The sequence below is a fragment of the Lysobacter sp. Root667 genome (assembly GCF_001427715.1).
In the GTDB taxonomy this organism is placed as follows: Bacteria; Pseudomonadota; Gammaproteobacteria; order Xanthomonadales; family Xanthomonadaceae; genus Lysobacter.
This window is the reverse complement of the sequence record NZ_LMHF01000009.1, coordinates 623,429-738,771: the sequence shown is the minus strand read 5'-3', so window position 1 is coordinate 738,771 and position 115,343 is coordinate 623,429. Positions and strand designations below refer to the sequence as shown.

At 67.2% G+C, this 115,343-nt stretch carries 99 protein-coding genes, 1 pseudogene and 1 riboswitch (2 of these 101 running past the window's edge); of the genes and pseudogenes, 56 read left to right on the top strand and 44 right to left on the bottom strand.

Annotated elements, in window-relative coordinates; all coding sequences use genetic code 11:
- The 4 genes from ASD78_RS06925 to ASD78_RS06910 form a co-directional block, all read right to left on the bottom strand.
- Positions 1 to 142, bottom strand: the start of a protein-coding gene (locus tag ASD78_RS06925; protein ID WP_082575471.1) for a serine hydrolase. 1,418 nt of this gene lie to the left of the window's left edge; 142 of the gene's 1,560 nt are visible here — the first part of the coding sequence; its start codon is at positions 140 to 142; its stop codon lies beyond the left edge, outside the window.
- Positions 139 to 1,392, bottom strand: coding sequence for a diaminopimelate decarboxylase (gene lysA / locus ASD78_RS06920; protein WP_056099486.1), 1,254 nt, complete (start codon positions 1,390 to 1,392; stop codon positions 139 to 141). Before lysA ends, ASD78_RS06925 begins: the two co-directional genes overlap by 4 nt.
- A gap of 94 nt (positions 1,393 to 1,486) precedes the next feature.
- On the bottom strand, positions 1,487 to 4,468 hold the full coding sequence (locus ASD78_RS06915) for a TonB-dependent receptor (protein WP_056099482.1): 2,982 nt from the start codon (positions 4,466 to 4,468) through the stop codon (positions 1,487 to 1,489).
- A 39-nt stretch (positions 4,469 to 4,507) separates the two neighbouring features.
- Positions 4,508 to 5,926 (bottom strand): transglutaminase-like domain-containing protein, encoded by a 1,419-nt coding sequence (locus ASD78_RS06910; protein WP_235566466.1) that lies wholly within the window; start codon positions 5,924 to 5,926, stop codon positions 4,508 to 4,510.
- A 234-nt stretch (positions 5,927 to 6,160) separates the two neighbouring features.
- Between ASD78_RS06910 and ASD78_RS06905 the strand changes: the two genes are divergently transcribed.
- Genes ASD78_RS06905 through ASD78_RS06880 form a run of 6 tightly spaced genes read left to right on the top strand, consistent with a single transcriptional unit; the run spans position 6,161 to position 12,791 of the window.
- A complete protein-coding gene (locus ASD78_RS06905) occupies positions 6,161 to 7,318 on the top strand; it encodes a DUF819 family protein (protein WP_055902944.1) in 1,158 nt (385 codons plus the stop codon).
- A gap of 4 nt (positions 7,319 to 7,322) precedes the next feature.
- Entirely contained in the window at positions 7,323 to 8,726 is a 1,404-nt protein-coding gene (locus tag ASD78_RS06900; RefSeq protein WP_056099479.1) for an SH3 domain-containing protein, read from the top strand.
- 33 nt (positions 8,727 to 8,759) lie between these two features.
- The gene (locus tag ASD78_RS06895; RefSeq protein WP_055902952.1) at positions 8,760 to 9,857 is read left to right on the top strand and encodes a dipeptide epimerase; all 1,098 of its coding nucleotides are present in this window, start codon (positions 8,760 to 8,762) and stop codon (positions 9,855 to 9,857) included.
- Positions 9,858 to 9,875: 18 nt separating this feature from the next.
- Positions 9,876 to 10,727, top strand: coding sequence for a MurR/RpiR family transcriptional regulator (locus ASD78_RS06890; RefSeq protein WP_055902955.1), 852 nt, complete (start codon positions 9,876 to 9,878; stop codon positions 10,725 to 10,727).
- A gap of 18 nt (positions 10,728 to 10,745) precedes the next feature.
- Positions 10,746 to 11,507: a L,D-transpeptidase family protein gene (locus ASD78_RS06885; protein WP_055902957.1), complete on the top strand. Its 762-nt coding sequence runs from the start codon at positions 10,746 to 10,748 to the stop codon at positions 11,505 to 11,507.
- Positions 11,508 to 11,546: 39 nt separating this feature from the next.
- Entirely contained in the window at positions 11,547 to 12,791 is a 1,245-nt protein-coding gene (locus ASD78_RS06880) for a cation:dicarboxylase symporter family transporter (RefSeq protein WP_056099475.1), read from the top strand.
- 128 nt (positions 12,792 to 12,919) lie between these two features.
- Here the strand turns inward: ASD78_RS06880 and ASD78_RS06875 are convergent, their stop codons facing one another.
- The 4 genes from ASD78_RS06875 to ASD78_RS06860 form a co-directional block, all read right to left on the bottom strand.
- Complete coding sequence (locus ASD78_RS06875) at positions 12,920 to 13,918, bottom strand: OmpA family protein (RefSeq protein WP_156087614.1); 999 nt, start codon at positions 13,916 to 13,918, stop codon at positions 12,920 to 12,922.
- Between the two features lie 12 nt (positions 13,919 to 13,930).
- Positions 13,931 to 17,311 carry a hypothetical protein gene (locus ASD78_RS06870; RefSeq protein ID WP_056099471.1) on the bottom strand — a complete coding sequence of 1,127 codons (3,381 nt, stop codon included), beginning with the start codon at positions 17,309 to 17,311 and terminating at the stop codon, positions 13,931 to 13,933.
- A complete protein-coding gene (locus ASD78_RS06865; protein WP_056099468.1) occupies positions 17,308 to 25,734 on the bottom strand; it encodes an SdrD B-like domain-containing protein in 8,427 nt (2,808 codons plus the stop codon). The genes ASD78_RS06870 and ASD78_RS06865 overlap by 4 nt, the downstream gene beginning before the upstream one ends.
- 362 nt (positions 25,735 to 26,096) lie before the next feature.
- On the bottom strand, positions 26,097 to 26,774 hold the full coding sequence (locus tag ASD78_RS06860; protein ID WP_055902972.1) for a response regulator transcription factor: 678 nt from the start codon (positions 26,772 to 26,774) through the stop codon (positions 26,097 to 26,099).
- A 197-nt stretch (positions 26,775 to 26,971) separates the two neighbouring features.
- Between ASD78_RS06860 and ASD78_RS06855 the strand changes: the two genes are divergently transcribed.
- From ASD78_RS06855 to ASD78_RS21100, 3 genes are read left to right on the top strand one after another with little or no spacing between them, the layout of a single operon-like run.
- Entirely contained in the window at positions 26,972 to 29,014 is a 2,043-nt protein-coding gene (locus tag ASD78_RS06855) for a sensor histidine kinase (RefSeq protein WP_162250137.1), read from the top strand.
- Positions 29,015 to 29,052: 38 nt separating this feature from the next.
- Positions 29,053 to 30,645 carry a FecR domain-containing protein gene (locus tag ASD78_RS06850; protein ID WP_162250136.1) on the top strand — a complete coding sequence of 531 codons (1,593 nt, stop codon included), beginning with the start codon at positions 29,053 to 29,055 and terminating at the stop codon, positions 30,643 to 30,645.
- A gap of 38 nt (positions 30,646 to 30,683) precedes the next feature.
- Entirely contained in the window at positions 30,684 to 32,225 is a 1,542-nt protein-coding gene (locus ASD78_RS21100) for a CHASE2 domain-containing protein (protein ID WP_056099461.1), read from the top strand.
- Between the two features lie 549 nt (positions 32,226 to 32,774).
- Here ASD78_RS21100 and ASD78_RS06840 read toward each other — a convergent pair.
- On the bottom strand, positions 32,775 to 33,548 hold the full coding sequence (locus tag ASD78_RS06840; protein ID WP_055902979.1) for a sulfite exporter TauE/SafE family protein: 774 nt from the start codon (positions 33,546 to 33,548) through the stop codon (positions 32,775 to 32,777).
- Positions 33,549 to 33,870: 322 nt separating this feature from the next.
- A riboswitch (Fluoride riboswitch) is annotated at positions 33,871 to 33,946 on the top strand.
- A 73-nt stretch (positions 33,947 to 34,019) separates the two neighbouring features.
- On the opposite strand from ASD78_RS06840, the gene crcB reads away from it, so the two are divergent.
- Both crcB and ASD78_RS06830 read left to right on the top strand, forming a co-directional pair.
- Positions 34,020 to 34,421 (top strand): fluoride efflux transporter CrcB, encoded by a 402-nt coding sequence (crcB, locus tag ASD78_RS06835; RefSeq protein ID WP_056099458.1) that lies wholly within the window; start codon positions 34,020 to 34,022, stop codon positions 34,419 to 34,421.
- Positions 34,418 to 34,744, top strand: coding sequence for a DUF190 domain-containing protein (locus ASD78_RS06830; RefSeq protein ID WP_055902983.1), 327 nt, complete (start codon positions 34,418 to 34,420; stop codon positions 34,742 to 34,744). The genes crcB and ASD78_RS06830 overlap by 4 nt, the downstream gene beginning before the upstream one ends.
- 363 nt (positions 34,745 to 35,107) lie before the next feature.
- Here the strand turns inward: ASD78_RS06830 and ASD78_RS06825 are convergent, their stop codons facing one another.
- Both ASD78_RS06825 and ASD78_RS06820 read right to left on the bottom strand, forming a co-directional pair.
- Positions 35,108 to 36,811 (bottom strand): SulP family inorganic anion transporter, encoded by a 1,704-nt coding sequence (locus ASD78_RS06825; RefSeq protein ID WP_055902985.1) that lies wholly within the window; start codon positions 36,809 to 36,811, stop codon positions 35,108 to 35,110.
- Positions 36,812 to 36,841: 30 nt separating this feature from the next.
- The gene (locus ASD78_RS06820; RefSeq protein ID WP_056099452.1) at positions 36,842 to 37,336 is read right to left on the bottom strand and encodes a hypothetical protein; all 495 of its coding nucleotides are present in this window, start codon (positions 37,334 to 37,336) and stop codon (positions 36,842 to 36,844) included.
- Positions 37,337 to 37,865: 529 nt separating this feature from the next.
- On the opposite strand from ASD78_RS06820, the gene ASD78_RS06815 reads away from it, so the two are divergent.
- The 3 genes from ASD78_RS06815 to ASD78_RS06805 all read left to right on the top strand — a co-directional run bounded on the left by ASD78_RS06815 (position 37,866) and on the right by ASD78_RS06805 (position 38,816).
- On the top strand, positions 37,866 to 38,123 hold the full coding sequence (locus ASD78_RS06815) for a helix-turn-helix domain-containing protein (protein ID WP_055902989.1): 258 nt from the start codon (positions 37,866 to 37,868) through the stop codon (positions 38,121 to 38,123).
- A 52-nt stretch (positions 38,124 to 38,175) separates the two neighbouring features.
- A complete protein-coding gene (locus ASD78_RS06810) occupies positions 38,176 to 38,379 on the top strand; it encodes a hypothetical protein (protein WP_156087612.1) in 204 nt (67 codons plus the stop codon).
- 83 nt (positions 38,380 to 38,462) lie between these two features.
- Positions 38,463 to 38,816: a YkgJ family cysteine cluster protein gene (locus tag ASD78_RS06805; protein WP_056099933.1), complete on the top strand. Its 354-nt coding sequence runs from the start codon at positions 38,463 to 38,465 to the stop codon at positions 38,814 to 38,816.
- Positions 38,817 to 39,482: 666 nt separating this feature from the next.
- On the opposite strand, the gene ASD78_RS06800 is transcribed toward ASD78_RS06805, so the two are convergent.
- Both ASD78_RS06800 and ASD78_RS06795 read right to left on the bottom strand, forming a co-directional pair.
- A complete protein-coding gene (locus ASD78_RS06800; protein ID WP_082575468.1) occupies positions 39,483 to 40,937 on the bottom strand; it encodes an MBL fold metallo-hydrolase in 1,455 nt (484 codons plus the stop codon).
- Positions 40,938 to 40,983: 46 nt separating this feature from the next.
- Positions 40,984 to 41,817 (bottom strand): universal stress protein, encoded by an 834-nt coding sequence (locus ASD78_RS06795; protein WP_162250135.1) that lies wholly within the window; start codon positions 41,815 to 41,817, stop codon positions 40,984 to 40,986.
- Between the two features lie 144 nt (positions 41,818 to 41,961).
- Between ASD78_RS06795 and ASD78_RS06790 the strand changes: the two genes are divergently transcribed.
- The 3 genes from ASD78_RS06790 (at position 41,962) to ASD78_RS06780 (ending at position 45,481) form a co-directional block, all read left to right on the top strand.
- Positions 41,962 to 42,513: a GNAT family N-acetyltransferase gene (locus ASD78_RS06790; protein WP_056099441.1), complete on the top strand. Its 552-nt coding sequence runs from the start codon at positions 41,962 to 41,964 to the stop codon at positions 42,511 to 42,513.
- A 9-nt stretch (positions 42,514 to 42,522) separates the two neighbouring features.
- On the top strand, positions 42,523 to 42,780 hold the full coding sequence (locus tag ASD78_RS06785) for a DUF6868 family protein (protein WP_056099438.1): 258 nt from the start codon (positions 42,523 to 42,525) through the stop codon (positions 42,778 to 42,780).
- Between the two features lie 169 nt (positions 42,781 to 42,949).
- Entirely contained in the window at positions 42,950 to 45,481 is a 2,532-nt protein-coding gene (locus ASD78_RS06780; RefSeq protein WP_056099435.1) for a cation-translocating P-type ATPase, read from the top strand.
- A 5-nt stretch (positions 45,482 to 45,486) separates the two neighbouring features.
- On the opposite strand, the gene ASD78_RS06775 is transcribed toward ASD78_RS06780, so the two are convergent.
- The 13 genes from ASD78_RS06775 to ASD78_RS06720 form a co-directional block, all read right to left on the bottom strand.
- Entirely contained in the window at positions 45,487 to 46,611 is a 1,125-nt protein-coding gene (locus ASD78_RS06775) for an acetate/propionate family kinase (protein WP_056099432.1), read from the bottom strand.
- Entirely contained in the window at positions 46,604 to 49,096 is a 2,493-nt protein-coding gene (locus ASD78_RS06770; RefSeq protein WP_082575467.1) for a xylulose 5-phosphate 3-epimerase, read from the bottom strand. Before ASD78_RS06770 ends, ASD78_RS06775 begins: the two co-directional genes overlap by 8 nt.
- Complete coding sequence (locus tag ASD78_RS06765; RefSeq protein WP_056099428.1) at positions 49,093 to 50,004, bottom strand: ribose-phosphate diphosphokinase; 912 nt, start codon at positions 50,002 to 50,004, stop codon at positions 49,093 to 49,095. Before ASD78_RS06765 ends, ASD78_RS06770 begins: the two co-directional genes overlap by 4 nt.
- Entirely contained in the window at positions 50,001 to 51,548 is a 1,548-nt protein-coding gene (locus ASD78_RS06760; protein WP_056099424.1) for a thymidine phosphorylase family protein, read from the bottom strand. The genes ASD78_RS06765 and ASD78_RS06760 overlap by 4 nt, the downstream gene beginning before the upstream one ends.
- A 133-nt stretch (positions 51,549 to 51,681) precedes the next feature.
- Positions 51,682 to 52,038, bottom strand: a complete 357-nt coding sequence (locus ASD78_RS06755; RefSeq protein WP_055903002.1) for a hypothetical protein — start codon at positions 52,036 to 52,038, stop codon at positions 51,682 to 51,684.
- A gap of 242 nt (positions 52,039 to 52,280) precedes the next feature.
- Complete coding sequence (locus ASD78_RS06750; RefSeq protein WP_056099421.1) at positions 52,281 to 53,960, bottom strand: AarF/UbiB family protein; 1,680 nt, start codon at positions 53,958 to 53,960, stop codon at positions 52,281 to 52,283.
- A gap of 52 nt (positions 53,961 to 54,012) precedes the next feature.
- On the bottom strand, positions 54,013 to 54,435 hold the full coding sequence (locus tag ASD78_RS21095) for a universal stress protein (protein WP_055903007.1): 423 nt from the start codon (positions 54,433 to 54,435) through the stop codon (positions 54,013 to 54,015).
- Positions 54,436 to 54,590: 155 nt separating this feature from the next.
- Complete coding sequence (locus tag ASD78_RS06740) at positions 54,591 to 54,845, bottom strand: cyd operon YbgE family protein (protein WP_055903009.1); 255 nt, start codon at positions 54,843 to 54,845, stop codon at positions 54,591 to 54,593.
- Positions 54,845 to 54,970 (bottom strand): cytochrome bd-I oxidase subunit CydX, encoded by a 126-nt coding sequence (gene cydX, locus ASD78_RS19950; protein WP_082559664.1) that lies wholly within the window; start codon positions 54,968 to 54,970, stop codon positions 54,845 to 54,847. Before cydX ends, ASD78_RS06740 begins: the two co-directional genes overlap by 1 nt.
- Positions 54,970 to 56,109 carry a cytochrome d ubiquinol oxidase subunit II gene (gene cydB / locus ASD78_RS06735; RefSeq protein WP_055903985.1) on the bottom strand — a complete coding sequence of 380 codons (1,140 nt, stop codon included), beginning with the start codon at positions 56,107 to 56,109 and terminating at the stop codon, positions 54,970 to 54,972. The genes cydX and cydB overlap by 1 nt, the downstream gene beginning before the upstream one ends.
- Positions 56,109 to 57,686 carry a cytochrome ubiquinol oxidase subunit I gene (locus ASD78_RS06730; protein WP_056099416.1) on the bottom strand — a complete coding sequence of 526 codons (1,578 nt, stop codon included), beginning with the start codon at positions 57,684 to 57,686 and terminating at the stop codon, positions 56,109 to 56,111. Before ASD78_RS06730 ends, cydB begins: the two co-directional genes overlap by 1 nt.
- Positions 57,687 to 57,692: 6 nt before the next feature.
- Positions 57,693 to 57,899: a cytochrome oxidase putative small subunit CydP gene (cydP, locus tag ASD78_RS06725; protein WP_056099411.1), complete on the bottom strand. Its 207-nt coding sequence runs from the start codon at positions 57,897 to 57,899 to the stop codon at positions 57,693 to 57,695.
- Positions 57,896 to 58,543: a BON domain-containing protein gene (locus ASD78_RS06720; RefSeq protein ID WP_056099408.1), complete on the bottom strand. Its 648-nt coding sequence runs from the start codon at positions 58,541 to 58,543 to the stop codon at positions 57,896 to 57,898. The genes cydP and ASD78_RS06720 overlap by 4 nt, the downstream gene beginning before the upstream one ends.
- 220 nt (positions 58,544 to 58,763) lie before the next feature.
- On the opposite strand from ASD78_RS06720, the gene ASD78_RS06715 reads away from it, so the two are divergent.
- The 3 genes from ASD78_RS06715 to ASD78_RS20600 are packed head-to-tail and all read left to right on the top strand — an operon-like array spanning position 58,764 to position 60,242.
- Positions 58,764 to 59,600: a universal stress protein gene (locus tag ASD78_RS06715; RefSeq protein WP_056099404.1), complete on the top strand. Its 837-nt coding sequence runs from the start codon at positions 58,764 to 58,766 to the stop codon at positions 59,598 to 59,600.
- 1 nt (position 59,601) lies between these two features.
- Positions 59,602 to 59,970, top strand: a complete 369-nt coding sequence (locus ASD78_RS20605; protein ID WP_235566454.1) for a hypothetical protein — start codon at positions 59,602 to 59,604, stop codon at positions 59,968 to 59,970.
- 35 nt (positions 59,971 to 60,005) lie between these two features.
- Positions 60,006 to 60,242 (top strand): hypothetical protein, encoded by a 237-nt coding sequence (locus tag ASD78_RS20600; RefSeq protein ID WP_156087608.1) that lies wholly within the window; start codon positions 60,006 to 60,008, stop codon positions 60,240 to 60,242.
- Between the two features lie 44 nt (positions 60,243 to 60,286).
- Here ASD78_RS20600 and ASD78_RS06710 read toward each other — a convergent pair whose 3' ends face one another.
- On the bottom strand, positions 60,287 to 61,183 hold the full coding sequence (locus ASD78_RS06710) for a hypothetical protein (RefSeq protein WP_056099399.1): 897 nt from the start codon (positions 61,181 to 61,183) through the stop codon (positions 60,287 to 60,289).
- A gap of 68 nt (positions 61,184 to 61,251) precedes the next feature.
- Between ASD78_RS06710 and ASD78_RS06705 the strand changes: the two genes are divergently transcribed.
- Positions 61,252 to 62,124: a helix-turn-helix domain-containing protein gene (locus ASD78_RS06705; RefSeq protein WP_156087607.1), complete on the top strand. Its 873-nt coding sequence runs from the start codon at positions 61,252 to 61,254 to the stop codon at positions 62,122 to 62,124.
- On the opposite strand, the gene ASD78_RS06700 is transcribed toward ASD78_RS06705, so the two are convergent.
- On the bottom strand, positions 62,118 to 64,151 hold the full coding sequence (locus ASD78_RS06700; protein ID WP_056099395.1) for a PAS domain S-box protein: 2,034 nt from the start codon (positions 64,149 to 64,151) through the stop codon (positions 62,118 to 62,120). The two genes, ASD78_RS06705 and ASD78_RS06700, sit on opposite strands and share 7 nt — an antisense overlap.
- Positions 64,148 to 64,903 (bottom strand): response regulator, encoded by a 756-nt coding sequence (locus tag ASD78_RS06695; protein WP_235566453.1) that lies wholly within the window; start codon positions 64,901 to 64,903, stop codon positions 64,148 to 64,150. Before ASD78_RS06695 ends, ASD78_RS06700 begins: the two co-directional genes overlap by 4 nt.
- 138 nt (positions 64,904 to 65,041) lie before the next feature.
- Here ASD78_RS06695 and ASD78_RS06690 point away from each other — a divergent pair, with 138 nt between their 5' ends.
- The 3 genes from ASD78_RS06690 (at position 65,042) to ASD78_RS21480 (ending at position 67,330) form a co-directional block, all read left to right on the top strand.
- Entirely contained in the window at positions 65,042 to 66,079 is a 1,038-nt protein-coding gene (locus ASD78_RS06690; protein WP_056099391.1) for a zinc-dependent alcohol dehydrogenase, read from the top strand.
- Between the two features lie 457 nt (positions 66,080 to 66,536).
- A complete protein-coding gene (locus ASD78_RS21665; RefSeq protein ID WP_255355377.1) occupies positions 66,537 to 66,902 on the top strand; it encodes a DUF4010 domain-containing protein in 366 nt (121 codons plus the stop codon).
- A 266-nt stretch (positions 66,903 to 67,168) separates the two neighbouring features.
- The gene (locus ASD78_RS21480) at positions 67,169 to 67,330 is read left to right on the top strand and encodes a hypothetical protein (protein WP_235566467.1); all 162 of its coding nucleotides are present in this window, start codon (positions 67,169 to 67,171) and stop codon (positions 67,328 to 67,330) included.
- Between the two features lie 25 nt (positions 67,331 to 67,355).
- On the opposite strand, the gene ASD78_RS06685 is transcribed toward ASD78_RS21480, so the two are convergent.
- Together ASD78_RS06685 and ASD78_RS06680 are read right to left on the bottom strand one after the other, a co-directional pair.
- The gene (locus tag ASD78_RS06685; RefSeq protein WP_056099388.1) at positions 67,356 to 67,727 is read right to left on the bottom strand and encodes a low affinity iron permease family protein; all 372 of its coding nucleotides are present in this window, start codon (positions 67,725 to 67,727) and stop codon (positions 67,356 to 67,358) included.
- A 56-nt stretch (positions 67,728 to 67,783) separates the two neighbouring features.
- Positions 67,784 to 68,338 carry a GNAT family N-acetyltransferase gene (locus ASD78_RS06680; RefSeq protein WP_235566452.1) on the bottom strand — a complete coding sequence of 185 codons (555 nt, stop codon included), beginning with the start codon at positions 68,336 to 68,338 and terminating at the stop codon, positions 67,784 to 67,786.
- Positions 68,339 to 68,434: 96 nt separating this feature from the next.
- On the opposite strand from ASD78_RS06680, the gene ASD78_RS06675 reads away from it, so the two are divergent.
- Complete coding sequence (locus ASD78_RS06675) at positions 68,435 to 69,343, top strand: universal stress protein (protein ID WP_056099384.1); 909 nt, start codon at positions 68,435 to 68,437, stop codon at positions 69,341 to 69,343.
- Positions 69,344 to 69,566: 223 nt separating this feature from the next.
- Here the strand turns inward: ASD78_RS06675 and ssb are convergent, their stop codons facing one another.
- On the bottom strand, positions 69,567 to 70,112 hold the full coding sequence (gene ssb, locus ASD78_RS06670) for a single-stranded DNA-binding protein (RefSeq protein ID WP_055903032.1): 546 nt from the start codon (positions 70,110 to 70,112) through the stop codon (positions 69,567 to 69,569).
- 379 nt (positions 70,113 to 70,491) lie between these two features.
- Between ssb and ASD78_RS06665 the strand changes: the two genes are divergently transcribed.
- The 23 genes from ASD78_RS06665 (at position 70,492) to ASD78_RS06555 (ending at position 98,526) form a co-directional block, all read left to right on the top strand.
- Positions 70,492 to 71,217: a nuclear transport factor 2 family protein gene (locus ASD78_RS06665; protein ID WP_056099381.1), complete on the top strand. Its 726-nt coding sequence runs from the start codon at positions 70,492 to 70,494 to the stop codon at positions 71,215 to 71,217.
- 491 nt (positions 71,218 to 71,708) lie between these two features.
- On the top strand, positions 71,709 to 72,737 hold the full coding sequence (locus ASD78_RS06660; protein WP_056099377.1) for a sigma-54 dependent transcriptional regulator: 1,029 nt from the start codon (positions 71,709 to 71,711) through the stop codon (positions 72,735 to 72,737).
- Positions 72,737 to 73,342, top strand: a complete 606-nt coding sequence (locus tag ASD78_RS20595) for a hypothetical protein (protein WP_156087605.1) — start codon at positions 72,737 to 72,739, stop codon at positions 73,340 to 73,342. Before ASD78_RS06660 ends, ASD78_RS20595 begins: the two co-directional genes overlap by 1 nt.
- Before the next feature lie 34 nt (positions 73,343 to 73,376).
- Positions 73,377 to 74,408 (top strand): hypothetical protein, encoded by a 1,032-nt coding sequence (locus ASD78_RS06650; RefSeq protein ID WP_056099371.1) that lies wholly within the window; start codon positions 73,377 to 73,379, stop codon positions 74,406 to 74,408.
- Positions 74,401 to 74,709 (top strand): hypothetical protein, encoded by a 309-nt coding sequence (locus ASD78_RS06645; protein WP_055903044.1) that lies wholly within the window; start codon positions 74,401 to 74,403, stop codon positions 74,707 to 74,709. The genes ASD78_RS06650 and ASD78_RS06645 overlap by 8 nt, the downstream gene beginning before the upstream one ends.
- On the top strand, positions 74,706 to 76,814 hold the full coding sequence (locus ASD78_RS06640; protein WP_056099366.1) for a phage tail sheath subtilisin-like domain-containing protein: 2,109 nt from the start codon (positions 74,706 to 74,708) through the stop codon (positions 76,812 to 76,814). The genes ASD78_RS06645 and ASD78_RS06640 overlap by 4 nt, the downstream gene beginning before the upstream one ends.
- 30 nt (positions 76,815 to 76,844) lie before the next feature.
- Positions 76,845 to 77,315 (top strand): phage tail protein, encoded by a 471-nt coding sequence (locus tag ASD78_RS06635; RefSeq protein ID WP_055903048.1) that lies wholly within the window; start codon positions 76,845 to 76,847, stop codon positions 77,313 to 77,315.
- A complete protein-coding gene (locus ASD78_RS06630; protein ID WP_056099361.1) occupies positions 77,312 to 78,133 on the top strand; it encodes a hypothetical protein in 822 nt (273 codons plus the stop codon). Before ASD78_RS06635 ends, ASD78_RS06630 begins: the two co-directional genes overlap by 4 nt.
- A gap of 167 nt (positions 78,134 to 78,300) precedes the next feature.
- Positions 78,301 to 80,088 (top strand): hypothetical protein, encoded by a 1,788-nt coding sequence (locus tag ASD78_RS06625; RefSeq protein ID WP_056099359.1) that lies wholly within the window; start codon positions 78,301 to 78,303, stop codon positions 80,086 to 80,088.
- Between the two features lie 5 nt (positions 80,089 to 80,093).
- Entirely contained in the window at positions 80,094 to 82,097 is a 2,004-nt protein-coding gene (locus tag ASD78_RS06620; protein WP_056099356.1) for a hypothetical protein, read from the top strand.
- Positions 82,098 to 82,100: 3 nt separating this feature from the next.
- Positions 82,101 to 84,023 (top strand): hypothetical protein, encoded by a 1,923-nt coding sequence (locus ASD78_RS06615; RefSeq protein ID WP_056099353.1) that lies wholly within the window; start codon positions 82,101 to 82,103, stop codon positions 84,021 to 84,023.
- 13 nt (positions 84,024 to 84,036) lie between these two features.
- Positions 84,037 to 84,783 (top strand): hypothetical protein, encoded by a 747-nt coding sequence (locus ASD78_RS06610; protein WP_056099350.1) that lies wholly within the window; start codon positions 84,037 to 84,039, stop codon positions 84,781 to 84,783.
- Positions 84,784 to 84,796: 13 nt separating this feature from the next.
- Positions 84,797 to 85,117 (top strand): hypothetical protein, encoded by a 321-nt coding sequence (locus ASD78_RS06605; RefSeq protein ID WP_156087603.1) that lies wholly within the window; start codon positions 84,797 to 84,799, stop codon positions 85,115 to 85,117.
- Between the two features lie 9 nt (positions 85,118 to 85,126).
- Positions 85,127 to 86,248, top strand: a complete 1,122-nt coding sequence (locus tag ASD78_RS06600) for a hypothetical protein (RefSeq protein WP_056099349.1) — start codon at positions 85,127 to 85,129, stop codon at positions 86,246 to 86,248.
- A 6-nt stretch (positions 86,249 to 86,254) separates the two neighbouring features.
- A complete protein-coding gene (locus ASD78_RS06595) occupies positions 86,255 to 87,052 on the top strand; it encodes a phage baseplate assembly protein V (RefSeq protein WP_056099345.1) in 798 nt (265 codons plus the stop codon).
- 13 nt (positions 87,053 to 87,065) lie between these two features.
- A complete protein-coding gene (locus ASD78_RS20585; protein WP_056099342.1) occupies positions 87,066 to 87,308 on the top strand; it encodes a hypothetical protein in 243 nt (80 codons plus the stop codon).
- Positions 87,309 to 87,312: 4 nt separating this feature from the next.
- Positions 87,313 to 87,558, top strand: coding sequence for a hypothetical protein (locus ASD78_RS06585; protein WP_055903068.1), 246 nt, complete (start codon positions 87,313 to 87,315; stop codon positions 87,556 to 87,558).
- Between the two features lie 14 nt (positions 87,559 to 87,572).
- Positions 87,573 to 87,932 (top strand): GPW/gp25 family protein, encoded by a 360-nt coding sequence (locus tag ASD78_RS06580; protein WP_056099340.1) that lies wholly within the window; start codon positions 87,573 to 87,575, stop codon positions 87,930 to 87,932.
- 15 nt (positions 87,933 to 87,947) lie between these two features.
- The gene (locus tag ASD78_RS06575; RefSeq protein WP_055903072.1) at positions 87,948 to 89,552 is read left to right on the top strand and encodes a baseplate J/gp47 family protein; all 1,605 of its coding nucleotides are present in this window, start codon (positions 87,948 to 87,950) and stop codon (positions 89,550 to 89,552) included.
- A 10-nt stretch (positions 89,553 to 89,562) separates the two neighbouring features.
- Complete coding sequence (locus ASD78_RS06570; protein ID WP_056099337.1) at positions 89,563 to 93,648, top strand: hypothetical protein; 4,086 nt, start codon at positions 89,563 to 89,565, stop codon at positions 93,646 to 93,648.
- Between the two features lie 55 nt (positions 93,649 to 93,703).
- A complete protein-coding gene (locus ASD78_RS06565; protein WP_056099335.1) occupies positions 93,704 to 94,243 on the top strand; it encodes a hypothetical protein in 540 nt (179 codons plus the stop codon).
- Positions 94,244 to 94,268: 25 nt separating this feature from the next.
- On the top strand, positions 94,269 to 95,996 hold the full coding sequence (locus ASD78_RS06560) for a DUF6519 domain-containing protein (RefSeq protein ID WP_055903079.1): 1,728 nt from the start codon (positions 94,269 to 94,271) through the stop codon (positions 95,994 to 95,996).
- Between the two features lie 16 nt (positions 95,997 to 96,012).
- Positions 96,013 to 98,526 (top strand): vWA domain-containing protein, encoded by a 2,514-nt coding sequence (locus tag ASD78_RS06555; RefSeq protein WP_082575461.1) that lies wholly within the window; start codon positions 96,013 to 96,015, stop codon positions 98,524 to 98,526.
- A 207-nt stretch (positions 98,527 to 98,733) separates the two neighbouring features.
- Here the strand turns inward: ASD78_RS06555 and ASD78_RS06550 are convergent, their stop codons facing one another.
- From ASD78_RS06550 to ASD78_RS06535, 4 genes are all read right to left on the bottom strand, one after another.
- Positions 98,734 to 99,186, bottom strand: coding sequence for a hypothetical protein (locus tag ASD78_RS06550; RefSeq protein WP_056099329.1), 453 nt, complete (start codon positions 99,184 to 99,186; stop codon positions 98,734 to 98,736).
- Positions 99,187 to 99,384: 198 nt separating this feature from the next.
- A complete protein-coding gene (locus ASD78_RS06545; RefSeq protein WP_056099326.1) occupies positions 99,385 to 99,717 on the bottom strand; it encodes a hypothetical protein in 333 nt (110 codons plus the stop codon).
- Between the two features lie 330 nt (positions 99,718 to 100,047).
- Positions 100,048 to 100,431 (bottom strand): DUF1801 domain-containing protein, encoded by a 384-nt coding sequence (locus ASD78_RS06540; RefSeq protein WP_056099322.1) that lies wholly within the window; start codon positions 100,429 to 100,431, stop codon positions 100,048 to 100,050.
- 78 nt (positions 100,432 to 100,509) lie between these two features.
- Positions 100,510 to 100,980, bottom strand: a complete 471-nt coding sequence (locus ASD78_RS06535) for a group II truncated hemoglobin (RefSeq protein ID WP_056099318.1) — start codon at positions 100,978 to 100,980, stop codon at positions 100,510 to 100,512.
- A gap of 416 nt (positions 100,981 to 101,396) precedes the next feature.
- Here ASD78_RS06535 and ASD78_RS06530 point away from each other — a divergent pair, with 416 nt between their 5' ends.
- Positions 101,397 to 102,482: a PQQ-dependent sugar dehydrogenase gene (locus ASD78_RS06530; RefSeq protein ID WP_056099921.1), complete on the top strand. Its 1,086-nt coding sequence runs from the start codon at positions 101,397 to 101,399 to the stop codon at positions 102,480 to 102,482.
- A gap of 101 nt (positions 102,483 to 102,583) precedes the next feature.
- Here ASD78_RS06530 and ASD78_RS06525 read toward each other — a convergent pair whose 3' ends face one another.
- Positions 102,584 to 103,090, bottom strand: a complete 507-nt coding sequence (locus ASD78_RS06525; RefSeq protein WP_082575460.1) for a nuclear transport factor 2 family protein — start codon at positions 103,088 to 103,090, stop codon at positions 102,584 to 102,586.
- 160 nt (positions 103,091 to 103,250) lie between these two features.
- On the bottom strand, positions 103,251 to 104,453 hold the full coding sequence (locus tag ASD78_RS06520; protein ID WP_082575459.1) for a serine hydrolase domain-containing protein: 1,203 nt from the start codon (positions 104,451 to 104,453) through the stop codon (positions 103,251 to 103,253).
- 387 nt (positions 104,454 to 104,840) lie between these two features.
- On the opposite strand from ASD78_RS06520, the gene ASD78_RS06515 reads away from it, so the two are divergent.
- The 6 genes and pseudogenes from ASD78_RS06515 to ASD78_RS06495 all read left to right on the top strand — a co-directional run bounded on the left by ASD78_RS06515 (position 104,841) and on the right by ASD78_RS06495 (position 107,679).
- Entirely contained in the window at positions 104,841 to 105,182 is a 342-nt protein-coding gene (locus ASD78_RS06515) for a metalloregulator ArsR/SmtB family transcription factor (RefSeq protein WP_055903091.1), read from the top strand.
- Positions 105,179 to 105,667, top strand: a complete 489-nt coding sequence (locus ASD78_RS06510) for an ArsI/CadI family heavy metal resistance metalloenzyme (protein ID WP_056099315.1) — start codon at positions 105,179 to 105,181, stop codon at positions 105,665 to 105,667. The genes ASD78_RS06515 and ASD78_RS06510 overlap by 4 nt, the downstream gene beginning before the upstream one ends.
- Positions 105,668 to 105,677: 10 nt before the next feature.
- A pseudogene (arsN2, locus tag ASD78_RS21475) lies at positions 105,678 to 106,085 on the top strand (arsenic resistance N-acetyltransferase ArsN2); the annotation flags it as partial.
- Between the two features lie 27 nt (positions 106,086 to 106,112).
- Positions 106,113 to 106,598 (top strand): arsenate reductase ArsC, encoded by a 486-nt coding sequence (locus ASD78_RS21470; RefSeq protein ID WP_056099910.1) that lies wholly within the window; start codon positions 106,113 to 106,115, stop codon positions 106,596 to 106,598.
- Positions 106,595 to 106,999 (top strand): arsenate reductase ArsC, encoded by a 405-nt coding sequence (locus ASD78_RS06500; RefSeq protein WP_056099313.1) that lies wholly within the window; start codon positions 106,595 to 106,597, stop codon positions 106,997 to 106,999. The genes ASD78_RS21470 and ASD78_RS06500 overlap by 4 nt, the downstream gene beginning before the upstream one ends.
- Positions 106,996 to 107,679: an MIP/aquaporin family protein gene (locus ASD78_RS06495; RefSeq protein WP_056099310.1), complete on the top strand. Its 684-nt coding sequence runs from the start codon at positions 106,996 to 106,998 to the stop codon at positions 107,677 to 107,679. Before ASD78_RS06500 ends, ASD78_RS06495 begins: the two co-directional genes overlap by 4 nt.
- Before the next feature lie 337 nt (positions 107,680 to 108,016).
- Here the strand turns inward: ASD78_RS06495 and ASD78_RS06490 are convergent, their stop codons facing one another.
- From ASD78_RS06490 to ASD78_RS06475, 4 genes are all read right to left on the bottom strand, one after another.
- A complete protein-coding gene (locus ASD78_RS06490) occupies positions 108,017 to 108,373 on the bottom strand; it encodes a DUF2185 domain-containing protein (protein ID WP_056099307.1) in 357 nt (118 codons plus the stop codon).
- A gap of 117 nt (positions 108,374 to 108,490) precedes the next feature.
- Positions 108,491 to 108,949, bottom strand: coding sequence for a hypothetical protein (locus tag ASD78_RS06485; protein ID WP_056099303.1), 459 nt, complete (start codon positions 108,947 to 108,949; stop codon positions 108,491 to 108,493).
- A 2-nt stretch (positions 108,950 to 108,951) separates the two neighbouring features.
- Positions 108,952 to 109,350, bottom strand: a complete 399-nt coding sequence (locus ASD78_RS06480) for a hypothetical protein (protein WP_056099300.1) — start codon at positions 109,348 to 109,350, stop codon at positions 108,952 to 108,954.
- A gap of 12 nt (positions 109,351 to 109,362) precedes the next feature.
- Positions 109,363 to 109,683 carry a DUF2277 domain-containing protein gene (locus ASD78_RS06475; protein WP_055903104.1) on the bottom strand — a complete coding sequence of 107 codons (321 nt, stop codon included), beginning with the start codon at positions 109,681 to 109,683 and terminating at the stop codon, positions 109,363 to 109,365.
- Positions 109,684 to 110,080: 397 nt separating this feature from the next.
- On the opposite strand from ASD78_RS06475, the gene ASD78_RS19925 reads away from it, so the two are divergent.
- Entirely contained in the window at positions 110,081 to 110,251 is a 171-nt protein-coding gene (locus ASD78_RS19925; RefSeq protein WP_082559673.1) for a DUF1508 domain-containing protein, read from the top strand.
- A gap of 151 nt (positions 110,252 to 110,402) precedes the next feature.
- Here the strand turns inward: ASD78_RS19925 and ASD78_RS20580 are convergent, their stop codons facing one another.
- Both ASD78_RS20580 and ASD78_RS06465 read right to left on the bottom strand, forming a co-directional pair.
- A complete protein-coding gene (locus ASD78_RS20580; RefSeq protein ID WP_156087601.1) occupies positions 110,403 to 112,469 on the bottom strand; it encodes a hypothetical protein in 2,067 nt (688 codons plus the stop codon).
- Between the two features lie 134 nt (positions 112,470 to 112,603).
- Positions 112,604 to 115,343, bottom strand: partial view of a hypothetical protein gene (locus tag ASD78_RS06465; protein WP_200944129.1) — the 3' portion only. Its footprint extends 944 nt past the window's final position; only the last 2,740 of its 3,684 coding nucleotides appear in the window; its start codon lies off the right edge, out of view — the gene reads right to left on this strand; its stop codon occupies positions 112,604 to 112,606.

The following is a 115,343-nucleotide window of genomic DNA, read 5'->3' as shown; positions in this document are numbered from 1 at the left end:
TCGCGAGCCCGGGCAATCGGTAACGCGCGACCACCTCGTCGACGATGGCATCGAGCTCGGGCCGCGACGCCGTCGCCGTCTGCGCGAACGCGGGGGTCGCGAAGCCGATCGCCGCGACCAGGAGCCACCCGATACATTTCATGCAGTCACCCACTCCTCCGCCGGGCGCTCGTCGGCGATCATGGCATCGAAATCCTGGCGTTGCCGCACCACCGCATAGCGGCCGCGGTCGAGCATGACCTCGGCGGCCAGCGGCCGCGAGTTGTAAGTCGAAGCCATGGCCGCGCCGTAAGCACCGGCGCCCGCGATCGCGATCAGGTCGCCGGCCCGGCAGGCCGGCATTCGCCGCTGCACCGCGAAGGTATCCCCGGTTTCGCAGACCGGTCCGACCACGTCGTAGGCGACCCGTTCGGAACCGCGTCCATGCAAAGGCAGGATGTCGTGCCAGGCGTCGTAAAGTACGGGCCGCTGCAAATCGTTCATCGCCGCGTCGACGATAAGGAAATCGCGCTGCCGACCGGGCTTGACCCGGATCACCCGCGTCAGCAGCAGCCCAGCCTCGGCGACCAGGTAACGACCGGGCTCCAGGATCAAGGTGCCAGCGTATCCCGAGAAGGTCTCGCGCAGCATGGCTGCGTACTCGCCGGCGGTCAGCGGCGGATCCTGGTCTTGCCGGTAACGCACTCCGAGACCGCCGCCGACGTCGATACAGGCCAGGGCGCGGCCGTGCCCGGCCAGCTCCTGAGCGAACGCCGCCACGCGCTGCAGGGCCAGCCGGAACGGCTCCAGGCTCAGGATCTGCGAACCGATATGCGCGTGCAGGCCGTCGAGGCTGACGTTCGCGTACTTCGCGGAGTCGGCGAACCAGCATCGGGCCTCTTCGATGGACACTCCGAATTTGTTCTCCGACTTTCCGGTGGAGATCTTGGCGTGGGTGCCCGCATCCACGTCCGGATTGATACGGACCGAGGCGCGGGCGATCACGCCCCGGCCGGCCGCGACGCGCTGCATGGTTTGCAGTTCGTCGTGGGATTCGATATTGAAGCGCCAAACGCCGGCGTCCAAGGCCTCGGCGATCTCGTCGGCGGTCTTGCCCACACCCGAGAACACGATGCGCTCGGCCGGAATGCCGGCCCGCAATGCTCGCCTGAGCTCGCCGGCCGACACGATATCCGCGCCGACGCCTTGCTCGGCCATCAGCTGCAGGATGGCTAGATTGGAATTGGCTTTGACTGCGTAGCAGATGCGGGTGTCCAGCCCCTGTAGTGCCGTTTGCAGGCCCTGAACGCGCTCGCGGATCGCAGTGGCGGAATAGACGTAACAGGGCGTTCCAACCTGCTCGGCGAGGGCATCCAGATCGACGCCATCGAGGCGATGGTCAACTTCAGTCATCACACACCCGGGCAATTGGCGCGACGCGCGTTCGCCGCCCCGCAGGCCTGAAAAAGCCGGCGATCTGCCATCGCAGGTCGCCGGCAAGGGGGTTTTAGAAATTCACCGAGACAGTCAGCTGGGCGTGACGCGGCTCCTGGAAACTACTGCCCAAACCGAAGCGTTCGTTCAGAGTGCCGATGCTGTCCTGCGGCTCCAAGTCCTGGTCGACCGCCAACTCGCGCTGCTGGTTGAACAGGTTATAGACCGCAAATTTCACCTTCAGGTCCGCGCGCCCCAACTTGGCCTGGTACGTCACGCTGGCGCCGAAGTCATAGGTCCAATCGGTGCGTCCATAGCCGCCGCGCGGCGACAGAACGTAAACGCGTTGCGACGGAACCGACGAGGTGCAGTTCTGCACGCAGATGTAATAGCTGTGGAAGTCGGTCGCGTCGAAGGGATTACCGGCACCGAAACCGGTGATCGGCGAGCCCGATTTCACGTCCAGCGTGGCGCCGAACAGCCAGTGATCGCCGACCGCGTAAGCGCCGCGCAACTTCAACTGATGGCGACGATCGTTCGCGAGATAACCATAGCCGTTGTAGTTCACCCACGGATTATCGAAGTTTTCGGTGCGACCGCTGTCTGCGAAATCGGTATCCGAGTTCACCGGGCCTTCGGCGTTTCCTTCGTTCTTCGAATAGGTGTACGACGCGTTGAACGCCCACTTTCCATCCCAGGCTCGGTCCAACTGCAACTCTATCGCCTTGTAGGTGCGACGCGGCTTCACCCAGCCGGTCTGGCCGACATAGTTGCCTGCGTCGTCGTACAGGGCCCAGCCCTCGCGGGAGGTATCGATATCGATCCAGCCGTCGTTACTTCCGTCGCAGTCGGTGTCGCCCCAGACCGTATTGACCCGACCCGGATTGCCCATGATCCAGACCCCGTCGATCTCGCCGCAGCGCCCTGTGGCCGTGATGTTCATGTCGTCGATGGCGTCGTGCAGTTTGCGGTAGGTTCCGGTGATGCCCCACGACCAGTGGTCGCCGAACATCTGCTGGAAGCCGAGGATGGCCTCGTCCTGATAGACCGGCTCCATATCGCGGTTCACTTCGGCCCGCAGGTCCGGCACGGTGCCGTCGCCCTGCGAGTTGTCCACCGGCCCGATCTGACCGCCGAGGATGGGCGTGTTCTGCGGCCCGGCGCCATAGCCCAGGAATTCGTACCAGGTGCGTTCGTCGAGGAAGCCGCCGGCCTGCTTGATGTTGATCACATTGGCTACCGGCAAGAAGTAACGACCGATGTTTCCGAACAGCTTGGTGGTTCCGTCGCCCTTCATGTCCCAGGAAAAACCAAAGCGCGGCGCGAGCATATCGTCGATCTTGATATAGCTCTTACCGTCGCCGCCCTTGTTGTCGAAGGCCTCCAGACGCACGCCCAGATTTAGCAACAGATTCGGCGTGGCAGACCAGTTGTCTTCCAGGTAGTAGGCCGAATTGATGGTTTCGAAGCTACCGTCGACCTCCAGTCGACGCGCACGAACGACTAGACCGCTGGCGGGAACCGCGCCACCGTTGAGCGGCGCACCGGCGGTACGGCGATAGACGTCATATCGGTAACCGCCCGGTCCGGGGTAGTACCGCTGGTAGTCGGATGTGTTTTCCTCGTGATCCAAGCCGAAGCGCAGCAGGTGGTCGCCCAGTTGCCACTCAAAGTCCGCGCGCATGGCCTTACGATTGTCGATCGCGTTCTCGATCAACGAACTGGACGTGCAACCACGGTCTCCCTGCAGGTTGACCGGCACCCCTTGGCTCAGCGTACGGTTCTCGAACACCCGGTTACAGGCGATGTCGTTGAGACTGCTCTGTGCCCGCTCGCGCTCGTTCTCGCCGTATAGAAGCTTCATCGAGAAACTGTCCGACAGATAGCCCGAGTACGACAGGGCCCAATTGGTTCCGCCCGTGTCGTTATAGATCTGATTGGTACGCTGCTCTCGAGTCTTCGTATCGAAGTCGTATCCGAAGACATCGGTGGTCGTACGATTCTTGTCCGAGAATCCGAACAGCGACAATAGATGGTTGTCGCTGATCTGCCAGTCCAACTTACCGCCCCAGAACGGGTCGCTGGCCTTACCCATGTTGTAAACGCTGCCGGCATCGTTGGTGTTTCGAGGCGTGTATTCGCGCGCTTCGTACATGCCGAAGAAGAACAAGCGGTCCTTGATGAGCGCACCGGAGGCGAATGCGTTGAGCGTGGTACGGGCGTAGTCGTCCTGACTCGCGGTCAGATAGCGCTCGCCGTCGCGGGCGATACGATCCTTGGCTGCCGACTGCCAAGCACGGGGCTCGAAGTTCAGCTCCGCGCCGGCATGAAACTCGTTACTGCCCGAGCGGGTAACGGCATTGATCACGCCGCCGGTGCTGCGGCCGAACTCGACCGAGTAGCCGCCGGTCTTGACCTGGAACTCCCTGTAGAAATTGAAGGGCACCGAGGAGAAGCCGACCCGATTGTAGAAGTCGGTGACGTTGAGGCCGTTGATGTAGACGGTGTTCTCAGCGACCGACGAACCGCCGAAAGACAGGCCCTGTCCGCCCAGCGAGCCCTTGCCCTTGACCACGCCCGGCGCCAGCAACGCCACCGAGACCACGTCGCGCTGCACCGGCAGCACGTCGATCTGTTCGCGGGTGATATTGGTCGCGATTTCGGTCGAGCTGACATCCACCGGACTGATCCCACGCGTTCCCACCACCTGCACCGCCGCCAGATCGGTCGCCGCCTGCGAGCCGACATTGACGTTGGTCGTGGTGCCCAGCGACACGGTCACCGGCGTAGGCTCGCTCGCCGCGCCGCCGACGCTGGTCTGCAAGGTGTACTGCCCCACCGGCAGGAACGGGAAGCGGTAGTTGCCCTGTTCGTCGGCCTTGACCGTGCGGGTGAAGCCGGTGTCCGGGCTGCGGATCGTGACTTCGGCGCCGGGCGTGGTACGGCCGGCCAGCGAGCCGTCGTTGTTGGCCGCCAGCGCGCTCATGGACATCGAACCGAAGCAGAGCCCCATCGCGATGCAGAGCGCGGTCTTCCTCATCGTTGTTGCGCGCATGTTTCCATTTCCCCTAGAGCATGGCCGTGTGAGCTGCCGCTACGGCGCGTGGCCGGGCAGCGGCAGTACTTGTGCTTTGAAGCGGTAATCCCACCGGTCGAAGTAGAGGTTGCCCCCCGCCCACTCCACTTCGCCGCGCTGCGAATCCACGGTTTCCGATCGGAAGTGCCGTTTCGCCGGGACCAGGTCGGTCCCGTAGTCGTCGTTGAACGCGATGCGGTAGGCATCGAGTCCGCCGAGATAGAACCACTCGACGCCGGGATCCTTGGCGTCTTGGAACCGTCCCGTGGTGACGTCCATCGGGACCCAGCCGTAGGGCGCCAGGTACAGCCAGCCCCAGTCGTGCAGGTTGTCGTAGTCGCCGTCGGAATAGACCATGCCCGACTGCCAGCGCGCGGGAATACCGTTCAAACGCAGCAGGGCCATCAGCAGCAAGGTCTGCTGGCCGCAATCGGCGTGGCCGGCGTGCAGGGCGTAGTCGCTGATGTTGGACAGCGTCGAGTACTCGCGCGCGCCGGCCCAGGGAATGCGGTCGACGGCGGCGTACAGCTTCTGCGCGATGCGCGCCGGATTGGTCTCGTCGCCGACGACTTCGCGCGAATAGCGGCGCAGCGCGTCGGTGTAGACGATGTGCGGCGCGCGCTCGCCCAGGTAGGGCGCGAGGTCGGGACGGTCGCCCAGCGCCTGGACCCGGTCCGGGTCGATGCGGTGGACCTGGCCGTAGACGGTGAGTTCGTAGCTGATCGAGAACGTGGTCGGCTGCCCGGCTTTCGCGGCCTGCTCCAGGTAGACCGTGCGCTGCTGGGTGGATTCGGGCGCGATCCGGTGCGTAGCGGGCGTGCTGGCCAGAAAGACGAGGTCCTCCTGCTGGCCCGGCCGCAGGCGCGGGTATGGGATCCACGCGCGCAGGGTTTCGCCGGCGGGCACCGCATCGGCATCGACGACGATGGACTGGGTCACGCGCACCCGGCGCGGGGCGACGATGGTCTTGCCGCTCGCGCGCGCCTCGCTCAGCGCTTCGTCGTGATAGGCGTTGGCGCTTTCCATCGGCCCGCTGCTGGGCTTGCGCGGCGGACGCCGGCGCGCATCGGCGACGGGATCGAGCAGGAACAGGTTGGAGACGGCGCGGCTGAAGTAATACGGCTGGCCGTCGATGACCAGGTGTTCGAGCAGGTTCGCGCGCTTCCAGGCCACGAACTCGTCGTCGCGCAGATCGGGCACCAGTTCGCCGAGCTTGCGCCGGGCGTCGGCTTCGGTCAGCGGGAAGTCGAGACGGATGCGGCGCATGCGCTCGCGCTGGAATTCCAGGGCCGCGCGCTGGTCCGCGCTCAAGCCCGGCTGCGCAAGCGCGGCGTCGATCGCCAGGCCGGCGTCGCGGAAATGACCGGCGTCGATCATGGCGACGATGTCGCTGGGACCGCGGTCGTAGCCGGCCCAGACCGCGGGCAGCGCGAGCATCAGCCCGGCCAGGCACAGGCTGCGCGCAGCCCGGCGCCAAGCGCGGGGCATCGCCGAATCGAGCGGAAGCACGGAACGTTCCACGTCGCAGCCGACCATCTGAGGACCGAGTCACGGCTGTGTAACATGGCCGGACGGGCTGGTCAATAATTTATTCTTGACAAATTCTCGTTGTGAAGTATGTATTCCCACTGAGCCGGTCGCGATGATCGCCGGCGCGAACGAGGGGACGCGATGATCGAAACGGTCTGGCCTTATCTGGCGGTGGTGCTGCTGGCGGCCGGGCTGTTTCCGTCGCTGGAGCGGCGCTACGGCTGGCGGCTGTTCTCGGTGCTGCCGCCGATCGTGCTGACCTATCTGCTGGTGACCGCGCTGGCGGTGGCGGGCCTGTGGCAGAGCACGACGGAGATCGCCGCCGCCCAGCGCCACCTGACCTCGCAGCTGCTGCCGGCGCTGCTGTTCCTGTTGATGGTCGGCTGCGACCTGCGCGCGATCCTGGCGCTGGGGCCGCGCATGCTGGCGGTATTCGTCTGTGCGATGGCCAGCATCCTGGCCGCGATCGTGCTGGCCTACCTGATCTACCGGAACGCCCTGCCCGCCGACGGCTGGAAGATGCTGGCCGCGCTCAGCGCGACCTGGACCGGCGGTTCGGCCAACCTGGTCGCGGTCAAGCAATCGATCGGCCTGCCCGACAACCTGCTGCCGCCGGTGCTGCTGGCCGACGCGCTGTGCTATTCGGTGTGGGTGGTGCTGCTGTTCTCGGCGGTGCGCTTCGCGCCCGCGTTCAATCGCTGGACCCGCGCCAACGAGCGCGCGCTGCCGGTCGCGGCCGCTCCGCGCGCGAACAGCGAAGCCGGCGCTGGCGGCGTGCTGCTGTGGCTGGGCATCGCCCTGCTGGTCGGCAATGGCGCCATGGCGCTGGCCGCTTTGCTACCGACGCAAGGTTTCTTGACCGTCACCGCGTGGACCGTGCTGATCGCGACCGTCGCCGGGCTGGCACTCGCGCGCACGCCGCTGGCGGCATCGCCGGTGCCGGCGCCGCTGGCCGGCGCGCTGTTGGCTTGCCTGGTCGCAGTGCTGGCCTCGCAGAGCAACTTCGCCGGAATGTCGGCCGCACCGCTGTTCGTGCTGGTCGGCTTCACCGTGCTGGTGCTGCACGTCGGCCTGTTCGCGCTGGCGGCGCGGGCGTTCCGTTTCGACCTGTACCTGTGCGGGATCTCCTCGCTGGCCCAGATCGGCGGCATGGCCACCGCACCGGTGCTGGCGGCGACCTACTCGCGCGCGCTGGTGCCGGCGGCGGTGTTGTTGGCGATGCTGGGCCTGGTGCTGGGCACCGGCATCGGTTTGTTCATGGCCGGCGTGCTGTCCGGCCTTTCGCCCACGGGAGGCTGATCCGATGCGTCCGCTCCTCGTCCTGCTCGCCGCCGCCGGCCTGTTCGGCGCCGCGCTGCAGCCGCTCGCGGCGGCTCCGCCCGCTGCGCTCCCCATCCCCGCCCACGGCGTAATCGGCGTGGAGGAACGCCAATTGAATGCGGAATTCTGGATCCAGCGCCAGGCGCGCGCGGATCGCGTGATATTGAACACAGCCGCGATCGCGGCGCAGAACGCCAAGCTGCGCGAACTGGACGCGTCGGTGCACGATCTGCAGGCCCTGCCGGAAACGGTGACCCGCGAGCAGATCCGAAGCTGGATAGCGTCGGTGTCGGAGCGCCCGACCCAGGCGCTGTACGACGAGCGCGGCCGGCCCATCGCCAGCGGCGTGCTCGACGATCTTCAGGACGCGCTCGACCTGGGCGCGATCCCGGAGCGGCAGCCGCTGCGCTACGGCCTGATCGTGCACCGCGCCGATCTGCGCGCGTTTCCGACGCCGCTGCGCGTGTTCAATTCGCCCGACGATCACGACATCGACCGTTTCCAGGAGAGCGGCCTGTTCCCCGGCGATCCGGTCGCGATCGCCCACGAGAGCCGCGACCGCCAGTGGTGGTTCGTGGTCAGCCCGCTGTATACGGCCTGGGTCGAGAAGCGCTACGTCGCCCAGGGCGATGCGGCGGCGGTGTTCGGTTACGGGCAGCGCACGCCGCAACTGATCGTCACCGGGGCGACCGCGCGCACCGTGTACACGCCGGAGCAGCCGAAGCTGTCGCAGTTGCAGCTCGACATGGGCGTACGCGCGCCCCTGCTGGCCGACTGGCCGGCCGACCGTCCGGTCAACGGCCAGCATCCCTACACCGCGCACGTGATCGAACTGCCGGTGCGCGGCGACGACGGCCGCCTGAGCTTCGCGCCGGCGCTGCTGCCCAAGAACCAGGACACCACCGAGCGCTACCTGCCGCTGACCAAGGCCAACCTGCTGCGCCAGGGTTTCAAGTTCCTCGGCGAGCGCTACGGCTGGGGCCATTCCTACAACGCGCGCGACTGCAGCGGCTTCGTGTCCGACGTCTACCGCAGCTTCGGAGTGACGCTGCCGCGCAATACCCGCGACCAGGCGGTGAGCCCGGCGCTGAACCGTATCGCCTTCGGCGATCGGGACGACCGCGCGGCGCGCATGAAAGCGGTGCGCGAACTGCAAGTCGGCGACCTGATCTATATCCCCGGCCACGTGATGATGGTGATCGGCGATCAGCACGGCGAGCCCTACGTGATCCACGACACCACCGGCATCAGCTATCGCGACGCCGAGGGCCGCATGGCCCGCGCCCATCTCAACGGGGTATCGGTGTCGCCGCTGACTCCGCTGCTGTTCGACGAGGCGCATAGCTACGTCGACCGCATTACCAGCATCCAGCGCATCCGCCCCTGAGCGCCCCACTACTTACGAAGCGATCGGAGCTCCATGAAAATTACCGATATCCGGTTCGGCATGCTGCGCGTCCCGCTGAAGACGCCGTTCAAGACCGCGCTGCGCACCGTCGACACGGTCGAGGACATCGTCGTGTCGGTGCACACCGATAGCGGCCAGGTCGGCTACGGCGAGGCCGCGGCGACCGCGGTGATCACCGGCGACACCCACGGCTCCATCGTCGAGGCGATCCGCAAGTTCATCGCGCCGCGCCTGATCGGCGAGGACATCGCCGACCTCAACCGCTTGACCCAGCTGATCCAAAGCGCGCTGGAGAAGAACACCAGCGCCAAGGCCGCGGTCGAGATCGCGATCTACGACCTGTGGGGCCAGCTGTACGGGGCGCCGCTGTACAAGATGCTCGGCGGCGGCGACCCGGTCATCGCCACCGACATCACCATCAGCGTCGACTACATCGACAAGATGGTGGCCGACTCGATGAGCGCGGTCGAACGCGGCTTCGAATCGCTGAAGATCAAGGTCGGCAAGGACATCGGCGTCGACATCGAGCGGGTCAAGGCGATCTACGCCGCGGTCGAGGGCCGTGCCCTGCTGCGCCTGGACGCCAATCAGGGCTGGACCGCCAAGCAGGCGGTGTACGCGATCCAGCAACTGGAGGACGCCGGGGTGCGCCTGGAGCTGGTCGAGCAACCGGTCAAGGCGCAGGACCTGGACGGCATGAAGTACGTGACCGAGCGCGTGCATACTCCGATCATGGCCGACGAGAGCGTGTTCGGCCCCACCGAGGTCATCGATCTGATCCGCATGCGCGCCGCCGACATCATCAACATAAAGCTGATGAAGACCGGCGGGATCTCCAATGCCATCCGCATCGCCGACATCGCCGCGCTGTACGGGGTGGAATGCATGATCGGCTGCATGATCGAGACCAGCATCAGTGTGGCCGCGGCCGTGCACGTGGCGGTGGCCAAGTCCAACGTCATTACCAAGGTCGATCTGGACGGGCCGTCGCTGTGCGCGTTCAACCCGGTCGACGGCGGGGTGAATTTCAACGAGTCGGAGATCTCGGTCGCCGATGCGCCCGGCCTGGGCATCCGCGAGATCCGCGGCCTCGAAGCCCTGCCCGGCTGAGCCCAGGACCGTCAGGACATGTCGCCGCTACTCAAAATCCGCGCCGAGCGCGATCGCATGTCGGCGATCGAGCGCCGCATCGCCGATTTCCTGCTCGACAACGCCCATCTGCTGCGCGACTACTCCTCGCAGCAGCTGGCCAACGCGCTGGGGATCAGCCAGTCCAGCGTGGTCAAGTTCAGCCAGAAGCTGGGCTTCAAGGGCTACCCGGACCTCAAGTATTCGATCGGCGAAGCGGTCGCGCGCGGCAACGGCAACGGCGAGGACCACCTGCCGACCGCCGCGGCCGCGGACGATCCGCACACCGCGCTGGCCGAGGACTTGTGGCACCTCAAGGCCCTGGCCGAGGCCGAGACCCGGCTGATCAATCCGGCCGACCGCATCGACGCGATCGCCGCGGCGATCGAGCAGGCCGGCAAGGTCTACATCATCGGCCTCGGCGAGGACGGCATCCCGGCGCGCGCGTTCGCGACCCGGCTGTCGATGCTGGGCATCGTCACCGTGCACTACGTCGATGCGATGCTGATGCAGGCCGGCATCTCCAGCGCCGCGGCCGGCGATGTGCTGCTGGTGTTCTCCGAGCACGGCCGCCAGCCGGCGCTGTGCCAGATCGGCCGGCGCTTCCGCGAGCGCGTGGGCAAGGTCATCACCGTGACCCGTCACACTCCCAACCCGCTGCGCGCGCATGCCGACGCGGCCCTGGTGGTGTCGGCGCACGACGAGCGCCGGCATATCGAGCCGCTGCTGTACCAATCGGCGCTGCAGCACCTGCTCGACCTGATCTTCGTGCTGCTGTGCGACGCCAGCGAAGCCCGGCGCCGCCAGCTCGACCTCAACCTCGAGCGCATGCAGGATCTGCTCGACAGCTGACCGCCGGGACGAGACCGCATGCGCACCCTGCTCCGCACCGCCCTGCTGATGCCTGCCCTCGCTCTGGCCGCCTGTGCCGGCATGTCCGCGCCGAGCGCATCGACGCCCTGGGGCAACGCGCGCCAGCTCGTGCTGGTGACCACCGACGGCTGGGACGCGAGCGAGGGCCGCCTGCGCCGCTACCAACGCGACGGCGGCGGCTGGCGCGAGGTCGGCTCGGCGAGCTCGGTCACGGTCGGGCGTAACGGCAGTGCCTGGGGCCTGGGCCTGCATCCCAGCCAGACCGACGGGCCGCAGAAGCGCGAAGGCGACGGCCGCGCGCCGGCCGGCGTGTTCGCGCTCGGCACCGCGTTCGGCTACGGCGCCAGCGCGGCGACGCCGATGCCCTACCAGGCCATGGGCGCCGACGACTACTGCATCGACGTCAACGCCTCGCCGCTGTACAACCGCATCGTCGATGCCGGCGAGGTCGGCCAGGCCGCCGTCGCCGAATCCACCGAACCCATGCGCCGGGACCTGCACGCCGGCGGCGACCAGCGCTACCGGCTGGGCTTGGTGATCGATCACAACCCGCAGCGCGTTCCCGGCGCCGGCAGCTGCATCTTCGCCCACCTGTGGAAGGCACCCGGCGAGCCCACCGCAGGCTGCACCGCGATGGCCGATCCGGCGATGGAAGCCCTGCTGGCCTGGCTGCGCCCGCAGCAGCATCCGGTATTCGTGCTGCTGCCGCAGGCGGAACTGCGCCGTCTGCGGCAGGATTGGCATCTGCCGGCGCCCTGAGCCGCCCTCCGTCCACCACCACACAGAGCCCCGCCCCGCATGTCGATGACCACCCGCGTCCTGCTCGCGCTGATCGCCGGCGCCGCCGCCGGCCTGATCCTGGTCGCGCTAGCGCCCGAGGTCGCGCAAAGTACCGCGGCGGTGATGCAGCCGATCGGCAAGCTCTGGCTCAATGCCCTGCAGATGACGGTAGTGCCGCTGGTGGTGTCGCTGGTGGTGATCGGGGTGACCTCGGCCAGCGATGCGGCGGCCTCCGGACGCACGGCGCGGCGCGCGATCGTGGTCTTCATCGTGCTGCTGAGCCTGGGCGCCGCCTTCGCCGCGATCGCCGCGCCGGCCCTGCTGTCGCTGCTGCCGCGCGACGAGGCGCTGGTGCAGTCGTTCCGCACTGCCACGTCGGTACCGACGGCCGCGCCGCCGGCGCTGGGCGACTGGTTGTCGGCGGTGATTCCCAGCAACGTGATCGCGGCCGCCGCGGCCAGCGCGATGCTGCCGCTGGTGGTGTTCGCGCTGTTCTTCGGTTTCGCCCTGACCCGCATCGATCCGGCCCGGCGCGCGCGCCTGGTCGAACTGTTCCAGGCCATCGCCGACACCATGATCGTGATCGTGCGCTGGCTGCTGTGGATCGCGCCGCTGGGCGTGTTCGCGCTGATGTTCGCGGTCTGCGCCCACGTCGGCGTGGGCATGCTGGGCGCGGTCGGCTACTACATCGCGCTGCAGTGCACGCTGTATATCTCGGTCACGCTGATGCTGTACCTGGTCGCCGCGGCCTCGGGCACGCCGTTGCGGCGCTTCGCCGCCGGCGTGCTGCCGGCGCAGACCATCGCCGCCAGCACCCAATCTTCGCTGGCCTCGTTGCCGGCGATGGTGGACAGCGCGCGGGTGCGGCTCGGCTATCCGCTGGAGATCGCTTCACTGGTGCTGCCGATGGCGGTATCGCTGTTCCGCATCACCAGCCCGATCCAGTACATCGGCGTGACCGCGTTCGTGGCCTGGATCTACGGCATCGACCTGGGCGCGGCGCAACTGGCCGGCTGCGCCGCGCTGGCGGTGGTGATCAGTCTGGGGTCGGTGGGCCTGCCCGGCCAGGTCAGCTTTATGGCGACCAACATGCCGGTGGTGCAGGCCGCGGGCCTGCCGGTGGAGCCGCTGGGCTTGCTGCTCGCGGTCGACACCCTGCCCGACGTGTTCGCGACCCTCGGCAACGTCACCGGCGACATCGCCGCGACCGGCGTGGTGGCCGGACGCGAGCGCGCCGCGACGACGGGCGACGGCACGGGCTGAGTGCGTCGGCGTGGGCGTCGCTGCTCGTCATTGCGAATCGGCGTCACAAAAACCGACGCCCCGTGGCTCGCGCTCCGGGGCGTCGTTCGTGTCGCCGCAGCGGCCTGAACCCCTTGCCGCCGCACCGTTCAAGGGGCCGGCGACACCTGGAAGACCACCGCGACGCGGCGATTCGGCAGCAGGCATTCGCGCAGCGCCTCCGGCTGCCTCACGCCGGAGCAGTCCTGCACCTGCTCGGTGTCGCCCTTGTACTGGTAGCGAATCGAGTCGGCAGGCACACCCCGTTCGATCAGCAGCGCGCGCACCGTCTCGGCGCGACGCTTGGACAGGTCGACGTTGTACTGCGCGCCGCGGCCCTGCAATCGGTCGGCATGGCCTTCCAGTGCCACCGAATCGATGCGCAGGCCCTCTTCGCGGATGCGCGCGAACGCACGGTCGAGACTCTGCAGCGCGTAGCCGCGGATATCGCCGCGGCCGTCGCGGTCGAACTCGAACAGAATATTGGCGGTCAGGTCCATGTTCTGCGCATTCGGGACGGCCTGCGCGGGCATGCCGCAGGTCCGCGCCAACGCCTCGGCATCCCCGACGAGATCCTCCGCGATCTGGATGTAGGGCTTGGCGTGGCGCCATTGCTGCTGGTTCAGTTCGTTGCCGGCGTGCACCAGTTCGACCTCGCCGCAGGCCACCGCCTGCTGCGCGCAGGCGAAGCCGGGCGTGCCGTGGATCGCGCCCAGGCGCTTCCACAGGTCCTCGCGGACGCGCGCGGCGTCGTTCACCAGCGGCGTGTCGGTCGGCAGCGGCGATGCGCCCTGCTCCATCAGCCCGATGAGCCGCGCGGATTGTTCGAGCGCGGCCTGCGGGAAGGCGCTACGGTCGTTGCGCGAGTATTCGTGGAACGACACGTCGAGCCAGCACTGCGCCTTGGCGAGGTGATAGTCGCGAACGGGACGGCCCGTGTCGTTGAGCGCACGGATGCGGTCCTGCGTGCCCTCGTAGACCGAATGATCGCGATAGATCGCTTCGTCGCTGATGCGCTCGGCCGGTGGCGCCAGGACGGGCGTCTGCGCCTGGGCCGCCGGCAGCAGAGCCGCGAGAAGAGGAAGAGTGTAGGTAAGAATGGGTTTCATCGTCATGCTCCGTCAGCGCACCGGATCGCGGTAGCGCACGTCATCCCGCCGGAAAAGATCTTCGTCGAATTTGAACCGCAGACGCAGATAGACGCCGTCGCGGGTGTATTCGTAGCCATTGAGGTCCGGGTCGCCTGCGAAGCCGGCCCAGTTGTAGCCGGCCGACAGCCAGAGGTTCTGCCGCAGCAGGCGGCCGACCTCGATGCCGTAGGCGTACTGATTCGCGCCGAAATCGCCGCGGAAGGTCGCGCCCATCACCCCGACGTCCCAGTTTTCGGTCACGTCGTACACGACGCGCCCGGACAACAGCACGCCGCGGAATCGGCTTTCGACCGTGCCGCCGTCGGCATAGGCGAAGCGATCTTCCTGCCACTTGCCCGCCACCCGGCCGGTGAGCCACCAGGGACGGCTCGGATGCCAGTCGGCATGGGCGGACACGATGTGCGCGCGCATTTCCAGGTCGTCGCCGGCCTGCACCAGGCCCGTGCCGCTCTCGTCGCGCTCGAGCTTGTATTCGTAGCGTGCGAGGGCGTTGACGCGGTTGCGGTCGGTGTCGCGATAAGCGACGCCGATCTGGAACCGATCCTGCAGCACGTCGCCGCGCGCGGCGTAGTCGGTGCGCAGCAGGTAATTCCGCAACAGCAGGGTCCAGTCGCGGCTCATCTTGCGCGCCGCCATGAACTGCAGCAGCGTCGTGTCGAAGGCCTCGTCGCCGGCGGTGCGCTCGACATCGCCGGATATCCGGTGCTCCAGGCGGATCGCCCCGCGCCACAGCGGGCTGGCGCTATAGTCCAGGCCGAAGGCGAGCCCCGTGGCATCGCCCGTGGCACCGTCGATCACGTTCACGTGCTCGACCGAACTGGTGAGGCGGACACCTTCGGCGACATCCCAGGTGTTGCGAATGCCGGAAGCGGCCTGCAGGTCGCGACCGGCGATGGCATCGCGCATGCGGTACTCGGTGAACGCTTGCGTGTCCTTGAGGAAGGTCGTATCCACGCCCAGCACGAGCGCGTCGGCCTCGCGGTCGCGGGTGGTCACTCCGAACGCGCTGGTCAGGCCGGTCTGGCGCTCGTAACGGCCATACAGCCGGCTGCGCTCGCGCCATTGGTAGTCCGCGCCGAGTGCGATCCGGTTGCGGTCTTCGCCGCTCACGTCCTGCTCGATCTCGCCGCCTACCACCAGGCGCTCGCCGGCCTTGTAGCCCGCGCCGATGCGCACCGTGTCGCTGGACAGTTCGGTTCCCACCGGCAGATCGCTGGTGGGAACGGTGCCGCCGCTGCGGATGATCGGCAGACCGGTCAGGGGATCGAGCGGCTGCTGTCCGTAACCGAGCGCCCCGCCGCCCGCCCCGCTGCCGAGGGAGCCGCCGAGGCCGAGCGTGTCGCCGAACGGGGACCCGCTCGACCATGGCGAATACGCTCCGACCGTCTCGCGGATGGCGCGGTAACCGAAGTCCAGGCTCAGACGCGGCGTGGCCTGCAGCTTGACGCCCGCGGAGGCCGCGTCGCGTTCGCCGCCGTTGGGATTCCGGTCCTCGCTGCGGATCGCCTCGGCGTACAGTTCGACGCGTTCTCCAGCGCGCCAGCCGAGTTCGACGTTGTACTCGCCGCGCCCGCCGTACAGCGGCGAGGCGGCGTTGTTGAACGCGGGATCCGTGCGCGCTGCGAAGATGCTGGCATCGAACCGCTCACCGTCGTGGCCGAACTCGACGCGCCAGGCGTCGCCTTCGGCTTCGCCACTGAATCCCTGCAGCGCCGGAGTGGCGTACTGGTTGACCGGGTTGGTGTTGACCTCGCTGCGCGTGCGCGCGAACTCGGCGACCAGGTAGGTGTTCGGGCCGAAGCGCAGGCCCGCGTTCACGCTGCCCATCTCGAAGCCGGCGAACGGATTGCGGTCGTCGACATAGGCACCGCCGATCTCGAAGCGCTCGCCCACCTTCATCTGCGCATCGGCGCCCAGCACCAGGAACTTCTCGGTGCCCTGGTCCACCTCGTAGGTGATGCGCAGTGACACCGGGTTGAGGTCGCTGTCGAATCCCGGCAGGAAGGTGTTGAGCAGGATCCGGCCGGAGAACGGCTCGAAACTGTAGTCGACGAGGCGGCCGAGCGGCCGCACCGAGACGATGCGGGACGGCTGGTTGCGATCGCGCACGACGACTTCCACCCGCTCGCTGCCTTCCAGGACCGCGTTGTTGCGCAGGCCGTACGGGCCGCTGCCCTGGGAGGGGAACTCTTCCACTACCTGGCGCAGCGAGTCCTCAACGGCGAACACGTTGCCGCGCACACCTGCGTTCTCGAAATGCCAGCCCAGGCCGGTTGCGGTACGGTTGTAGACACCTAGGCTGCGCTGCTGCACGGGCCCGCGGGCGCCGACGCCCGTCGACGTCGCCAGCGTGTCGCCGGTCTGGAAATCGCCGTAGAGGACATAGCTGCGGCCCTTGTCCACGCGCACGTACAGGCGCTCGGCCGAACGCGCGTCGAAGCCGGTGAGCGAACTGTCTCCGTAGACCGGATAGAACTCGTCCGGGCGGATGTCGCGCAGCAGGCGCTCGCGGGTGTCCTTGTCGGAGTCGTAGGCGGCGGTGAGCAGGTATTCGCCCTTGATCCGGCCCTTGACGAAGAACGCCGTGCGCGCGGCCGCATTGGCCTTGCCGTTGTTGAACTGGCGCTCCCAGCGGCGCAGATCGCGCTCGAAGCCGTCGTCGCGGCGCGCGGGATCGATCACGCCGGCGCCGCTGCCGCTGCGGAAGTTGACGATGCCTTCGATCAGGCCGGTGGCGATCAGTTCGCGCATTTCCGGCACGAAGCTCACCACGCCCTCCACCGTCTCGGCCCCGGCGGTGATGCGCAGGGTGACGTCCTGCGCGTCGTTGGGCGCCAGCAGGTCGAACGCAGCCACGCCGTCGCGCAGCGGAAGCTGCACGCCGGGGGTGGCGCGATCGGCGTCCAGGCGCGCGGGGCCGAACTCGTCGGTGCCCGCGCTCTCGAGACGGACGCGCCCGCCGCTGTGTTCGATGGTGGCGTAAGCCTCGCCCGCTATCGGCCGGCCGGCTGCGTCGAGCAGCCGGACACGGACGTGCACAGGCGTCTGGCCATCGGCCGGTGCCGCAGCGCGGTCGAGTTCGACCTCGATGCGATCGACGACGCCGTTGGCGGCGTAGTCCACGGCGCCCGAACGCACCGGCGTGACTTGCGGCGGCAGGTTCCGGCTGGATTCCGTGGCGGGGTGCAGGGAATCGGCCGCGCCCAGCACCGGAGTGAAGCGGCGACCGTCCGCCACGTCCTGGGCGAACGCCGGCAGGGCCAGCGTCAGGGCGAGCGCGAGCGCGGTGGCGCGCGGCAGCGGAAGGGCGTGTGTGCGCGCGGCGGCGCGGCCCGGGTTCATGCGGCTCATGGGCGGCCCTCCTCGTGCGTCGCATCCCGCGGCGGCGTCGGCCTCGGGTCGACGATGGGGTGCTGGTTGGCGGAATCGGTGCCCTGCTGCGGACTGCGCGCGGGCTTGCTTTCCAGGCGCAGCGGACGCGTTCCGGTTTCGGTTTCCGGTGCGCTCACTTCGCCCTGCGTGCGCCGGGCCTTGACCTGCTCGAGCACCGGGTTCGAACAGCTGCCTTCGACGAAGTCGGCGCGATGCAGCTCGCCGTTCTTCAGGTCGAGGAACAGGCTGTCCGCATCGCCCAGGTTGCGGTTGCTGCTGGTGGTCAGGCGCGCGCCGACCGGCAGCGTGGCCGCGTCGACCTTCAGCGTGTGGCTCATCGGCGGCAGGCCCGCGTAGCTGTACTTGCCTTCCGAGTCGCTGATCATCCAGGTGCCGTCGCTGAAGTAGAGGCGCACACCGGGGATGCCCAGTTCCTCGCGGTCCTGCACGTGGTTGGCGTTGCAGTCGACGAAGATCTTGCCGAGCACGAGCGTCTCATCGGAGAACACGCCGCCGGCGACGCGCACGCGGTACTCCGCGCGGTTGGATGGGATCACCGACGGCCTGGGCTGCAGCGTCGCCGGGTCCACGCAGCCGCCGGCGATCGAACAGCCGAAGGCCTGCGCGCGGTTGATGCCGTCGCCCTGCTGACTGCCCACGCCGACGCGGACGCGGTAGGTCAGCACGGTCTGGCCGCCGACGGCCAGCGGACCGGTGTCGAACGACAAGGTCGGGCCCGGACGGCCGAGCGGTTCGGCGATCGCCGCGCCGTTGGCCCGCGCAGTGCCGGCGATGTAGGTGAAGCCCGGCGGCAGGCGGTCGAGGACGTTGACGGTCTGCACGGCGGCGCCCGCGGTCTGGCGGATGGTGATCGTGTAGAGCACGGTGTCGCCCACTTCCGCGATGCGGCGGTCGCCGGTCTTGACGATCACCAGGCCCGGTGCGATCGCCGGGTCCAGCGGAATGTGGTTGTGGACCACGCCCGCGGTGCCCGACCCGGTGCTCAGGGTGAGGTAGTAGGTCGTGCCCGTGCCCACCGGAGCGGTCGGCGCGGTCGGGTTCGGCTGCACCTGGTAGGTCGTGCCGGGCGCACCTGGCGGCGACAGTGTTGTGGTCTCGACCGGGATCAGCGTCGAGCGGAACGTGTAGCCCGCCGGTGGCGTCACCGCGAGCAGGAACTCGCAGCGGCTCGGCGCGCCGGGCGCGAACAGGAACTGGTAGAAGCCCTGGCTGCCGACGGTCATCGAGATCGACGCGCCGTTGAGCGTGTAGCCGCCGCCGGCCGCATTGAGGATGCTCGTGGCCGGGTCGTAGCCGGCACAGGTGCCGACCGGCGTCAGCGTCACGATCGAACCCGGAACCGGGTCGCGCGTGACCGCATCGTAGACCACGCCGTTCGGATCCACCGGCAGACTCTGCTGCGGCAGTTCCTGGCCGGGCGCGAGCACGACCTCGAGCTGGGTCAGGTTGCCATCGGTGATGCGGCAGCTGCTCTGGGTGCCGCCGGCGATCGCCGCGGCCGCATCGCAAGGCGCGGCCGGGCCCGCGGCGGTCTCGCCGCTGACGGGCAGGCCCCAGACCGCGCGCGTGTCGGGATCGCGGAAGCGGATGGTCCAGCGCACGCCGGGCACGACGTCGGCGAAGCGGTAGCGGCCGCCGGCGCCGGTGGTCGTGGTTTTCGCCACGATGCCGGTTGCCAGGTCGACCAGTTCCACGGTCCACCCGTCGAGACGGCGGTCGCCGCCGTCCAGCAGCGTGTCGTCGCCGCCGATGTCGTACCACACGGTACCCGACACCGCAGCGGCGACCTGCACCTGCGTCGGCAGGCGGCAGGCGTTCTGCGTGATCGCGGGGTCGCAAACGGGCAGCGTGGCGACATCGCCCTCGAAGCCGCCGCGTTCCACGGCGGTCGGACGGTGCGCAGCGTCTTCTCCGCCGCCTTCGACCAGCACGGCGTTGTGAATCGTCCCATTCGCGCCGGCGTTCGCGCCGACCAGCACCGGAACATCGATGCGATCGGCGCGGGTGGCGCCGCTGGCGATCACGACCGCGCTGGTGCAGGCGAAGCGGTCCGCGCCGGCGGCGCCGGTGCAGATCCAGCCGCTGCCGACCGGCGTCGCGGTCAAGGTGACGCCCGGCGGCAGACGGTCCTCGACGGTGTAGTCGCCCGAGCTGGCCTTCGGACCGACGTTGCGCACCGTGATGGTGTAACGCGCCGCGTTGTTGGCGGTGAAGCGCGCCGGGTCGGCGGTCTTGCCGACCACCAGGTCCGGCGAATCGGCGACCTCGCCGAAGTTGTTGTCGATCGAATGCGCGCCCGGCGCCAGCACGATGCCGCTGATGGCCGAGGGCGTGGTGCTTTGCGGGGTCGAGGTGCCGGTGGAGGCGCCGCCGATCGTGCCCGGCGTGGTGATGCCGTTGGTGCTGCCCGGCGGCTGCGTCGGTTCGGTGACGACATACGTGCCCGGACGCAGGGTCGGGAATGCGTAGCGGCCGTCGGCATCGGTAGTCGCGGTCAGATTGACCGCGGCGCCCAGGTCGTCCGTGCCGGTCAACACCACGGTCACGTTCGGGATGCCGGTCTCGTCGGTGTCGATCACGCCGTCGTTGTCGTTGTCGAAGTACACGCGGCCGCTGATGGCGCCGGACGCCTGCACCGGGGTCTCGATGCGGCAGGCGTTCTGGGTGATCGCCGGATCGCACACGGGCAGGCCGCCGACGTTGCCGTCGAAATCGGTCTGTTCCGTCGGCGTGGGCAGGCGCGCCGGCGATTCGCCGCCGCCGCGCACGATCACCGCATTGATGAGCGGCGAAGCGGCGGCCGCAGCGGCGGTGACGTCCACGCGCACGTCGATGTCGCCCGGGTGCGTGTCGCCTGCGGCGAGCGCCTGGGTGCTGGCGCACTGGAAGCTCACCGCACCGGCGGCGCCGGTGCAGGTCCAGCCCGTGCCGTTGGGCGTGGCGGCGAGCACGACGCCCGCAGGCAGGCGATCGTCGACGGTATACGAGCCGACGGTCGCCGCGTTGCCGGCGTTGCGCACGCGCACCGTGTAGTGGCTCTCGGTACCGACGGTGAAGGTCCCCGGGGTGGCGGCCTTGGTCACGCGCAGGTCGGGAGAATCGGCGATCTCGCCGAAATTGTTGTCGATGGACGACTGCCCCGCAGGCAGCACGATCGCGCTGATCGCGGACGGCAGGGTGCCGCGCGGCGTCGCAGTGCCGCTGGTGGCGCCGCCTACCGTGCCCGCCGTGGTGAGGCCGTTGGAGGTCGCCGGCGGTTGGGTCGGCTCGGTCACCGTGTAGGTGCCGGGGCGCAGGCCTGAGAAGACGTAGGCGCCGTCGGCGTCGGTGGTGGTGGTGAGGCTGACCGCGGCGCCATCGGCATCGGTGCCGGTCAGCGTGACGGTGACGCCCGCGATACCGGTTTCGCCGCTGTCGATCGTGCCGTCGTCGTCGTGGTCGAAGTACACGCGGCCACTGAGGCTCGCGGGCATGATCTCGCCGAAGTTGTAGTCCACCGCGGCCTGGTTGACGCCGAGCGCGATCGCGGTGATCGCCGACGGAGTCACCGACGGCACGGTCGCGGTGCCGCCGACGCTGCCCGCCACGGTGCGGCCATTGAGCGTGCCGGTCGGCTGGCTCGGCTCGGTCACCACGTAGCTGCCCGGCAGCAAGCCGGTGAAGCTGTAGGAACCGTCCGGCGCCGTCGTCGTGGTGCGGTTGACCGGGTTGCCGTCCTGGTCGGTGCCGCTGAGGACGATCGTCACCCCGGCGATGCCCGCCTCGCTGGCGTCGATGACGCCGTCGTTGTCGGGATCCAGCCATACGCGGCCGGCCAGCGACGAGCCGCTCGGCGTCTCGCCGAAGTTGAATTCGGTGGCGCTGGCGCCGGTGCTCAGGTCGATCTGCGAAATGCGGTCGGTGGTGGCCGCGTCCGGCGACACGCCGGTGCCGGGCGCGCAGCCTGTGGCGCAGGCGACGCCGTCGATCAGGCCCGGATTCACCGCGGTCGGACGATTGATGTAATTCCCGGCCGGCAGCGTTTCCCGCAGCGTGTAGACGATCGTCGGATCGAGATCGCTGAACTGGTAGAAGCCGTTCGCATCGGTGACGGCGGTGGTGATCACCGCACCGGTGGCGGCGTTGAGCAGCTCGACGGGGGTGCTGGCGATCGGGCTGTCGGTGCCGGCGTTGCGCACGTTGTTGAAGTCGTTGTCGACATAGACGAAGCCCGACAGGCTCGCGCGCCGCAACTCGGGGAAGTTGTAGCGCACGCCGTCGACGTCGGCGCCGACCACGATGCCGGTGTAGGCCGAATTCGGCGTGCCGGCGGCGTAGCTGCCGCCGAGCGACGGCGCATCCGGGCCCGCGCTAGGGGGATCGACCGGGCCGTTGTTATAGCCGGTCGGCTGCGACTGGGTGATCGTGTAGCCGGCGCCGCCAGACGGCGCCAGATTGTCGAAGCGATAGTTGCCGTCCGCATCGGTGGTGGCGGTCAGGTTGACCGGGTTTCCGTAGGCGTCGACGCCGGTCAGTGCGATGGCCACACCGGCCAGGCGCGGCTCGCCCGCAGCGGCCTGCGGCGTGCCGCCGTTGCTGCCGGCGCGGTCGCGGTCGTTGAACACGGTGCCGGCGAGCGAAGAGCCCGTGACCGCGAGCGGCACGGTGGTCGTGTTGTTGCTCGGATCTTCTTCGACCTGCTCGGTCGTGACCGTGGCCGTGTTGTTCGCCGTTCCACCGGCCGGGACCACGTCCCAACGCGACGGCACCAGGACGCGCACGCGGCCGAGGTCGCCCGGGGTGAAGGTGAGATCGCCCAGGTTGCAGGTGACGGTGCTGCCCGCCAGCACGCAGGTGCCGGTGCCGTTGGGCACCTCGTCGCCGCCCAGGCTCGGACCGACCTTCTGCCAGGTAATCGGGCCGGTCACCACCAGACCCGCCGGCAGCGTATCGGCGATCACCGTGCCGGTGCCGTTGAGCGGGCTCGAACCGGAGCGGTCGAGCGAAAGGCTCGAGCCCGGCCCGGCGTTGGCGCCTTCCACCACATAGACGAAGGGCTGGCGCACGGTGACCGTGGCGACCTGAGCCGGCAATGCGACGGTGGGGTCGTTGCTCGGCGCAGGCGCCGCCAGCACGATGCGCTTGGCGATACGCAGGTCCGAACGCGAGCGGATCGTGGTCGACTCGCCCTCTTCGTTGTTGGCCGGGTTGGTGTCCGATTCGACGGAAGACGCGACCGCGATGTTCTGCAGCGTGTCGCCCGCCGCGCCCGGCGGCGTTTCGTACTGGTAGCGCAGGTACAGTGCGCCGGTCGCGCCCGCGGCGACCACGCCTTCCACGTTGCTGGCGAAACCCGCGCCCGGCACGGGACACACCACGGTCAGCGGCGCGCCGACCATGGGGTTGGTGCCGGCGGTGATGGTGCAAGCGGCCACGGAGAACGGGCCGCCCGGGGTGGCGGAGGCGCCGATGAAGCGCACCGTGCGACCGACCGGCGGGGTCATCGTGTCGGTGATGGCCACGCCGTTGGCGACTGAGGGGCCGTTGTTGGTGACGCGCACCCGGTACGTGAGGGCGTTGCGGCTCAGGTCGTTCGGATCGAAACCGAGCGGATCGAGACCGCCGGCGAAACCGGTGTCGACCTTGTTGGTCAACAGGTCGACCGCATTGCCCGAGAAGGTCAGCGTGGCCGACTTCTGGTCGTCGGCCGCGGTCGCGACCGCGTTGTATTCGAAGTCGCCCGAGGCGTCGGTGCCGCTGCTCGGGCCCGAGAACGCGAAATCGCCGACGTTGGTGAACTGCCGGCCCGCGCTGCCGCCGGGGTTGTTGTTCGGCCGGATGACCAGGTTGAGGCTCTGGGTGTTGCCGCTGGCCATGTTCAGCGCCGGGCACGTCACGGTCACGGTGCCGCTGGCGCCGGCGGTGAAATACGAGGTGCCGCCGGCGGCCGGCGCGGTGCTCACGCCCGCACCGGCAGCGACCGTGCACGCGGTGGTACCGGGCGTGCGCGTCGCGGAAATCAGCACGAAGCCCGCATCGGTCGCTGGCAGGGTGATGATGTCGCGATAGACGACGCCGTTGGCCGCGGACGGACCGGCGTTGCGGTAGTCGATGCGATAGGTCGAGTTCACGCCTTCCTGGCCGACCGCGCCGGAGGTGATGACCTTGGCCGTCGTCTGCACGTTGGCTACGCGCGGAATCCGCACGAAGTCCTGCGCGCTGTTGTTGCTGGCGTCGATTTCGCCGACCGAGCCGGCCACCGCAGCGTCCACACCCACGCCCGCCGTGTTGCAGCGCGCGCCGGTGCGGATCGCGCCATTGCAGTTCGGATTCTGGCCGACGCTGTCGGTCAGCGGCCCGGTAACGTCGACCGTGATGGTCGCGCTCGCGCCCGCGGCAAGCGCGTTGGCGCCCGAGCGGCAGGTCACGCTGCCGCCGGCGGTGACGCCGCAGGTCCAACCCGCCGGCCCGCTCACCGTGGCGCTGGAGCGCCCGTTGATCCAGCCCGGAATGGCCGGATCGTTGACGACCACACCGGCCGTCGCATCGGGGCCGGCGTTCGAGACGACGAGCGTGTAGCTCATCGTCGTGTACGTCGTCGGCAAGGTGTTGTCGGCGTCGCCCGGGCCGTTGGTCTGCTTCGTGATCGAGAGATCGGCGCGCGCATCGGTGGTGCGGACGCCGGCGCCGGCGCAGTCGTTCGAGGTGTTCGGATCGATATCCAGACCGCCGCCGGTCAACGGTTCGCGCGAGCCGCCGGAGCCGCCCGTGCAGGCATTGTTGGTGAGCGTGCCGGGCGCGCGGGCGCGGGTCACCAGGGTAAGTGCCGGCGCATTGGCTCCGGCCGCCAGCGGCAACGCGGACGCATTGAGCGAACAGGTCACGATCTGCTGCGCGGGCGGGCCGACATAGGCGTTCGCCGAACAGGTCCAAGGGCCGGAGGCGCTGACGAATTCCTCGCCGGGCGCCAGCGTGTCGACGATGTCCACCTGCCCGGTGCTGGGACGCGGGCCGATATTGCGCAGGTTGATCGTCGAAGTCATGCGGCTGTCGGCGTCGGAACCGATGCCGTTCCACACCGCGACCACGCCTGGCGCCTTCGTCTTGCCGCTGAGCTGCAGATCGGCACCGTCGGTAAGCACGGTGAACGTCGCGCTGCCGGTGTTGTTCGCGGGGTTCGGATCGGCGGTCGTGGCGGTGATGGTCGCGGTATTGGTCTGATTGCCGCTGCTGCCGGGGCCGCTGGCCGGCACCAAGGCCTGCACGGTGAAGGTATCGGTGGCGCCGCTGGCGTAGTTGCTCGCACGGCTGCAGGTGATGACGGTGTCGCCCGACGAGACCGCGCAGGTCCAGCCCGCCGGTGCGACATGACCGGTGATCAGGAAGCCCGCCGGCATCGTGTCCGAGAAGCTGACGTTCGCCGCCGCGTTCGGGCCGCTGTTGTGCGTAGTCAGGGTGAAGGTGATCGCCTGACCGGAAATCGCCGGGGCCGGCGCCGCCGTCTTGGCGATGTCCAGGTCCGCGCCCGGGACGACGGCTGTGCCGACGTCGTCGGTGTTGTCGCCCGGAATCGGATCGGGGGTGCCGCTGGCGTTGACGGTCGCGCTGTTGACGATCGTGCCGCCGCTGGCCGTCACCCGTGCGCGGAACGTGTAGCTGGCCGTGGCGTTGACCGCCAGCGTGCCCGCGAACGTGCCGTTGGCGCCCGAGAACGTCCAGCCGGCGCCCGTCGCGCTACCCGCCACGAACGTCGTGCCCGAGGGCAGCGTGTCGACGACGTTGAAATTGGTCGAGGCGGACGGCCCGTTGTTGCGGACCTGAATCGTGTAGGTGATCTCGGCGCCGGCGACTACGGGATCGGGGTTGGCGGTCTTGGCGATCGAAAGATTGCCCGCGTTGGTCAGGGTCGTGACCTGTACCGCGCTGTTGTTCGCGGCGTTGGTGTCGCCGGCGAAAAACGGATCGGCCGGGCTCAGGCCTGCGAGCGGCGTGGACGCCGGCGGCACCGGCGCGCGGCCGATGGCGCTGCGCACCGTAATGACCCCGGGACTCAGGCCGACCGTCGAGACCTGCAATTGGAAGCTCATCGGCGCGCCGCCGCCGAGCGTTCCGACGAGCGTGCCGACGTTGCAGCGGATGCGCGTCGGCGTGCCGACGTCCGCGGCGCAGAACGCAGGCAGGTTCACCGCCGTCGTGCCCGCGGGGATGTCGAACAGCGCGACGACGTTCGCCGCGGTATCGGCCGCGCCGTTCTGAATCGTGTAGTCGTAGGTGACGATGCCGCCGGCGGGCGTCGGGTCGGATGCGCCGTCGGAGAGATCGGTGATCTGCAGATCGACGGCGAGCGCAGCGGGCGCCCAGCCGACGAGCATCAATACCAGCACCGCGCCGGCGGCGCGCATGGCATGACCGCGGCGGCGTGCGCAGCGAGGCGAGGATCCGCCTTCCAGGCCGCTATCGGCGTCATTGCAAGCCGCAGCTTTCGCGCCGGCACGGCGCGACCACATCGTCCATTTCATGTTTCGAATCCCCAATCCGCCCGGTAACCGCAGGTCGTCGATATGCACAGCTTTGGCGCGAACGCAGGCATGGCCGCATCGCGTCAGCGAGTGCGGCGCCCTGCCCTTATCTGATTCACCGGTAACCGGTGAAATCCCCTTCGCGATGTACGGCGCGCGATGCGATCAGCGACGCCCAGTGGCGGCACCGTAGAGGCCGATCGGGTTCAACTCAATGACCGATCTTCAAGAAAACTTTCAAATCTTCACGCCGGGGTCGGCGCGGTTTCTTCTTCGGTGGAAAACACGAAGCCCCCGCGGTAGATTGCGCGCACGGGGAGGCGCAGCTGCCTGTTCGACAGTTTTTTCCGCAAACGGTGTACGAGAACGTCCAGACGATGGGGATCGAAATCCGACGTGCCATCCGACAGGCGTTCGATCAGCGCATCGCGCGCGATCGCCTCGCCGGGCCGTTCCATGAGACTTTCCAGCAAGATCTTCTCGCTGCCCGAAAGTTCGAACGCTTGGCCATCGGGCGCCCGCAGCGACCAACCGCCGTCGGCGAGCCGCCATGTCTGCGCCTGCGTCGGCGCTGCGTTTCGCATGCGACGCGCCACGCTGCGCAGGGTGGCAGCAAGTACGATCAGATCCGTGGGCTTGGGCAGATACGCATCGGCGCCGCTGCTCAGACCGAGCGCCTGCTCGGCCGGCAGCGCACGCGCGGTCAGCATGACCTTTCCGATGTCCATGCGATCGCTCAGGCGCCGCAGGACGGAATAGCCGTCTTCGCCGGGCAGCCCGACATCGAGCACCACGAGGTCGAATTCCATTTGTGCGCTGGCGCGCCAGAACGCTTCGGCGCTGGGGCAGGCGATGACGCGAAACCCATGTTCTTCCAGTCCGGCTGCGAGTTCTTCGAGAAGATCCGGATCGTCTTCGATCACAGCCACCCGCTCTCGAGGCCCGCGCCCCTGCATCCCTTGCTCCATCGTCGCTCCCCCTGCGCGTACGCGCCCCCTGCGCGCACACCGCGGGGAGTATACGGCTCCGGGGGACGGCGTAACCTCGCCGCAAGCGCGCGCCCCCGTTCAGCATCCTGTCCCAGATGAGGCGGCTCGTGCTTTTGTTGTGGGCGCTGTCCATGTCCGTCGCTCTGGCGGGCCCGGTCCCAGCGCACTCCTCCGATGACGCGACGGACGCGCCCGTCGATCTGTCGGCGGGTGCCGTCTACCTCTACGACCCCGAAGGCGATTTCGATATCGCCACCGTGCGCCGGCTCGCGCGCGCGGATTTCGGCGCGGCGCGCGGGTTCGGTGCCTCGCTCGGATTGAGCGCGCGCGACGGTGCGGCCTGGATCCGCCTGGATGTCCCGCGCCAGGTCGCCGGCGGCGAGTGGTGGCTTTCGGTGGGCCCGGCGACGGTCACCTCCGTCACCTTGTACGCACCGGATGCATCGGGTCGCCTGACCATGCGCGAACTCGGCGCGTCGACACCGTTCGCGGATCGCCCGGTACGTTTCCGGCTACCGGTGTTTCCGTTGCGGCTCGCGGCAACGCCGGACGCGCGCACGCTTTATCTACGTGTTTCCGGGCGAAGCACGACGCACGAGGTCGAACCGGTGATGTGGCGGCCGGCGGCCTTCGTGGCCATGGCCGAGCGCGATTACGCGCTATGGGGCGCATATTTCGGCATCCTCATGCTGTTGATCACGTTCACCTTGTTCTTCTGGCTGGAATTCCGCTCTGCCGCCTACCTGCGCTACTCGCTCTACCTCGGCGCGTTCTTCGCGGTGCTCTGGCTGCTGGAAGGTTTCGGTGCGCAATGGCTGTTGCCCGATTCCCCGGAGACCGCGATCTACCTGACCAGGGCCATCGCCCTGGTCGCGATGGGCTACACCCTGTGGTTCAGCCTGAAGTTGCTGGAACTGGAGCGCAGATTCCCGCTGCTCCACCACATCGCGGCCGCGCTGTCGCTGGCGCAGGCCGGCGGTGCGCTCGCCATCCTGTTCGTGAACGACGGCATGGTGCTGCGAACAGCGCTGGTCGCGGCGCTCGCATGGCAGCCCATCTTCTTCGTGTTGCTTCGCTATCAATGGCATCGCCGGCCGGACCTGCGACCGGTGATCGTCGCGTTCGCGCCGCAAATGGTGGGCCTGGCGATCGCGGTGCTGCGGCATGTCGGCGCGGTGCCCGCCGGTTTCTGGTCGTCGCATGCGCTGGAAGCGACGGGCATCGTGCACATGGTGGTGCTGAGCCTGGCGCTCATGCGCCGGGTGCGCGACTCGGAGCGGCGTGCGCTGCTGCTCGCCAGGGAATCGGAGGAGCGCCTGGACCGCAAGGTCGGCGAACGCACCTCCGAACTGGCCGACGCCAACCGTCGCCTGATGTCGGAGATCGCCGAGCGCCGGGCCGCCCAGACGGAACTGGCCAGCTCGCTGAAGTCCGAGCGCAAGATGCTGGACGCACAGCGCGATTTCGTCGCGATGGTGTCGCACGAGTTCCGCACGCCGCTGGCGGTGATCAAGGCGGTGGCGCAGCGCCTGCGGTCGCATTCGGCGCTGCAGGACGACGATCTCCAGAACCGCCTGGGCCGGGTGGATCGCGCGACCACGCGGATGACGGCGATGATGGAGACGTATCTGGCGGACGACCGGATGCGCGCGCCCGAGCGCGAGCGCCGGACCAGCCGATTCCCCGCGGCCGCGCTCGTGTCGGCCGCCGTCGAACACCACGGCGGAAACGCCGATTCGCGTATCAGGCTCGCCACGGCCGAAGACGCGCCCGACATCGATGGCGACCTGGGCCTGCTCACGGTGGCGCTTGCCAATCTGATCGACAACGCCCTCAAGTACTCCGTCGCCCCCGCCCCAGTGCGGGTCACGACGACTTGGGAAACGGGCATGCTGTACTTCCGCGTGGCCGATGAGGGCACGGGCGTGACCGAGTCCGAACGGGAGCGCATCTTTCAGCGTTACGTGCGCGGGTCGGCGAGCAGCGGTCGGGGCGGCGCCGGACTGGGCCTGCATCTGGCCCAGGAGATCGCCAGGCTCCACGGTGGCGACATCACGATCGAACAGACGGACCTGGCGGGATCGACGTTCGTCTTGACGGTGCCCGCAGCGCCCGTCGAGCACGTCGAGCCGACGCGCAACGTCGCGACGATGGATCAACTAGGGGTGCAGTAATGGGTGTGAGGAACATCGGAGCCGCCTGGCGGCGCGCCTTGCTGATCGCGGCTATTGCGTGCGCTGGATTCGGCAACGCGTCGGCCGCGGACTGGGTCTATCGGGTGCGGCCCGGCGACAATCTGTGGGATCTGGCCTCGGCTCACCTGAAGGCCGACATACCCTGGTCGCGCCTGCAGGCTTACAACCGCGTGCCGCATCCGAAACATCTTCCCCCCGGGCAGCGGTTGCGGTTTCCGGTCGAATGGCTGCGCGTGCAGCCCGAGCGCGTGCGCGTCGTCGCCGTGCGCGGTGCGGTCCAGATCGCAATGGACGGTCGCGCGCCGGCGCGCGCGGCAACGGTGGACATGCGGATCGCTACGGATGGCTGGGTCGAAACCGGCGAGAACGCCAGTGCGACGGTGGAGTTCGCCGACGGTTCGCGCTTACTGCTCGCCAGCCGCAGCCGCGTCGTGTTCGACCGGCTCAGCAGCTTCGGGCGGACGGGCATGGTCGACAGCGAGGTCCGGCTCCAGCGCGGACGGGCGACGCACCGGGTCGCGCCGCAGAACGGCCCGGCGGCGCGCTACGAGGTCTCGACGCCGTCGGCGACATCGAGCGTGCGCGGCACCCGGTTCCGCGTTGCGTACGAGGACGGGCGGGAAACCACCGAAGTCGTCGAAGGCCACGTCGGTGTCGGCGGTGGATCGGGCTCCGCGGAGCTCCGGGCCGGCTACGGCAGCCGCAACGACGGCAGCGTGCGCGCACGCGCCCTGCTGCCCGCGCCCGCGCTGCCCGCCAGGGCCTTCGACAGCCTGCCCATCGTGCTCGAATGGCCGTCGGTGCCGGGCGCGAGCGGCTATCAGATCGACGTGGTCCGCGCCGATGCGCCCGAAGTACAGCTGTTCGAAGCGGCGGCGGCGGCGCCGAAAGCCGGCATCGGCACACTCCCGCCGGGCCATCATCTGATCCGCGTGCGCGCCGTCGATGCCGAGGGCGTCGCGGGCCTGGACGCGAACCTGCCGATCGAGGTCCCCGAGGGACCGGCGCCGCCGCTGACGATCCGTCCGGCCAATGCCGAGGTGTCCTACCTGCCCAAGCCGCGATTCGAATGGTCTCGCAGCGAAGGGGCCGAAGGCGCGCACATCCAGATCGCGCGCGATGCGTCGATGGGCGACCTCGTGCAGGAGATCGATTCCGCCTCGACCCGCGCTCGTCCGACCGTGTCGCTGCCTCCCGGCACGTACTGGTGGCGCGTCGCCTCACGCGATGCACGCGGGCGCCTCGGGCTCTTCGGCGGCGCGCTTCCGTTCGACGTGCGCGCGATGCCGTCCGATGCGCAGATCGCGGGGCCCTCGGTGAAGGAAGGCGAACTGGTGCTGCGCTGGCGCAGCGTGCCGGAGATCACGCGCTACCGCGTCGAGGTGTCGCGCCATGCCGATCTGCGCGACCCGCTGATCGATACGACCGTCGAAACGCCGGAACTGCACATGAAGAAGCCGCGCGGCGGCCGCTGGTACGTGCGCGTCCACGCGCTGGACGAGGACGGTGCGGCCATGGAACTAGGGAGCATCCAGGAGATACGTCTGCCCTGCATGCTTTGCTACGCGGGCGGCGCCGCGTCGGTCGCGCTGCTGTTGCTGGTGCTATGAGGCGCCTCGGCCCGGGGTGGTATCGATGGGCGGCCGCCTTGGTCGCCGGCCTGTGCGCGATGATGCTGAGCGCATCCGGCGCGATGGCGCCGGTCGACGACGCCCTGTACGCAGCGTACGTCCGCAACGCACCTTTGGCGCGCGACGGCGAAACCGTCCTGATCGCCATCGACGATCGCAGCCTGCAGGCGCTGGGGCAATGGCCGTGGCCGCGGCGCACTCACGCTCGCCTGGTGAATCTGCTCGATGCGGCCGGTGCGCGCAGCGTCGCGCTCGACCTGTTGATGCCCGAACGCGACCGGGATCCCGGCAGCGACGACGCCCTCGCCCAGGCGATGCGGACGAGCGGGCGCGTGGTGCTGCCGGTCAACGCCGGCACCGCTGCGGCCGGCGCTCCGGCGGAGGAACTGGTGCCGGTCGCGCCGCTGGGCGACGCGGCCCGGGCCTTGGGCCACACCGATCTGGAATCGGGGCGGGATTCGGCGTCGGCGCTGTACCTCAAGGCCGGCATAGGGGCGCCCCGATGGCCTGCCCTGCCGCTCGCGCTGCTGGGCGTCGAGCGCAACGACCTCGCCGCGCCTCCCAAGCCCGGGCGAAATGCATCGCGGGCCTGGGAGCGGACGGATCGCGTGCTGTTGCGCTTCTCGGGCCCGGCCGGCACGTATCCGCAGTATTCGTACGCCGACGTGCTCGACGGCCGGGTTCCGGACGATGCATTCCGTGGCCGTCGCATCATCGTCGGCGCAACGGCGGCGGGACTGGGTCACGTGATCGCCACGCCGATGCCCGGCGGTCGGATGTCGACGCTCGAGTACCTGGCGAATGCGACCGAAACGCTCGCGCAACGCGCCCAGGTTCATGCGCTGGACCCGGCGACGTGCGCGCTGCTCGCCTTCCTCGCCACGACGCTGGCGGCGGGCCTGGCGCTACAACCTGCGCTTCGTGCGCGCCTGCTGGTCAATGCGGTCGTCGTCATGGGCCTGGTCGCCGTGAGCCTGCTGGCCGTATCCGCGGCCCAGACGTGGTGGGGGCCGTCGGCCGCGGTCGTAGCGGTCGTCGTACTGGGCGCCGTTTCCCTCGTCGTCGATCTGCGCCGGAGCACCGACCGCGCGCACCTCGACGGCGTCACCGGCCTGTTGTCGCGGAGACGCTTCCTGCATCGCCTCCGCGGCGCCATCGCGCATGCGGCCGACACCAGCGAGCCGCTGGCCGTGATCAGCCTGGAGTTCTCCGGCTTCGAGCGATACCGCGCGCGCGCAGGAGAACTCGAAGCCGCCGTGCTGCTGGCGCGCCTCGCGAAACTCATGCACGCCGAGCTGGACGGCGCTGGCGATTTCGCCGGCCGAACCTCCGATGCCGGCCTGGCTAGCGTCGTGCTCCACCGATCGGACGCAGCCGTGGACGCGATGGTCGACCGCCTTCGAACCCAGGCCGCAGCTGTCGTGCGCAATGCCGAGGGCGACGACGGCGCCACGGCGCTGCAGGTGCACGTCGGTCGCGCACGCGCGACGTCGGATGCCTGGCTTCCCCTGTTGCGCCGCGCGGCGGCGGACGGACGCAGGCCGGCGGTGCGCGCCTGACCGCGGTTCCCGCAGGCCATCGCCGGTCGAAAAGCGAAAAGCCCTGCGAAAGCAGGGCTTTTCGCTTCTTAACCGGTTATTTCCCGGAGGTCTTTCAGAACGGCTCTAGCCACCATCATGTCAATGGAAATGAAAATTAAAAAATAAATCAATAAATTAAAGAAACATATCAAACAAGCAATTCGAGATTTGTTTTATTTAATCACAGAAGCCACTTATAACGGGCCAAATTGCAACAAACGGAGCCACTGACCTGATAAGCCCATCAAGCAGGAGCGAGAACCAGACCAAGAGCCAGCCTTGGGCGCTTTCAGCTTGCATGGCGCTGGAGAAGGGCGGGCATCCGGATAATCTCAGGGCTGAGCCTAGATAGGTGTAAGAATGCCCCACTGAATCTGAAAAATTCGCTAGAACAATGGCATAGCAAGTTTTTCTCTGGCCTCTAGAACTTGGTTGGCGGCGTGCGTATCAATGGCTGCTTCCGAGCTATTACGTTGAATAACTCACCGCGACAGCCTTGAACCTAGGGCGTCGGCCGTCACGGGCGGATCAGAGAACTCCGAAGACCAAGCCCAGACCGACCGCAAACAGCAGGCCAGCCACGATGCGTTGAACGTGCTGCATGGTGAGCTTGGTGAGGTAGCGGTTCCCCAAGAACGCGCCCGCGAACGCGGACAACACGGCGCCAGCTAGCAGCAGATAGTCGAGTTCACCGGCCTGGCTCCCCAGCTCAGCCGAGTACACGCCAATCCGCGAGAGGTCGATGAGCGCGGCGATGGCAACGCCGGTTCCGATAAATGCCTCCTTGGTAAGGCCCGCTCGAACTAGAAATGCTGAGCGCAGGGCGCCCTGCATGCCGGCTAGGCCGCCGAAGAAGCCGCTGAGCACGCCCCCAACGGGAAGATATCTGGGAGGGAGCGCGACCCTGCCGAAGCGCTCGGAGACCTCAAGCCCTGCGAACGCGAGCAACAGCCCGCCGATGGCCAGCTTCACGGGGGTCACGACCGCCAGCTTGCCGAAAATCACATACGACGCGATCGGCGGCACGTCGGCCAGTCGGCTCAATACCAGCGCGCCGACGAATGAGGCGACGAATGCCGGCAGCCCGAACCGAATCAGGACCCCCTTGTCGGCTTTTCGCCCCACCAGCCCGAGCTTGAACAAGCCATTGAGGAGGTGCACGACGCCTGTAAGCGCAACTGCCTGCTCGATCGGGAAGAACAAGGCGAACGCCGGCAACAGCAAGGTCCCGAGGCCGAAGCCGCTGAAGAACGTCAAGCCCGACGCAAGAAACGCCACGACGCAAATAATGATCAGGGTCACGGGCGGTCCAGATCTTGGGAGCGACACATTGTCGCACCTCGACGATAGCCGCCCGGCTCACGACACCCTCTCGCGCCCCTAATGAATTAACCAGCCGAAGCTATTCCACTGGACACACATCGACCCAGCGTAAATCGACGCGATGATGAGGCCCCATTTGACGATGGCGAGCGCTTGCGCGAGCCCGGGATGCGGGCCTCAACGCCCTCTACCTGGATCGTTGCCTTAGGAAGGGCGACATTCGTGACCTCACGGGCGATTTGGACCAGGCGCAGCAGACCCAGCGCATCCGCATTTGCGCGCGCCGAACCGGCGCCGTAGCATCGGTGCAGGAGATGGCATTCCTCCTGTCCCCACCGGGGCAAACCGCCGCCTTGGCTGATGATGCCTGCTGACCCCGCTCCGGGGCGCAGGCTGTGGGCATCACCGCCACTTCGTGCGCCCCGTGTCACCCCAATTGGGAGTGCGCACGTGCCGATACTGCCTGCCTTGCTGATCTTCTGTGGCGCTGGCCTTGGGGCCTTGGCGCGATGGGGGCTGAGCCTCGCGCTCAACCCCATTGTGCCGTGGCTGCCGCTGGGCACGTTGGCCGCCAACGTCATCGGTGGCCTGTTGATGGGCGTCGCTTTAGCTTTGTTCACCCAGTTCGATGCGCTCTCGCCAGCATGGAGGTTGGCCATTGCCACGGGCTTTCTGGGCGGGTTGACGACATTCTCGACCTATTCGGCCGAGGCCGTAACCTTGCTGGTACGTGGCGAGTACGGCTGGGCGACCCTGCACATCACCGCGCATGTCGGCGCGTCCCTCGCGGCGACGTTCGCCGGGATGTTCGTCACCCAAGCCTTACTCCGGACGCTGGGAGGCACTCCATGATCGGCATTCACTTGCGGCTCTACACCTACGAGATCCGCCGGCACGACGGCCAACTCGTTTATCAATGGCTGCTGGATCAGGCCAAGCGCATGGGCATCCACGGCGGCTCGGCGTTTCGCGCCATGGCAGGATTCGGCCGACACGGCCGCCTGCATGAGGCGCATTTTTTCGAGCTGGCCGGTGAAGAACCGGTCCTGGTGGAGTTCATCGTCACCGACACCCAGGCTCTGCAGTTTCTGGAACTGCTTGAGACCGAGGGCCTGCACCTGTTCTACGCGAAGCTGCCAACTGAGTATGGTGTGGTTGGGAAGCTCGATCCCTAGCGCTGCCGAGCGGGGTCCTGCATCGACTCTTCAAGGCACCCCGCCAAACGCGAAGTTTCAGCGCATGAAGGCGTGCGTTGACCCTGACCGCACCAGTGGGCGAGCAGCGAGGGGCTAGTCACACGACCCGGTCGATCGACCCCAGCAGAGTGCGGACGTTCGCAAAGACAGAACCGCTACTTCGATCCGTAAATATTCAACGGCGCCGAGGTGCGGATTCCGTTTCAATTGGCGCCAGTGCCGCTTGGCTCTGAACGGTCTGGTGAGGCTTATCCACGGCTGCTTGTGCTCGAGTGGGCGGCATGTAGCTAAATGCCATGGCGCCTGAGCCACCCAAGCCGCAGGCTTGCTTACGCGGCCGGATCAGGCCAGCACATCGGGAGCATCCCCAACGAGCCTTCGCGCAAGGCCCAGCGCGGATTCGAAATCGCCAACGAAATGAAGTTCGCCGTGCTTGGGGCGCAGATGCATGCCATCGATCACTCGGCGGGGTTGCGACTGAAGGCCGGAAATAATCAGCACAATCCCGCGGCGCCGGCACCGCTCGAGCAGGGCCTTGAGCGCATGTACGCCACTGGCGTCAATGATTGGCACCAGCCGCATCCGCAGGATGAAGACCTTCGGCGGGTCCCGGAACTGATCGAGGAGGTTGTCGAGCCGATTGGCAGCGCCAAAGAACAGCGGCCCATTGATCATGAAGGCTTCGACGCCGGCAGGCAGATGATCGCGCTGGGTCAAGTCGGCGGACACCTCACCGTTCTCCTCAATGAGCCGGATGCCCGACGTCACTTCCACGGCGTCGGCCATGCGGAACATGAAGACGAATGCGGCCACGACAAGGCCGACTTCTATCGCGAGCGTCAGGTCGAACAGCACGGTCAGGAAGAAGGTCAGCAGCAACACCAATCGATCTCCCTTCGGGGCCGACAGAGTGTGTCGAAAGTGCTCGTACTCGCAGATATTCCATGCCACGACCAGGAGCACGGCCGCCAATGCGGCCAAAGGCACGTAGCGCATCAGCGGGGCAAGCGACACGAGGAACACGAGCAGGAACAGCGCGTGCAGTATGCCGGCGATCGGCGAACGCCCGCCTGCGCGGATGTTGGTGGCCGTCCGCGCAATGGCGCCCGTGGCCGGAAGCCCCCCGAACAGCGCCGCGCCGACGTTGGCGAGGCCCTGCGCAACGAGTTCGCCGTTGGACCGATGGCGGCCGCCGGTCATCCCATCGGCCACCACGGCCGATAGCAATGACTCGACGCCTGCGAGAAAGGCGATGGTGAATGAACTTGGCAGAAGCTCCGCGGTGCGCTCGAACGGAATGTTCGGAAACTCGAAGCTTGGCAACGATGTGGGGAGACTGCCAAAACGGCTGCCGATGGTCTCCACCGGCAGCATGAACGCACTGGAAGCCAGCGTGCAGAGGACCAGCGCGACGAGGAACGCCGGCCAGTGCGGCCAGCCCCGGCGCAGTGTCACGATGATGGCGATGGACACCAGTGCCAGGGACGCGGCAGCCGGGTTGGCCGTCGTCGCGTGATCTGCGTAGGCGGCCCAACGCGCCAGGAATTCGGCCGGGACGCTGCCCATCTGCAGGCCGAAAAGGTCTTTGATCTGGCTGGAAACGATGCTCACGGCAATGCCGGCCGTGAATCCCGTGATCACCGGCTGCGGCATGTACTTCATCAGCGTGCCGAGCCGCATCAATCCTGCGGCGATCAGCATGAGACCGGCCAACAGCGTGCAAAGCACAAGTCCGCCGAAGCCGAACTTCTGGATCACTACGAATACCACTGGGATGAACGCCGCGGTGGGCCCACCGATCTGCACGCGCGAGCCGCCGAACACCGAGATCAGGAAGCCCGACACGATCGCCGTATACAGGCCCGTCTGCGGGGCCGTCCCGCTGGCGATGGCGAGTGCCATGGCCAGCGGCAGGGCCACGATGGCGACGGTGAGCCCGGCGATTGCGTCCCTTCGCAGGTCGGAGAGCGAATATCCCTCCCGCAGTACCGTCAGGAGCTTGGGTTCGAACTGATGCGCGTACTGCTTGACGGTGTGGGATGCCATGACTCCCCCGGTCAGTGGGCAACGCGTCGGTCAACGGCGCTTGGGTGCAGAGCGCCTTCGCTGGATCGGGTTATGCGCCAACTTCGTCAATATTGCTTCAAAGAGCGGATCGTTGCCGGTGTCTTCGGCCAGCACGTGCCTGGCGGCGGAGGTGGCCACCACCTGGGCCAGTTCCAGAGGCAACGGTTCGAGCGTCTCGTTCCAGAACTGCAGTTGCAGATCGCGCAGCCAAGACGCCTCCGGCATCAGCGTCCGGTAACGCCCCAGTTCCTCCAGACACTGCTGGTCGACCGCTTCCGTTTGACTGCGGGACACCAGCAGGGTGCAGGATTGTTGCAGCGGCGTCCTGAGGAACTGGTCATAGACCGACAGGCATTGGGACAGCGCCTGCTGGGACGTTCCATGGGTCGCTTTACGGTCGCGGGAATCGAAGACAGAAATGGCGGCCCGCATCGGCGTGCGGGCCAGTAGCGTGGCAATCGAGCTTTCCTCGGCCGCTACGGTGCCGGCGAACGGAGCGGCCAATTGCGGGGCGCACGTCCTGACCCATGTCGGTGGCCGGTCGAGACCTGGCACATGCGGACCGGGATTGCCTCGGCCCGTCCACAGGGCATGCAACGCGTGCGTGAGGTCAATCCAGGCCGTTGGCAAGGCGGGCCAGCACAGCGATTGCACAAAGACCGTTTCGCCGGCATCGGTCGATACGCGTGCGGAACCCAGGAATGCAATGCGCGAGACCTGCGGCTTCTGGGCTCTGACCGCCGGGCGGGATCGGGATGCACGTGGTGCCGGGGAATGTGTCATTTGCCTGCAAGCGTCCAATCAGGAAGAGGCTTGAAAAACATCACGAGATGATGTCTCATGCGCTTTATATGATGTATTATGCATCATAACACATGTTCCAACATTAACAGGAGTGGCTTTTTTCGCGGCGCTTCAAGATGATGCGCGTCCAGGCCGCTTAGGCCGGTGACAAACGGAAGTAGGTGATGCCCCACGCATCAAATGAAATGCTCTGCACCTCTTGGCTGAAAGGTTTGTCGGGGCGCCGGCCATGATCACCGCAGCCCAACTCCGGGCGGCCCGTGCCTTGGCCGGGATGGATCAGAAGACGCTGGCGGAGAAGGCGGGCGTGTCGTTGCCGACCATCCAGCGCATGGAGGCCAGTACCGGCAACGTCCGCGGCGTGGTCGAGACGCTGACGAAGATCATCGCGGCACTCGACGCGGCCGGAATCGAATTGATCGGCGAGAACGCACCGAGTCAGGGCACAGGGCGGGGAGTTCGGCTCAAGACCCCCAGCCCCCTCTGATCCCGACGCGGCCCTCGCCTTGGGAACCCAGGGCGATGTAAACGGAGGCGACGTGGCGACTGATGCAGACATCGACGAACTCAAGCGGATGTGCGTATTGCTGTTCCTGGAACTTCAGGAGATTCGCCGTAAGCTGGAAATCGAGCCTGTTGGATCGCGGGACATGGACGAGTACCGAAATGCGGTCCCCAGCTATCTGACACAGTTCGACAGAAAAATGCGGAATCTCGTCAAAGAACCCTCGAGCGATCAGTAGCACAGGGCACTGGAGCTGTCCTGGCCGGCCGGTTGGAACGGGACGGTGCGGAGGGTCTCGATGCGGAGAAGAAGGCGATATTGATGACTCGCAACGATCACATAATCGAGGATCTGCGCCGGCGCATTCCGTCATTCACCTGCATCGTGGGTTGCCATGACTGTTGCGGACCGGTTACCGCCTCGTCGGAAGAGGTGGCTCGGCTTCCCATCAAGACCGAGGCCGAACACGAGGCGGCACTGGCCGAGCTCAATTGTCCGCACTTGGGCGCGCATGGCTGCGAGGTCTACAGCGAGCGCCCCTTGATATGTCGCCTGTTCGGTACGACCCCGCGGCTGCTGTGTCCCAATGGTCGGCGCCCGGTGTACATGGTGGATACGAAGACCGAGGACGAAGTGTTTCGATTCCTTAGGCAGACGCGCCAGGTGCTCGTTTGATGGGCGAATCGACCGCAATGAACTGCTGCCGTCGGGGCAATGCGATGGGCTTTGGCTCTATGTCTGCCCTGCTTGCCAGTCCTCCAAGCGCTCGGGTAGTCCGCGACGCGCATGCGGGAGGCGTTCTTGAGACCATCTGCGAGGTCGAGAACCGTGCATAGGCTTGCTCTTAGTCCGATTGAACGTGCTGCGCTATACATGCTTTTGAATCGGCGACCATTGTTCAAGTGGGAGCGGGATGCGCTGACGGATGACATAACGCGCAGCCTGGAGGAGAGGGGGCTGATTGTTCGCGACGGAGCCCAGTGGCAGGTGACGGAGAAGGTGGGCGCAAGGTCAATTGTGCGCATGCGCTAGCTCAGTCGTACAAGCGTGAGCCAGCTCGGCCGAACCCCGCCAAGGCCGGCTGAATCCCAATCTCATTACCCGGATCCTCGGCCATGATCTGCCCATCCAAGGCGGCGTCCTAGGCTACGAGCACCTGGAAACTGACGTCGACGACAGCGCTGACCAATCGTTGACTGGCTTCAACGCATCCAACCGAGTGCAGCACCTGAGTCTGCGGCTCCAGTTGCTACAGGATCGCCTCGGCTGTGCCCGGCATTAAATGCCCAATGCTGGAGGTCTCCGGCGTGCTGTAAAGGATAACGCACGCAATTCGTAAGATTACGACGTACTGAACTTCTCGATCCCCAGGGGACCGCGAGCCATCAATCCGACATCCAAGCCCCCTGACATGAGATCGAATGTCGCGCCGAACTCCGGGACAAAGGCGGACCAACCCAATTCGTGCTCGATCCGAACTCGCAACCTGTCCGCCGCATGCGGTTCACCATGCGTGACGAATACCCCACGCGGGCGGGTCTCTGCGGATCTCAACCAGGCGATGATCTCGGTAGCGTCGGCGTGCGCGGATGCCGATGCCAGCTGTTTGACCTGCGCTCCGATCGCAATGTCCTCCCCGTAGATGCGCACATGGCCGGCCCCGCCGGCCAGCAGCGCTCCCCGCGTGCCGCCGGCCTGGAAGCCGCACAGAATGATCGCGTTGAGCGGATCGGGAGCGAACGCGATCAGGTGATGGAGCACTCGCCCGCCGGTCACCATGCCGCTGGCCGATACGATCACCATCGGGCCCTTGCGCCGATTGAGCTCTTTGGATTCTTCCGGGCTGTTGATGATCCGCGTGTTGCGGTACATCTTTTCCAAAGCCGCCTCGTCGAGGCGCAGCTGGCCAGAATACTGGCGGTACAGGGAAGTGACGTCGGTCGCCATTGGGCTGTTCAGATAGACAGGAGCGGCGGGAAGCTCTCCCTCTTCCTGCAATTGCGCGATCACATGCAGCAAGGACTGGGCCCGGCCTACCGCGAATGCGGGGATGACCGCCACGCCGCCTCGCTGTAACACTGGCTTGAGAGCGTCGCACAGCTCCTGTTTCATGCCGCCCGGCGGATGCTCGCGATCGCCGTAGGTCGACTCGGTGACGATCCACTCGCTGGCCGCGGGTCGGTTCGGCGCTTGCATTACCGGGTCATGATAACGACCGATATCGCCGCTGAAAGTCACGCTCACGCCTCGGTAACTCAGGGTAACGGCAGCCGCACCGAGGATATGCCCCTGGCTTCTGAAGCGCGCGGTCACGCCGGGTACGGGTTCGAATGGCGCGTCGAAATCCCAGTTGCGCATCCGCCGCACGGCTTCGTGAGCGCTGGCCACCCGGTAAAGCGGCTCGGCCGGATGGTGCTTGGACGTGCCGGTTCGGTTGGCGTATCCGGCCTCCTCCTCCAGCAAATGAGCGGAATCCGGAAGCAAGATCCCGCACAGTCGCCGCGTGGCCGGCGTGCACCAGACTACCCCTTCGAATCCCTCATCCACCAATTTGGGAAGGTAACCACTGTGGTCCAGATGCGCATGCGTCAGAACCACCGCGTCGATCGATGCGGGATCCACCGGAAACACCGCCCAATTGCGCAAGCGCAGCGCCTTGTACCCTTGGAACAATCCGCAATCCACCAGCAGCCGTTTGTCGCCGGCCTCCACAAGATACCGGGATCCGGTGACGGTTCCCGTCGCACCCAGGAACGTCAAACGAAATACCGGCGGTTTCGACGACACGATGCCCATGGCGCTTACCCCTATGTCACGCGTATCCGCAAACACGCAGATCGAGTCAATGCGAAAAGAACACCGGAACGCGGGTGTTCTCCAACAGATATTGGGTGACCCCGCCGAACCTTTGCTCCATCAAGTGCGGATGGCTATATCCGCCGGCGACGACGAGATCCGCGCCGGCCTCCCGTGCCCGCTCGACGATGATCTGGCCGACCGACGCGCCGGAGCGCATACGCCGAACAATTTCGACATCCACACCGTGGCGCGCGAGATGCGCCATGAGTTCGGCCGCCGAATGACCGGCGTCCGTCCGTTCTTCCAGACCTTCATCGACCATCAACACCTCGACTGAACCGGCCGAACGAAGCAGCGGCATCGCATCGTGCAGCGCACGCGTGCCCTCGCGGGAGTCGTTCCAGGCGACCATGACGTGCGGTGCAACCGCCGAGGTAACGGTCGAGTCCGGCACCATCAGCACCGGGCGCCCCGCACCGGAAAGCACCTCGGAAAAAAACCGGCGCCTGGGGCTCAAGCCGGTCTGGGGTTGCTCGATAACGAGCAGATCCGCATAGCGCGCGTGGCGGATCGCGATCTCCGAGGCGGTCAGCCAATACGCCGAGTTCCTGCGGATGCCCCAGGAAACGCCGGAGAACTTGAGCTCGTCTTCGATCCCGCGAGCCACCTCGTCGGCCGTCACCTCGACGCTGTCGCACATGGACCGATAGTCGCCCGCGGGACGGTACTCGCGAGCGTCCGCAATGGACGAAGCGACGCTGCCGCCCACCAGTGCGGTGACATGCCCTTGCAATGGAACCGCGATCGAGCAGGCGACCCGCAGAGCCGCCATCGAGATATCGCCCCACAGTTGGGGAACCAGAATGTCCTTGAACATGGCGGCCTCCATAAGCGGCCAGATTGCCGTCCGGTCCATCGATCCATACTGATCTGGATCAGCTTGCAGGCCAAAAGACTTGACCTCGATCAATGAAGTCCGGTGCCTCCGACCTACTCTGAGCGGGCATCCCAGGAGAACGCCATGACCACCCAGTCCTTGTCCGCCTCATTCATTATCGGCCCCGACACGCCGCGCTGGTCGGAAACCCTGCACGATGGCAGCCAAGTGGCGATTCGCTGCATCAGAGCGAGCGACGGCGCGGCCGAGCGGGCATTCATCGAAGGACTGTCCGACCAGAGCAGGCGCTTTCGCTTCCTCGGGCAAACCCGTCATCCCAGCGATGATCTCATCCGTCGACTGACCGATATCGACTACAGCCACGACGTAGCTTTTGGCGCCTTCGACGGTGCCGACGACGACCGGCTCGTCGGCGTCAGCCGGTACAGTACTACTAGCGACGGCACGCAATGCGAATGCGCCGTCACTGTCGATGACGAATGGCAGAACAGGGGCCTTGGAACGGCATTGATGAAGCACCTGATCCAGGTCGCGCGGCAGCGCGACATCCACAAGATGCATTCGTTCGATTCAGCCGAGAACCACCGCATGCAGGAACTCGCCGCGCATCTGGGCTTCCGCACTCGAACCGATCCCGACGACACCAGTCAAGTCATCCATGAACTGACTTTGTGAGGCTGCGCCATGGACCCGGCACTGTGGCCCGCCTTCCTGAAGTGGTGCGCGATCTTCAACTACGGCCTGTTGCTGCTCGGATTCGTTGCGTTCGTGATGTTTCACGAACCGATGTATCGACTGCATCGCCGCTGGTTCAAGTTATCGGCGGCCCGATTCGATGCGACCGCCTATCTCCTGTTCGGGCTGTACAAGATCGCGATATGGATACTCATCATCGTTCCTTACCTGGTGCTTTGCTTCGTCCGGCATACCCCGTACTCCTGAGGCAGAGCAGACCGGTCCAGCCCGGCCGCGCACGGCGCGTGGGCCGAGCTTCGACGTTGCATGGCTCCGGGCCGCATGCACGGGGCACAGCGCCTTGATGCGCCGATGCTCCCGCGATTTCGGTCTGCGTTCCGCACGAGCGCCGTCGTACCACCCGAGGACGAACGATATGGAGTCCAGCCAGGACGCCCCAGCCCACCCGACAGGACTGTCGAGCGATCAGGCCGCGCACCGCCTGCGTGTCGACGGACCGAACCGGCTACCGGAACCGGATCGGCGCAACTGGCTGCGCATCGCGTCGGGAGTGCTGCGCGAGCCGATGCTGCTCCTGCTGATCTTCGCCTCGACCGTCTACCTGCTGTTGGGCGATCCTCGGGAAGCGGCGGCGCTGGCCGCCTCGGTCACGCTCGTGGTCGGCTTGACCGTGTACCAGGACTACCGCTCGGAGAGCGCGTTGCAGGCTCTGCGGGACCTGAGCACACCGCAGGCGCGGGTGATCCGGGACGGCCAGGCCCGATCGGTTCCCTCGTCGGAACTCGTGGTCGGCGACGTGATTCTGATCGCCGAAGGCGACCGCATTCCGGCGGATGCGCGGGTGCTGGACGAAGGCGACGTGATGCTCGACGAGTCCATGCTCACCGGCGAATCAATGCCGGTGCAGCGGGGCGCGGCTGCGGTCTCCGGGCCGGACAAAGATCTCGTTCATGCCGGTACATTGGTCGTGCGCGGCCATGCCGCCGCACGGGTGGTCGCCATCGGAGCCGCCACGGCCGTGGGCAGGATAGGCGAGGCGCTGCATACGCTGCGAGCGCCAGCCACGCCCATGCAGAGGGAAATCCGCTATGCGGTGTTGATCTTCGCCGTGCTCGGCCTGAGCGTCAGCCTGTTGGTCGCATTGTGGTATGGCTGGACTCGGGGCGATTGGCTGCAAGGAGTACTCGCCGGGGTCACGCTCGCGATGGCCAATATTCCCGAGGAATTTCCGGTCGTGTTGACGGTATTCCTGGCTTTGGGCAGCTGGCGCATGGCCCGTCACAACGCTCTGATTCGCCGCTCGCCGGCAATCGAAGCACTGGGCTCGGTCACCGTTCTGTGCACCGACAAGACCGGCACGTTGACCGCCAACGAGATGTCCCTGGTCGAACTGGCGTTGGGCAGTGAGCGTTCGGAGCCGGCGGAACTGCATTCTCCCGCGCTCGAATCGCTGCTGCATTGCGCCGAGCGCGCTTGCCCGGAGCACTCGTTCGACCCCATCGACAAGGCGATCCGTACCGCGATCGCGGGCTCGTCCGCGGCGCACGCGCAGCCCGGTACGAAGCCGGTACGCGAATACCCTCTGTCCAAAGACCTGCTCGCCGTCGCCCAGGTCTGGCGGATCCGGGACGAGCCCGGGTTGGAAATCGCCAGCAAGGGCGCTCCGGAAACCATCGCGGATCTGTGCGATCTGGCCGGCGACGAACGCACCGCGGTCATGCAGCTCGCCAAGGAAATGGCGGGTCGAGGCTTGCGGGTTCTCGCCGCGGCCTCGGCCGTATGGACCGACGGCCACCAGGCGCTTCCGGCCACCCCGCGCGGATTTCGCTTCGAGTGGCGCGGCCTGCTCGGATTCGCGGACCCGCTGCGCTCGGGCGTTCGCGATGCGGTCGCCGAGGCGAAGGCCGCCGGCATCAGGGTGATCATGCTGACCGGCGATCATCCGAATACCGCGCGAACTATCGCCGCGCAGGCCGGGCTGGAGCGTCCGCAGGCCGCCATGCTGGGGACCGAGCTGGAGGCGCTGGATGCGGCAGCCTTGGCCCAACGCGTGCGCGACACCGACGTGTTCGCGCGGGTAAAGCCCGAACATAAACTGCGATTGATCGATGCATTGAAGCGAAACGACGAGATCGTGGCCATGACCGGCGATGGCGTCAACGACGCCCCCGCGCTGATGGCGGCCCACGTCGGCATCGCGATGGGAGAGCGCGGCACGGATGTCGCGCGCGAGGCCGCATCCATCGTCCTGCTCGACGACAATTTCGTGACCGTAGTGAGGGCCGTGCGTCAGGGGCGAGTCATCTACGACAACATACTGCGCGCGGTCCGCTACATTTTGGCCGTCCATGTGCCCATCACCGGCCTGGCCCTGTTACCGCTCGTCCTCGGCGCCCCGTTGCTGCTGATGCCTTTGCACATCGTGTTTCTGGAGCTGATCATCGATCCTGCATCCGCGCTGGTATTCGAGCGAGAGCCTGCGGCAGCCGATATCATGCGCCGGCCTCCGCGGCCGCCTTCGCAGCGCTTGCTGGACATGCCGACGCTGTTGGGCAGCCTGGGCCAGGGCGCGGTCGTCCTGGCCGCGGTCGCGGCTGTTTACTTCATCGGGCTGGGCGCGGTTACGACCACCGAACAGGTCGCGGCGCTTTCCTTCACTGCGCTGATAGCGGGGAACCTCGGGCTGATCGTAGTGAACCGCGGCTTCACCCAAGCGCATTGGCTCGGCCGAACCAGCAAGGCATTCTGGGTTTTGGTCTTGTCTGCGCTCGGCATGCTGTTTCTGATCACGCGATTCGAAGGCCCCGGCGTCTGGTTCCGCTTTACGCCGCCGCCGATCGGCCTTTCCTGCCTGGCCTTGCTGATGCCGCTGGCGGCATTGGGCGCCATCGAGCTCGCCCGCAAGGCGCTCGGAACGAAGCAACGGCATCGCAGTCAACCGGGATGAAACGTTCAGGACCGGGGCAAGGCAGTCGCAACAACGCAGGCCGCTGCGATCTCGGCTTCTTCGTCCACGTCCACGCGCCACACCCTCGCCCGGCTTTCCGGGCTTTCGAGCCGGACGTCGCCGCGGTCGTTGGCGGCCCCGTCCAGTCCGATGCCGAGCCAGCCCAGGTAGACGGCGATCGCGGTGCGCACTCGCGGGGCATTGGCTCCGATGCCGCCGGAAAATATCAGATGGTCGATGCCGCCCAACCGGGTCGCCATGGATGCGATGCCCTGTGCGATGCGCAAAGCGAAGATGTCCAAGGCCAAGGCCGCCTCGACGCTGCCCGCGGCGAGCAGATCCCGCACGTCGCCGCTCAGCCCGGATAGCCCGCGCAGACCGCACTCGTGGTACAGCGCCTCTTCGAGCGCGTCCACGCTGAGCTCGTCGGCCCGCAACAGATAGAGCACCGCGCCGGGATCGAGCGCCCCGCTGCGCGTCGCCATCGGCAGCCCGTCGAGCGGAGTACTCGTCATGGTGGTATCGAGGCTTTGCGAGTCGCGCACGGCGCAAAGGCTGCAACCGCTGCCCAAGTGAGCCAACACGACTCTCTCACGGCCCACAGGGGGATGAGCCTCCCGCGCCTGACGCATCGCCGAGGCGAAGGCCAACCCATGGAAACCGTAACGCCTGATGCCGAGCGCATCCCATGTTTTCGGCACCGCGAGCCGCCGGGTGTTCGCGGGAAGACGGGCATGCCACAAGGTATCGAAGCTGGCGTACTGCCGGGTCTGCGGCCAGCGGCCTTGCACCGCAGACACCAGTCCGAGGGCCGCCCGCTGATGCAGCGGCGCGAAGCCCGACAGCGCGCGCAATCGCTCGAGCTCCGCGGCATCGAGAGCCCGCGCTTGCTCGGCATCGCCGCCGTGAACGATGCGGTGTCCGACCAGCGCCGGAGCCGCGGCCAAACCCAGAGTGTCGACGACCTGGGCCAACGCGGCGTCCAGGTCCGGGGCCGGATGGCTCAATGCGATCTCTACCCGCTGCGAGAGCCGCGTTCCCGATGAGCCGCTCCTTTCGTATCGCGCCGCCTTAAGCGTGGCCGACCCCAGGTTGAGCACCAACAACGTCCGATGGTCGGACTCACTCATCGCATGCGCCTTGCCACAACACCGCCGGCGCGCGCCGGCCCAGGGCGGCATCGTACTCTTCGGACGTCAGCCAGGCGCCGGCGCTGCGTTTCAGGAGCGTGGCGGCGGCCAGCAGAACGTGCGCCCAGGTGCAACGATTGGCGAACATCAAGCCGTCGACGTCGAGGGTCCCGCCGCGATTCCGATAGCCCAAGGCAGCGGTAAGACCGGGGCCGTCGTCCAGCCTGCGCAGCGCTCCCAGGAACGGCTCCGGGCGCGTATGGGTCAGGAAGATTCTCGGCCGGCCCGGCGCGAACCAGCGCCCGACGGCCTCATCATCGTGTACGTATTCGGCCTCTTCCTCGTCGCGAGGCGTCCTGAACCGGCCGGGCTCGGCAAGATAGATCAGGTTGGCGGCTATGCCGTGCGAGCCGAGCCGACGCCAGGCCTTGCGCGCGGCGGCCAATTGGTAGGCCCCGGTGGCCACCACATCGATCTCCGCGTCGACCGCGTTCGCCAGGAAAATAGCCCCGTCGTGCTGCAAGGCCATCGCTTGCTCGGCCTCCAGCACCACCGGCAGTTCCCGCTTCGGCACCACCAGGGCGAACAGCCTGCCGCGATCGGTATAGACCGTCTGCAGGGCGGCGCAAGCGCTGTTCGCGTCCGCTGGGAAGACGATCCGCACCGAGTCCTGCATTTCTCCCATCAGCGCTTCGACCACGGTCGGATCCTGATGCGATTGCTCGTTCTTGGCGTTCTCCCAGGTGTGCGAGGTCAGCACGATCGGAACCGACAACCAGCCGGGCGCCCGCCCGGCGTGGCGAAGCTGACGGGCGAAGGTCAATTCCTGTCGCAGCGCGCCGAGCATTTTCGCCGCGAACGCCTCGTAGGTGACGACGAGGTTGATGCCGCCCTTGTTGGCCAGGGCCGCGCATACCACCGCTTCCTCGTTGAGGGCGGTGATGACGCTGCCGACGTGGGATTCGGCCACGCCCGGCTCGGGCGATTGCACGCGATGCTTGAGCAGGTCCAGGGTACGGTCCAGGCGATTGCTGCGCAGCTCATCGGGATTTCCGACGCGCACGCGCAGCCCGGGGTTGGCCGCCAGCGTCGCGACGAAGTATTCGTCCAGGGCCGACATGGGCGAGACCGACTCTCCCGGGGCGCGCCATTGAGGTCCAGGCGAGATGGGTGGGTGAATCTGGCGCGTGGCCAGCGCGTGGTCCCGCTCCATCGGGCGCCGCTGCTGGCGGTGGGTGGCCAGGGCGGAGATCGCGTCCCGCAACTCCGGTTCGGCGACATGCAATGTCTTGCAGGCGAGGTTGAACTGGTTGCGCGAGTCTTCATCGCTCGAGGGATTTCCCGGTAACGGCAAGTTATGAGCCCGGTTGCTGCCGGCGCCGGGGAAGCCATAGCCCTTGGGCGCTTGTGCGACCCCATAGCGCAACGGCGCGCCGGTATCGAAACCGGCGGAGGCGCAGGCGTCGATACGGGTCTGTTCGCGCAGCTCGATCGCGTGGATGCCCCAGGCGATGCTGGCCGGGTCGCGGCCATCGAGCCCGATCGGTTGGAAGCCGTTGAGCCGCAAATGCGTATGCAGCCAGCGCTCTCCACCCTCCTGTGCGATCTGGCTGCGCTGCTCGATCCGGCGCCCGTTGAGCACCATGATCGGCGCCACCAAACCGCAGTCCTGCGGACGCCACCATCGCGGCGCCCAGTCGCTGCCGCGCTGTTCCTCGAAGGCGCCGTCGCTTAGGAAAGCCACCAGCCGCTCTCCCGGGAGCGGCGCATGTACATAGTGCAGCTCCGCGAAACCGAGGTAGCCGCCTTCCTGCAGGCTGCCGGCGGTAAAGGCATTCACGTGCGAACCCAGCGGCGAAGTCGGGTAGCCGTCGCAGCTCACGCCGTAGGAATAGAAATCACCGACGAAGTCCGATAAGCGCTGGTCGTCCAGCCCGTACCGGCCGGCGTGCTCGGGCGTCATGTTCGCCGTCAGCAGGTTCAGCGCATCCACGGCGGCGACGCAATGCCCTTGCCCCATCAACCACGCGCGCGTATGTCCGGTCAGCGCATTGATCGCGAGATAGCCGGCGTAGGCCGGCACCATATTCAACGAGCCGCCGGTATGCCCTTCGGGATGCAGTTTGAAGTCGTCCGCGTTCAAGGGCCGGCCGTCAAGACGAACCGTCTGGGCATAGGTCATGTGAACGACCAGCCACATCGCGGCGCTGGCGACTCGATCGGCCGCCGCCAAGCGGCGATAGCCCGTGGCTGCGTCGGGGAGGATGCCCTGCCCGGTCAAGGTTCCGATCAATGCGTGAATCCGCACCTGGGTAAGCGCATCGTGAACGATCGCACCGTACCCTGCGGCCCAATAAGCGAAATCGGAATTCTTCGCGCGTCGATCCGCCGCTTCGGCTTCGATCCGGCGCCGCAGCGGGGCGTCCAATTCTTCGCTCGTGCCGCAGGCGAGAACCAGCTCTTCCGGCGTTTCGTCGTAGATCATGGACCGGTTCCTCTCTGAATCCGTGCCAGGTGTTCGGCGACGGCATGTGCGATGGGCTTGGCCAGACCGATGGCGTTGCTGGAATGGCGAATGCTGTCGGTGCTTACGATGCGTTCCACCCCGGCCCGCTTCAGCAGCTCATGCGCATTGCCGCTGAACAGCGGATGGATGACCACGCATACCGGCGGCGGCAGGTCGAGTCTTCGCAGATGGTCCGCGGCGGCGGCCAGGGTTCGCCCGGTCGAGACGATGTCGTCGACCAGCACCGGGGTGAACCCGCGCAGACGGTCCGGATCGGGCGCGCTCACTTCGACCTCGTGATCGCCGCGGCGTCGCTTGTGCAGCACCTCACAAGGTATATGCGCCTCCCGGGCGATTTCCGCGACCCATTGCGCGCTCTCCTCATCGGGTCCGATCAGGATCGGGTTACTCACCTCGTGTCGTATCCAGTTCGCCAACTCCGGCGCCGAATCGACGCACGAGACCGGAATCCGGTAGAGCTCGTCGAGCCTGGCGATGCGATGCAGATGAGGGTCTACGGTCACTAGCCAGTCGAGGCATTGATCGAGGAACCGGGCGAACACGCTCGCCGCCACGGCTTCGCCCGGACGAAAACGAGCGTCCTGGCGCATGTAGGCGAGATACGGAGCCACCAGGCCGACGCTGCGCGCGCCGAGCTCTTTCGCGGTCTGAGCGACGAACCGCACAGGCAATGCCTTCCGGTCCGGATCGGACAGGCCCACGAAGACGACGACATCTGCGCCTTCGATATCGTCGTCGATCCTGATCAGCGATTCGCCATCGGGGAAATGCCGCCACTCGAGGAGCCCCACCCGGGCGCGCAAGTCCCGGCTCACCGAACCCGCAAGCGCGCCATCGTCGGGAAAGGGCAGCACCACCGGCATCATGATCGCGCCCCCCGCACGCTCAACGTGTCCGGGTGCGCCCTGGCGTAATCCAGCGCGTAGGCCAGCTCGCCTTTCGACCCGGCGTGCACCAGGAACAAGGGCATTCCGCGGCGGATCGAATCGCCTTCGCGCAGGGTGCATACGACGCCGGCCGTCGGGGTGCGGGGCGCGCCCGCCAGCTTGGCTATGCGCGCCAATTGGCGATTATCGATGCAGCCCAGTTGTCCGTCGAACGACGCAACGAAAGGTTCGACGAAGCGCGCCTTGCCGGGCTCGCGGAAGCCGCCCTGGGCCATGCAGATGGCGAAGAACTTCCTCATCGCGGCGCCCGATGCGAGCGCGCCGGCAGCCTGTATTCGCCCACTCCCCGGGGCGATGCCGGGCAACAGTTCAAGCACCGCTCCGGCGACATCGAGCGCTCGCTCGCGCAGCTCGCTCGGCGCCTGCGGCGAATTACGCAGAACCTCGAGCACGTCGTGCGCTTCGAGCGCCGGGCCGATCCCGCGCCCGACCGGCTGGCGGCCGTCGGAAATGTGCACGCCCAGACGTAAGCCGAGGGCCTCCCCGACGAAAAACAGGCGCCGGGCGACCGCATCGGCGGCGGCCATGGTGCGCACCTTGGCGGTCGCGCCCACCGGGATGTCGATCAATACATGGGTGGAACCCGCCGCGGCCTTCTTCGACAGGATGCTCGCGACCATCTGGCCGTCGCCATCCAGGTCCAGGGGGCGTTCTATCTGGATCAGAATGTCGTCGGCGGGACTCAAGCGCATGCGCCCACCGGAGGCCATGCAGCCTCCCTCCCGATCCACGACGTCCCGCAGCGCGCCGATGTCCAGATCGACGTCGGTCATGGTCGCCATGACGTCGGCCGTTCCGGCGGGCGAAGTGATCGCCCGCGACGAGGTTTTCGGAATGCGATGGCCCAGCGCGGCGACGATCGATACCACGATCGGGGTGGTCCGGTTGCCAGGCAGGCCGCCGACGCAATGTTTGTCGAGCACCGGTCCCGCGCCCCAATCGATCCGGTCCCCTACCGATACCATCGCGCGCGTCAACGCGACCGATTCGTCGAGGTCCAGCCGGTCGCCGGCGCAGACCGTCACGAATGCCGCCAGCTCGATATCCGACAATCGGGCGGTGAGGGTGTCGCGCAGCACCGCCTCGAACTGGGCCTCGTTCAAACGCTTCCCGAATACCTTGGCGCGCAGCACGCTGGCCGACCCGGGCGGTTCGGCGTGGGCCAGGGTGGCGATGGCGCCGGGCTCCGGGGCGAGCATTTGCCACGCGGCATCGGACAGCGCGGCCTCGTCCTTGCCCAGCCAGTCGCCGGTGACGATGTTCAGGACGGCGACGACCTCCTGCCCGCCGCACTTCACGCTGACCCGGGTCAAAGCCGCGAACCCCTCGGCGCGGGACACGGTGCAATCGCGGTGCAGATACAGAACCGGCTGCCGATAGGTGTCGATACCGGCTCGCCGCACGGGCAGCCTGGCACTCGGCTGCTCGACGTCGGAGCGGTCGTCGCATTGGGTCGATCGCATGCCGGGATCCCGGGAAAGCCCGATCCCACCCTAGAGCGGTTGCGCCAGTCGGCATTGATCTCGATCAATGCAGGGCGGTGCGGGCAACGAGCGTCGGCCGCCATGACGTTCCCGCCCCGCCCGCGCCGTCAGGTCAATTCCGCGTATGCGGACGCTGCTCGATCACACTCTTCAGTATCAGGCGAACGAGCGGGGATTCGCCCGCTGCCCGATGTTCGGTGACCCGCAGGTAATAATCGTTACCGGGTCGGAATGCGAAACCTTCGACTTGCGCGCACGAGCGCACCCAACCGTCCCGGCTCCGTTCGACCAATTGGTACGGTAGGACGGGCTCCTGCCGACCGCACATATCGCTGGATATCGCATAAACGCGCTTCTCGACTGCAGTGCCCGCGATGTGCGTATCGCCACTGGGGCTTCCGTCGAGGAATATCTGCGATGCGCAGCCAGTCAACAAGGCCGCCAACGCGGGAAACAACAGCCTGTTCATGATCGGTACTCCTGGATGGCCGCGCGGAGCGCGTTCGCCGCCGCGATAGAACGACTTGGAGGCTGTCGGCGCCGATGGGAACTCGGGCAGATGTCCCAAGGCTAAGTCCGCCGTCATGGGCCAGGGCTGATCCAGATCAAGCGGGAGGCATGGGATCGCGATATCGCCGCCGCGGGCAGCGTCGATATCCCGCCGGTGGGCTGTCGCGGCGCTGCGCTGTCGCCTTGGCAGACCGACAGGGGCTAGCGTCCACCGCCGCTACGGAATATCGACAGCAGCAGCCAGATGCCGGCGAGCGAGGCCCCGGCAAAGCCGACCAGACCGAATAAAGGCAGGCCGAACAGGGTGGGGCCGCCCTCGACCGTCATCGCGATGGACGAACCGACGATCAGCGCGGCGATCACCATGCTACCCGCCAGACGATTGGCCGAGTGCGCCATCTGGCTGCCGAAATCGCGCAGTTCGTCCATCCCGATATGCAGCCGGGCTCCGCCGGTGCGCATCGCACGCAGCACGCGCCGAAGGTCCTGAGGCAAGGTCGCCAGCACCTCAACGGTATCGGCCAGCGACCGCACGCCGCGCCGCGCGACCCGGCGAGGATGGAAACGCGCCGTCATGGCGCGGCGCAGGAACGGCCGCGCCTGAAGCGCCATATCGAATTGCGGATCGAGACTGCGCCCCATTCCCTCCAGGGTAAGGCAGACCTTGATCAGCAGAGCCAGGTCGGAAGGCAAGGCCAAACGATGCGATCGGAGCAAGCTCACCACTTCGAGCAACATCCCTGCCAGGTCGAGCTGCCCCAACGGGACTCCGTGATAGCGGTCGATGAACGCGTCGATGTCGATGGCCAGTTGCGCCTCGTCCACATCGCCCCGTCCGGTCCAGTCGAGCAATACCTCGGTGACGCGCTCGGGATCTCGCTCGACCAACCCGAACAGCAGGCTCACCACTTCCGCGCGGCGCGCCGGCGACAGCCGCCCCACCATTCCGAAATCTATCAAGGCGATGCGCCCGTCGCGCAACACGAACACGTTGCCCGGATGGGGGTCGGCATGGAAGAAACCGTCGTCGAGCATCATTTTCAAGACGATCTGCGCGCCGACACGCGCCACCCGAGCGCGATCCAGTCCGGCGATGTCGAGTGCGACCACATCGGCTACGGCAATGCCGTCGACGAAGTCCTGCACGTTCATCCGTTCACTGGTATAAGGCCAGTGCACCGCCGGAACGACCAGGCGTTCCTCGCCGGAAAGATGGGCGGCGATACGCTCGGCATGCCGGCACTCGGCGGCGAGATCTAGCTCTCCCAGCAGCGATGCATGGAACTGCCGCACCATGCCGGCGGGATGGTAACGGCGCATATCCGGGAATTTCGCCTCGATCTTGCCTGCCGCGTACTGCAACAGCCGCAGGTCGGCCTCGATGAGCGGACGGATGCCAGGGCGCCGAACCTTGACGACGACGTCGCGGCCGTCCGGCAAGCGCGCCCGGTGCACCTGAGCGATCGACGCCGCCGCCAACGGCGAGGGATCGAGCCAGGCGAATGCCAACTCGGGGACCTGCCCCAGCGCCGCCGACATCTCCGAGCGGATCGCCTCGAAAGGCACCGGCGGGACGGCATTCTGCAGACGACTGAACTCGGCGATCCATTGCGGAGGAAACAGATCCACCCGCGTCGCCAGGACTTGGCCGAGCTTGACGAACGTCGGCCCCATTTCCTCGAGCGCGCAGCGCACCCGCACATGCGGCGGCAGCGCTACCAGTTCCTCGAGGTGCGCGAGTGGCAAGACTTTGCCCGCGCGCGCGAGCGTTTGCGCGAGCCCCAGCCGACGCACCAGATCGCCGAACCCGTATCGCACCAGGATGGCGCCTAAGCCGTGCAAGCGGCCGAGGTCATGGCTGGCGATCAGCGTCTCCCACATGCGCGAGGGCTCCTCGTAGTATCGCTGCAGCGCAAGCCTGGCCGCAGGCCGGTCAGCGCACGATCGTCAGCGGGACCGAGCAACTGACCAGCACTTTGCTGGTCACGGAACCGAGAAACAGACTCTTCAGCGCCGAACGGCCGTGCGATCCCATGATCACCAGGTCGCATCGGTTCGCCTTGGCGAGCTTGAGAATGGTGGCTGCTGGATCGCCGACCAGCAGATGCTCCTCGCAAACGGCCTTGGCCCGTTTGAGCATGGCCCTGGCCTTTTGGGTCGCGGCTTTGCCGTTGTCGGCGTGGTAGCGGGCGGTCTCCTGCAGTCCCAGACTGAGCGCGACGCTGCGCATGAGCGGCTCGTCGGCATACAGCAAGTGCATCTCGGGCGGTTCTGCGAGCTCGCCCGCGAGCCTTATCGCATGGCGGACGGCGCGCAGCGCGGCCTCGCTGCCGTCGATCGCGACCAGGATGCGCATGACGGTTCTCCTCGAGGTTTGAATGCCCACAGGATCCGACCGGCGCCCGTCCTGCGTCTTGATCGAGATCAACGCAAGCGCTCGCCGTCGGCCCGGCCGGAGTCCGGCATGACCGGTCCGACCGCCGCGCGGTTGCATCGCCCCCCGCGGTTGGCCTAGAAACTGCGCGCCCACATCACCGCCAGCGCCGCCATCGCCGGCCACAACAACAGCGGGTGCAGCAACGCCCTTGCCCATGGACGCGTGGGTCGGTAGCCCACGCCATGGACGAAGCCCGCACAGATCGACAGCATCAACGGGCTCAGCCACCCGTGCGCCGCCGCCGTCATCTCCCCGCCGCGCATCGCCGGCACGAACAGCAATGCCAAAGCCAGGGCCGATGCCAGCAGCAGCGATACGGCGCGCGCCATCAGTCGTCCTCCAGCACTTCGCGGCGATCGCGCTCTTCGTCGCTGCGCAACTCGAACCACATGGCGTTGAGCACGCCAAAACTGCAGGCCAGGGCCAAACCCAGTATCCAGGCGAAGTACCACATCAGTAGGCGTCTCCGGCGTCGTCTTGCGATTCCACATGGGCGCGCGTCACCGTACCGCGCATGACCCTGAAGGCCCAGCCGGTGTACGCAAGGATCAGCGGCAGGAAGATCGCCGCGGCAACCAGCATGATCCCCAGGGTGCGCTCGCTCGAAGAGGCGTCCCAGACGGTCAGACTGTGCGCCGGATACGTGGAGGACGGCATCAGGAACGGAAACATCGCCAGGCCCGCGGTCAGGACGATGCCGGCCACCGCGGTTCCGCTGGCCAGGAAAGCCATCCATCGCTTGCCGATCAACACCACGGCGATCAATGCCGCCACCGTCACCACCGGCACCGCAATCATCCAGGGGTTCAGGGCGTAGTTCGCGAACCATCCGCCGTCGATCATCAACACGTGCTTGACGAGGGGATCCGACGGTGCGTCGACGCGCATGCCGCCAACGATGGCCGGTGCCGGCAGGGAGCGCAGCCACACGCCGGCCCCGACGAAGGCTGCGGCAGCGACGGCGGCGGCGATACGCGCGATCCGCCTGGCACGGGCGCCGACCGGGTCTTCGACCCGCATAGCGGCGAAACACGCGCCATGCATCACCAGCATGGCCAGGCTGATCAGACCGGCCAACAGCGCGAACGGGCGGAACAGGCCGATGAAGTCGCCGTCGTAGATCGGCAGCAGCTCAGGAGTGAAATGGAACGGCACGCCGAGCAGCAGATTGCCGAATGCGACGCCGAACACCAGCGACGGCACCGCGCCGGCGATCGTCAGCGCCCAGTCCCAGGCTTCGCGCCATTTCGCCTGTGGCAGACGGTTACGGAAGGCAAAGCCCACCGGCCGCAGAATCAGGGCCACCAACAGCAGCAGCATGGCGAAATAGAAGGACGAAAACGACGCCGCGTACAGCAATGGCCAGGCGGCGAACACGGCGCCGCCGCCGAGAACGAACCAGACCTGGTTGCCTTCCCAATTGGGTTCGATCGATTCCAGCGCCATGCGGCGTTCGATGTCGTCTCGGCCTATCAAGCGCAGAATCGCGCCCAGGCCCAGGTCGTAGCCGTCGGTCAAGGCGAAACCGATCAGCAGCACGCCGAGCAGAACCCACCAGATCTCGCGTAGCAGCGAGTAGTCGATAAGGTCGATCATGGCGCGGTACTCAGCGGCAGGCGGCGTTCGGCGTCGTTTCGCGACGCCGGCCAGAAATTAAGCCGGTCGGGCCCGGAACGGATCGCCCGCAGCATCAGCATCACGTCGACCACGGCCAGGCCGGTGTAGAGCACGACGAACCCGACCAGGCTCGCGAGCACTTGCGTGGAGCTGGTCGAGGACACGCCGAGAAAGGTCGGCAGCACCCCGTCGATCGCCCACGGCTGGCGGCCGTACTCGGCTACGATCCAGCCCAGTTCGGCCGCGACCCATGGCAGCGGCAGGCTCCACAACGCCACCCGCAGGAACAGCGGCCGCTCCAACCGTCCGCGCGCCGACAGATAGAAGGCGGCGGCGAACAGCGCAATGAAGAAGATGCCCAAGCCGACCATGATCCGGAACGACCAGAACAGCACTGGCACGTTCGGCACCGTGCTCCAGGCCGCGCGGTCGATGATGGACTCGTCGGCGGTGGTCGGATCGGAGGTGTAGCGCAGGGTCAACAAGCCGAAGCCGAGATCCTCGCGCAATGCCATGAAGGCGGCTGCCTTGTCCGGATCGTTCCGGTCGGCGCGAAGCTCGCGCAAGGCGGCATAGGCGGAAATGCCGCGACGAATGCGCTCTCGATTGCTTTCGACCAACTCGTGGATGCCGGGAACCTCCTTGTCCAGCGACCGCGTCGCGATCAGGCCCAGCGCCCAGGGAACGCGCAGCGCATGGGCCGTCTCGCGACGCTTCATGTCGGGCAGGCCGAACACCGTGAATGCGGCCGGCGCCGGATGGGTCCGCCATTCGGCTTCGATCGCGGCGACCTTCATCTTCTGATTTTCCGATGCGGTGTACCCGCTCTCGTCGCCGAGTACCGCCACCGACAGCGCAGCGGCCAGGCCGAAGCTGGCCGCAACAGCCATCGAGCGACGCGCGATCTCGACGTTACGTCCGCGCAGCAGGTACCAGGCGCTGATCGACAGGACGAACATCGCACCGGTGACGTAGCCCGCGCTGACCGTGTGCACGAACTTGGCCTGCGCGACCGGGTTGAACACCACCGCGGCGAAATCGGTGATCTCCATGCGCATCGTCTTAAAATTGAACTCCGACCCGACCGGGTTCTGCATCCAGCCGTTGGCGATCAGTATCCACAATGCCGAAAGATTCGCGCCCAAGGCGGTCAGCCAGGTCACGGTCAGGTGCTGCAGTTTGCTCAATCGGTCCCAACCGAAGAAGAACAAGCCGACAAAGGTACTTTCGAGAAAAAATGCCATCAGCCCTTCGATCGCCAGCGGAGCGCCGAAGATGTCGCCGACGTAATGCGAGTAGTACGCCCAGTTGGTTCCGAACTGGAATTCCATGGTGATGCCGGTGGCCACGCCCATGGCGAAGTTGATGCCGAACAGCAGGCCCCAGAAGCGCGTCATCTGCTTCCAGATCGACCGGTTGGTCATCACGTAAACGCTTTCCATGATCGCAATCATGACGGCCAAGCCGATGGTCAGCGGAACGAACAGAAAGTGATACAGCGCAGTGAGCGCGAATTGCAATCTGGACAGGTCGACGACGTGTAAGTCCGGCATGGCGGTTCACCTAGTGGGTAAGAGGTGCCGATCGATCGCCGCATCGTCAATATGCGGGCGGCTCGACGGCGAGAAGAACAGCAGATACAGCACGATCAGCAGCGCCAGCTTCGCCGCGATCGTCGCGGCGACGCGACGCGCCAGCGCACGCTTGAGCCGCGGCGGCGCATCCAGCCCGGGCGTCGATCCGCACCGCGGGCCGGATTCGATCACCGCACGCGCACCAGATTGTCGACATCCTTGACCCCGGCGATCAGCCAGGCCGCGTCTTCCACGGTATTTCGCGCCTGCCAGTCCTCGACCTTGCCCTTGAGGGTGACCTTGCCGTTTTCGTCCACGTCGACCCGGATGTTCGAGGCTTGCACGTCGGCCCGCCTGTGCATCGCGTCCTTGATCGAGCGCTTGACGTCCTGCTTGCAGGAAATGCTGCGGATCGCGATCTTGTTGTCGATGTCGACCACGCCGGCAAGGCAGCGAAGATCCTGCTCGATCTCGCTGCGCTGGAACTGCCAATCGACGGTGCCGCTCAAGGTCAGGCATCCTTGATCGACGCTGACCTTCACCGCCCCGCGCGGCAGCGTGGTGTCCCAATCGAGTACATCGGTCGCGCGCTTGACCAGAACCTCATCGGAGACAGGCGAGTCCGGGCAACGCACCTCGACGTCGAGCACGATTCCGCGCACGCCCTTGACCCGTTCCACGGCCTCGGCGACCGCGATCTTGTCGGCGAGGCTGTGGACATGGCCGGTCAGCTTGACGATGCGCTCGTCGACGCTCACTCCGATGCCCGAAGCATCGACTCGGGGATCGAATGCCAATTCTTCCAGGACGTACTTACGCAACCGCTCGCTGTTCATGGCCTACTCCGGATAAACCCGAGGGCATTACGCCCAAGCCGGCGACCGGTCGGCTTGATCCAGATCAAGTGCCCGCCGCATGGCGGTGATCCGGCCTGCCCGGGTTAGATGGGGGCCGCACCATGCGCGCTCCGACACCGAGCGTTGACCCAGATCAATACGCGCGGCCGGCGCCGGATTGGAATGAGCGTGATGCCGATCGCGGCTGCGGAGAACGCTCATGTACAAGGACCTGATGATCCCGATGACCGGCAGCGACGGCGACGACGACGCGCTGACCTTCGCCATGGCGCTCGCGAAATCGAGCGGTGCCCGCCTGACCGCGCTGGAAATGGTCGACCTGCCCATGCCGATGACCCATCCATGGGGCCTGACGCCCGATGCGGCGACGGCCGACCTTCACGCCGCTTTGCGAGAGCGCGGCCGGATCAACCTGACGAAGCTCGAACTTAGGTTGGCGGGCGAACGCATTTCGGCGGAAGCCCGACTGGTGGAGGCCTTGTACTCCGAGGCGCCTCGCCTGGCCGCCAAGCAGGCCTACGACGCCGACCTCTCGATCGTCACCGGAGCCGTCGGCGACACGGTCGATTCGATACTGCCGCACGACTATTTCGTCGCCTTGCTATTCGAATCCGGGCGGCCGGTGCTGATGGTCCCCCCACACTGCGTCTTGACGGTGCCGCCGCGCCGCGTGGTGATCGCCTGGCAACCTACCCGCGAAATCACGCGCGCGGTTCATGACGCGCTGCCGTTGTTGATCGCCGCCGAGAGTGTGGCGGTGCTTACGGTGGAAACCGACCCCGGCCAGGACAACGAACCGTCCGCACGCCGCATCGTCGAGCATCTGGAGCGCCACGGAGTCCAGGTGTCGCGCCTCGTACGGCCGGCCCTCGGCCAGACCGTCGCCACCGCGTTGCTGCATTACTCGCGCGAAATTCGTGCGGACCTGCTGGTAGCGGGCGGCTACGGGCATTCGCGCTTGCGCGAATGGGCGCTGGGCGGCGTCACGCGCGAGCTGCTGATCGCGTCCGATCTTCCCGTCCTGTTCGGGCACTGACATGGCCGGCCATGCGGTCACTTTCCCGTGGCCTCCGCCCATGTGCGCCACGGAACGCGTACGCGGACATGCGCGTGCCGCCCTGGCGCATGCTGCCGCCACGATCCGAGCGCTGCGCCGGCAGGCCTGCAAGGACAGCTTGCCATTGCAGCGAGAACGCCGGCCAAGCGTGCACGGCGAGGCGCGCCGCCTGAAATTGCGCCACCTCGATCTGGCCGGCATATACAAAGCCTTCGCGAACGACACCCTGCCGCCCTCGCCTCGGTCCGGCAGCGGTTCCCCGTGGCTGCGAGGATTTTCCGCAGGCATCGCGGCGGGCCTGGGCGGACTTGGCCAACAGGCCTTTGCCCGCTTCGACAGCCGACCGTGAGGCAGTCGACCGCTCGTCCTTCTGAGGTGTCCAGCATGCATCGCGTTGATCCGCCTTCTCAAGAATCCGCCGATCTCGAAGCGGCGCTGCGGCGCCAGTTGCGATGGATCGAAGACGACGTCGCAACCGCCCTGCTCGGTCCGGCCGCGGCACCTGCGGACGCGGGCGAGCAGCGCCCAGACATCGCGGCAGCGCCGGGCGCGCATACCATGCTTGCGCGTCTGCGCGATCGGTCGGCCGCATTGCTGCGGAGGTTGTTGCGAAGGCCCTGAGGCCCATCCAGGGCGCGTCCTGCGGCATCCGCGCGGGGCTTCGCTCAGCCCACGCCCTGGACCGCCCCACGGGCTTGCGTCGATGCGCAAACCGGCGCATCGATCCACGGCTGGACGGCAGCACGAATCGCGCGTGTCGCCAGTTGCAGCCCCGACCCATCGCGTTCCAGCGCGGTCGTCTCCGGAGTCCGCGCCGGCTCCAGTGCATCGCTCGCACCGTTGGCCAGGCAGGCCAGTTCGGGCTGCGGCTCGATCCGGGTCAAGGATTGGTGGCGCCGGTCTCGCTCTGCCGCTTCCGCCAGCGAAGCCGGCAAACCCCGATGCATCCACAGGCTGGCAAGCCCGACGCCGCTGGCAGGGCTGCCGCGCTCCTCGGCCAATTGCAGCGCCCCATGCAGGCAGCCAAACGCCAGACTCCGCGCGATCGCTTGCGCCACTGATGGAGAGCGGCCCGAGGTATACGCCAGGCCGAGACGATCCAATGCATCGCCGACGCCGATCACGCCGATGCCGAATCGCAGCGGCTGATCGCCGCTGGGACCGTAGGCCATCGCCGCATCGTCGAGCATGCGCACCGCCAGGGCGGCCGCCGAGCCGAAGCGCTTGTGATCGAAGCGGGCCTGGCGCGTATGCGGATCGGAGACGAAGAGTCCGGCGTTGACCACCGCCCGTGGTTCGGTCAGCAGCGGTACCGGTGTGTCGGTACCTGCGTGGCGCAGCAGCCGTGGGTCGGGCAGTATCTGCCAACTTCCGAACGCGAACGCGTAGCGGCTGCGCCAATATGCGCCGTCATTGCCTTCGGGCGCGGCCAGCGCCTCGGCGACCCTTTGCCAGGTCGCATCGATGGTCCGGTCGCACAGTCGATCGCCGCTGCGCCAACGAAAGCGGCTGTCCCAGAGATCGACCGCTTGCGGGTCTGTGAATCGCGTGAGAAGAGTCAAGGTAGTTCCTGACGGCTCGAGGCCGGATTGTCTGCTCTGTCACTGTGCCCTTGCCGGGCAGGTCCGCCTTGACCGGGATCAAGCTTGCCGCTTCGCCGCGCTCGCGCATTGCCAGGCTCGCGAGGCTGTTACAAACGGTTACCGGCAGTTACCGGTTTGGAATCGTCCGCTACGCCCGCGCGGCTAGCCTTGCCTCAACCCCGTCGCGGAATGCCGCCATGTTGCTCGATGTCCTCCAACACGCAGAGCCCTCCAGCGAATCCTGCTTCGGCGCATCCGCGAGCGGACGCGTCCACGAGACGCACAGCCTGGAGCGGTTGTTGCAGGCTTGGCCATTACAGCGCCGCCGGGTTTGCGCGAAACAGTACGTATTCCGCGCGGGCCAGGCCCGGCACGCCTTGTACCTGGTGCACGCCGGCTTCTTCAAGACCGCCGTGGTCAGCGAAGACGGGCGCGAGAAGATCACCGGATTCCGCATGCGCGGCGACCTGCTCGGCCTGGACGCCTTGGACATGCCGACCTACGCTTGCGACGTCATGGCGCTGGACACCGGGGAGCTCTGGGAACTGCCGTATACCCGCTTGCGCGACGAACTGCCGCAGTTCCAGGAACGCGTCACCGCGCTGCTCGCCAGCGAGATCCGTCGCGACTGGAGCTGGATGCTGACTCTGGGCACGCTCGGCGCCGATCAACGCGTGGTTACCTTCCTGTTCGACCTGGCTTCGCGCCTGGAACAATTAGGGTTCAGTCCGAACCGCCTGCAACTACGCATGACGCGGGCCGAACTCGGCAACTTCCTATCGCTGACTCTGGAAACCGTCACCCGCGTGCTTTCGAGGCTGCAGGCCCGGGGCCTGATCGGCGTCGCCGGCCGGGAGATTTGCATCAAGGACCGCAACGGCCTGCAGACCGTGCTGCGCGACAACACGGCCTATCACTGAGGCGCGGCACGCTCATCGGCCAGCGGGTCGAGCGCCCGCGCGACCGCCGCGGCCAATTGCTCGCGTCGGTAAGGCTTTCGCAGCAACTCGAAGGCTTCCGCTGTCGCCGCCGGCCCAGTCGCGTCGGTTTCGTAGCCCGAAGTCAACAATATGGGCAATCGCGGCCGCAACCCGCGCGCGGCGATGGCCAGCTCTTTGCCGTTCATGCCTTCGCCGAGCATGACATCGCTGAACAACAACGCGATCGATTCGTCGTCCGACAACCGCCGAAGCGCATCTTCAGCACTTGCCACCGCCGATACCTGATAGCCGGACGAACGTAGGAAGGCCACTGCGATATCGCGCACCGCCCCATCGTCCTCCACGACCAGCACGGTCTCTCCCTTGCCTTGAGCGCGGGTCGCCGCGACCGGCGACGCGGCGGCCGCGACCGCCTGTGCGGCAGGAAGAAACAACGCCACGCGAGTGCCGTAGCCCAGCGTGCTGTCGATGCGCAGATGACCGCCACTCTGCTTGGCGAAACCATAGGCCATGCTGAGTCCCAGTCCGCTGCCGCGCCCGGCTTCCTTGGTGGTGAAGAACGGCTCCATCGCGCGGGCCAGGATTTCCGGCGCCATGCCGCGCCCGGTATCGGTCACGCTGATGCGCACATAGCGGCCGGCGGCGAGCTCTCCGCTGTCGGCATGATCCCCGACCTGATGCACTCCTGCCTCGACGGTGATTTCGCCGCCGCGCGGCATGGCGTCGCGAGCGTTCAGGGCCAGATTGACCAGCGCTGCGTCCAACTGGGTTGGATCGACGTAAGCCGGCGGCAGATCGTCCTCGCAGCGCACATAGAGGCGCACGCTGTCGCCCAAGGTGCGTTGCAACATCGATTCGACGTCGTGCAGTAGCGCGGGCACGGCCACGGCCTGCGGCATCAACCGTTGCCGGCGCGCAAAGGCCAATAATTTCCCGGTGAGCTCCGCGCCCCGGCCCACCGAGCGCAAGGCGCTGCCGATCAGCTCGCTCGCCTCCGGCCTTTGCTCGTGCTCCATCTCCAGCAACTGAAGGCTGCCGGACAAGACCGTCAACAGGTTGTTGAAATCGTGAGCGATGCCCCCGGTCAGCTGACCGATCGCGTCGAGCCGTTGCGAATGGGCCAGTTGTTCCTCCGTACGTCGCCGCTGCACGAACGCGGCGATCAGGTTGGCCACCGACTGCAGCAGATGCAGCGCGTCGTGATCGAAATGGCGCGGCTGCGACGACACCACCAACAGCGCACCCATCGGACGGCCGCGGTCCAGCAGCGGCAGCAGTACCGCGCTGCCGGAACCCGCGACGACGAGCGGAAAACGGCCGTCGGTATCGCCGGCAAGGTCGTCCACGACCAGAGTCTCGCCCTCGGCAATGCGCGCTAGCAGGGCTTCGCGGTCGAAACCGATCGGCGAACGCGAAGCCGCGGCGGCTTCGTCGAGCCCGGTCGAGGCCCGTGTCGCCACGCTTTGGCGGTCATCCGTGACGAACACGACGGCGACCATCGGGGTATCGAGTGCAGCCGCCAACAGCGCCGGGACGTGATCGACCACGCCGGATTCGTCCTGGGCCTCGAGCGCGAGTTGGCCGATTCGGGCGGCCAGCGCATCGTAACGGGCGCGGACCAGGGCCTGGCGGGCCCGTTGGGTCTCGGAGACGTCGCGGACCGAGGCCAAGTAGCGCGGCCCCTGGTCGCTGTCGATCGGACTGAGCGCGATCTCCACCGGAAATTGCGCACCATCGAGCCGTTGACCGATCAGGCTCTGACCGGTGACCCCCATCGGCCGCACATGCGGCTGTCTCATGTAACGCGCACGGTGATCGCGATGGCGATCGCGCGCGGACGCGGGAATGAGTTGCTCGATCGCGACTTGCTCCAGGCCGCCTTGTCGATAACCGAACAGGCGTTCGGCCTGCGCATTGGCCTGCACGATCCGCCCGTCGCCGTCGACGACGATCAGCGCGTCCGGAACGGCTTCGAACAAGCCCGGAAACAGCGCGCTTTCGCTCATGCGTTGCGAACCTCGGCCGCAAACAGATAACCCGCCCCCCGCACCGAGCGTATCAATCGCGGCTCGGCGGGGTCGTGTTCGATCTTGCGTCGCAGCCGGCCGATGCTCACGTCGATGCTGCGGTCGAACGGACCGGCCTGCCGGCCGTGCATTCGGGTCATGAGCTCGTCGCGGCTGAGCACTTGCCGCGGCTTTTCCAGCAGAGCCTTGAGCAACTCGAACTCGCCGGTGGTCAAGGCCACCTCGACGCCGGCGGCATCGGTCAAGCGTCTCGCCCCCAGGTCCAGGCGAAACCCCTCGAAAGCCAGGCCGGCAGATGCCGCCATCGCGGGCGCCTGGGCGGTGGAGCGGCGCAACACCGACCTGGTCCGCGCGAGCAGTTCGCGCAGGTCGAACGGCTTGGTCACGTAGTCGTCGGCGCCCAGTTCCAACCCCACGACGCGTTCGACCGCCTCGCCGCGCCCGGTGATCACGATGACCGGACCGCGCCACTCGGTCTGCAGGTGCCGCAGAAGCGACAGGCCGTCCTCGTCGGGAAGGCCGAGATCCAGCAGGATCAGCTCGATCGTTTCCGAAGCGACCAACGCGCGCGCCCGGGCCGCGCTCGAAGCGCCGACCACCCGATAGCCGTTCGCGCCGAAGTATCGCGACAACAAGGCGACGATGTCGGCATCGTCGTCGATTATCAGCAGCCTGGGCAGGGGACCCGCCGAGGAGGTCGCGTCCTTTGCTTCCGATGGCATGGCGGTCATTGGACTCGTAGGAAACGGGGAAAGAATGGGCCGATCCGGCGCCGCCCGCAAGCTCGGTTGGCATCGATTGATCCATATCAAGGCGCCGATGGCGCGCCGGGGCCAAAGTCGAGAACGAATCAGTCCGAGGTGCGTTCGATGGACGGCACGATGCGAGCGGCGGTCGCCCACCGCCTGGGCGTTCCGCTGATGGTCGATCGCCTGCCCATTCCCACGCCCGGCCCCGGCGAGATTCTCGTCAGGATCCGCGCGAGCGGCGTCTGTCACACCGACCTGCATGCGGTGCAGGGCGACTGGCCGGTCAAGCCCGCGTTGCCTTTCATTCCCGGGCACGAAGGCGCGGGTACGGTCGCCGAGATCGGCGCCGGAGTGAAGCACCTGCGTCCGGGCGATTCGGTCGGTATCGTTTGGCTCCACCATGCTTGCGGCCGCTGCGAATATTGCATCACCGGCTGGGAAACGCTATGCGAGCAGCAGCGCAACAGCGGCTACAGCGTAAATGGCACTTTCAGCGAGTACGCGATCGCCGATGCGGCGTACGTCGCTGCCCTGCCTGACCGCTGCGACTTCGTCGGCTTGGCGCCGATTCTCTGCGCCGGCGTCACCAGCTACAAGGGCATTCGCGAGACCGAGGTGCGTCCTGGAGAGTGGATCGTCATTTCCGGCATAGGCGGACTGGGCCATCTGGCGATCCAGTACGCCCAGGCGATGGGGCTGCACGTGGCGGCGATCGACGTGCGCGAAAGCAAACTCGAACTGGCGCGTTCCCTCGGCGCCGAAATCGTCGTCAACGCCAACGACCTCGGCGCGCTGGAAGACGTACGCCGCGGCACCGGCGGCGGGGCACAAGGCGTGCTGGTCACCGCCGTCTCGCCCAGCGCCTTCGCCCAGGCACTGGGCATGGTGCGGCGCAAGGGCACCATCAGCATGGTGGGACTTCCGCCCGGGGAATTCGCGACCCCGATCTTCGATGTGGTGCTCAAGCGCATCACCCTGCGCGGTTCGATCGTCGGCAACCGGCAGGACCTGGCCGAAGCGATCGCGATAGCCGCCAGCGGCAAGGTGCAGGCCATGGTGGAGCCGTATCCGCTGGACCAGGTCAACGTGGTATTGGACCGCCTGCGAGTCGGCGAGGTCGAAGGGCGTGCCGTGCTGGATATGAGTCTGGTGGCCTGAGATGACGTCTTGTCGAGGACGTCCACCGCCATGGACCTGTTCCCACGCGAGGTCAACGGAATGATCGTCGCGTTGGGCATCGGCCTGTCAGTCGGCCTGGAACGCTAGCGCGCCAAGAGCGGCGGCCTTTGCGCGAGCCTGGCGGCGTGCGCAGCTTCATCCTGTACGGCCTGAGCGGTTCGGTCGCGGCCAGCCTCGGCCAGATGGCGCTGTTGGCCGCCGGCTCATTTCTGAGTGCGCTGGTCACGGCGGCCTACCTAAGAACCCGCGATCAGGCCCAGGGCGGACCACCGGAATCGCCCTGCTGGCCGCGTTGTTGCTGGGCGCGTTGTCGATGCGCGCGCCCGCCATCGCCGGCACCTGAAGCGTCGTCGTGGCCATCGTCCTGGCCGGCCGGCAGCGCCTGCATCGTTTCAGCAAACGCGTGTTGACCCGGTAGGAGCTGCACGACTTGTTGGTGCTGGCTGCAGCCGTATTCGCGGTGCTGCCGCCGCTGCCCGACCGGACCATCGATTCCTGCAGTCGTTCAATCCGCATACCCTGCGGATACTGGCGTCGCGATCATGGCGGTCGGGTCGGCGGGCCACATCGCCCTGCGGTTGCTCGGGGCCGGTCTGGCCTGTCGATCGCCGGACTTGCCGGTGGCTTCGTGTCCAGCACGGCGATGGTCGCGGCGATGGCTGACCGCGCCCACGCGGTGCCCGAGTTGGTCGCCCCGGCGCGCAGCGCCGCGCTGATGTCGAACATAGCCACGGTGGTGCGGCTCGCGGTGGTGATCGGAGCATTGTCGCCGGCGATGCTGCAAGCGTCGCCCCGGCGCTGATCGCGTCGGGCCTCGTCGTCGCAGTCGCTGCCGCGGCCGTTGCCGTTGCAGATCGAGGGCCCGAAAACTCGTGCCGAAACGCCCTTTCGAGCCGATGCCGGCGCTATGGTTCATTGCGCTGCTCACCACAGTCATGTTGGCCACGGCCATCGCCAAAACCTATCTGGGCGAGGCCAGCCTACCCTGGGTGCTGGCCGCTTCGGGCCTGGTCGACGTCCATGCCGGCGCGGCGTCATCCGCACAATCGGCGATGCGCACTCAGCGACATGGCCTTGGCCGAACAAGGCCTGATCGGCGCCTTCATCGCAAACTCGCTGGTCATATGCCTGACGGCCGCTTTCAAGGGCAGCCGTGGTTTTGCGTGGCGGTTGATTGCGGAAATCCTGGCGATGGCCGCGACGTTCGCGGTGGTCGCTTCGCTCGGCTGAGAGGGCGTCGTCGCGGCGACGGCAGTCACGACTCGCGCGACTGTCGCGCCAACAGCTCGTAACGCGCGCGATGGCTGTCGAGGGTCGCGTCGTCCAGTTCCTCTACGTCCATCAGCGCATTACTGGCCGATCCCGACGAACGGATCAACTCGTCGAGCTTGATCTGGATCGCCTCGGCATCGCGGCCCTGGGTGTTCTGAATCAGGAACACCATCAGAAACGTGATCACCGTGGTCGCGGTATTGATCACCAACTGCCAAGTATCGCTGAAACCGAACAGAGGACCGCTGACCAGCCAGGCGGCGATGATCGCGACCGCCGCGATGAAGGCCGCAGAACGACCGGCAAAGCGGGCCGCGAGCTTGGAGAAGCGATCGAAGGCTTGTGCTGAGTTCACGGCATTTTTCCCCGGTCCTGGCATCGAAAGGCGGCACTGAAGGCAAGCTTGCGGCATTACAGCGACAGCTCGTGAATGACCTGGCGGTCATCGTCCGGATCTACCCGCACGTGGAAGCCCAGGTGGCGGGCCAGATCGCGCATCTGCAGATTTTCGGCCAGATCCACCGAGTACATCCGATGGATGCCGCGCTCGCGCGCAAGCTCGATCAGATGCTTCATCAACGCACCGCCCAAACCCTTGTTCTGCCATTCATCGATCACCGTCACCGCGCATTCGCAAGCGGCGCCGTCGACCGAAGCGCCGTATCGAGCGGCGCCGACGATGCGTTCCGCGCTGCCTTCCGGTATTACCGCCACGAACGCAGCCTCGCTATGCGGATCAAGGTCCGTCAGGCGATCTATCAACTGCTCGCTAGGGCTTCTGACCTGGCCGAAAAAACGGAAACACCGAGCCTCCGAGGAAAGCGTTTCCAGGAAGGCGCGCTCGGCGGCCCGGTCCTGCGGGACGATCGTCCGGATCAGCACTTGGCTGCGACCGCGCAGCGTCTGCGACCAGCGCAGGGATCGGGCTGGCGTCGAGGCGGATGAGGCCATCGACGGGGTCCTCATGGCGGGCTCCTGGGAGGATGTCGACTGCAGGCTAAGCGCTCGGATGTTCCGCCCCTTGATCCATATCAAGCCCGGCGCCGCCGTCCGCACGGGTTCTTGATCGGCGTCAACACCGACGCCGACGCGCACGTCAGTATCGATCCACGAAACCCGATACCCGAGGACGACACTGTGTTCAAAGACATCCTCGTGCCCTTGCTCATGGGCGACATTCCGTCCGCGGCGCTGCGCGCCGGCTGCGCCCTCGCCCGAATCAGCGGCGGGCACGTCACCGCGCTCGTGGGCGTGAGCCAGACCGTGCCCATCGCCGAAACCTGGGCGTACTATCCCGCGGGCGTTTACGAGAGCATGCGCGATTGTGCGGCTGCCACCACCCAGGCGATGGCCGACGCAACCGCGGACTGCCTCAAGTCCGAATCGGTGCCGTTCCAGATCCGGCAGTCGCAGGAATTCTGGTCGACACCCGCGGAGATCTGCATTGAGCCGGCGCGACAGAGCGACCTCGTCGTCATCGGTGCCATCGCTGGGGACCAACGCGAGGCCCGAGAGCGGCTGGCTTCGAGCGTACTGGTCTCATCCGGCCGCCCGATGTTAGTGGTCCCGGCGTCGCACAATTCCGCGCCCGGGTTCGGCAAGGCGGTCATCGCCTGGAAGTCGTCCCGCGAGTCGGCGCGTGCGTTGCACGATGCGATGCCCTGGCTGCAGCGCATGAGCTCGGTCGACCTGCTCATCGTCGACGAGGGCGCTCGATCGTCCTACGCACAATCGCTGGATGCGATGTTGATCGAGCACCTGGAGCGGAACCAAGTCGGCGCGCAGTTGGTGAGACGCTCGGCCCCGGCCGCGCAGGTCGGGGCCATCATCGATATCCATGCGCAAGAAGTCGGAGCGGATCTGTTGGTCGCGGGCGGCTACAGCCATTCGCGACTGCGGGAACAAGTGCTGGGAGGAGCGACCCGTTTCCTGATGGAGCACGCTTCGGTTCCGACCCTGCTTTCCCATTGAGCACGTCAGGATCTGCCAGCTCATAATATCGCTCGCCGTCCGCGAACAGGATGCTCGAAGTCCTACGGCCCGACTTCTGGCTCATGGATATGTACCAACACTTCAGGTGGCAGCAGGAACTCTACGTCCTGCTCGTTGCATGCAACAACTTCTTGGCAAAGGAAAAGGCCCGCAAAAGCGGGCCTTTTTTTACTAAATCCAAGTTTTCTGTCTGTGGTCGATATTAGAACGGGATGTCGTCGTCGGCGAAGTCGTCGCCGAAATCGTTGGACTTGGCCGGGGGCGCATCGCGGCGCGGCGCCGATTCCTGGCGGCCGCCGCCACCACCGTACCCGCCACCGCCACCACCGGCCTGACGCGGGGCGCGCTCGCCGCCACCACCGCCACCGCCGCCGCGGAATTCGCGACCACCACCGCCACCGCCGCCCTCGCCACCCGGACCGCCGAGCATCTGCATGTCGTCGGCGACGATATCGGTGAAGTACTTCTCGACGCCGTCCTGGCCGGTGAATTTGTCGTAGCGGATCGAGCCTTCGATGTAGACCTGGCGGCCCTTGCGCAGGTATTCGCCGGCGATCTCGCCGAGCTTGCCGAACAGCTTGACCCGGTGCCACTCGGTGCGCTCCTGGGTGTTGCCGTCCTTGTCCTTGCGCACGCTGGTCGTGGCCAGGCTGAGCGTGGTCACGGCCATGCCGCCCTGGGTGTACTTGGTTTCGGGGTCGTTGCCGAGGTTGCCGACCAGGATGACCTTATTGATGCCACGTGCCATGAGGATGCGGGTCCTTGAAGTTGTCGCCGAAAGCGGGCGATAGGTAGTTAAGTATACCCGTCGGTCCGGGACCGTCAGGCCAAGACCCTGGCCCCTGTCAGGGAATGCCGCTGCCGCGGGTAGGGCCGGATCCGCGGACGTTAAAGCCGGAAACCTTGCTGCGACGGGCTTTGCGCGATGCCGCCCGACACCGCGGCGGGCGCTCGCGCGCTCCAACTGGCCCCGATTCGGTTCAGCCAGCCGCCTCCGTCCCGATCCGACGCCCCTGCGGCGCGCCGCCCGTCGGCCCGCCGCCCCGGGGCCTTCCGGCACTGCTGGGCCAGGAGCGGCGCGTCGATCATCGCTGGCCGGCGCCGTCGCGCCGCTCCGGAGCCCCGCCATGCCCGTCGCCCCGCGCCTGCTCGCCGCCCTCGCCTGCGCCACCGTCCTGAGCCCGGCCGCGGCGCAGACATCCACCGAAACCGAACTGCGCCGCCTGACCCAGGAGAACCTGGACGCAATCGCGCCGGGCCTGGTCGAGGTCTGGCAGCGCAACGCCCACGAACGCCTGGTGCACGTCGACGAGAACGGCATCGCCCGCAACAAGGCCGATTTCCTGGCGGAACTCAAGCCGCTGCCGGCCGGTCTGGTCGGCTCGCTGGCGATCGACCGCTTCGCCGTGACCGACCTGGGCGACACCGCGGTGGTCACCCACGAGGATCTGGAAACCCTGGACTACCACGGCCAGACCCTGCGCAGCCGCTGGCGCCAGACCGACACCTGGGTCCGCGGCGGCGACGGTTGGAAACTGGTCGGCGAACAGGTATTGGCGCTGCAGACCGACCCGCCGACGGTCGCGCTGACTTCGGCGCAGTTGTGCGGCTACAACGGGACCTATCGGCTGACCGACAAGATCCGTGCCACGCTGCGCTGCGACACCGGCGTGTTGATCGGCGAACGCGAGGGCCGAGCGCCGACCAGCTACCGCGCCGAGATTGCCGACGTTTTCTTCGCGCCCGGACAGCCGCGCACGCGGCGGATATTCCAGCGCGACGCGCAAGGCAGGATCGTCGGTTTCGTGGATCGACGCGAAGGTCTGGACATCCGTTGGACGCGGGTGAAGTGAATGCGGCAAGAACGGGCTGCGCGCATTCGTCGTACTGAAGCGCGACGGTAACGAAGCCAGCGCAGGGGCGCGGGAGTCCGCTGCTTGCGGCGATGGTGTCGCGGCTAGCGCCGCGACAGCCCAAGGCAGAGCGACAGCATCGCGGCGCAAGACACCGTCGCGCGAACCATGCGTCGCGGCGAATCGCGCGACGGCATCGCCCAGGCCGCGACACCGCTCGCGCCTGAGTTTCGGCGTCGGCACGCTAACAGGTTAGCGGACAGCGCCGCACGTATCTCAAGCCAACGCGAGTCTCACGCGCGACCTCGCGTGCGCATGCCGCGCGGGAACGCAAGCCGTGCGAAGCACCGGCCGCGGCGAAAAAATCGCATCCGCTGTCCGGTCACGCGTTCCATCGCCGTTCTTCTCCCAGTACCCCGAGCCACGGATGGCCAGGCAGGCCGCCGCGACAGCGCCAGGCCCGTTCGCCGATCCCAAGGAAGGAACTACGCATGCCTCACGGCGAAGCGACAGGACGATCAGCCCACATACGCGGCTTCATCTACGCCAGCGACGCCTGCGCGAAGATCGCCGAGCGTCTGCCGGTGATCGCCGGCAGCGATTCCAGCGTGCTGATCGTCGGCGAAACCGGCACCGGCAAGGAAATCTGCGCCCAGGCGCTGCATTACCTGTCGCGGCGTTCGGCCGGGCCCTGGGTCGCGGTGAATTGCGCGGCGGTGCCGGTCGAACTGATCGAAAGCGAGCTGTTCGGCCACGTCAAAGGCGCGTTCACCACCGCCCACAGTTCGCGCCACGGTCTGGTCAAGGAGGCCGAAGGCGGAACGATGTTCCTGGACGACATCGACTGCCTGCCCCTGCTTGCGCAGGGCAAGCTGCTGCGCTTCCTGCAACAGCAGGAATACCGCCCGGTCGGCTGCAATACCGTGCAGCGCTCGAACGTGCGCGTGATCGCAGCCAGCAATCGCGATCTGCGCGTCATGGCCCGCCAGAACAGCTTCCGCCAGGATCTGTATTTCCGTCTGAACGTATTGCCGATCAGCCTGCCGCCGCTACGCGAGCGGCGCGAGGACATCGCCCTGCTGGCCGGCCATTTCGTCCAGTTGTTCGACCAGGGCCGCGCCTGCGGCGGAAGCGGCCGCCAGCTCACCGCCGAAGCGCTGCAGAAGCTGCTGGCGCACGACTGGCCCGGCAATGTGCGCGAATTGCGCCACGTGATCGAGCGCTCGGTGCTGCTGGCCGTCGGCGAGCGCATCGAGGCCGACGATATCGCCATCGATGCCGACCTCGACGCCGACCCGGGCGCCTGCGCCGATAGCCTCGACCCGTCCACAGAATCGTTCCAATCGGCCAAGAAGCGCGTGGTCGACCGCTTCGAACGCCAGTACATCGAGACCCTGCTGGCCCTGCACCACGGCAACCTCACCCATGCCGCGCACGCAGCCAAGAAAAACCGGCGCGCGTTCTTCGAGCTGGTGCGCAAGCACCATATCGACACCCGCCGCTTCAGCGACGCCCCCTGATGACCTCCTCCGACACCCTCACGGCGCTCAGCGCCGGCATCGCGCTGCGCACCGCGCAAGGCCCGCACGCGTTCGCGACGCATGCGGACGCGGCCGGCGGCGACGCGCACGGTCGGAATCGTCCGCGCGCATGGACAAAAACACCCGGCCGCGCACAGCGCGTTGCAGCAGGCTCGCGCGCCGTATCCGCCGTGCGCGCGCAGGACAAAGCACAGCAGCCGCGCCATCGAACGCGCTCGCTCGCGTCAATCAGATCAAGCACTTGCAACGGATCCGCACTTGGCATGCGACTTGCGCTCTTCAGTCCAAGGCTGGGACGCATGGACGACTACCCCGAAATGCTAGCGATCGTAAGAGCGCTCGCCCGCTACCTGCGGGCGAATCCGAACAGTTCCGATACCGCGGACGGAATCGCCATGTGGTGGTTCCGCGAACAGACCGTGGTCGACGGCCGCGCACTGCTCGACGCGCTGGATTGGATGCGCGAGCGCGGCCTGGTCGAAATGCTCAGCGCCAGCAGCACCGGCGATCGCTACCGATGCATCGCCGGCCCGGACGAACTCGACGGCGTGCTGCAAGAACTGTCGAGGCGCCGTCTGACATGACGCCCGCTCACGCAAGGATGCAGGGGAACCGCTCGTGCCGTCGCTGACGCTCGCCGCCTTCACCCAACTCGCCGGCTGGCAGGCGCTGCAGGCCGACGGCGTGACGCCGTCGGCGGCGATCGCGATCGGCGAGGACGTGCTCAGCGATACGCCCAGCGGCGACGGCCGCAGCCTCACGCTGGCGTATTCGCCGGCTTCGCAGGACCACATCGCGCGCCGCCCGCTGGCCGCCACCGACCTGGACGACTTCGACGAACTGCGCCTGGTGCTGCGCGGCGATCGCAACTCCGCGCCGGGCTTCTATCTCGAACTTCGCCTGGGCAGCGTCGCGCTGCCGATCGGCGCGCCCGGCAACACCTGGCACCGGCGCGTACCGGTGACCGGCGGCAGCGGCTGGGACGTGGTCCGGTTCTCGCTCGCCGATCTGCCGGCGGCGGTGCGCGGCGCGGTCACGGTCGCGCAACTGCGCTGCATCGACGCCGGCGAAGGCTTCCACCTGGCCATCGATGAGGCGCTGGCAGTGCGGCCGAGCATGCTCGCCGACCTCGAACAGGCGCTGCTGGCGCGATTGCACCAACAGACCAGCCTGGCCGGCAATCCGGTCCCGGCCGAACTGGTGACCGCCGGCGGGCCCTGGCCCGCCGCCACGCCCTGCATCGCGATCGTGCCGATGGAAGTGCGCGACCTCGCCGAACGCAGCACCGGCGCGGCGCAGCGTTGCGATTTCGTCGCCGACGGCTACCGCGTGCGCCCGGCGCCGACCGCGTTCGAGGCCTGCTACGCCATCGAAGCCGTCGCCGCCGACCGCATCGACCAGGGCGCATTGATGGATTTCCTGCTGCGCCAGATCGGCCCGCGCGGCGCGCTGCGCGTGGCGGCGCAGCCGTGGTCGATCGAGACCCACGGCGCGCCCGCATCCGAGTACGACCCCAACCTCCATCCCGCGCCGCGGCAACGGCTGTATTGCCGCGTGTACGCCTGGCAGGACCACGACGCGCCGTCGTCGGTGCGGCCGGTGCAGGGACTGGTGACCCAAATCGACTGGAAGGAGTCCGGCCATGGCTGAAGACAAGGCGAGCGACCGCGTCCGCCTCATCAATACGCGCTCGCAGCCGGTCGAGCTGCACCTGGGCTCGTCGGTGCACGTGCTCGCGGCCGGACAGGGCATCGAGCTCGACGCCGCGCAGCTCGCATCCCCGCAACTGGCTTATCTGCTCGATCGCAAAGCGCTCGCGCTGCGAGCCGTCACGCCGTCGGAGGCGGAGATCGCCTCCGGCACTGCAATTACTCCGCGCAGGCGCGGCCAGGGAGCCGCCCAAGCATCCGCGCGGCCCCCGCAACCACCCAAGAGGAAGAAAGGATCATGAGCTTCATCGGCATCAATGTGCGGGAAGTCGACGGAACGGGCGCGCCGGTACTGGCCGCCGCACCCACGTCCATCGCGGGTTTCAACGTGCTGACTCGGCGCGGCACGCCGAATCAGGCCGTGATGGTCGATTCCTACGCTCGCTTCGTCGAGCGCTTCGGCGGCTACTTCCCCGGGGGCCTGGGCGCGTATCTCGTCAAAGGCTATTTCGACAACGGCGGCCAGGTCGCCTACGTCAACCGCGTGATCTCCAACGATCCCGCCACCGGCCATGCACCGGGAACCCTGGTGCTGCGCGACGGCAGCCCGGCGGACACGCTGCGGGTATCGGCCGGCTTCCGCGGCACCGAAGATCCGGGCAGTTGGGGCAACGGTCTGCAGGTGAGGGTGGCGCGCACCACGCCGACCACGACCCGCCTGCGCGAAGCCGCGGCCGCGACCATCACCGGCACGGTGGCCATGGTCGCACCGGTCGACATGAGCACCCTGCCCAGCCTGACGCTGCGCGTGGACGGCTCGCCCGACAACACCGTGATCACTTTCCTGCCGGCGGACTTCCCCGGCGGCGCCGCGAACGCCACGCCGCAACAGATCCGCGATGCGGTCAACGGCCGCCAGAGCCGCGTGGTCGCCTCGCTGACCGGCCCCGGCAACCTGGTGTTGACCTCGACCGGCGAAGTGGCGCGCATGAGCGACGGCTGGACCTCGATCCAGGTCATCGCCGCCAACGCCATCCTGGGCTTCGCCATCGCCGCGGCGGTGCCGGGCACCGCGACCGCGGTCGCCACAACCGGCGCGACCCTGCGCCGCACCGAGGACTTCGACCTCGGCGATGCGATTGAAGTGTTCGATCCGACCGTGCCGGCCAACACCGCCACGGTCAAGCTGCTGTCGCGCAACCCGCTGACCGGCGCGGTGACCTGGACGCCGGCCATCGCCGGCATCGCCGGCTGGACCGCGCAGAACATCCGCGTGCGCAACCTGCGCTTCACCGTGACCGTCGCCGAGGGCGGCACCGAAGTCGAGAACGTGCGCGAGACCTGGCCCGATCTGTCGATGGAAGCCGACACGCCAAACTACGCTCCGGCGCGCATCAACGACACGATCCGCGGCTCGCGCTACATCGTCGCCGAAGACATGCTCAGCGCCAGCCTGGTCGGCCTCGACCGGCCCGCGGTGCTGGCCTGGACGCCGCTCGCGGCCGGACGCGACGGCACGCCGACTTCGGCCCAGTTCAACGGCGACTCCTCGACGCGCAGCGGCTTCTTCGCTTTCGATCCGCACGACGTCCAGCTGCTGACCTGCGAACGCACCGATCCGGCGATCGTCGCCGGCGCCCTGGCCTACTGCGAGAACCGCGGCGACTGCATGTACGTCGGCGCAGTGCCGGAAGGCTTCACCGAAGCCGGGCAGGCGCTCGCCTACGGCCAGTCGTTCCAGGCCAAGAAAGCCTACGGTGCCTTGTACGCACCGTGGATCACCATCGCTGACCCGGCCGGCGTCGGCGACAACCCGCGCCGCAACCTGCCGCCGGTCGGGCACGTGCTGGGCGTGTTCGCCCGCGTCGAGCGCTCGCGCGGCGTGTGGAAGGCGCCCGCGGGCGACGAGGCCAACCTGGCCGGCGTGCTCGACGTCACTTACCGCCTCACCGACGCCGAACACACCCAGCTGGTCAAGGACGGCAGCGTCAACGGCATCCGTGCGATTCCGCGCGCCGGCATCGTGATCGATTCCTCGCGCACGCTCAGCACCGACCCGCGCTGGATGTACGTCGGCGTGCGCCTGCTCTTCAACTTCGTCAAGAGCAGCCTGAAGAACGGCCTGCGCTGGGTGCGCCAGGAACCGAACCGGCAGTCGCTGTGGAACTCGGTCAAGTTCAACGCGGTGAACCCGTTCCTGCTCGGGCTGTGGCGACAGGGCGCGTTCGGCACCGGCTCGCCGGAGGAAGTGTTCACCGTCATCTGCGACGCCTCGAACAATCCGCCGGACCAGGTCGACCAGGGCCTGCTCAACGTCGAAGTCTATTTCTACCCGTCCAAGCCGGCGGAAACCATCGTCATCACCGTCGGCCAGCAGCCCTCCGGGGCTTCGGCGGCCGAAGCCTGAACTCATCACTAGCGCACGCAGGAGGGCGTCATGCCACAAGTAGGAGACATTTGGGAAAGCTATCGCGCCGGCGAGTTCGTGCTGATCATCGACGGGCGCGAAAGCCCCGGGGTCAGCAAGATCGGCGGGCTCAGCGAAGGCGAGCTGGAAACCGTGGAGCAGCCGCACGGCGGCTCGTTCCGCGTGTTCAAGACCGCCGGCGGCAAGGTCAAGTTCGACTCGCTCACGATCGAGCGCTACGTCGACGGCAGCCCCGAGGACCAGCGCTTCAAGGACTGGTTCCAGGAGTGCTTCAAGCTCAATCGCGACGACCAGGGCGCATCCACGCCGCGTCGCGACGGGATGATCGTCAAGCGCCATAACGGCGCCGACGTGCTGACCTTCGCCTTCTACGGTGCCTGGGTGAAGTCGTCGAAATTCACCGACCTGGAAGCCGGGTCCACCAATCACTTCAAGCAGACCATCGTCCTCGAACACGAAGGACTGGAGCGTGTCGAATGAGAACCGAAGCCACCGCACTGCGCGAGGTCCCGATGCCGGCCCCGGCCGCGTCGACGACCCACCGCACCTACGAGTTCGAACTGCCGATCGGCGTCTACGACGACGAGGGCCGCCTGCACCGCCACGGCATGCTGCGCAAGATGACCGGCCGCGACGAGGCGATCCTGGCCGATCCGCAGAACCAGCGTAACGGCGGCAAGCTGGTCACCGAACTGCTGGCCAGCTGCATCGTCGGCCTGGGCGAACTCAAGTCCACCGGCCCCTCGCTGGTCTCGGAGATGTATTCGGCCGACCGCAACTATCTGCTGCTGCGGCTGCGCGGCGCGACCTTCGGCAACGAACTGCAGGCGACCTACAAGTGCCCGTCCTGCGGCCACGCCCACGAGGTCACCGAGGAACTCGACGCACTGCCGGTACGGCGCATGGGCGAAGAGGAATCGGCCGGCGAAATCCGGATCCGCCTGGAGGATGGCTACATCGACAACCAGGGCGTGGCTCACCACGCGATGGTGATGCGTCTGCCGACCGGCGCCGACGAGTCGGCGGTCGCCCCGCAGATGCGCAAGAACGCCTCGCTGGGCAAGAACGCGTTGCTTGCGCGCTGCATGAAGTCGCTGGGCGACGTGCCGCAGCACCGGCTCAACGCGATCGGACCGAAGCTGCTGGCCGAGCTGACCATGACCGACCGGCGCCTGATCGACCGGGCGCTCAACTCGGCCGCGCCCGGCGTCGACCTGATCCGCGCGCTGGAATGCCCGGCCTGCGGCCACGAGTTCAAGGCCAGCCTGGATCTGTCCCATTTTTTGGCATTGGACTGACGCTCGAGGATTTGCGTCGCGAGGTGTTCTTTCTGGCGTACCACCTTCACTGGCCGCACGGCGAGCTGATGGACATGCCCACCGAGGACCGACGCAGCTTCGCGCGTCTGCTGATCGAGCAGATCGAGCGGGAAAACGCCGAAATCGAATCGTCACGGAGCCGTTGAATGCCCATCGGGCTGCTACTGACCGGACTCTCGGCGCCGCTGGCCGCAATGGCCACGGCGTTCGAACGCTGGAGCGCGGTGCTGCGGCTGGAAGCCGTGGTGATCGACCGCGCACGCGGCGCGTTCCTGGTCGAATGGTTCGGGGCAAGGCTGCCCCGCATCGGCACCCGGCTGCGTGTGGTGATCGAAAACATCCAGGCCCTGGGCGAGCGCTACCGGGAAGCGCGCTCGCGTTCCATGGGCGGACAGACCGGCCCCAATCTGCTCGAACCCGTCGCCGGTTTGGCCGGTATGGCGGCGGGCATGTTCATCAGCCCCAGCGGTGCGCTGATGTACCTGTATTCCTGCCTGCGCGAATCGGCGGGCATCATCGTCTCCAGCCTGCTGACCATCCTGTACAGCCCGGTCTTTCTGACCGAGATCACCGGCCTGGGCACGGCGTTGGCGATGGTGGCGTTTCCGCTGGTGCTGATCGGCGGCTTCGTCGTGGCGATCATCGCTGCGGCGGGCGGCGCCAACAGCTCGATGGTGCTGGCATTCGAACTGCTGGGCGACGCCACTCGCGCGATCCAGGCGTTGACTCGCTTCATCAACCTGCTGATGGGCCCGCGTGAGGCGATCCGCAATCCGCTGCTGAAGAGCATCCTCGGACTGGTCGACCGCATCGCCGCGCTGTTCGCGCAGCTGGTGGGCGCCGCGGCCTGGCTGGTGACCCGCTTCGGCCGGATGCTGCTGTCCACGGCGATGCAGTTCCGCGCCCTGATCGATTTCGCCAAGGGAATCTGGGACGTGGTCGACCGCATTGGCCGCGGCACCGTGACCGCGCTGCAAGGCGCCGACCCGGAGGCTTCGCCGCTGGCGATCCTCATGCGCCTGATCGATCACGTCATGGCCGTCGCCCGGCGACTGATCGAGATCGCCGGCGCGATGCTGGCGGAGATGGTGGTATCGCTGAAGTACGGCTTCGGCTCGATCGCCGACCGGACCCGGGCCGAAATCGAAACGACCGTGTCCATGGCGCGTTCGCTGATTGAAGACCTGCCGATGATCAAGATGTTCCGCGCGACCGCGCGGATGGTGACCGTGGTCCGCAGCATCTTCGCGTCTTCGGGTATCGGAAAATCGAAGCCGCCGGCGGCGACGCCGCCGCCTTCGTCCGGTGGCCTGGGCGGCGCGGTCCGCGGCGGCGTGGGCGCGGGCCGTGCGCTCTCCAGTCTGCTGGTCGTCCCGCCCACGCCCAGCCTGGACTTCGCCCGGCGCATGGTCGACACAGCCCGCGGCGGCGCCGTCGTCACCAACCCCTGGGGCCCGGACTTCGACACCGACATGGCCGCGCCGTTCGCGCTGGACCCGGCCACCGACGCGCTGGCCGAGCAGCTGATGGCCGAGCCTCCCAGCGTGTTCCGCGGCGAGATCCCAATGATGGTGGCCGAGTTCGGCGTGGACACGCCCGACGCGGCGTTCGAGCAACTGCGCACCGAAGAACTGCGCTACCGCGACGTGCTCTACACCGTGGCCGCACGCATCCTGCCACCGCAAATCCAGATTCGCATTCCGATGCTGCTGGATGCCTTCGACGCGCTGGACCGCCGCGTCTACGGCCGCGACGTGCCCGAACGTGAGACCGAATTTCCGGTGCGCGATCTGCCCGACAACGGCCGCCTGCGCCCAGTGGTGCGCAAGATCACCGTGCGCGCGCCCGGCGCCGATCCCATATCGGTGCGCAACATCGCCAACGATCTGACCCGCCTGCTGCGCGAGCAGACCTACCTGGCGCCGGCGGGGTGACGGGCATGCCGATCGATTTCCTACCGATCACGTCCGACTGGCTGGCCGCCTTCGACAACTATCGGCGCCGCATCGGCGGCCTGTCGGCGGCGCTGCAGCGCTGGCTGACCGAGCGCCTGAGCCGGCTGGGCGATTTGGAGCGGCGCACCCGCGCGTTCCCGATCTTCGCCTTCGAGGGCCGCGCCCTGTCGCTGGCCATCGACCCGCAACAGAACGGCGCGCTGCGCCCCTACCGCAACGCCGGCCAGGCCTGGGCGGCGCCGTTCGTAGCCTTCGGCCGCGGCTTCACCCGCATTCCGCAGGCGGTGGAAGACGAGATGGTGCTGCCGAACCTGATCGGCATGATCGAAAACATCATCTCTGGCATCGGCGGCTCCATCGAGCGCCTGATCGAACCGAAGTCCACCAGCTTCGATCCGCGCAACGCGCGCGCCGGCGACCTGTTCGGATTGCTCGCCATGGCCTGGCGCGGCCTGACCACCAGCATCGGGCAGTTGCGCACCATGGTCGGCGACCTGGGCAAGGCGATGGCCCTGTTCAAGACACCGCCGGCCGCCCACGGCGGCCCGACCGCGCCGCCCACCCCCGCCGAGGCGGTGGCGACCAAGGCCGAGCCAGCCGGCCCGGGTTTCGGCAGCGATACGATCGACCTGGTACTGCGCGGCATGACCGCGGCGATGCTGGTGCTGCCGATCATTCCCGGCTGGATCCGCACCCTGGCCACGGCGCTCTGGCTGCGCTTACGCCTGACCGTGGTGGAGGTGCTGCGGCGGATCGAGGCACGGGTGTTCAAGGCGCGCCGGGAAGTCCTGTCGTTCTTCTTCGAGGGGCTGCCGAAACTATTGCGCGAGGTACCGGCGCTGGTGGGCGCGATCGGCACGACGCTGCAGTGGAGCATCAACTATTTCTCGGCGATCGCGCGCATCTACCTGGAAACGGTGCTGTTCTCGCTGACCGTGTTCCTGCGCGACCTGCAGCGCCAGGTCAACGAAATCATCATCATCATCGACTACGTTCTGGCCGCGATCGACGCGATCATGAACTTCGACCTGTTGGAACTGATCAAGCCGTTCCTGGGGCCGACCGCGATGCTGATCGACATGATCGGGCTCAAGCTGCCGGTCAGGGATGTGCTCGACGTGGCCGGTGCGGCCCTCAACACGGCGCTGTACCTGGCGCTCAAAGCCGCCATCCTGGCCGCGCACGGCACCATCGTGTCCAGCGACTTCCTGCCGGTCATCAACGACCTGCCCTGGGTCGGCTCCAAGCTGGACGCCCTGCGCGCCAGCCTGCTGCACGACCTGGGACTGATCGAGAAGATCGTCGACGCGCTGTTCCGCAACACCGGCGGCCCCATGAAGGAGACCGCGCCTCCGCGCATTCCGCGCATGCCCAACTTCTACGACCTGCTGATCGGCGTACGGCCGGGCGAACTGGGCCGCGAAATGGGCAGCTTCGGCCGCGCCCTGGGACTGAACGTCCGCGGCCTGTTCGAGAACATCTCGCGCACGCTGTCGCATCTGGGCGAGGTGTTCTCGCGCACCGCCACCGATTTCGCCCGCACCGGACCGGCCGGGCGCATGCAGCGTTTCGCGCGCGAATCGGCCGCGCTGGCCAACGGGCTCTACGACGGCCAGATCCGCGCCCTGGGCGACCGCATCCAGGCCGCGCCCATCGGCGCCTGGGAACGCTGGCTGGCCGGCAACGGCTTCCACCTGATCGGGAAAGTGATTCCGATGTACATCGGGCAGATGCGGAGCTGGTGGCGCGAGCGCGCCATGGCCGGCGAAGAGAACTACGTCGAGTTCACTCCGACCTCGCCGCACATCCTGGCGCGACGCGCGCGCCTGGGCCGCGTGCGCGTGCCGCGCCTGACTCTGCGCGCGCAGGGCCGCGCCCACGACGAGCCGCTGGTGCGCGAACTGGCCCAGCGTTTCCGCGAAGCGGTGGGTCAGGCCTATGCCGAAGGCCAGCGCCAGTTCGATCAGATTGCGGCAGGAGCGCACTGAGCCATGGCCGACGACGCCCGCGACGAGATCGTGACCCAGATGGGCCTGATGCTGACCCAGATGAAGGGCCTGCACGGCACCATGGAACAGGTCGCCCAGGCCACCGTGCGCTACGCCGGCTTCGCCTTCGCCGAGGCGTTCACACCCGGCGGCCGCTTCGGTGCGCCGCCGATGCGCGGCGGCGCGCTGCTGGTGCACGTCAGCAATCTGCGCGACCTGGTCGCCAGCAGCGGCGTGGCCGGCTTCTTCGAAGGGCTGTTGGGCGGAATCGGCCGATTCTTCGGCGGCCTGTTCGGAGGGCTGATCGGCGGCACCATCGCCGGCGTGGCGCTGCCGGTGATGATCTGGAAGATCGAATCCATCGTCTCCAAGCTGCAGGACATCCTCAAGCGGCTGGGCATAGGCGGCAAGAAGCCCGACGAGGGCAAGAAGGGCAAAGGCAAGGCAACCACACCGACCGAAGCCGTCAGCGAAAGCGAACCTGCCGCATCGGTCGCCGGCGCACCATTGACGGATCAGATCGGCGAACTGCGCGACATCCTCGATCTGCTCACCGGCCTGTTCGAAGCCGCGAGCAGCGGCGGCGGTGGGGGCGGTACGCCCGCGCGGGAACGATTGCAGGCTTCGCTGACTCCGCAGCAAGAACGCTGGATGGGCCTGCTGCGCTCGGTCGAAAACATCGTCGGCGGCGTCACCCGCATCGTCAACGGCCTGATCATCCTGGTGCCGATGGTAGTGGGCAGCCTGGCGCTGCTGTTCGACAAGCTGGACACGTTCAAGCTCGCCATCGTCGAGATCCTGCAATTCCTGGTGCGCAACGTCCTGCTGTTGCGCGGCGTGGTGCTGGTGACCGTGTTCGACCTGCTGGGCGTGGTGGCGCGCCTGGCCGCGGGCCTGGCCCAGGTCATAGGCGAAATGCTGCAGGGCATCCTGACCAGCCTGTTCGACATCGCCGGCACGGTGCTGGAGGGCGCGCTGGCGGTGTTCCAGTTCCTCGCCGGCGGTCTGCAACGCGTGGTCAACGGCATGCTGCGCTGGCTGGTGGATACCTTGTTCATCGCCCTGGCGCGCTTCGGCGACCTGCGCGTGTTCCGCCTGATCACCCACCTGATCCAGGTGATGCCGGCGGTGCTGCCGCCGCTGTACGAACTGCTGCGCAACAAGGAAGTGGACCCCACCACCAAGCTCCCGGTCAGCGCGCCGCTCACGTCCACTCAATTGGCCGACCTCAGCGCCGCGGCGCGATTGCCGCTGCCGCCTCCGGTCACCGCGTCCACCAAGTTGCCTTCGTCGCTGCTGCCGCCTATGCCCGACCCGGCCGCGCTGGCTGCGCCACCGGCGGCGCTGGCGACGCTGCGCGCGCAGATGAACGATCTACGTACCGGCCTGCTGGACGGCGTGCAAGCGCTCACCGGCAGCGTCGCCACCGGCTTCGCCGCACTGTCGGCGCGCTTCGATTCGATGATCTCCACCGAACTGGACCGCAGCCGCAGCGACTACGCCACCAACCTGGAAGCGGTGCGCGCGCGCTCGACCGAGTTCGCCAAGGCCTTCGCCGAAGCCGAAAAAGCGGTGCGCAAACGACCCGAGACCGGAATGGAGGCGATCGCGCAGGCCTACGAAACCTGGCTGTCCGGCGACGGCCTGCGCACCCTGCTGGACCAGATCACCGCGCAGTTCTCCTCCACCCCGGCCACCGCCGGCGACTCGATCCCCGGCCGCATCGTCGGCGAGGCGGTCGATCGCCCGCGCGCCTCGATCGAAATCCAGGAAGTGATCATCGACCTGACCGCGGCCTCGCCCGACGGCGGCGACGGCGGCATCGGACCGCTGCCCTCGCCGGAACTGATGTACGCGCAACTGCTCGCCTACCAGCGCGAGCTGGCCCAGCGCGGCTCCGACGATTCCACCTTGCTGCCGGCCTGACAGGAGACGAGACATGCCCGCCTACGGATACCTCGCCTGCTGGAACAGCCTGCCGCCGCTGGTGTTCCGCTTTCAGTTCAATCCCGAGTCGCTGACCGAGAAGCGCGGCTACAAGTACACCGATGTCGAGAATTTCGGCAACTGGGCCTTCGACAAGACTTCGGCCGCGCTGAGCGCCAACAAGCCCTGGTACGTGAAGCTGGCGACCGCGCCGGCCGGCGCACTCGAGGATCTCAAGGAATTCGGTCCGCAACTGGTGCGCACCCACCCCTTGGAAGCCGGCTGCGGCGAGCCGCGCACCTTCGCCCTGGATTTCGTGCTCGACGGCCTGGTGCGTCCGGAAGGCGCCACCGCCGACGTCGGCAACCAGTACGACGGCGACATCTCGCCCGATCTCGCCCTGCTGCGTTCCTTCGTCAATCCCGGCGTCGACGTGGGCAGCCTGGTCGAGTGGATCAGCAGCGGTTTCGAGAAGACCTTCGCGCCGCCGCTGTGCACGCTGATTTACGGCGGCATCAATACCGACTGCGTGATGGAGAACCTCAGCATCAAGATCACCCGCTTCAACGCCGACACCTCGCCCTCGCGGGCGGAGATCAGCGTCAGCCTGAAGCAGCAGACCAAGGCGATCTCGCCGCTGGTCGAAACCATCGAGCGCTACGTCAACGTCGCCCGGACCATGGGCCGCTCTGGCTACGGCATGGACTACGTCAACGTGCTGCCGGGCGCGTCGGTCATCAAACACATCTTCGATCTCTAGGAGCACCGCGCGCATGTCCGTTTCCGCACGATCGCGATACGCCCGCCTGGCGCCGATGCAGGCCCCCGACGCCGACGGCGTGGTGCGCACCGCGCTGCCGATCCGCCGCCATGAGGGTGTGCCGGCGAGCTCGGCGCGTTACGCGCACCTGGTCACCGGCGCCGAATCGCTGGAATACCTGGCCTGGCGCTATCAGGGTTCCAGCGAAGCCTGGTGGCGCCTGGCCGACGCCAACCCGCTGCGCTTTCCGCTGGAATGGCGCCCGGGCGACAAACTCGACATCGCTTCCGGCACCGGCGCTCCCGGCCTGGTCGAGCGCGACCGGCGCTTCTGAGGACGCGCCATGAGCGACAGCCGCCAGCCGTACAAGCGCGTGCACCTGCAGGGCATCGACATCAGCGCCAACGTGCGCAGTGCCGAGGTCGAGGACAACGATCGCCTGATCGACAAGGCGGTGGTGGTGCTCAACGACCCCAGCGGCAGCGGCAGCGAAGCGCCGCGCGAGGGCAACACGCTGCTGGTCGACCTGGGCTGGGGCGAGAACCACGCGGTGCTGTTCGAGGGCGAAGTCACTCAGATCGCGAACGCGGCGGCGGGCTGCAATCCCAAGCAACTGACCATCACCGCGCTCGACCTGTCGTACCGGATACGCAAGCGCCCGTTCCGCGCCACCCACCACGTCGGCACGCTGAGCTCGATCCTGCGTAGCATCGTCACCCGCGAGCCCACCACCGGCATCGCGGTCGGCCAGATCGAACCCAGCCCGGACCCGGAGTTCACCGAGGCGGCGCCGCTGCGCCAGACCACCCAGAACGATTGGGACTTCATCGTGCTGCTGGCGCGGCGGTATTCCTGCCGCGCCTTCGTCGAATACAACGGCGGTGTCTCGAAGTTCTACTTCATTCCGCTCGCGCGCCTGACCGAGGGCGAGGCCATGGGCACACTGGCCGCCACCGGCATGGCCGGACGCATTACCCGCTTCTCCTACGAACGCACCGCCAGCGCCGCCTCGCCGCGACGCAGTACCGCCACGGTGGATCCGATCAGCGGCGACACCGTCACCACCACGCCGCCGCCGGCACCGGCCGAGCCCGCGCACGCGCCCAGCGAGACCGTCGCCGAGGCCGGCGGCGCGCCGCTGGACAGCGCGCTCGCCGTCGCCGGCGAAGCCACCGAAACGCCGCAAAGCCAACGCCCGGAGACCTTCACCCCGGGCACGCCCTCCAGCCCCGCGCGCGCGACCAGCGATGCCGCCCAGGACCCGACCATGGCGCTGGGCTTCACCGCCCGCGGCGCCTGTGTGGGCACGGTGATGTTGCGCGCCAAGGGCGCGGTCGACGTCACCGGCATCAGCGGCTGGGGCGCCGGGCGCTGGTACGTGCGCAAGGTCAAGCACACGGTGTGCACCGTCTCCGGCGGCGGCATGTCGCCGGGCTACACCTCCGAATTCGAACTCACCCGCTAGGACGCCATGAACGCCATCCACCGCCATGCCGAACGCTGGTACGGAAAGTACAGCGGCACCGTCACCGACAACGAAGACCCGGAACAGCAGGGCTGCGTCAAGGTCAACGTGCCGGCGATCTTCGGCGCCGAGCTCGCGGTCAACGCGCGCCCGTGCTTTCCCTACGGCCACTTCTTCGTGCCGCCGGTGGGCGCCAAGGTCTGGGTCGAGTTCGAAGGCGGCGATCCCGAGTTCGCGATCTGGGTCGGCGCCTGGTACCCGAAGGCCGCGACGCCGCAGGAGAGCCGGGTCTCGCCGCCCGACAACCGGGTGATCCAGACCGTCAGCGGCCACACCATCGAGCTCGACGACACCGACGGCAGCGCGCGGGTCGTGATCCGCCACAAGGACAACTCCTTCCTGGCCATCGACGACAAAGGCAGCGTGGTGGTCTCCAACAAGACCGGCTCCACGCTCTATCTCAACGCCGACAAGGGCGAGGCTTCGCTGATGTCCGAACAGGGCCACGTGATGGCGATGAACGCCGACGGCGTGGTGCTGATGAACAAGGACGGCGCCAGCCTCGATCTCACCGGCGATACCGTGCGCATCACCGCGGCCAACATCCTGCTCGAAGGCACCACGGTGTCGGTCGGCAGCGGCGCCAGCGAGCCGACCTTGCTGGCCAAGCAGTTCGAACTGCTGTGGACGCAGTTCATCACCCACGTGCATCCCAGTGCGATGGGACCGACCGGTCCGACTCCGATCGCGCCTGCGTTGGCGATGTTGCCCACCCACCAGACCGCCTCCGTGCTGGTCAAGTGAGGAGCGCGCGCAGATGAGCCGCTGCACCTTCCCCGAGCTGCCGATCCCGCTATCGCTGCCGCCGTTGCCGCCGCTGCCGGTGCCGCCGTCGTTGCCGGCGATGCCCGAGYTGCCGGCCTTGCCGTCGCTGCCCGGACTGACGCTGCCGACCCTGCCGATCGCGATCACCTTGCCGCCGTTGCCGCCCTTGCCGATCCCGCCTGCGCTGCCCGCGCTGCCCGCATTGCCCACCCTCCCCCCCTGCCCGCTGGACTGACGCCATGTCCCTGGACCGCAACACGATGGAATCGAGCTTGGCGACCACGCTGCGCACCAACTTCAAGAAGGGCGTGGACGAAGAGTGGGACGAGGAGCGCGCCGCCGACGAAATGGCCAAGGCCATCGCCGACGTGGTCCACGCCTACGTCAGCGGTGCGCGCGTGACCGGTGTGCAGTCGCAAGTACGTGATAACGGCAACGTGCCGATAGGAACCGCCACCCAAACCGGCGAAGTCGGACTGAGCTGAGGAGCAATAGCGACATGGACAACGTCATGGGTTTCGCCTTTCCCTTCTCCCTCTCCGACGGCGGCGTCCAGCGCGCCAGCGGCCAGGACAAGATCCGCCAGAACATCCGCGCGCTGCTGGCCACGCGTTTCGGCGAGCGCGTGATGCTGCGCGAGTACGGCACCCGCATCCACTCGCTGGTGCACGACCCCAACGACGAGGCGATGGCCACCCTGGTCAAGCGCCAGCTGCAGGAATGCCTGCTGGCCTGGGAGCCGCGCGTGCTGGTCACCAACGTCACCTTCGAACGCCGCGAGGCCGAGCTGTACGTGCGCCTCGACTACACCCACACCAGCGAACCCAGCACGGATTCGCTGCTGGTCCCGTTGGCCTGAGCAAGGAGCGCCGTCATGGCCGTCACCGATCCGTTGCCGCCGGCGATCGATTACACCAACAAGGACTACGCGTCCTTGCGTCGCGCCATGCTCGATCTGGCGCGCCTGCGCCTGCCGGAATGGACCGACCACACCCCGTCCGACCTGGGCGTGGTGCTGACCGACATGGTCGCCTACACCGGCGACGTGATCCTGTACTACCAGGATCGCATCGCCAGCGAGTTGTTCCCGGGCACCGCGCGCGAACGCCGCAGCGTGCTGCAGCTGCTGCGCCTGATCGGCTACGAACCCACGCCGCCGCTGCCGGCGCGCGCGGACCTGCTGCTGACCTTCTCGGTTCCGGTCGGCCCGGCGGTGATCGTGATCCCCAGCGGCGCGCAGTTCATCGCCAGCCAGCCCAGCGACGACCCGCCGACCTTCGAATACCTCGGCCCGGCGCTGTCGATCGATCTGCATTCGGACCAGGTCCTGCCTGGCGCGGTCGCCGGCCAGGCCCAGTTCGTACTGCCGGTGTCGCACAGCCGCAGCCTGCCGCCGACCCTGCTCGGTTCTTCCAGCGGCGAACCCAACCAGAGCTTCCGCCTGCCGCACAAGCCGCCGATCCTGGAAAGCCTGGTGGTGGAGGTCGACGAAGGCGCCGGCTGGGTGCGCTGGGACCGGCGCGACAACTTCCTCTACAGCACCGGCCCCGACGGCCGCACCCTGCTGTCCACGCGCGACTCGCGCGACTACATCTGCCAGTTCGACGAGAACGACGCCTGCAGCATCCTGTTCGGCGACAACGTGTTCGGGCGCATTCCGCCGCGCGGAACCAACAACGTGCGCGCGACCTGCCGGGTCGGCGGCGGCACCCGCGCCAACGTCTCGGCCAATACCATCACCCGCGCGGTGACCGTGCTGCCGAACCTGCTGGCGGTGACCAACCCGGCCCCGGCCGCGGGCGGCAGCGCTTCGGAGAGCAGCGAGATCGCGGTCCGCAACGGACCCATGGTCTACCGCAGCGGCCGTCGCGCGGTCACGCCCGACGACTGCGTGGCCCTGGCGTATCACGCCGGCGGCGTGGCCAAGGCGCGCGCGCGCAGCCGCAACTGGAACCAGATCGACCTGATCGTCGCCCCGCAAGGAGACAGCTGGCGTCCGGTGCCCGAAGCCCTGCGCACCGCGCTGCTGGCCTATTTCGAGGACAAGCGCATGGCCGGCACGCAGTTGCGCGTGCTCGACGCCAGCCCCGCACCGGTCGCGATCGCGATGACGGTGCGCTACGACGCGCGCTACCAGGCCGATCCGCTGCGTCAACAGATCGCCGATGCGGTCGCGCGCTACCTCGCCTACGACGCGGTCGATTTCGGTCAGGCGCTGTATCCCAGCGACCTGTTCGCGCTGATCGAAGCCATCCCGGGCGTGCTGTCGCTGGACATCTACCGTTTCAACCGCGCCGACCAGCCCGCCTCGACACTGGACGACGACCTGCGCCGCTACGACCTGCCGTCGATGGCCGATCTGCCGGACTTCATCCGCAACGCCCTGTTGTCGCGCACCGCCGTCGCCAGCCGCGTCGATGTCGGTCCCTACGAGCTGCCGGTGCTGTCGCAGCTCGAACTCAGCCTGCAGATCGGTTGAGGGGGCCCGAGTGATCATCGACCGCTTCATCGCAGACGCCGACCTGGTCGCCCGCCGCGTGCGGGTGGCCTGGACGCTGACGCCGGGTCCGGGCGAGACCCTGGCCGACGCGCCGCGCCAGACGCTGCGGCGCAAGACCCGCGACTTCGAATTCCCGCAGCCGCCGCTCGCGCCCGACCCTTACCTGGTCTACGACAGCGCCGCGTTCCCGCCGATTCCCGGCGGCGGCATCAGCGTGATCGACCTGCCGCCGTGGGAAGAGCGCGACGGCGCCGAGCGCATCGTCCATGAAGCGATCTGCGTGGCCCAGGATGTCGGCGGCCAGCCGCTGGAACGCATGCGCCGCATCGTCGCCACGACCTACGGCGCCGACGGCCAGCCGCTGCGGCGACGGATCGAGATCGTCGACGGCGGCGACGCGCCCTTGTCGCTGACGCCGGGCGACGCCTGCTACTACCAATTGTTCAGTGCAGCCTTCGATCCGGTCGAGTCGCAACGCTATCGCGCGATCGCCACGCCGGCGGCGCCGCACGGCCTCAACCGCAGCATGTACGACTTGCTGCCGGCGGTGCATCGCCAGTTCGACGTCAACCTGCGCCCGGTCACGCCGGGCTCGGACGCGATTCCGGAAATGGCCGCGCGTTCGGGCCAGCTGCGGCGCCTGCTCGACGTCTACGGCTCGGCCATGGACGGCGCGCGCAGCTCCGCCGAGAACCTGTGGACCCTGCACGACGTCGACCGCGTCGACGGCCGCCGCCTGCCGCTGCTGGCCGGCTGGCTGGGCTGGCGCCTGGGCGACGCCGATGCCCTGCCGCTGGCGCGCAACGAACTCAAGGCCACCCCGCGCCTGTACGAATCGGTGGGCACGGTGACCGCAGTCGGCGCGCTGGTCACGCGCTACACCGGCTGGACCACGCGCACCGCCGAATTCGTCCAGCACCTGGCGCGCAGCAACCACGCGCCGCGCTATCAACTGCACGCCAGCGTGCCGGCCGGCGCGGGCTGGCGCTCGCCGCTGGACGCTGCCGCGCTGCTCGGCTTCGGCAGCGGCAACGACGAAGCCTTCGGCGTCGGTCCGGCGCCGGCGACCCTGGTCGGCAACATCGCAGGGCCGTACGCGATCTTCGCCGGCGCCGAGCTCAGCATCGCCGTCGACGGCGGCGCCGCATTCCGTGTGCGCCTGGGCTCGTCGTCGTTCGCCAATCCGGCGGCGGCCACCGCGGCCGAAGTCGCGGCCGCGATCGCGGCGGTCGCCAACGACATCGTCGCCGACGCGGTCGGTGGCCAGGTGCGGCTGCGCACGCGCAGCGTCGGTCCGGAATCGCAGATCAGCGTGGCCGCGCGCGAAAGCGAACCGCTGACCCTGGACGCGGCCGGCAGCGATCGCCTCACCGCCGCGGCCGACGCGCTCGGCCGCGTGCGCGTATTCGCCAGCGATGCCTTCTCCACACCCGATCCCGACCAGCGCGAAGGCGAACGCGCGCCCTACGGCGGCCTGGTCTGCAAGACCTGGGACTCCGGCCAATGGCGCGGCGCGACCCGACTGCTGGCGACCCGGCCGGCCGACGATGCCGCAGTCGCGCATCCGGCGGCGGCCACGCTCGCCGACGGTCGCGTGTTCCTGGCCCGCATCGAAGCCGCCGAGAGCCCGAACGCGCGCGTGCGCTGGAGCCTGGGCAGTTCGCGTCCGCGTCTGCCGGCCGTGTTGCAGGGCCGGCAGTTGCCGCGCTTCCGTCTGCTCGTCGGCACCCGGCTCACACTGCGCACCGCCGGCGGCAACGACGTGTTCCAGGTCAATGCCGTCGACTACGCCAACCCGGCGCAGGCCACGACCGCCGAAGTCGTGACCGCGATGAACGCGCAATTCACTCAGACCGTCGCCAGCCCCGCCGGCGACGGGTCGATCCGCCTGACCAGCACCGCGCTCGGTCCGACCGCGCGCCTGTCGGTGGATCTGGCCCTGTCGAGCACCGCGCGCGCGCTCGGCTTCGTCCATGCCACCGCACCGAGCTTCGGCAGTTGGGACGACACCCTGGACCTCACTGCGGCGCAAACCATTCCCGCGCTCACGCCAGGCCGCCCGACCGAACTGAGCGCGCTCGCCTCCGGCAACGGCGCGCTGCTCGCGTGGAGCGAGCACGAGGACGGCCGCTGGCGCCTGCGCGCAAGCGCCTGGCTGGGCGCGGTGGACGCGATCGCAACCGCCGCCGGTCTGGCGCTGCGCGGCGAAAACGGCGCGATCAGCGTGCTCGATTCCGGCGACGGCCTGCCCAGCGACGACGTCCGCCATGCGCACGTCGACGCGCTGGGCGCGCTCTGGGTCGCCACCGACGCCGGCGTCGCACGCCGCCGCGGCGATCTGACCTGGCAGAGTTTCGACATCGGCGACGGCCTGTCCAGCGACGACTGCCGCCAGCTGCTGCAACACACCGACGCCGGCGTCTGGGTCGCCACTGCGGCCGGCCTGTCGCGGATCGCGGCCAACGGCAGCATCACCGTGCTCGACAGCGGCGACGGTCTCGCCGACGACGACGTGCGCGCGCTGGCGCTGGCCGCCGACGGCTCGCTGTGGATCGCGACCGCGGGCGGGCTCAGCCGTCTCGACCGCGACGGCAGCTTCGCCAATACGCTCGCGCCGACCCTGCCCAGCGACGACGTGCGCGATGTCGCGCTGGCCGCCGACGGCCGCATCTGGGCCGCCACCGCCGCCGGCATCGCCGAACGCAGCGCGGGCGGCATCTGGTCGACCGTGACCTCGCCGTTGCCGATCGGCAACGATGTGCGCGGCCTCGCCTGCGCCGACAACGCACTGTGGATCGCCGCCGCCAGCGGCGTCTGGCGTCGCGCCGGCGACGGCAGCTGGCGCGGCTGGACCCTGGCCGACGGCCTGCCCAGCGTCGATGCGCGCCGTATCGGCGTCGACGGCGCCGGCAATGCCTGGGTCGCCACCGCCGCCGGCGCCGCACGCATCGACCGCAACGACGCGGTCATCGCGGTTCGCGCTGCGCAAGGCCTGCCCAGCGACGATGTCAGCGCCTGGTCGTCGCCGTGGTCGGGCGCGATCGCGATCAGCGACGGCGGCGTCGCCAGCGGCGATCGCGGCGACCGCGATCCCTGCCTGCTGCGCGAAGCCGGCGGCAGCATCCTGCTGCTGTGGTCGCGCTGGCTGGCCGGCGCGGCCGGCGAAGACCGGCGTGCCCTGCGCGCGCGTCGCTACGACCCGGTCGCCTTGAGCTGGGGCGCGACGGTGAACGTCACCACCGCGCCCGCACAGGGTGCGGCCGATGTGCAGCCGTCCGCACTGGCCCTGGGCGGCGGCGGCACCCGCGTGTTCTTCAGCAGCGACCGCAACGGCGGCCGCGGTTTATGGGAAGTGTCCTTGAACGCGGCCCTGGTCGCGGCGGCGCCGATCGGACTGCCCTGGAACGAAACCGCGCGCATCGCTCCGCTGCCGCTGATCCTGCCCGTCGCCGGGCTCACCCTGCTGCATCGTTGCGATGCCTCGCTCGCGCTCGACCAGCTCGCGCCGATCCTCGCCGGCGCAGCCGCGACCGCCGCGCCCACGCGCGTACCCGAGGCCGCGACCCTGCGCCGGCACTGCAACACGATCACGCCGCGCATGGCCGAAACCGCGCGCAACAGCCGCCATCACCAATGGGGCGATCTGCTCGCCTACACCCCGCACCGGCCGCTGGGCGGCGACGACGAACCGCCGCTGTCGCCGAACGAGTTCTTCACCCGCGGCACGCTCGGCCTCTACGTCACCCGCGGCCGTTTCGGCCAGGCCCTGACCGCGACCAACGCCGCGCGCCTGAAGCAACTGCTGGCCGAGTTCCTGCCGATCAACATGCGCGCGGTGATCGTGCTGTCGCCGTCGCTGACCACCGAAGTGCTGTACGCCCCGGGTGCGGATCTCGGCGATTCCTATCTGGACGACTACCCCTTCGTCGAAAACTTCCTCGACCTGGCCGATTCCAGCGCTGCCGCCTTGCCGGACTGGGTGGTGCTGATCAGCAACCAGGTCGCCGGCGTCAGCGCCGATCCGACCAACTTGAACACGCTGCGCCGACGCACGTACTTCCCGCCGCCGATCTGATCGGCGCCCGCCCGCACGTCTTTCACCGAACCACGCTCATCGAAGGAATCGAACTATGGACACGGACACCCGGATGCCCCTGCCGCAAGGCATGTACCGCGACGTGCTACGCGACGCCGACGGGCGCGTGATCTGGGACCGCGGCTGGGCCAAGAACGCGATCCTCGCCGACTGCCGACGACTGCTCGCCGCTTTCATGGGCGGCACGCCGGGCGGAACGCTCGGCATCCAGGGGCTGGCGGTCGGTGCCGGCCTCGCGGCTTGGGATCAGGTGCCGCCGCCACCTCCGACCGGCAACGAAACCGGACTCACCGATCCGTCGCCGTTCGTGGTACCTGCCGCGGCGCTGGCCTTTAGCTTCATGAACGGTCCGGTGCCCTCGGTCACGCCGACCAATCGCCTGCAAATCGTCGCCACGCTCGGGCCCAACGTACCGCCCTGGCCCAACGGCAGCCACGCCACCGGCAACCTGCGCGAGTTCGGCCTGATCGGCCAACTCGGCGGCGCGCCGATGCAGATCAATCTCGTGCGCCATCCGGTGGTCGCCAAAGACCCGGCCAGCACGCTCGAACGCACCATCTGGCTCGTGTTCTGACACGACCACACGACGGGGACACGCCATGGCCATCATCTCACCCAACACTTTCGATCCGATCCGCCGTTACGTCAGCGTGCGTCTGGCCCAGGGCGTGCCCCTGGCCGATGCCGACTGGAACGAAGGCGACGACATGCGCCGCTACGAGCTGCGCGCCTTCCTGCGCTGGTTCGTCGGCGACGGCGTGCCGGTCGGCAACGACGGTTTCCGCATCGCCGCGATCAATTCCGCGACCAGCTTCACCATCGTCGCCGGCGGCGGTCCGCAGCCCCTGCAGGCCGGCCGCATGCTGGTCGACGGACTGGAAGCCTTCATCACCGCCGACATCGGCTTCAGCGCACAGGCCTTGCACGCCGGCCAGGCCGGCGCCGCCGCGCTGGCCGCGAGCTGGGGCGTGCCGGTGATCGCCGCCTTGCCGGCGCCGCCGGTCGCGCCGGCCACGCGCACGCTCACCGTCTACCTCGACGTCTGGGAGCGCCTGGTCACGCTGGCCGAAGATCCGGCGCTGGTACTGCCGGGCCTGGGCACCGAAACCTGCTCGCGCCTGCGCCGCGAATGGGCGGTGCGCGTGCGCACCGGCGCTGCGCCGCCGGTCAACGGCGATCCCGATTTCATCGCCGGCCACAGCTACGCCGCGCTGGCGACGATCACCCAGACCTCGGCCGGCATCATCGATGCGCCGGCCGTGGTCGACCGTCGCCGCCGCGGCATCTCGCTGCCCTCGCAGATGGATTTCAACCAGGTACTGGCGGACACCTTCGGCGGCGGCTACGCGGTCAACGGCAGCGGCGTGCCGCAGCTGCCCTATCCGATGCGCGATGTCATCAACGCGATGCTGCGCGAACGCCCGGCCGCAGTCGGCCCGACCACGGTGCTCAACGCCGGGCCCTACAACACGCCCGCCGCGGTGATCGACTCCAGCGGTGTGCCCTGGGTGTTCTGGGTACGCGTGTCCGGACCGAATCGCTTCCTGTCCTTCAGCCGCCGCATCGCCGGCGTGTGGACCGCGCCCGCCGACGCCTTCCAGTTCACCGGCGTGCTCAGCGTCAGCAGCATCGCCGCCGCGGCCCAGCCCAATGGTTCGATCCGGGTGTTCTACTCGGCGTTGTCGGGCACCAACCGCATCTTCAGCCGCCTGTTCACCGGTGCCTGGGGCGTGGAGGAAGCCGTCGACGCGGTCGATCAGAACACCCGCGTCAGCGCGGTCACCGACCCCGCCGGCACCATCATTGCCACTTGGATGCGCGACACCGCAGGCGTGTTCACTGCACAGACGGTGCGGTATCCGCTGGTCGGCGCGCCCGGTGCGGTCACCGCCGCCGGCGTCATGGTGCGCCCCGGCGACCACGCGATCACGATCGATCCCACCGGCGCGCCGCAACTGGTCTATGCGCAGGATCCAAACCCGGGGCCGAACTGGAGCGTGTTCACCAAGCGTTTCATCGCCAATGCCTGGGAAGCCAACTTCACCGACACGACCCTGACCATTCCGGTCACCACGTTCATCGACCTGGCGGCGGGCTACACCGCCGACGGTTCGCTGTGGGTGTTCTATTCCACGGTCAGCGCACCGGGCTTCAGCACCCTGCGCGCGCGCCGGCTGGTGCTCGGGGTGACCGAAACCCGCGAACTGCTGCCGCCGCAACAGACCGCGCGCTTCCCCACTCTCGCGGTCGACGCTGCCGGCAACGCCGGCCTCTACATCCAGAACGGCGCCCTGTTGCAGCAGGTCAGCCTGGTCCAGCACATCTGAGCGAAAGGAGCTCCTCATGAAACGCGAACACTCGCTACTGCGGGCCTGGGCGATGACACTCGCCCTGCTCGTCGGCGCCGACGCCGTCGCGGCGACGGCGACGCCGAACGTCACCGCCGCCAGCACTTCCGAACCCAAACTCAACGGCGCCGGCGACGCCTGGGCGCCCTTCAGCAACGCACTGGGTTTCCCCAACTCGAGCAAGTCGATCAAGGTCTTCTATCTGTCCGACGATCTGGCCGTATATCCGCTCAACGGCGCGGGCGCGACCGTGCAACTGCGGCCCAAGACCAGCGGCACGCCCATCAACTGCACCTTCAACGCCGGCGTGCCGGTGCTCAGCGGCACCAACGGCGGCAGCTGCACCTTCCGCATGACCAACACCGCCGGCCAGATCGACACCCTGGAGGTGTTCCATCTCGGCCTGCTCTCAGGCGACATCACCCTTACCGCCACCGGCATCACCGCCAGCGGCGGCAATACCGTCGATGACTACAACAGCGACAACGTGATCCCGGGTTCGAAGCCGACGCCGGCCGCGGGCCCGCCGCTGTCGCGCCTGCCGGCACGCCTGGTGCTGGTGTTCGACAAGTCCGGCAGCATGGCCTGGTCGTCCAAGCTCAATGGCGATCCGGTCTGCGGTGCGCTGTACTCGCCCAATCCCGACTGCCAGCGCTGGAAGGTGCTGCGGCGCGCGACCGGGCAGATGATCTCGGTCGCCAAGGCCTATCAGTTGCCCAGCGATCAACTGGGCGTGGTGTTCTTCGATAACGACGCCACCAATACCGGCGGCCTCGCCGCGATGACCACTCCCACGCTGGACGCGGTGCTGACCGAGATCGACAAGCCGGCTCATCAGCCCGGTGGCGGCACGTCGATCGGCGACGGCATCGAGAACCTGCAAGGCGCGGTCACCGGCGGCGACAACGCCAACTTCAACAACACCATGCTGCTGTTCACCGATGGCGCCCAGAACACCAGCAAGTTCCTGGTCTGGGACGGCGCCGATCTGCGCCTCAATGCCGCCAACAGCCCGATCGGCGGCACCCTGGTGCGTCCGGCCGGCAAGCAACTGAGTCTGTGCCCGTTCCGCTTGCGCCTGGACGATCCCAGCGATCCGGACTCCAGCTCGCTGCTGCAGAACATCGCCAACTACAGCGGCTGCGGCGCGCTCAACATCGAGACCACGCTGGACAATCCGCCCGCCGGCGCGATCCAGTATTTCCTGCAGGTGCTGGCCGACACCCTGATCGGCGACAAGCTGGAGCTGATCCAGGCCGCCAAGGGCGAGCAAGCCGCGGGGGCCGGCACCGGTGCGCCGCCCGCGCCGCTGGACATGAGCTTCAAGACCAGCAAGAAGGACCTCGCCTTCACCATCCTGCTGGGCTGGGACCAGGCCTTCCAGGCCGACGGCCGCCCCAACATCAAGCTGAGCAAGGACGGCGTCGACTTCGATCCGCTGCATAACCCGCGCTTCACCGTCAGCGGCGGCCAGGACCATGTCGCCCTGACCCTGCGCGCGCCGTTCTGCGGCGTCAACGGCAAGTGCGTGTCCAGCGACGGCGACTGGAAGATGCAGGTCGCCCGCACCCTGCCGCGCGGCCTGGGCCACTGGAACCTGTTCGTCATCGGCGACAACGCCAGCATCATCTCGCGCTACAGCGTGAGCCAGACCAAGTCCGGCATCGGCGAACCGCTGCAACTCAAGGCCACGCTGACCGAAGGCGGCAAGCCGCTGGCAGGATTGCCCGCCGGCACGGTACGCGCCTTCATCTCCGGCCCCGAGCTGAGCCTGGGCAATATCCTCTCCGACGGTAAGGGCAAGGCGGGCGATGCGCCGCAGGGCGACCCGCTCAGCGCCGCAGGCTTGAAGGTACAGGCGATGCTGGCCGACCCGGCACAGCGCGACCAGATCCTGAAGGCCCTGGAACTCGGCGCCGAGAAGGGCATCGAACTCAAGGAAACCAGTCCAGGCGTCTACACCGGCGAATACCCGGCGACGCTGGCCGAAGGCGTGTACCAGGTCAGCTACCGCATCGACAGCACCAGTTCGGACAACGGCGCCTTCACCCGCGTCTACACCACCGACCACTACGTGCAAGTGGCGCCGGATGCCGAGGCCACCGCCAAGACCATCAAGCACGAGCCCGCGCGCCCCTGTCCCTCGACCTTCGCAGGCGGCTGCGTGCAGCTGAGCCTGACCCCGGTCGACGCCAAGGGCAATCGCGTAGGACCGGGCAAGTCGGCGAGCTTCCAGTTGGTGCAGCCCTTCGAGGGCGGCATCGTCGGCGACGTCACCGACAACCTCGACGGCAGCTATACCCTGGTGATCGGCTACAACAAGAAGGGCATGGCCCCGCCGGTGCTGCGCATCGATGGCCAGACCCTGACCCTGCCCGACGCGGTCGGCACCGGCGGCAAGAGCGACGGCAAGCTCACCGGCGACAAGCCGATCTGGCAACAGTGGTGGGTCTGGCTGATCGCGCTGCTGGTGCTGCTGATCCTGATCCTGCTGATGCGGCGCAAGTAAGCCGTCTGGGGCGCGCACCTCCGCCCCGGACCTGGATACGAGGACGCCGCGAGCTATCGCGGCGTTTTCGTTTTCGCGTGGAAGATCGGTAACGAAGTCTAGATTGCGGACGTGGTGGCGCAATCGCGGCTCACGCCGCTCCCACAGGAAGCAGGCTCCAAGCCAGCGCGCGACAACGCGTCGCATGTCGGAACGACGCGCGGCGCATCAGCGTACCGGCGGCGGCAACATGGTTTCGCCGCACACGCAGCGCCCGTTCCACAACAACATCTCGAAGCCCGGCGCGCATTGCAGGAACTGCTTGCAGGTGTCCACGCCACCCAGACTGTCTATGGGCCCCGAGCCGCGATCGGGACGCGGCGGCGTGCGTCCGGGCGCCGGTTCGGGCGTGCTCAGGTCGCGACAGCCGCATTCGGGCCACTCGCCGACCCCGATCTGGTTGCCGTCGGCGCAACCGAAGTTGCTCTCGCAGGTCAACGGCACCCGCGGCGTCACCTTCTCGCACGCGCAATTCGGCGGCTCGCCGGTCACGATCGCGCCCTCTGCGCAATCGACCAGCTCCGCGCAACTGCGCTGGGCCGTGGCCGGCGGCATCGCCAGCAGCATCGTCAGTCCGATCCAGATCGCCAGCGTCGCTCGCGACTTCGTCTGCGCCTTCATCCCTGACCTTCTTGTGGGCGGATACGCACGAGTGCGCGCCTCAGGACGCGGGCGGCATCGGCCGTCCAAGGCAAACATAGAATGCGGCCAGCGACGATACCGCTCGTCGGCAGCGTGGCCGACGACTGCTTATCCACGGCTAGCGCCTGTGAACGGGCCGCAAAAGGTCGGGCCCCGAGGGTCGAATCCTGCGCTGCGTCAGACGCCCCGACGGACTTCCCGCCAAACCAGAATCAGCGGCGTCGCGAACACCAGCAGCGCGAAGGCCGCATAGATCGCCGCCATCGCGAACGCGCCATGCACGGCCCAGAGGATCGCCGGAAGCACTACCAGCGCCAGGCCGATCGGCCGCCGCCGCGTGAGCAGATAGGCGCCGACGCCGACCAGTATCCAGAACACCGCCAAGCCCATCGCCGCCGTCGAGGACAATTGCTCGCTGCGTACGCCGTCCGGCCCGGGCCCGACGAACAGCACCGCCACCGCGGCCAGCACGGCGACCGTCAACAGCATCCACGCGCACAGGTCGGACAAGCCGAAAAGTATTTTGGTAAGACGCACTGCGTTGCTCTCCGCTGATTCGACCCGCTGGTCCGATGGCTGCCGGGTCCGGCCCGGCTACGGCGGGAGGATCGAATGGCGGGCACAGTTTACCGCGCCCGCCGCTGTCGCCCTGCCGTATCGCTCGGGCGCCTGGATCAAGGCCGCTTCGTGATCGACGGCCGCGGCCTAGAGGGCGACGAATCCGCCGGCCAGATGCGGCGGCATTCCGGAACGGCCGAGTTCGATCTGCAGATTGAGCAAGAACAGATCGTTCAGGGCGTCCAAGGATCGATGTCGTTGTTTGGTCGGCGCGTATGCCCGCTAACTGGCACGCGTGGGATCGCCCACGCTTGCGTTGAGCGACACCGCCTGTTTGACCAGCTTGCGCGCGGTCGCGGCGGAGATCGTCATGCCTTCGCGCAGATCCAGCGTCGCCAACTCGTACTTGCCGCCAGGCTTGAGCCGGGGCTCGATCTCGAGCAGACGCTTGCCGCGCCAGAATCCGAACAGCACCCGCTGCGCCTCTGCGCGGATCAGCAGCACGGGGCCGTTGCTGAAGTAAACCAGATGGCCCCACTTCACCACTTCCTCCAGCTTCGCTGCGCCGAGTACGCTCGCACGCAGATGTTCGACCAGGTCGCGTCGCCAGCCGTCCAGCGCGGCGACGTAGGCGTCGGGATTGGCGGCGGGCGGGGTCTTCTGCACGGCGACCTCCAGAGACGGGATTAGGTCCAATGTGAGCCTAGCAAACGCGCCTGCCCCGGCTTGTCCCGCGAGCGCGATTCAACCCGTGTACGGTCCTTTGACCTCGCCCCAGCCCCACTTCGGCATCGGCGCGTCCTGGTCGACGGTGGCGCCCGGCTGCGAATTGATCACCGCCAGACGCGAGCCCCACTCCAGATAACCGACCAGCGCGGAGCGGAATTCCGGATCGTCCGGCATGCCGAGTTCATCCGCCGTTTCCAGCAACAGGCTCACCCAGCGCCGCCGCTGCTCCTGGGACAGGTGGCGGTTGAGGTGGTGCTGGATCATCTGCGGATGACCGCCATGCCGGCGGGAGTAGTCGTCCGGCCCGCCGAGCACTTCCGCGAGGAAGGCTGCGACATGCGCGGGATGGTCGTCGCCCATGTGCGCGAACACCGGCCCCAGCAACGCGTCGCCGCGAACGTGCTGGTAGAAGCGTGCGGTCAGGCGGTTGAGCGCATCGATGCCGCCCAGCCATTCGTAGAGGGTCGGAACGTTCGGATTCTGCATGGTGGGTCCGTCTCGGGTGGGAAGCGTCGATGCCGATGGGTGGCACATCGTGCAGCGGTTCGCCGGCGTTCGCTAGAGGAGCCCGCGAAGGCCTTGCCGATCCGCGCCCCGCACGTCGAACCGGAACCGCCGTATCCGTCACGTCTTCCTAGCCCACCTTGCGTTAAAACCCAAGACGGATTCGCTGGAGGCGCTCCATGAACAGGTCACTGACGACGTTGTCCGCGCTCACGCTGCTGGTCGCCTGCACCCCGGGCGCCGGCCAGCTCACCGGCGCTCAGTCGAACGACTCGGAGAGTCGGGACGCGCCCGCCACCTTCATCGTCGTCTCGAAGACGACGCCGGAAGCACCCGCCGCCGCACAACCGACGCCGCCGCAGGCCACCGCCTCGGTGCAGCCGCTGGCCGATCCTCCGATGCAAACCGGCGGGCCCAATCCCGCCGCCGCCGAACCCGATCCGCCTTTCGTCGCCACCGAGTTCGGACGTTTCAACGAGCCATGGGCGATGACCTTCCTGCCCGACGGCCGTTTGCTGGTGACCGAGAAGAACCGCCGTCTGCGGCTGTTCAACACCGCCACCAAGCAAACCAGCGAAATCAGTGGCGTGCCGGCGGTCGCCTACGGCGGGCAAGGCGGCTTGGGCGACGTGGTCCTGCACCCGCAATTCTCCAGCAACCGCTACGTTTACCTCAGCTACGCCGAAGCCGGCGCCAACAGCACGCGCGGCGCCGCTGTCGCGCGCGCGCAACTGACGCTCAATGCCGACGGCAACGGCGGCAGTCTGTCGGGCCTGCAGGTGGTGTGGCGGCAGACGCCCAAGGTCACCGGCGAAGGCCACTACAGCCACCGCATCGCCTTCGGCGGCGACGGCAAGTTGTGGATCACCTCCGGCGACCGGCAGAAATTCGACCCGGCCCAGGACATGCAGCAGAACCTGGGCAAGCTGATCCGCCTCAACGACGACGGCACGATACCTGCCGACAACCCCTTCGTCGGCGTCGGCGGTGTCGCTGCGCAGGTCTGGACACTGGGCCATCGCAACCTGCTGGGCATCGCCTTCGATCCGGCCGGGCGCCTGTGGACCCATGAGATGGGCCCGGCCGGCGGCGACGAACTCAACCTGATCGAACGCGGCACCAACTACGGCTGGCCGATCGTCTCCAACGGCGACCACTACGACGGCACGCCCATCCCCGATCATCCGACGCGCCCGGAATTCAACGCACCGGAAGCCTGGTGGAATCCGGTGATCGCGCCGGCCGGTTTCATCATCTACACCGGCGACCTGTTCCCCTACTTCCGCGGCCAGGGCTTCATCGGCGGATTGGCCTCGCAGGCATTGGTGCGGATCCAGTTCGACGGCACCAGCGCACGCGAGTACAAGCGCTATCCGATGGGCGCGCGCATCCGCGAGGTCGAGCAAGGGCCCGACGGCGCGATCTGGGTGCTGGAAGACAGCAGCAACGCGCGTCTTTTGAAACTGACGCCGATGCCTTACTGACGCCGCGCCGGTTAATCGGAACAAAACGCCGCGATGCGCGCGGCGTTTTCCATGCGACCCGTGCCGTCGCAGCCACGCCAGGATCTGCCGGGCAGCAACACTCAGGGGCTGGGCCGATGGCCGTAGCTGAGCACTCGCGTGATCTGCCAGCTGCCGTTCTGCAGGCGCCACACGATCGCGAAATCGGCCAGCCCCTCGCACTTGCCGCTGGCGAACTGGCAGAAGCGGTGCGAGCCCTGGGCGATGGCACCGAAGTCCTTGATTGGATACACCCGCAGGCTGCCGGGGATCAGCTCGCGACGGAAGTTTCCGCATACGTACTTCTTGGTGTTCGCGATCATGTCGTCGCGCGACCAGGTAACGCCGCCGGTGTCGTGATAGAACTCGACGTCGGGCGAGAAGTAGCCGGCGTGCTTGTCCAGCTGACCCGGCGCGTCGCAATGGTTGAAAGCGTCGAACACCGCCGCATCCAGCGCCGAAATGGTGTCGAACAAAGGATCGGCGGCAGGTGCGTCACCAGCCGCCGGGGTGCCGGTGGGCGGCGCAGCGGAGGCCGCAAATGCAGCGAACGCGAGCATGGCGCCCGTCAGCAGGGTGAGTTTCTTCATGCATATCTCCAGGAAACGCGCGATAGAAGATGAGGCTTGAGCGGCCCCTGGTCGCAGCGTGGCGGAGACCAGGATGCCGATGGAACGTTTTGCCGGACAATGACCGCGTTCGTGCGCACAACATACGCTGCGCGTCGCGGCCCCAGGGCAAAGAGGAAGCTTATTTCTTGCAGGTCGCCGCCGGATCGGCCTTGGCCGCGTCTGCGCCCCACAGGCAGACGATCCGATCCAGCGCCAGACCCGTGCGGGAGTTGCTGAAGAACACGATGCCGTCCCCGGATTGCGGACGCATCAGGAACTTGGCGCGGAACCCGGCCTGATTGCGGCCGTCATGGCCCACGGCGGTGCTGCCGTCGGCCAGGCGCTCGATGAAATGGCCCATACCGTAGACAGCGTTCTCGGGTGCGCGCGGCGTGCTCAGCTCCGTCGGCGTATACATCAGAGTCAGTTGCGCCTGCGTCAGCGGATGCGCGCCGGGGCTGCCGGCCATGCCGGCGATCATCCAGCGGGCGAAGTCGTTCACGGTGGTGGTCAGGGTCGAAGGCGCCTGCTCGACGTAGTAGCGCATCGGCACCGGGCCGCCGTCGTCGCCATGGCCCTGCGCAGCGCCGGCCAGCACCTTCGGCGTCATGGCGACGCTGGTGTGTTTCATGCCCAAGGGTTTGAATACGAGCTCGCGCGCCAGGTCGGAGTACTTGCGCTTCGTGGTCTGCTCGATCGCCAACTGCATCAGCGTGTAGCCGCCGCCGGAATACTGGAACTTGGCCCCGACCGGCGCGAACAGCTCCACCGCGCCGCGCCCGTTGGTCTTGCCGGCCAGCGATTCCTCCAGGGTCGGCAGTTCCTTGAAATCGAGCCAGCCCTGGTACCCGCCCAAGGTCGTGCCCGCGGTGTGCGAGAGCAAACGTCGGATCGTGATCTGGCGATAATCGAACTGGTTCTGCGCCAGCGGCCACGGCGACACCATGTCGGCCACCGGCTGGTCCAGTTGGATACGCCCCTGCTCGGCCAGGCGCATCGTCACCCAGCTCGCGATCGGCTTGGACAGCGAGGCCGCGACGAACACCGTGTCGGGCGTCACCGGCACCTTGCCGGCGTGGTCGGCATAGCCGAAGCCACGGGCGTAGACCAATTTGCCGTCGACGATCAGTCCCACGGCCGCGCCCTGAACCTTGGCCTCTTTCATGATGGCCGGTACTTCGCGCTCGATGACCTTAGCAAACGGAGGCGCAGGCGCGGGAGTGGCCGCCGAAGCCTGTGCACCGACCGTAATCGCGCCCATCAGCGCCAGCACTGCGAGCGGCTTGATCGATGCGGCGCTGGCCGCGCCGTTGAGAATGTATCCGGAGTGTCCGTTGCGCATGGCGTCCTGGCTTGGCTGAAAAGTTTTGGATACGGCGCAACGCTCCGCGAGAGCGATGCCTGCGCGGACACGAAACGACGCGATTGAGTAAGGCGGTCCCGCGGCCAACCCCCTGGCGCCGCGCCTGCACCGCATGTGCGATGCAAAGATCAGACCCAGCTAGGATGCGCGGCCGGTGGGTTTGGTTTAGGCGGTCGCAGCGTCGGTATTCCGCCGGACCCTGGGTCCGATTGCGCTGCGATCCCGATGCCCGAGAACCGGGCGGTCTCAATCGCGGGCGACGGCTAGGCGGCGTGCCGAGCCAAATGGCGCGTGAAGCAAACAACTCCGGAGCAGCGGTCCGTCGCAACGCTTGACAAGGTCCAATAATTCCAAAATACTGGAATTATGGAAACATCAACCGCCCTGGGCGCGCTCAGCGCCCTCAGCCACGAATCCCGCCTGGCCGCGTTCCGCCAGCTCGTGCAGGCCGGCCCGCAGGGCATGTCGGTCGGCGAACTGCGCGAACGGCTGGACCTGCCGCCGGCCACGCTCAGCGCCCACCTCAACGTGCTGCGCAGCGCCGCACTGGTGAGCGACCAGCGCGAGGGCCGGGTGATCCGGGTGCGCGCCAACTACCTGCAGATGAACGCCCTGCTCGCCTATCTCACTGAGAACTGCTGCGCCGGCGCCGAAGCCTGCGCACCGACCGCCGCTTGCACTCCACGCCCGAAAGGAGCCCGCCGATGAACCGTTTCCACGTACATCTGAACGTCGCCGACCTGGCGTCCAGCATCCGCTTCTACAACGAGTTGTTCGCCATGCCGCCCACCGTGCAGAAGGCCGACTACGCCAAGTGGATGCTGGACGACCCGCGCATCAACTTCGCCATCTCCAACACCGGCCGCGCACCGGGCGTCGATCATTTGGGATTGCAGGTCGACAGCCGCGAAGAGCTCACCGCGCTGGGCCGACGCCTCGACGCCGCCGGCGGCACCGTGGCGCCGGAGGAAGCGGCCGTGTGCTGCTACGCGCAGTCCGACAAGCTGTGGACCGCTGACCCGCAGGGCACGCGCTGGGAGTCGTTCCACACCTTCGGCGATGCCACCACCTACTACGACGCCGAGATCGGCTGCGCCGGCGAAGGCGCCGCCGCCTGCGCGCCCAGCCCGCAGATCGTCGCGAAGCCAACGACCGCATCGTCCTGCTGCGCCACGTCTTCGACCTGCTGCTGAGGCACGCACCATGCCGATCCGCCTGGCCCTGCCGTCCGAACACGCCGCCATCCGCGCACTGCTGACGGATAACGACCTGCCCGTGCAGGACCTGGACAGCGCCGTCGTCGCCTTCCTGGTGGCCGACGACGGCGGCTCCATCGCCGGCGTGGTCGGCCTGCAGATATTCGGCGACATCGGCCTGCTGCGCTCGCTGGCGGTGCGCGCCGAGTATCGCCGCAGCGGCACCGGCAGCCGCCTGGTCGCCGCGATCGAACGCGAAGCGCAGGCACTCAGCCTGCGACAACTCGTACTACTGACACAAACGGCGGCGGATTATTTCGCCAGCCGAGGCTATCGCACGATCGACCGCACCCAGGCACCGGTCGCCGTGCAAAACAGTGCCGAGTTCTTGTCGCTGTGCCCGGCGTCCGCTGCCTGTCTGACCAAATCTCTGGACCTGTCCATGAACGCACGCAGCTACAACGTTCTGTTCCTATGCACCGGCAACTCCGCGCGCAGTCAGATGGCCGAAGCCCTGCTCAACGACATGGGCAAGGGACGCATCCGCGCCTACAGCGCCGGTAGCCACCCCGCGCCGAACGTGCAACCGCTCGCCGCGCAACTCATCGCGGACCTCGGCTATCCGACCGATGCGCTACGCCCGAAATCCTGGGACGAGTTCGCCGCTGCGGACGCCCCCGCCATGGATATCGTCATCACCGTTTGCGACAACGCCGCGGGCGAAACCTGCCCGCTATGGCCGGGACATCCTGCGCTGGCCCACTGGGGCGTGGCGGACCCGGCGCGCACCCCGGACGATCCGAATGCCTTCAAGCAGGCCTGGCTGGCCTTGCGTCGCCGCATCGAACTGCTGCTGGCCTTGCCCTTGGACAAGCTGGACCGCCTTGCCCGCGAACAACACCTCCATCAGATCGGCCAGACCCCATGACTTCGACCCCCCCCAAGAAGCGCGTCCTGTTCGTCTGCGTCGAAAACTCCAACCGCAGCCAAATGGCCGAAGCCTTCGCGCGCATCCACGGCGGCGACCGCATCGAGGCCCACAGTGCCGGCTCGGCGCCGTCTGGCCGCATCAACCCCAAGGCCATCCAGTACATGGCCGAATTGGGTTACGACCTGAGCACGCACGCCTCCAAATCCCTGGACGAGATCGACGGCGCATTCGATGCCGTCATCACCATGGGCTGCGGCGACAATTGCCCCTGGGTGCCTGCGCAACTGCGCGAGGACTGGGCCCTGCCCGATCCCAAGCACCTGGACGGCGATGCCTACCGCGTCGTGCGCGACGAAATCTCGACGCGGGTGCGCGCACTGCTGGCCTCGCTGCAATGACCCTGGGCCGCAAACTACTGGCCGAGTTCGTCGGTACCGCCCTGCTGTTGGCCACGGTGGTCGGCTCCGGCGTCATGGGCGTGGCCCTGTCGGGAGGCAACGACGGCATCGCTTTGCTCGCCAATGCCGCCGCGACCGCGGGCATCCTGTACGTATTGATCGCTGTGCTCGGCCCGGTGTCCGGCGCGCACTTCAACCCGGCCGTGACCCTGGCGATGCGGCTGCGCGGCGAGCTGGACACCCGCGAAGCCGTCGCCTACATCGCCGTGCAGATCGTCGCCGCCGTCGCCGGCGTGCTGCTCGCGCACGCCATGTTCGACCTGCCGCTGTGGCAGCCCGGCACCCGCGTGCGCAGCGGCGCGGCGCAATGGCTGAGCGAAGCGGTGGCGACCTTCGGCCTGCTGCTCACCATCCTGCTCGGCGCGCGCCACCGCCGCGTCGCGGTGCCGGCCCTGGTGGCCGGCTACATCTTCGCCGCCTACTGGTTCACCGCCAGCACTTCGTTCGCCAATCCGGCGGTGACGCTGGCGCGCTCGCTCACCCAGACCTTCGCCGGCATTCGCCCGACGGATGTAGGCGGTTTCGTGCTGGCGCAGCTGGCCGGCGCGGGTGTCGCATTGTGGATAGCGCCGAAGTTGCTGGCGCCATCTGCAGCAGCGGCGGACGGCGCCGACAACTGACAGCCGCCCGCTTTGGGGTAGGAGCGACGTCAGTCGCGACCCGCGCAGCCCACCCGGAATCCGCGATCGCGGCTTACGCCGCTCCCACAGAGAGCGGAGGGCTGCTGCAGCGAGCTAGCGTCGGCTGTCGTGGCAGCGGTGTAAGCCGCGATTGCGCAACCCGCCGGAGGAACGCTGTCGCGGCTCACGCCGCTCCTACCCCAAGGCTGGCTTCGCGCAGCAGCAGATCGTGCCGACCCCGTAGCCGCTCGCGTGGAAGCAACCACCGCCGACCTGTTTGGCGCGCCCGTCCATGCGTAGAAGAATGCGGGCAGCTGCGTCGTTATATTCACTGGCGCTACTCGGGCTCATCCGGCAAAGACCAACCCACTATTTCGAGGAATCGCTCGGACTCGGGGGTCTTCTCGAAGGCACTGCCCTCCTTCGCGTCGAGGAAAGCGATGATCCCGGGGTCGTAGTTAGCGATGGTGTTGACATCGTAGATGCCCAGATTGTCCGGGTCGCTCATGTACTCGTCGTCTTCATAGCCGGACATGAAGCGCCAACCGCTGTCGATCTCGTTGTCCGGCGCCTCGCGATACATGAAGCGGACAGGATACCCCTCCACGACGATGCGATCCGTGGCGATGCAGCTGCCGTAACCGCCGACCAATGGCTTGATCTCGGTTGCGGACAATCGAAAATTCTTAGCCATCCAAAACACCCTCCGACCGAAGCGATCCGCATGCCGGTCGCGATTCGTCCACCCTACCGCGAACGCGATGAGCAAGGCGCATAGGCAGGTCCCTGGCACGGCAGGGCCGGCCGCACGTCAGTTCCCCAGATGCTGCTTGGCCAAGGCAACCCAATCCCGCTCGGACGAGAATCCGACCTCTTCCATGAGTGCGGCAAGACCGGAATACAGGGACCAAGGAGGGATTGCGCTCGTTGCGTCCCACTTCACCTGCGAGCACTTGAAGCAGATCGCCATGATGCTGATTCGCTCGCCCGAGGCGTAGAACTCGATCCGGTGGTGCGGCTCGAAAATGCAGGCGGCGAAGGCATCCTGCGTCGTAGGGTCCAGACCATCGACGAGGGACTGGAAAAAATCTCTCTGCGACGGGCTGAGCTGATGGCTGCCGTATACGACTTCGTTCGGGATCAACGATTTGCCGGCGTCGGCGTCGTAGGCGTCGTACAGGTAGGAATGTTCGGTGACCACGATCCGATCGGACCGTCGGATCAAGCCGGCGAGCTCGTCGCGGTACGCCAGACCGGTAAGGACCGCCATCGTCAGGAAAGCGTCCGACTGGAAAGCGAGTCGGATATGCTGGCGCCCGCGGCCGCGATTAGGCTGGCGACGACGGCCAGCCAGAATCCGCCCTTGACCTCGCCCCATAGCTGATGGCTCGCGACGTACAAGCAGGCGCAGAAGACGACGGACAGCAGAAAGCCCAACCATGGGCGGCGGTACAGAGCGACTACGGCGGCCCCGCCCACTGCGCACAGGCCTAGCCACAGCCCCTTTACCCCAGCCGCAACGGCCCGCAGGGCGTCGAGCTCCGCGGAGTTCTGGAACAGGCCGAAGATCAGATCGAGCGCAAGGACCAGATGCATGACCGTAAGCGCCAGCAGCAACATGGCGGCGAATCGGCTCAGGAAGGTCTTCGGGGTTGTCATCAGCTCCGTCATTGCCGCAAGCCTCTATCGGACCGGGGCGCGTGACGCCTTCGCTTTCGGCTTGGGTGCAGGGCCCGGCTTGCCGAAACGCTTGGCGGAAAGCTCGGCGGCCTTGACGCGCTCGAGTTCGCGATTCTTCGGCGGCGTGAACGTGGTCAGCGAATTGATGAGCATGGTCGCCGCATCGCTGACCTGCTTCACGGCCAGATTGAAGGCCGCCTCATTGGCCTTGGACGGCGCGTTGAAGCCGCTGAGTTTGCGGACGAACTGCAAGGCCGACGCGCGGATCTCGTCGCCCGTCGCCGGGGGCTCGAAGTTGTACAAGGTACGAATGTTTCGGCACATATCGCCTCCAAGCCCGGATGTCCGAGCGCTTGCGAACCGCCCGCGCATGCCGGGCGTCGCGACGGAGTGTCGGGCGGCCGCTTCGGCGCTGTCAACGGCCCGCCTTTGTGCATGGCCCAGCTCTGCCCGCCCTGCGCAGCACAGACGCCCGGGCCAACCAGCGAAATCGCCTCGAACGCAAGGCGTCGCGTCCTCGCAGGGCGAAAACCTGCAGCCGCCTAGCGAAAGGCCGCATGCCCGCCGCAGGGTCGCGGTCGCGGCTTGCGCCGTTCTTACCCCAAAGCCGAACCTGCGTGGGGGGGGCCAGCCCCCCTAGTGACGAACGGTAAGAACGGGTCGACGCTCTCATGGTGAACTAAATACGCGCCAATCAGGCGCTCGGCAAAGGACTACCGCGATGTACTTCAAGCTCTACGAGGACAAACAGGGCGACTGGCGCTGGACGCTGCACGCCGCCAACCACAAGAAGATTGCCGACTCGGCCGAGGGCTACAACAACAAGTCGGACTGCGAGGACGGCATCGATCTCGTCAAGTCGGTTACGGCATCGACGCCCATCAAAGAGTGATCGACCGGCGGGGCACAGAAACCTCTGCGCCCCGCCTTCCACCTTCAATCGCGGCTCGGGCATCCGCTGCGCGGGATACATCGCGGGCATGATCGCTAGCGTGACGGTGCGGTTCGTTGAGCTCACAGCACCCTACACGGCTAGTCGCTGACTAGATCACGTCCTGCACATACTTCCGGGTCTGTTCTGAGTAGACCTTCAATTTCAAGCTCACATAGGAAGCGCCGACCTTCTCCCCAAGAGCGCCCGCATCAAGGATATACATCGTCGACTGCAAAGAAATCACACGATCTTTCATCAATTTTTGCAACAGCGCACGGCCGACCTCACCTTTCATCATGCGCTGATGATCAATCTTGTCCCTAAAGCGGCCAAGTTGTCCTTTGCTATGAGAGCGAAATGCCATCGCAAGCCTGCGGAGCGCTCGCAATGCTTCGGCAGTCTTCGGGCTCTCATCCTGCTTGGTGGCACTAGCGAACTGCGTCCACGGATAAGACGCAGCATCCGGCCAATTGACCTGCAACTGCGTGCCAGGCCGCACAATGGGCGCTGCTAGGGCTGAACTCGCGACCAACTCTTCAGCTTCCAAGATCACAGTGTTGTCACTACTTAGCGCATCACTCTTAGCCACGATATGACCACAGCGCAACGTGATACGTTTCGCTGCGATAAATACTGGAGCTACGAACTCCAGCTGATCTCCGACGCCAAGCTCGACCGAGCTTCTCTCCGCAGTCACGAAAACACCGGAAACTCGACGTCCAAACCGCAAACTTCCCGCGCTTGGCACTCTAAACTCGATTCGCGACGGTGATTCACCACCACGATCAACTACGAGCTCAACCGAAAGATCATCACCCTCTTCGTTATCCTCAACATTTAGATGGACAGTCTCGCCCGGCTTAGCACGTGCCAGCACAGATTCAAAAATTAGACCCACATGCTCTGCCGGCATTCGACTTTTCGCACTTGTGATATCGCTATAGAACTCATACAGGAATGGGTTTGGAGTGTGTTTTGTCGAGCTTGCATAGCTTTCTGCGGCACTGATAAGCTCTTCTCGCCCGCCATTTAAAGCAGCGGCCACTACACAAGCAGCAAAAACTGCGCTAGAAGGTTCAGTCCCACTACCATCCAGAAATGGATGCTGTGGAAGCAGGTTATTTACTGCTTGCTCATAGCTTGCCACTTGCTCAGGTTTTAGCTGAGGAGGTAGCGGGGGCTGCTTAGCGCCAAATAAACGAGCGCCTATGCGACTCAGCTGTTCTTCTGGCCCGTAAAGCCCTTCTGGAATCTTTGGAAAAGTATTCTGGAGCTGAGAAACAAGCTTGCCTTGCTCGCGAATAAGTATTTCGCTTGAGAGACTTGCAAGCACCTGCCCACCAAGAATCCGCTGCATCTCACCCCCCAATTTGGAAGGATTGCTCTCCGATGCAATAACTTTCGAAACAGCGTCCAGGACAGGCGCATAACCAACGAATCGGTCTTCATCTTGCAAAGAAAGTTGTCGTAGCCCATCAATTGTCAAGTCGACCACGTCCTCGTAAACCGAGCCATGCGTCTGAAGCGACCTTCCAAGGTCCGGGTAGAGCAAATTGCGCGCCGCATCTTCGGCCATCGCCAATCGTTGGAGTCTCGCAAGCACGAATTTTTTGGCTTGAGCAAGATTGAAGAGATTGATGTCGAAAATAGGCGGCTCTATACCACCCAACTCATTGAGTATGGTCCATGCTTCTTCAACAATGCCGACGCGACCGAGAACAATCACCGGGAACTTCCCCATGGCTGCGGCACTTGCAACGTCGGTGAGAAACGCCTCGAAACCTGACTGCGTCACTCGCAGGCGCGCTTCATCCAGGGCATCTATTACTATCCCCACTTTTCCACCTGTCCACGCATCTAGCAGATTGGCGTACACAAGCCCGCCAACCAGGTAGTTGCCAGCAACAGTGGCAGCGGAAGCCAGATCCAAATAGACAGCGCCGGTAGCTGCGCATATTTCTTTTGCAAGAGTCGACTTACCCACGGCACCCGGCGCGCCAACCAGCCAAACCTTCTGGGTTAAGTCATCGAACCCATCGCGAAGACTGAGACTGGCTTGCACGTAGGACGGCTCACTTGTTACAGCGACATCCCACCCATCAAGCGGCTTCGCCACCGGAGACCTTTCTACCCCCGCGAAGTTCTTCCTCCAAAAATCATCGATTGAGTATTCCATCCCCGCCCCCGCATTCACGATAGAAAGTTCAGCGTATCACGCATATATATTGCGCATTATTCTTAGCCCGTACGCGAGTAAAAAAAAACGCCGCGGAATCCGCGGCGTTTTCGTGAGTTCCAAGGTCCGGCGGCTTAGTAATAACCCGCCAGATTCAAGAACCAGCCCTTGTTGTCGTACTTCAGGTCGGTCAGGTCGTCGCTGAAGTCGGTGAAGTTGTAGCCCACGCCGACCTTGAAGTTGTCGCCGATCTGGCGGTCCAGGCCGATCAGCCAGCCGCGCTTGTCGCCGCCGTCCTTGACCTGCAGCCAGCGGTACTCGGCCAGGCCTTCCCATTTGGCGATCAGGTGATAGCGCAACTGGCCGGCGACGAAGTCGGCGCGGCTGTCCAGCCACTGGCCTTCGCCGCGACCGATACGGTAGTCGCCCCAGCGGCTGGCGAGCTTGCCGGCCACTTCCCACTTGTCGTCGAGGCGGTAGACACCTTCGAACGACAGCACTTGCGAGCGCTGGTCGTAAGTGGCGCCGCCGTCCTGGCCGAGGGTGGCCAGGTCGTACAGGTAGGTGTACTTGCCGAACAGGCCCCAGCGGGTGTTGTCGTGCGGGCGGTAGGCGAAGCCGAGGTTGGCTTCGGCCAGCTTGGCGCTTTCGGCCGGGTTGAGCTCGTCCTGGGTGTCGGCGTAGTTGGCGCGCAGGGCCAGGCGCAGGTCTTCGTTGACCTTGTAGAACAGGCGGTTGGTGGTGACCCACTGCTCGCGCTGTTCGGCGCCGGTGTCCTTGCGGTACTCCAGCTTGCTGTTCCACTGGGCGACTTCGTCGGTGCGGCCGCCGCTGACGCTGTAGGCGCGGCGGTCGACCCGGCCGGTGCTGGCGTCGAGTTCGCCGTCCATCAGCGTGAAGCCGATGTTCCAGCCTTCGGCCGGATAGAAGTCCATGCCGTAGGTGTGGACGATGCCCTGGCTGTTGTCGCTCGGGTCCTTGAGGAACTGGCTTTCGTTGAACAGGTTGACCTGGTTGGTCAGGCGCCAGCGCTGGCCGAGGGTCCAGCCGTTCTGCAGATCGCGGTTGAACAGCGGGTCGGTGGCGGTGGTGTCGGTGCTGTAGCTGTAGGCGCCGTAGATCGTATGATCGGGCTTGAGGCGGTATTCGGCCTCGACCTTGCCGCCGTGGCCGCGGCTGCCGCTGCTGACTTCGGCGCCGACGCTGGAACGGTCGCCGAACAGGTACTTGGCGCCGAGGGTGACCAGGTTGTTGCGGTCGTAGGCGCCGCCGTCGTCGTCGGCGGTGAACTGGCCGACGCCGTACAGCTCCAGCGAAGTGCCGAAGCGGCGGCGGTAGCTCACGGCCGCCAACAAGGCATCGGCGCTGCCGCTGAGGTGCTCTTCGCGCACGCGGCGCAGTTCGGCGCCGAGCTGGGCGTCGTTGGTGATGCGCCAGTCGGCGGTCAGCTGGCTCTGCTCCAAGGCCTCGGCGCCACGCTCGGCGCGCGAATACTTGCCGTACAGGCTGAAGTTCTCGGTGAAGTAGCCGAGGAACTCGGCGCCGTACTCTTCGATATCCAGGCCGGTGTCGGCGCGTGCGACCGAGAAGCCGGCGTCGACGTCGCGCCACCAGGCGCCGACGCTCCAGTCGCGCTCGGTCCAGCCCAGTTCCTTGAAGTTGGCGCGGGCTTCGACCGCTCGCGCATCGCCGCTGCGCGCGGCGGTGACCGGGTTGCGCTGGACGAAGCTGAGGCCGCCGTTGTCCGAATAGAAGATCGGGGCGACGGTGGACTCGCTGCGGGTCTGTTCGAGCTTGAGGTAGGTGCCGCGACCGGCCTGCAGGGTCAGGTCGACGCCCTTGAGGCTGTAGTCGTCGCCGCGGCGGTTCTCGTCGATATAGGTACCGCCGACCGCGACGTGCTCGCCGAACCACTGCTTGCCGCGGAAGCCGGCGCTGACGTCGTCGGCGTCGAAGCCGACCGGCACGTATTCGTAGTCGACCAGCAGCAGCTGGGTGTAGCCGTCGAGCGGCTGGTCGCGGGTCAAGGTGCGCACGTTCTCGCGCGTGACCTGGGCCAGCGGACGGGTCAGGATCAGGCGGCCCTGGAGTTCGTCGATCTCGTAGTCGGCACCGCGCTGCAAGTCCACGCGGCTCTCGGTGCGGCCGGTGGTGCGGTCGCGGATTTCCAGGGTGACCTTGTCCGAACCCGGCAGCACATCGGTGTGCTTGAGGTAATACAGGCTGCCGCCGGTGCCGAGGAACTCGGTGTGGCCGTAGGCGCTCTGCGCTTCGGAGCCGAACGCGCGCACCTCGCTCTTGGGATCGCCGAGCTGGGTGGTGGCGCGCGAACGCCAGGACAGCGCCGCGCCGTACAGCGAGCGGTCGTACTGGCCGTACTCGGTGCCGGTGATGCCGGTGTTGAAGTTGCCCCACAGCGCCTGGTTCTGGTCCCAGTCCACGCGCACGTACAAGCGGCCCTGGGTATCGACGTCGCGGTAGGTGCTGGAGTCGTCGCCGTAGACCGGGTAGTACAGATCCGGGTCGAGGCGGCGGAACACGTCCTGGGCGTCGGCGTCGAAGAAGCCGTTGAACAGCTGCTTGATCTCGCGCTCGCGGGTGTCGGCCTGGGCGGTGATCAGGTACTTGCCCTTGACCTTGCCCTTCAAATAGAACGCCAGCCGGCCCTCGCTGATGAAGTCCTTGTCGTAGCGCTCGTCGCCGGCCAGCGGTTCGATGTTGCCGCTGACGTTGTTCTGCGACACGGTGACGTCGGCCAGGGCGACCAGGAAGGCGTACTTGCCGGTGACGTCGACGTCGAGGCGGTGCTGCAGCGGCGCGCCGCCGCGCGGCTTGATCGCCACGTCGTAGCCGTGGCGGCCGATCGGCTCCAGG

Excerpts from the sequence above, each read along its gene's own strand:
- ASD78_RS06510 (WP_056099315.1), top strand. The coding sequence starts at position 105,179 with ATGAACCGTTTCCACGTACATCTGAACGTCGCCGACCTGGCGTCCAGC.
- ASD78_RS06910 (WP_235566466.1), bottom strand. The coding sequence starts at position 5,926 with ATGCTCGCGCTGCCCGCGGTCTGGGCCGGCTACGACCGCGGTCCCAGC.
- ASD78_RS06720 (WP_056099408.1), bottom strand. The coding sequence starts at position 58,543 with ATGAACAGCGAGCGGTTGCGTAAGTACGTCCTGGAAGAATTGGCATTC.
- ASD78_RS06630 (WP_056099361.1), top strand. The coding sequence starts at position 77,312 with ATGAGAACCGAAGCCACCGCACTGCGCGAGGTCCCGATGCCGGCCCCG.
- ASD78_RS06805 (WP_056099933.1), top strand. The coding sequence starts at position 38,463 with ATGACTCGCAACGATCACATAATCGAGGATCTGCGCCGGCGCATTCCG.
- ASD78_RS06900 (WP_056099479.1), top strand. The coding sequence starts at position 7,323 with ATGCGTCCGCTCCTCGTCCTGCTCGCCGCCGCCGGCCTGTTCGGCGCC.
- ASD78_RS06790 (WP_056099441.1), top strand. The coding sequence starts at position 41,962 with ATGACCACCCAGTCCTTGTCCGCCTCATTCATTATCGGCCCCGACACG.
- cydX (WP_082559664.1), bottom strand. The coding sequence starts at position 54,970 with ATGTGGTACTTCGCCTGGATACTGGGTTTGGCCCTGGCCTGCAGTTTT.
- ASD78_RS06730 (WP_056099416.1), bottom strand. The coding sequence starts at position 57,686 with ATGCCGGACTTACACGTCGTCGACCTGTCCAGATTGCAATTCGCGCTC.
- ASD78_RS06475 (WP_055903104.1), bottom strand. The coding sequence starts at position 109,683 with ATGTGCCGAAACATTCGTACCTTGTACAACTTCGAGCCCCCGGCGACG.
- ssb (WP_055903032.1), bottom strand. The coding sequence starts at position 70,112 with ATGGCACGTGGCATCAATAAGGTCATCCTGGTCGGCAACCTCGGCAAC.
- ASD78_RS06715 (WP_056099404.1), top strand. The coding sequence starts at position 58,764 with ATGTACAAGGACCTGATGATCCCGATGACCGGCAGCGACGGCGACGAC.
- ASD78_RS06565 (WP_056099335.1), top strand. The coding sequence starts at position 93,704 with ATGGACACGGACACCCGGATGCCCCTGCCGCAAGGCATGTACCGCGAC.
- ASD78_RS06560 (WP_055903079.1), top strand. The coding sequence starts at position 94,269 with ATGGCCATCATCTCACCCAACACTTTCGATCCGATCCGCCGTTACGTC.
- ASD78_RS06855 (WP_162250137.1), top strand. The coding sequence starts at position 26,972 with ATGTCCGTCGCTCTGGCGGGCCCGGTCCCAGCGCACTCCTCCGATGAC.
- ASD78_RS06555 (WP_082575461.1), top strand. The coding sequence starts at position 96,013 with ATGAAACGCGAACACTCGCTACTGCGGGCCTGGGCGATGACACTCGCC.
- ASD78_RS06635 (WP_055903048.1), top strand. The coding sequence starts at position 76,845 with ATGCCACAAGTAGGAGACATTTGGGAAAGCTATCGCGCCGGCGAGTTC.
- ASD78_RS06660 (WP_056099377.1), top strand. The coding sequence starts at position 71,709 with ATGCCTCACGGCGAAGCGACAGGACGATCAGCCCACATACGCGGCTTC.
- ASD78_RS06585 (WP_055903068.1), top strand. The coding sequence starts at position 87,313 with ATGTCCCTGGACCGCAACACGATGGAATCGAGCTTGGCGACCACGCTG.
- ASD78_RS06495 (WP_056099310.1), top strand. The coding sequence starts at position 106,996 with ATGACCCTGGGCCGCAAACTACTGGCCGAGTTCGTCGGTACCGCCCTG.
- ASD78_RS06700 (WP_056099395.1), bottom strand. The coding sequence starts at position 64,151 with ATGAGCGAAAGCGCGCTGTTTCCGGGCTTGTTCGAAGCCGTTCCGGAC.
- ASD78_RS06500 (WP_056099313.1), top strand. The coding sequence starts at position 106,595 with ATGACTTCGACCCCCCCCAAGAAGCGCGTCCTGTTCGTCTGCGTCGAA.
- ASD78_RS06750 (WP_056099421.1), bottom strand. The coding sequence starts at position 53,960 with ATGTGGGAGACGCTGATCGCCAGCCATGACCTCGGCCGCTTGCACGGC.
- ASD78_RS06885 (WP_055902957.1), top strand. The coding sequence starts at position 10,746 with ATGCGCACCCTGCTCCGCACCGCCCTGCTGATGCCTGCCCTCGCTCTG.
- ASD78_RS06480 (WP_056099300.1), bottom strand. The coding sequence starts at position 109,350 with ATGACGGAGCTGATGACAACCCCGAAGACCTTCCTGAGCCGATTCGCC.
- ASD78_RS06535 (WP_056099318.1), bottom strand. The coding sequence starts at position 100,980 with ATGCAGAATCCGAACGTTCCGACCCTCTACGAATGGCTGGGCGGCATC.
- ASD78_RS06765 (WP_056099428.1), bottom strand. The coding sequence starts at position 50,004 with ATGATGCCGGTGGTGCTGCCCTTTCCCGACGATGGCGCGCTTGCGGGT.
- ASD78_RS06875 (WP_156087614.1), bottom strand. The coding sequence starts at position 13,918 with ATGAAACCCATTCTTACCTACACTCTTCCTCTTCTCGCGGCTCTGCTG.
- ASD78_RS06490 (WP_056099307.1), bottom strand. The coding sequence starts at position 108,373 with ATGGCTAAGAATTTTCGATTGTCCGCAACCGAGATCAAGCCATTGGTC.
- ASD78_RS06815 (WP_055902989.1), top strand. The coding sequence starts at position 37,866 with ATGATCACCGCAGCCCAACTCCGGGCGGCCCGTGCCTTGGCCGGGATG.
- ASD78_RS06895 (WP_055902952.1), top strand. The coding sequence starts at position 8,760 with ATGAAAATTACCGATATCCGGTTCGGCATGCTGCGCGTCCCGCTGAAG.
- ASD78_RS06740 (WP_055903009.1), bottom strand. The coding sequence starts at position 54,845 with ATGGCGCGCGCCGTATCGCTGCTGCTGGCATCGGCCCTGGCTTTGGCA.
- ASD78_RS20580 (WP_156087601.1), bottom strand. The coding sequence starts at position 112,469 with ATGGAATACTCAATCGATGATTTTTGGAGGAAGAACTTCGCGGGGGTA.
- ASD78_RS06780 (WP_056099435.1), top strand. The coding sequence starts at position 42,950 with ATGGAGTCCAGCCAGGACGCCCCAGCCCACCCGACAGGACTGTCGAGC.
- ASD78_RS06530 (WP_056099921.1), top strand. The coding sequence starts at position 101,397 with ATGCAAACCGGCGGGCCCAATCCCGCCGCCGCCGAACCCGATCCGCCT.
- ASD78_RS06905 (WP_055902944.1), top strand. The coding sequence starts at position 6,161 with ATGATCGAAACGGTCTGGCCTTATCTGGCGGTGGTGCTGCTGGCGGCC.
- ASD78_RS06880 (WP_056099475.1), top strand. The coding sequence starts at position 11,547 with ATGTCGATGACCACCCGCGTCCTGCTCGCGCTGATCGCCGGCGCCGCC.
- ASD78_RS20595 (WP_156087605.1), top strand. The coding sequence starts at position 72,737 with ATGACCTCCTCCGACACCCTCACGGCGCTCAGCGCCGGCATCGCGCTG.
- ASD78_RS06695 (WP_235566453.1), bottom strand. The coding sequence starts at position 64,903 with ATGACCGCCATGCCATCGGAAGCAAAGGACGCGACCTCCTCGGCGGGT.
- ASD78_RS06760 (WP_056099424.1), bottom strand. The coding sequence starts at position 51,548 with ATGCGATCGACCCAATGCGACGACCGCTCCGACGTCGAGCAGCCGAGT.
- ASD78_RS06800 (WP_082575468.1), bottom strand. The coding sequence starts at position 40,937 with ATGGGCATCGTGTCGTCGAAACCGCCGGTATTTCGTTTGACGTTCCTG.
- ASD78_RS06610 (WP_056099350.1), top strand. The coding sequence starts at position 84,037 with ATGCCCGCCTACGGATACCTCGCCTGCTGGAACAGCCTGCCGCCGCTG.
- ASD78_RS06665 (WP_056099381.1), top strand. The coding sequence starts at position 70,492 with ATGCCCGTCGCCCCGCGCCTGCTCGCCGCCCTCGCCTGCGCCACCGTC.
- ASD78_RS20600 (WP_156087608.1), top strand. The coding sequence starts at position 60,006 with ATGCATCGCGTTGATCCGCCTTCTCAAGAATCCGCCGATCTCGAAGCG.
- ASD78_RS06615 (WP_056099353.1), top strand. The coding sequence starts at position 82,101 with ATGGCCGACGACGCCCGCGACGAGATCGTGACCCAGATGGGCCTGATG.
- ASD78_RS06620 (WP_056099356.1), top strand. The coding sequence starts at position 80,094 with ATGCCGATCGATTTCCTACCGATCACGTCCGACTGGCTGGCCGCCTTC.
- ASD78_RS21470 (WP_056099910.1), top strand. The coding sequence starts at position 106,113 with ATGAACGCACGCAGCTACAACGTTCTGTTCCTATGCACCGGCAACTCC.
- ASD78_RS20605 (WP_235566454.1), top strand. The coding sequence starts at position 59,602 with ATGGCCGGCCATGCGGTCACTTTCCCGTGGCCTCCGCCCATGTGCGCC.
- ASD78_RS06915 (WP_056099482.1), bottom strand. The coding sequence starts at position 4,468 with ATGCGCGCAACAACGATGAGGAAGACCGCGCTCTGCATCGCGATGGGG.
- ASD78_RS06830 (WP_055902983.1), top strand. The coding sequence starts at position 34,418 with ATGATCGGCATTCACTTGCGGCTCTACACCTACGAGATCCGCCGGCAC.
- ASD78_RS06645 (WP_055903044.1), top strand. The coding sequence starts at position 74,401 with ATGGCTGAAGACAAGGCGAGCGACCGCGTCCGCCTCATCAATACGCGC.
- ASD78_RS19925 (WP_082559673.1), top strand. The coding sequence starts at position 110,081 with ATGTACTTCAAGCTCTACGAGGACAAACAGGGCGACTGGCGCTGGACG.
- ASD78_RS06525 (WP_082575460.1), bottom strand. The coding sequence starts at position 103,090 with ATGAAGAAACTCACCCTGCTGACGGGCGCCATGCTCGCGTTCGCTGCA.
- ASD78_RS06755 (WP_055903002.1), bottom strand. The coding sequence starts at position 52,038 with ATGAACAGGCTGTTGTTTCCCGCGTTGGCGGCCTTGTTGACTGGCTGC.
- ASD78_RS06515 (WP_055903091.1), top strand. The coding sequence starts at position 104,841 with ATGGAAACATCAACCGCCCTGGGCGCGCTCAGCGCCCTCAGCCACGAA.
- ASD78_RS06605 (WP_156087603.1), top strand. The coding sequence starts at position 84,797 with ATGTCCGTTTCCGCACGATCGCGATACGCCCGCCTGGCGCCGATGCAG.
- ASD78_RS21480 (WP_235566467.1), top strand. The coding sequence starts at position 67,169 with ATGGCCTTGGCCGAACAAGGCCTGATCGGCGCCTTCATCGCAAACTCG.
- ASD78_RS06795 (WP_162250135.1), bottom strand. The coding sequence starts at position 41,817 with ATGTTCAAGGACATTCTGGTTCCCCAACTGTGGGGCGATATCTCGATG.
- ASD78_RS06600 (WP_056099349.1), top strand. The coding sequence starts at position 85,127 with ATGAGCGACAGCCGCCAGCCGTACAAGCGCGTGCACCTGCAGGGCATC.
- ASD78_RS06575 (WP_055903072.1), top strand. The coding sequence starts at position 87,948 with ATGGCCGTCACCGATCCGTTGCCGCCGGCGATCGATTACACCAACAAG.
- ASD78_RS06485 (WP_056099303.1), bottom strand. The coding sequence starts at position 108,949 with ATGGCGGTCCTTACCGGTCTGGCGTACCGCGACGAGCTCGCCGGCTTG.
- ASD78_RS06785 (WP_056099438.1), top strand. The coding sequence starts at position 42,523 with ATGGACCCGGCACTGTGGCCCGCCTTCCTGAAGTGGTGCGCGATCTTC.
- lysA (WP_056099486.1), bottom strand. The coding sequence starts at position 1,392 with ATGACTGAAGTTGACCATCGCCTCGATGGCGTCGATCTGGATGCCCTC.
- ASD78_RS06770 (WP_082575467.1), bottom strand. The coding sequence starts at position 49,096 with ATGATCTACGACGAAACGCCGGAAGAGCTGGTTCTCGCCTGCGGCACG.
- ASD78_RS06520 (WP_082575459.1), bottom strand. The coding sequence starts at position 104,453 with ATGCGCAACGGACACTCCGGATACATTCTCAACGGCGCGGCCAGCGCC.
- ASD78_RS06595 (WP_056099345.1), top strand. The coding sequence starts at position 86,255 with ATGAACGCCATCCACCGCCATGCCGAACGCTGGTACGGAAAGTACAGC.
- ASD78_RS06580 (WP_056099340.1), top strand. The coding sequence starts at position 87,573 with ATGGACAACGTCATGGGTTTCGCCTTTCCCTTCTCCCTCTCCGACGGC.
- ASD78_RS06625 (WP_056099359.1), top strand. The coding sequence starts at position 78,301 with ATGCCCATCGGGCTGCTACTGACCGGACTCTCGGCGCCGCTGGCCGCA.
- ASD78_RS06890 (WP_055902955.1), top strand. The coding sequence starts at position 9,876 with ATGTCGCCGCTACTCAAAATCCGCGCCGAGCGCGATCGCATGTCGGCG.
- ASD78_RS06640 (WP_056099366.1), top strand. The coding sequence starts at position 74,706 with ATGAGCTTCATCGGCATCAATGTGCGGGAAGTCGACGGAACGGGCGCG.
- ASD78_RS06680 (WP_235566452.1), bottom strand. The coding sequence starts at position 68,338 with ATGAGGACCCCGTCGATGGCCTCATCCGCCTCGACGCCAGCCCGATCC.
- ASD78_RS21095 (WP_055903007.1), bottom strand. The coding sequence starts at position 54,435 with ATGCGCATCCTGGTCGCGATCGACGGCAGCGAGGCCGCGCTGCGCGCC.
- ASD78_RS06690 (WP_056099391.1), top strand. The coding sequence starts at position 65,042 with ATGGACGGCACGATGCGAGCGGCGGTCGCCCACCGCCTGGGCGTTCCG.
- ASD78_RS06825 (WP_055902985.1), bottom strand. The coding sequence starts at position 36,811 with ATGGCATCCCACACCGTCAAGCAGTACGCGCATCAGTTCGAACCCAAG.
- ASD78_RS06775 (WP_056099432.1), bottom strand. The coding sequence starts at position 46,611 with ATGAGTGAGTCCGACCATCGGACGTTGTTGGTGCTCAACCTGGGGTCG.
- ASD78_RS06550 (WP_056099329.1), bottom strand. The coding sequence starts at position 99,186 with ATGAAGGCGCAGACGAAGTCGCGAGCGACGCTGGCGATCTGGATCGGA.
- ASD78_RS06870 (WP_056099471.1), bottom strand. The coding sequence starts at position 17,311 with ATGAGCCGCATGAACCCGGGCCGCGCCGCCGCGCGCACACACGCCCTT.
- ASD78_RS06865 (WP_056099468.1), bottom strand. The coding sequence starts at position 25,734 with ATGCGCGCCGCCGGCGCGGTGCTGGTATTGATGCTCGTCGGCTGGGCG.